At 71.3% G+C, this 91226-nt stretch carries 86 protein-coding genes and 3 pseudogenes; 24 read left to right on the top strand and 65 right to left on the bottom strand.

The genetic code is table 11. The features are described from left to right. From ABZX67_RS22405 to ABZX67_RS22395, 3 genes and pseudogenes are all read left to right on the top strand, one after another. Positions 1 to 458 (top strand): annotated as a pseudogene (locus tag ABZX67_RS22405) (2-oxoacid:ferredoxin oxidoreductase subunit beta); the annotation flags it as partial. Positions 459 to 671: 213 nt separating this feature from the next. Then, entirely contained in the window at positions 672 to 1691 is a 1020-nt protein-coding gene (rarD, locus tag ABZX67_RS22400; protein ID WP_355362832.1) for an EamA family transporter RarD, read from the top strand. 328 nt (positions 1692 to 2019) lie between these two features. Then, positions 2020 to 3351 carry a M28 family peptidase gene (locus ABZX67_RS22395; RefSeq protein WP_355362830.1) on the top strand — a complete coding sequence of 444 codons (1332 nt, stop codon included), beginning with the start codon at positions 2020 to 2022 and terminating at the stop codon, positions 3349 to 3351. A 143-nt stretch (positions 3352 to 3494) separates the two neighbouring features. Here ABZX67_RS22395 and ABZX67_RS22390 read toward each other — a convergent pair whose 3' ends face one another. Then, on the bottom strand, positions 3495 to 4655 hold the full coding sequence (locus tag ABZX67_RS22390) for a sigma-E factor regulatory protein RseB domain-containing protein (RefSeq protein WP_355362828.1): 1161 nt from the start codon (positions 4653 to 4655) through the stop codon (positions 3495 to 3497). Between the two features lie 136 nt (positions 4656 to 4791). Beyond that, complete coding sequence (locus ABZX67_RS22385; protein ID WP_355362826.1) at positions 4792 to 5802, bottom strand: polyprenyl synthetase family protein; 1011 nt, start codon at positions 5800 to 5802, stop codon at positions 4792 to 4794. A 182-nt stretch (positions 5803 to 5984) separates the two neighbouring features. Here ABZX67_RS22385 and ABZX67_RS22380 point away from each other — a divergent pair, with 182 nt between their 5' ends. Continuing rightward, the gene (locus tag ABZX67_RS22380) at positions 5985 to 7991 is read left to right on the top strand and encodes a CocE/NonD family hydrolase (protein WP_355362824.1); all 2007 of its coding nucleotides are present in this window, start codon (positions 5985 to 5987) and stop codon (positions 7989 to 7991) included. Between the two features lie 58 nt (positions 7992 to 8049). Next, on the top strand, positions 8050 to 9288 hold the full coding sequence (fahA, locus tag ABZX67_RS22375) for a fumarylacetoacetase (protein WP_355362822.1): 1239 nt from the start codon (positions 8050 to 8052) through the stop codon (positions 9286 to 9288). 12 nt (positions 9289 to 9300) lie between these two features. On the opposite strand, the gene ABZX67_RS22370 is transcribed toward fahA, so the two are convergent. The 16 genes from ABZX67_RS22370 to ABZX67_RS22295 form a co-directional block, all read right to left on the bottom strand. After that, a complete protein-coding gene (locus ABZX67_RS22370; protein ID WP_355362820.1) occupies positions 9301 to 10122 on the bottom strand; it encodes a carbohydrate-binding protein in 822 nt (273 codons plus the stop codon). A 45-nt stretch (positions 10123 to 10167) separates the two neighbouring features. After that, the gene (locus ABZX67_RS22365; RefSeq protein ID WP_355362818.1) at positions 10168 to 11133 is read right to left on the bottom strand and encodes an AraC family transcriptional regulator; all 966 of its coding nucleotides are present in this window, start codon (positions 11131 to 11133) and stop codon (positions 10168 to 10170) included. 160 nt (positions 11134 to 11293) lie between these two features. Further along, the gene (nuoN, locus tag ABZX67_RS22360) at positions 11294 to 12958 is read right to left on the bottom strand and encodes an NADH-quinone oxidoreductase subunit NuoN (protein WP_355362816.1); all 1665 of its coding nucleotides are present in this window, start codon (positions 12956 to 12958) and stop codon (positions 11294 to 11296) included. Next, complete coding sequence (locus ABZX67_RS22355) at positions 12955 to 14526, bottom strand: NADH-quinone oxidoreductase subunit M (RefSeq protein ID WP_355362814.1); 1572 nt, start codon at positions 14524 to 14526, stop codon at positions 12955 to 12957. Before ABZX67_RS22355 ends, nuoN begins: the two co-directional genes overlap by 4 nt. Positions 14527 to 14531: 5 nt before the next feature. Beyond that, positions 14532 to 16472 carry an NADH-quinone oxidoreductase subunit L gene (gene nuoL, locus ABZX67_RS22350; protein ID WP_355362812.1) on the bottom strand — a complete coding sequence of 647 codons (1941 nt, stop codon included), beginning with the start codon at positions 16470 to 16472 and terminating at the stop codon, positions 14532 to 14534. A gap of 11 nt (positions 16473 to 16483) precedes the next feature. After that, a complete protein-coding gene (gene nuoK, locus ABZX67_RS22345) occupies positions 16484 to 16783 on the bottom strand; it encodes an NADH-quinone oxidoreductase subunit NuoK (protein ID WP_064070011.1) in 300 nt (99 codons plus the stop codon). After that, complete coding sequence (locus ABZX67_RS22340) at positions 16780 to 17628, bottom strand: NADH-quinone oxidoreductase subunit J (protein WP_355362810.1); 849 nt, start codon at positions 17626 to 17628, stop codon at positions 16780 to 16782. The genes nuoK and ABZX67_RS22340 overlap by 4 nt, the downstream gene beginning before the upstream one ends. After that, positions 17625 to 18248, bottom strand: a complete 624-nt coding sequence (nuoI, locus tag ABZX67_RS22335; protein WP_355362808.1) for an NADH-quinone oxidoreductase subunit NuoI — start codon at positions 18246 to 18248, stop codon at positions 17625 to 17627. Before nuoI ends, ABZX67_RS22340 begins: the two co-directional genes overlap by 4 nt. Beyond that, positions 18241 to 19599 (bottom strand): NADH-quinone oxidoreductase subunit NuoH, encoded by a 1359-nt coding sequence (gene nuoH / locus ABZX67_RS22330; protein ID WP_355362806.1) that lies wholly within the window; start codon positions 19597 to 19599, stop codon positions 18241 to 18243. Before nuoH ends, nuoI begins: the two co-directional genes overlap by 8 nt. Beyond that, on the bottom strand, positions 19596 to 22091 hold the full coding sequence (locus ABZX67_RS22325; protein WP_355362804.1) for an NADH-quinone oxidoreductase subunit G: 2496 nt from the start codon (positions 22089 to 22091) through the stop codon (positions 19596 to 19598). Before ABZX67_RS22325 ends, nuoH begins: the two co-directional genes overlap by 4 nt. Continuing rightward, positions 22088 to 23431, bottom strand: a complete 1344-nt coding sequence (nuoF, locus tag ABZX67_RS22320) for an NADH-quinone oxidoreductase subunit NuoF (protein WP_355362802.1) — start codon at positions 23429 to 23431, stop codon at positions 22088 to 22090. The genes ABZX67_RS22325 and nuoF overlap by 4 nt, the downstream gene beginning before the upstream one ends. After that, positions 23431 to 24246: an NADH-quinone oxidoreductase subunit NuoE gene (nuoE, locus tag ABZX67_RS22315; RefSeq protein WP_355362836.1), complete on the bottom strand. Its 816-nt coding sequence runs from the start codon at positions 24244 to 24246 to the stop codon at positions 23431 to 23433. The genes nuoF and nuoE overlap by 1 nt, the downstream gene beginning before the upstream one ends. A gap of 26 nt (positions 24247 to 24272) precedes the next feature. Beyond that, positions 24273 to 25595 carry an NADH-quinone oxidoreductase subunit D gene (locus ABZX67_RS22310; protein WP_355362800.1) on the bottom strand — a complete coding sequence of 441 codons (1323 nt, stop codon included), beginning with the start codon at positions 25593 to 25595 and terminating at the stop codon, positions 24273 to 24275. Continuing rightward, complete coding sequence (locus tag ABZX67_RS22305; protein ID WP_355362798.1) at positions 25592 to 26323, bottom strand: NADH-quinone oxidoreductase subunit C; 732 nt, start codon at positions 26321 to 26323, stop codon at positions 25592 to 25594. The genes ABZX67_RS22310 and ABZX67_RS22305 overlap by 4 nt, the downstream gene beginning before the upstream one ends. Beyond that, entirely contained in the window at positions 26320 to 26874 is a 555-nt protein-coding gene (locus tag ABZX67_RS22300; RefSeq protein WP_126885586.1) for an NADH-quinone oxidoreductase subunit B, read from the bottom strand. The genes ABZX67_RS22305 and ABZX67_RS22300 overlap by 4 nt, the downstream gene beginning before the upstream one ends. 54 nt (positions 26875 to 26928) lie before the next feature. After that, positions 26929 to 27288 carry an NADH-quinone oxidoreductase subunit A gene (locus tag ABZX67_RS22295; protein ID WP_031077122.1) on the bottom strand — a complete coding sequence of 120 codons (360 nt, stop codon included), beginning with the start codon at positions 27286 to 27288 and terminating at the stop codon, positions 26929 to 26931. Between the two features lie 703 nt (positions 27289 to 27991). Here ABZX67_RS22295 and ABZX67_RS22290 point away from each other — a divergent pair. Then, a complete protein-coding gene (locus ABZX67_RS22290; RefSeq protein ID WP_355362795.1) occupies positions 27992 to 28837 on the top strand; it encodes a C40 family peptidase in 846 nt (281 codons plus the stop codon). 91 nt (positions 28838 to 28928) lie between these two features. Here the strand turns inward: ABZX67_RS22290 and ABZX67_RS22285 are convergent, their stop codons facing one another. Further along, positions 28929 to 30221: a geranylgeranyl reductase family protein gene (locus ABZX67_RS22285; RefSeq protein ID WP_355362793.1), complete on the bottom strand. Its 1293-nt coding sequence runs from the start codon at positions 30219 to 30221 to the stop codon at positions 28929 to 28931. A gap of 98 nt (positions 30222 to 30319) precedes the next feature. Here ABZX67_RS22285 and ABZX67_RS22280 point away from each other — a divergent pair, with 98 nt between their 5' ends. Then, the gene (locus ABZX67_RS22280) at positions 30320 to 30844 is read left to right on the top strand and encodes a GNAT family N-acetyltransferase (RefSeq protein WP_355362791.1); all 525 of its coding nucleotides are present in this window, start codon (positions 30320 to 30322) and stop codon (positions 30842 to 30844) included. Between the two features lie 4 nt (positions 30845 to 30848). Here ABZX67_RS22280 and ABZX67_RS22275 read toward each other — a convergent pair whose 3' ends face one another. The 5 genes from ABZX67_RS22275 to ABZX67_RS22255 all read right to left on the bottom strand — a co-directional run bounded on the left by ABZX67_RS22275 (position 30849) and on the right by ABZX67_RS22255 (position 36105). After that, the gene (locus ABZX67_RS22275) at positions 30849 to 31544 is read right to left on the bottom strand and encodes a demethylmenaquinone methyltransferase (protein WP_355362789.1); all 696 of its coding nucleotides are present in this window, start codon (positions 31542 to 31544) and stop codon (positions 30849 to 30851) included. A 30-nt stretch (positions 31545 to 31574) separates the two neighbouring features. After that, the gene (locus tag ABZX67_RS22270; RefSeq protein WP_355362787.1) at positions 31575 to 32174 is read right to left on the bottom strand and encodes a hypothetical protein; all 600 of its coding nucleotides are present in this window, start codon (positions 32172 to 32174) and stop codon (positions 31575 to 31577) included. Between the two features lie 7 nt (positions 32175 to 32181). Next, complete coding sequence (gene mqnC, locus ABZX67_RS22265; RefSeq protein ID WP_355362785.1) at positions 32182 to 33381, bottom strand: cyclic dehypoxanthinyl futalosine synthase; 1200 nt, start codon at positions 33379 to 33381, stop codon at positions 32182 to 32184. Positions 33382 to 33464: 83 nt separating this feature from the next. Continuing rightward, a complete protein-coding gene (locus ABZX67_RS22260) occupies positions 33465 to 35057 on the bottom strand; it encodes a serine/threonine-protein kinase (protein ID WP_355362783.1) in 1593 nt (530 codons plus the stop codon). A 160-nt stretch (positions 35058 to 35217) separates the two neighbouring features. After that, positions 35218 to 36105, bottom strand: a complete 888-nt coding sequence (locus ABZX67_RS22255; RefSeq protein WP_355362781.1) for a menaquinone biosynthesis protein — start codon at positions 36103 to 36105, stop codon at positions 35218 to 35220. 261 nt (positions 36106 to 36366) lie between these two features. On the opposite strand from ABZX67_RS22255, the gene ABZX67_RS22250 reads away from it, so the two are divergent. Further along, positions 36367 to 36570, top strand: a complete 204-nt coding sequence (locus tag ABZX67_RS22250) for a cold-shock protein (protein WP_003967102.1) — start codon at positions 36367 to 36369, stop codon at positions 36568 to 36570. 109 nt (positions 36571 to 36679) lie between these two features. On the opposite strand, the gene ABZX67_RS22245 is transcribed toward ABZX67_RS22250, so the two are convergent. The 12 genes and pseudogenes from ABZX67_RS22245 to ABZX67_RS22190 form a co-directional block, all read right to left on the bottom strand. After that, positions 36680 to 37804: a CapA family protein gene (locus ABZX67_RS22245; protein ID WP_355362779.1), complete on the bottom strand. Its 1125-nt coding sequence runs from the start codon at positions 37802 to 37804 to the stop codon at positions 36680 to 36682. Between the two features lie 9 nt (positions 37805 to 37813). Then, positions 37814 to 38266, bottom strand: a pseudogene (locus tag ABZX67_RS22240) (NUDIX domain-containing protein); the annotation flags it as partial. 69 nt (positions 38267 to 38335) lie between these two features. After that, positions 38336 to 38947 (bottom strand): dihydrofolate reductase family protein, encoded by a 612-nt coding sequence (locus ABZX67_RS22235; RefSeq protein WP_355362777.1) that lies wholly within the window; start codon positions 38945 to 38947, stop codon positions 38336 to 38338. Between the two features lie 134 nt (positions 38948 to 39081). Further along, positions 39082 to 39696: an antibiotic biosynthesis monooxygenase gene (locus ABZX67_RS22230; protein ID WP_355362775.1), complete on the bottom strand. Its 615-nt coding sequence runs from the start codon at positions 39694 to 39696 to the stop codon at positions 39082 to 39084. A gap of 115 nt (positions 39697 to 39811) precedes the next feature. Next, positions 39812 to 40429, bottom strand: coding sequence for a TetR/AcrR family transcriptional regulator (locus ABZX67_RS22225; protein WP_355362834.1), 618 nt, complete (start codon positions 40427 to 40429; stop codon positions 39812 to 39814). A 120-nt stretch (positions 40430 to 40549) separates the two neighbouring features. Beyond that, positions 40550 to 41896 carry a dicarboxylate/amino acid:cation symporter gene (locus tag ABZX67_RS22220; RefSeq protein WP_355362773.1) on the bottom strand — a complete coding sequence of 449 codons (1347 nt, stop codon included), beginning with the start codon at positions 41894 to 41896 and terminating at the stop codon, positions 40550 to 40552. Positions 41897 to 42216: 320 nt separating this feature from the next. Continuing rightward, positions 42217 to 42516 carry a DUF4229 domain-containing protein gene (locus ABZX67_RS22215; RefSeq protein WP_355362771.1) on the bottom strand — a complete coding sequence of 100 codons (300 nt, stop codon included), beginning with the start codon at positions 42514 to 42516 and terminating at the stop codon, positions 42217 to 42219. Positions 42517 to 42593: 77 nt separating this feature from the next. Beyond that, positions 42594 to 43139 (bottom strand): GNAT family N-acetyltransferase, encoded by a 546-nt coding sequence (locus ABZX67_RS22210; protein ID WP_355362769.1) that lies wholly within the window; start codon positions 43137 to 43139, stop codon positions 42594 to 42596. Positions 43140 to 43158: 19 nt separating this feature from the next. After that, positions 43159 to 43806, bottom strand: coding sequence for a UdgX family uracil-DNA binding protein (locus ABZX67_RS22205; protein ID WP_355362767.1), 648 nt, complete (start codon positions 43804 to 43806; stop codon positions 43159 to 43161). A 28-nt stretch (positions 43807 to 43834) separates the two neighbouring features. Then, complete coding sequence (gene mqnE, locus ABZX67_RS22200; RefSeq protein WP_355362765.1) at positions 43835 to 44998, bottom strand: aminofutalosine synthase MqnE; 1164 nt, start codon at positions 44996 to 44998, stop codon at positions 43835 to 43837. Positions 44999 to 45048: 50 nt separating this feature from the next. Next, positions 45049 to 45501: an Lrp/AsnC family transcriptional regulator gene (locus ABZX67_RS22195; RefSeq protein WP_355362763.1), complete on the bottom strand. Its 453-nt coding sequence runs from the start codon at positions 45499 to 45501 to the stop codon at positions 45049 to 45051. 105 nt (positions 45502 to 45606) lie between these two features. After that, the gene (locus tag ABZX67_RS22190; RefSeq protein WP_355362761.1) at positions 45607 to 46281 is read right to left on the bottom strand and encodes a UbiX family flavin prenyltransferase; all 675 of its coding nucleotides are present in this window, start codon (positions 46279 to 46281) and stop codon (positions 45607 to 45609) included. Between the two features lie 95 nt (positions 46282 to 46376). Between ABZX67_RS22190 and ABZX67_RS22185 the strand changes: the two genes are divergently transcribed. Beyond that, positions 46377 to 46994 carry a rhomboid family intramembrane serine protease gene (locus ABZX67_RS22185; RefSeq protein WP_355362759.1) on the top strand — a complete coding sequence of 206 codons (618 nt, stop codon included), beginning with the start codon at positions 46377 to 46379 and terminating at the stop codon, positions 46992 to 46994. On the opposite strand, the gene mqnP is transcribed toward ABZX67_RS22185, so the two are convergent. The 3 genes from mqnP to ABZX67_RS22170 form a co-directional block, all read right to left on the bottom strand. Continuing rightward, positions 46984 to 47883, bottom strand: coding sequence for a menaquinone biosynthesis prenyltransferase MqnP (gene mqnP / locus ABZX67_RS22180; RefSeq protein WP_355362757.1), 900 nt, complete (start codon positions 47881 to 47883; stop codon positions 46984 to 46986). The two genes, ABZX67_RS22185 and mqnP, sit on opposite strands and share 11 nt — an antisense overlap. Continuing rightward, positions 47883 to 48353, bottom strand: coding sequence for a hypothetical protein (locus ABZX67_RS22175; protein WP_355362755.1), 471 nt, complete (start codon positions 48351 to 48353; stop codon positions 47883 to 47885). The genes mqnP and ABZX67_RS22175 overlap by 1 nt, the downstream gene beginning before the upstream one ends. A 76-nt stretch (positions 48354 to 48429) precedes the next feature. Then, positions 48430 to 49881: a menaquinone biosynthesis decarboxylase gene (locus ABZX67_RS22170; RefSeq protein WP_355362753.1), complete on the bottom strand. Its 1452-nt coding sequence runs from the start codon at positions 49879 to 49881 to the stop codon at positions 48430 to 48432. An 89-nt stretch (positions 49882 to 49970) separates the two neighbouring features. Between ABZX67_RS22170 and ABZX67_RS22165 the strand changes: the two genes are divergently transcribed. Then, positions 49971 to 50375, top strand: coding sequence for a PLD nuclease N-terminal domain-containing protein (locus tag ABZX67_RS22165; protein ID WP_355362751.1), 405 nt, complete (start codon positions 49971 to 49973; stop codon positions 50373 to 50375). 64 nt (positions 50376 to 50439) lie between these two features. After that, positions 50440 to 51230: pseudogene (locus tag ABZX67_RS22160) on the top strand (2-oxoglutarate and iron-dependent oxygenase domain-containing protein). Here the strand turns inward: ABZX67_RS22160 and ABZX67_RS22155 are convergent. The 8 genes from ABZX67_RS22155 to hemL form a co-directional block, all read right to left on the bottom strand. Further along, entirely contained in the window at positions 51227 to 51739 is a 513-nt protein-coding gene (locus ABZX67_RS22155) for a hypothetical protein (RefSeq protein WP_355362749.1), read from the bottom strand. The pseudogene ABZX67_RS22160 and the gene ABZX67_RS22155 overlap by 4 nt on opposite strands. A gap of 49 nt (positions 51740 to 51788) precedes the next feature. Further along, a complete protein-coding gene (ccsB, locus tag ABZX67_RS22150; protein WP_355362747.1) occupies positions 51789 to 52865 on the bottom strand; it encodes a c-type cytochrome biogenesis protein CcsB in 1077 nt (358 codons plus the stop codon). Beyond that, positions 52862 to 54625, bottom strand: a complete 1764-nt coding sequence (locus tag ABZX67_RS22145) for a cytochrome c biogenesis protein ResB (protein ID WP_355362745.1) — start codon at positions 54623 to 54625, stop codon at positions 52862 to 52864. Before ABZX67_RS22145 ends, ccsB begins: the two co-directional genes overlap by 4 nt. 4 nt (positions 54626 to 54629) lie before the next feature. Next, a complete protein-coding gene (locus tag ABZX67_RS22140; RefSeq protein WP_355362743.1) occupies positions 54630 to 55367 on the bottom strand; it encodes a cytochrome c biogenesis protein CcdA in 738 nt (245 codons plus the stop codon). A 4-nt stretch (positions 55368 to 55371) separates the two neighbouring features. Then, positions 55372 to 55980 carry a TlpA disulfide reductase family protein gene (locus ABZX67_RS22135; protein WP_355362741.1) on the bottom strand — a complete coding sequence of 203 codons (609 nt, stop codon included), beginning with the start codon at positions 55978 to 55980 and terminating at the stop codon, positions 55372 to 55374. 88 nt (positions 55981 to 56068) lie between these two features. After that, positions 56069 to 57325 (bottom strand): hypothetical protein, encoded by a 1257-nt coding sequence (locus ABZX67_RS22130; RefSeq protein ID WP_355362739.1) that lies wholly within the window; start codon positions 57323 to 57325, stop codon positions 56069 to 56071. Positions 57326 to 57454: 129 nt separating this feature from the next. Continuing rightward, a complete protein-coding gene (locus ABZX67_RS22125) occupies positions 57455 to 58153 on the bottom strand; it encodes a histidine phosphatase family protein (protein WP_355362737.1) in 699 nt (232 codons plus the stop codon). After that, positions 58150 to 59457 (bottom strand): glutamate-1-semialdehyde 2,1-aminomutase, encoded by a 1308-nt coding sequence (gene hemL / locus ABZX67_RS22120; RefSeq protein ID WP_355362735.1) that lies wholly within the window; start codon positions 59455 to 59457, stop codon positions 58150 to 58152. The genes ABZX67_RS22125 and hemL overlap by 4 nt, the downstream gene beginning before the upstream one ends. Before the next feature lie 324 nt (positions 59458 to 59781). Here hemL and ABZX67_RS22115 point away from each other — a divergent pair, with 324 nt between their 5' ends. From ABZX67_RS22115 to ABZX67_RS22105, 3 genes are all read left to right on the top strand, one after another. Further along, positions 59782 to 60441: a hypothetical protein gene (locus ABZX67_RS22115; protein WP_355362733.1), complete on the top strand. Its 660-nt coding sequence runs from the start codon at positions 59782 to 59784 to the stop codon at positions 60439 to 60441. A gap of 29 nt (positions 60442 to 60470) precedes the next feature. Then, positions 60471 to 61016, top strand: coding sequence for a GNAT family N-acetyltransferase (locus ABZX67_RS22110; RefSeq protein ID WP_355362731.1), 546 nt, complete (start codon positions 60471 to 60473; stop codon positions 61014 to 61016). 86 nt (positions 61017 to 61102) lie between these two features. Continuing rightward, complete coding sequence (locus ABZX67_RS22105) at positions 61103 to 61837, top strand: Mut7-C RNAse domain-containing protein (protein WP_355362729.1); 735 nt, start codon at positions 61103 to 61105, stop codon at positions 61835 to 61837. A 46-nt stretch (positions 61838 to 61883) separates the two neighbouring features. Here the strand turns inward: ABZX67_RS22105 and ABZX67_RS22100 are convergent, their stop codons facing one another. Then, positions 61884 to 62471 (bottom strand): TetR family transcriptional regulator, encoded by a 588-nt coding sequence (locus ABZX67_RS22100; protein WP_355362727.1) that lies wholly within the window; start codon positions 62469 to 62471, stop codon positions 61884 to 61886. Positions 62472 to 62660: 189 nt separating this feature from the next. On the opposite strand from ABZX67_RS22100, the gene ABZX67_RS22095 reads away from it, so the two are divergent. After that, positions 62661 to 64082 (top strand): FAD-dependent monooxygenase, encoded by a 1422-nt coding sequence (locus tag ABZX67_RS22095; protein WP_355362725.1) that lies wholly within the window; start codon positions 62661 to 62663, stop codon positions 64080 to 64082. A gap of 1 nt (position 64083) precedes the next feature. On the opposite strand, the gene ABZX67_RS22090 is transcribed toward ABZX67_RS22095, so the two are convergent. Continuing rightward, entirely contained in the window at positions 64084 to 64578 is a 495-nt protein-coding gene (locus ABZX67_RS22090) for a hypothetical protein (RefSeq protein ID WP_355362723.1), read from the bottom strand. Positions 64579 to 64620: 42 nt separating this feature from the next. Between ABZX67_RS22090 and ABZX67_RS22085 the strand changes: the two genes are divergently transcribed. Continuing rightward, positions 64621 to 64956: a YnfA family protein gene (locus ABZX67_RS22085; protein WP_355362721.1), complete on the top strand. Its 336-nt coding sequence runs from the start codon at positions 64621 to 64623 to the stop codon at positions 64954 to 64956. Positions 64957 to 65028: 72 nt separating this feature from the next. Further along, positions 65029 to 65808, top strand: coding sequence for an SDR family NAD(P)-dependent oxidoreductase (locus tag ABZX67_RS22080; RefSeq protein ID WP_355362719.1), 780 nt, complete (start codon positions 65029 to 65031; stop codon positions 65806 to 65808). Between the two features lie 86 nt (positions 65809 to 65894). Here the strand turns inward: ABZX67_RS22080 and ABZX67_RS22075 are convergent, their stop codons facing one another. After that, on the bottom strand, positions 65895 to 67088 hold the full coding sequence (locus ABZX67_RS22075; RefSeq protein ID WP_355362717.1) for an RtcB family protein: 1194 nt from the start codon (positions 67086 to 67088) through the stop codon (positions 65895 to 65897). 175 nt (positions 67089 to 67263) lie between these two features. Between ABZX67_RS22075 and ABZX67_RS22070 the strand changes: the two genes are divergently transcribed. The 3 genes from ABZX67_RS22070 to ABZX67_RS22060 all read left to right on the top strand — a co-directional run bounded on the left by ABZX67_RS22070 (position 67264) and on the right by ABZX67_RS22060 (position 70362). Beyond that, positions 67264 to 68121, top strand: coding sequence for a DUF3558 domain-containing protein (locus ABZX67_RS22070; RefSeq protein ID WP_355362715.1), 858 nt, complete (start codon positions 67264 to 67266; stop codon positions 68119 to 68121). A gap of 137 nt (positions 68122 to 68258) precedes the next feature. Next, positions 68259 to 68996 (top strand): DUF3558 domain-containing protein, encoded by a 738-nt coding sequence (locus ABZX67_RS22065; protein ID WP_355362713.1) that lies wholly within the window; start codon positions 68259 to 68261, stop codon positions 68994 to 68996. A gap of 130 nt (positions 68997 to 69126) precedes the next feature. Further along, positions 69127 to 70362: a DUF2637 domain-containing protein gene (locus ABZX67_RS22060; RefSeq protein ID WP_355362711.1), complete on the top strand. Its 1236-nt coding sequence runs from the start codon at positions 69127 to 69129 to the stop codon at positions 70360 to 70362. Positions 70363 to 70421: 59 nt separating this feature from the next. On the opposite strand, the gene lysS is transcribed toward ABZX67_RS22060, so the two are convergent. Continuing rightward, the gene (gene lysS, locus ABZX67_RS22055) at positions 70422 to 72188 is read right to left on the bottom strand and encodes a lysine--tRNA ligase (RefSeq protein WP_355362709.1); all 1767 of its coding nucleotides are present in this window, start codon (positions 72186 to 72188) and stop codon (positions 70422 to 70424) included. Positions 72189 to 72403: 215 nt separating this feature from the next. Here lysS and argS point away from each other — a divergent pair, with 215 nt between their 5' ends. Continuing rightward, complete coding sequence (gene argS, locus ABZX67_RS22050; RefSeq protein ID WP_355362707.1) at positions 72404 to 74170, top strand: arginine--tRNA ligase; 1767 nt, start codon at positions 72404 to 72406, stop codon at positions 74168 to 74170. Between the two features lie 70 nt (positions 74171 to 74240). Here the strand turns inward: argS and hemB are convergent, their stop codons facing one another. From hemB to ABZX67_RS22020, 6 genes are all read right to left on the bottom strand, one after another. Beyond that, entirely contained in the window at positions 74241 to 75233 is a 993-nt protein-coding gene (gene hemB, locus ABZX67_RS22045) for a porphobilinogen synthase (RefSeq protein WP_355362705.1), read from the bottom strand. A 176-nt stretch (positions 75234 to 75409) separates the two neighbouring features. Continuing rightward, positions 75410 to 77074, bottom strand: a complete 1665-nt coding sequence (locus ABZX67_RS22040; RefSeq protein ID WP_355362703.1) for a bifunctional uroporphyrinogen-III C-methyltransferase/uroporphyrinogen-III synthase — start codon at positions 77072 to 77074, stop codon at positions 75410 to 75412. After that, a complete protein-coding gene (gene hemC / locus ABZX67_RS22035) occupies positions 77071 to 78039 on the bottom strand; it encodes a hydroxymethylbilane synthase (protein WP_355362701.1) in 969 nt (322 codons plus the stop codon). The genes ABZX67_RS22040 and hemC overlap by 4 nt, the downstream gene beginning before the upstream one ends. After that, positions 78036 to 79394 carry a glutamyl-tRNA reductase gene (locus ABZX67_RS22030; protein WP_355362699.1) on the bottom strand — a complete coding sequence of 453 codons (1359 nt, stop codon included), beginning with the start codon at positions 79392 to 79394 and terminating at the stop codon, positions 78036 to 78038. The genes hemC and ABZX67_RS22030 overlap by 4 nt, the downstream gene beginning before the upstream one ends. Continuing rightward, positions 79391 to 80164: a redox-sensing transcriptional repressor Rex gene (locus ABZX67_RS22025; protein ID WP_355362697.1), complete on the bottom strand. Its 774-nt coding sequence runs from the start codon at positions 80162 to 80164 to the stop codon at positions 79391 to 79393. The genes ABZX67_RS22030 and ABZX67_RS22025 overlap by 4 nt, the downstream gene beginning before the upstream one ends. A 288-nt stretch (positions 80165 to 80452) precedes the next feature. Next, entirely contained in the window at positions 80453 to 80731 is a 279-nt protein-coding gene (locus ABZX67_RS22020; protein WP_355362695.1) for a glutaredoxin family protein, read from the bottom strand. A 70-nt stretch (positions 80732 to 80801) separates the two neighbouring features. Between ABZX67_RS22020 and ABZX67_RS22015 the strand changes: the two genes are divergently transcribed. The 3 genes from ABZX67_RS22015 (at position 80802) to ABZX67_RS22005 (ending at position 84224) form a co-directional block, all read left to right on the top strand. After that, positions 80802 to 81692: an HAD-IB family hydrolase gene (locus ABZX67_RS22015; protein ID WP_355362693.1), complete on the top strand. Its 891-nt coding sequence runs from the start codon at positions 80802 to 80804 to the stop codon at positions 81690 to 81692. 349 nt (positions 81693 to 82041) lie between these two features. Further along, on the top strand, positions 82042 to 82821 hold the full coding sequence (locus ABZX67_RS22010; RefSeq protein ID WP_355362691.1) for an ECF subfamily RNA polymerase sigma factor, BldN family: 780 nt from the start codon (positions 82042 to 82044) through the stop codon (positions 82819 to 82821). A 215-nt stretch (positions 82822 to 83036) separates the two neighbouring features. Next, the gene (locus ABZX67_RS22005; protein ID WP_355362689.1) at positions 83037 to 84224 is read left to right on the top strand and encodes a DUF5667 domain-containing protein; all 1188 of its coding nucleotides are present in this window, start codon (positions 83037 to 83039) and stop codon (positions 84222 to 84224) included. Between the two features lie 72 nt (positions 84225 to 84296). On the opposite strand, the gene ABZX67_RS22000 is transcribed toward ABZX67_RS22005, so the two are convergent. The 8 genes from ABZX67_RS22000 to ABZX67_RS21965 all read right to left on the bottom strand — a co-directional run bounded on the left by ABZX67_RS22000 (position 84297) and on the right by ABZX67_RS21965 (position 91111). Next, positions 84297 to 85361 (bottom strand): lysophospholipid acyltransferase family protein, encoded by a 1065-nt coding sequence (locus tag ABZX67_RS22000; RefSeq protein WP_355362687.1) that lies wholly within the window; start codon positions 85359 to 85361, stop codon positions 84297 to 84299. A gap of 15 nt (positions 85362 to 85376) precedes the next feature. Then, entirely contained in the window at positions 85377 to 86441 is a 1065-nt protein-coding gene (locus ABZX67_RS21995) for an NAD-dependent epimerase/dehydratase family protein (protein ID WP_355362685.1), read from the bottom strand. Positions 86442 to 86602: 161 nt separating this feature from the next. Next, the gene (locus tag ABZX67_RS21990; protein WP_003948845.1) at positions 86603 to 86701 is read right to left on the bottom strand and encodes an AURKAIP1/COX24 domain-containing protein; all 99 of its coding nucleotides are present in this window, start codon (positions 86699 to 86701) and stop codon (positions 86603 to 86605) included. A gap of 150 nt (positions 86702 to 86851) precedes the next feature. Beyond that, positions 86852 to 87064, bottom strand: a complete 213-nt coding sequence (locus ABZX67_RS21985) for a helix-turn-helix domain-containing protein (RefSeq protein WP_064070100.1) — start codon at positions 87062 to 87064, stop codon at positions 86852 to 86854. Positions 87065 to 87191: 127 nt separating this feature from the next. Then, positions 87192 to 88007: a phosphatase gene (locus ABZX67_RS21980; RefSeq protein ID WP_355362682.1), complete on the bottom strand. Its 816-nt coding sequence runs from the start codon at positions 88005 to 88007 to the stop codon at positions 87192 to 87194. Positions 88008 to 88097: 90 nt separating this feature from the next. Then, positions 88098 to 89273 carry an acetoin utilization protein AcuC gene (locus tag ABZX67_RS21975; RefSeq protein ID WP_355362680.1) on the bottom strand — a complete coding sequence of 392 codons (1176 nt, stop codon included), beginning with the start codon at positions 89271 to 89273 and terminating at the stop codon, positions 88098 to 88100. Next, on the bottom strand, positions 89242 to 90423 hold the full coding sequence (locus ABZX67_RS21970; protein ID WP_355362678.1) for an MFS transporter: 1182 nt from the start codon (positions 90421 to 90423) through the stop codon (positions 89242 to 89244). Before ABZX67_RS21970 ends, ABZX67_RS21975 begins: the two co-directional genes overlap by 32 nt. 43 nt (positions 90424 to 90466) lie before the next feature. Then, entirely contained in the window at positions 90467 to 91111 is a 645-nt protein-coding gene (locus ABZX67_RS21965; protein ID WP_355362676.1) for an HAD family hydrolase, read from the bottom strand. Positions 91112 to 91226: the final 115 nt, after the last annotated feature.

Raw genomic sequence — 91226 nt, 5'->3', positions numbered from 1 at the left:
CCGACCACCCCGGCACCGCACTCGTCGAGATCTACCAGAACTGCAACATCTTCAACGACGGCGCCTTCGACGCCCTCAAAGACAAGCAGCAGGCCGAAGAAGCCGTCATCCGCCTCGAACACGGACAACCCATCCGCTTCGGCCCCGACAACACCAAGGGCGTCGTACGCGACACCACCACCGGCGACCTCACCGTCGTCACCATCACACCCGAGAACGAAGCCCACGTCCTCGTCCACGACGCCCGCAACCCCAGCCCCACCACCGCCTTCGCCCTCTCCCGCCTCGCCGACCCCGACACACTCCACCACACCCCCATCGGCGTCTTCCGCAGCGTCGACCGCCCCGTCTACGACACCCAGATGACCGACCAACTCGACACCGCCATCGAACGCAAGGGCAAAGGCGACCTCGCCGCACTCCTCGCCGGCGGCGACACCTGGACGGTCGTCGGGTAGAGCACCAGGCGGGCACCGGCGTCGCGGTGCACGGAGTCAGGGGCGTCCTCCCGAGGGCGCCCCTCCTTCTTTGCTCGCGCACGCGCCGAGTTCGTACGCCACGTCGTACGTCATGAGCGTCTCGCAGTACGGACATGACAGGGCGCCCCGCCCGGCGTTACCTTTCTTCAGCAGGCCAGGGCAGGGCAGGGCGGTCGGGACAGGAGGCGGTCAATGGCGGCGGCGAAGAGCGGTGGCGGCGATCAGCGGGCGGGGCTCCTCTACGGGATCGGGGCCTACGGCATGTGGGGCCTGGTCCCCCTCTTCTGGCCGCTGCTGAAGCCCTCGGGCGCCATCGAGATCCTGGCCCACCGGATGGTGTGGTCGCTGGCCGTCGTCGGCATCGCCCTGCTGGCACTGCGCCGCTGGGGCTGGGTGCGCGAACTGCTGCGGCAGCCGCGCAAGCTCGGTCTCATAGCGATCGCCGCGTCCGTGATCACCGTCAACTGGGGCCTGTACATCTGGTCCGTGAACACGGGTCATGTGGTGGAGGCGTCCCTCGGCTACTTCATCAACCCGCTCGTCACCATCGCCATGGGCGTCCTGCTCCTCAAGGAGCGGCTGCGGCCCGCCCAGTGGGCGGCGGTCGGCACCGGCTTCGCGGCGGTGGTGGTCCTGACCTTCGGGTACGGGCGGCCGCCGTGGATCTCGCTGACGCTCGCCTTCTCGTTCGCGGTGTACGGCCTGGTGAAAAAGAAGGTCAACCTCGGGGGCGTGGAGTCGCTGGCCGCCGAGACGGCGATCCAGTTCCTTCCGGCGATGGCGTACCTGGTGTGGCTCGGCTCCCAGGGCTCGCTCACGTTCGGGGCCGAGGGCGCGGGGCACGCGGCGCTGCTCGCCGCGACGGGCGTGGTCACCGCCGCGCCGCTGGTCTGCTTCGGCGCGGCGGCGATACGGGTACCGCTGTCGACGCTGGGGCTGCTGCAGTACTTGGCGCCGGTGTTCCAGTTCCTGCTCGGGGTCGCGTACTTCCACGAGGCGATGCCGCCGGAGCGGTGGGCGGGCTTCTCGTTGGTGTGGCTGGCGCTGACGATCCTGACGTGGGACGCGCTGCGGACGTCGCGGCGGACTCGGGCGGAGGCGCTCCGCTTGGCGAAGGCGGCCGCGACGGCGGCGCGGGTGCCCGAGGAGCGGATTGCCGAGGACCGGATTGCCGAGGAGCGGATTCCCGAGGAGCGGGCGCCGCGGCTCTGAGTGTCCGTAGTGGGATCCGGCCGGTGTCCGGCATCCGGACGACGCGTGCGACACGGCGGGGCGGTGCCGCGCCACGTCGAGCTTCCGGGAGCGAGTGGCGCGTGACGCGCGGGCCGACCGTCACAACGGCCCCGCGACCGACGGGGACGTAAACCGTCCGGTCATCGAACACCTGTGTCCGGAACACTCTCTTGACGACGAGTCAACATCTCGCTGACCATTCAGCACGCACACCGCACCAGAAGCTCCAACGCCCCGCGCCTCCATGGCCGCGGGGCGTCTCGCACGTTCCGTTCCCATCCCCGTACGGAATCCCCGGAGCCCCCACATGAACCTCTCCAGAGGAACCGCCGCGGCCGCCGCGGCACTCGCCGTCGCCGGGCTGATAGCCACGGCGGCCCCCGCCACCTCGGCCCCGCCGACGGCCGCCGCCACCGCCGCTTCCGCTGCTGCCGCCGCCGCGCCCGACATACCCGTCGCCAACGTCAAGGCGCACCTCGCCCAGTTCCAGTCCATAGCCACCGCCAACGGCGGCAACCGCGCCCACGGCCGACCCGGCTACAAGGCATCGATCGACTACGTCAAGGGCAAGCTGGACGCCGCCGGATTCACCACCACCGTCCAGCAGTTCACGTACAACGGCACCACCGGCTACAACCTCATCGCCGACTGGCCCGGCGGCGACGCCAACCAGGTCCTGATGGCCGGAGCCCACCTCGACTCCGTCTCCTCCGGCGCCGGTATCAACGACAACGGCTCCGGTTCCGCCGCCGTCCTGGAGGCCGCGCTCGCCGTCTCCCGCGCCCAGTACAAGCCCGCGAAGCACCTGCGCTTCGCCTGGTGGGGCGCGGAGGAACTCGGCCTCGTCGGCTCGAAGTACCACGTCAACAACCTGCCGACCACCGAGCGCGCCAAGATCGCGGGCTACCTCAACTTCGACATGATCGGGTCGCCAAACCCCGGCTACTTCGTCTACGACGACGACCCGACGATCGAGAAGACCTTCAAGGACTACTTCGCCGGGCTCGGCGTGCCCACCGAGATCGAGACCGAGGGCGACGGCCGCTCCGACCACGCCGCGTTCAAGAACGTCGGCATCCCGGTCGGCGGGCTGTTCACCGGTGCGAGCCGTACGAAGACGAGCGCGCAGGCGCAGAAGTGGGGCGGCACCGCCGGTCAGGCCTTCGACCGCTGCTACCACTCCTCCTGCGACACCACGTCCAACATCAACGACACGGCGCTCGACCGGAACAGCGACGCGCTGGCGCACGCCGTGTGGACGCTGTCCGCCGGGACGACGCCGCCGCCGACCGGTGACACGTACGAGAACACCGCGGACGTCGCCATCCCGGACAACGGCGCGGCCGTGACCTCGACGGTCACCGTCGCCGGCCGCACCGGCAACGCCCCGGCCGCGCTGCGCGTCGGCGTCGACGTCGTCCACACCTGGCGCGGGGACGTGGTGCTCGACCTCCTCGCCCCGGACGGCACGGCGTACCGCCTGAAGAACTCCAGCTCCTCCGACTCGGCGGACAACATCCAGGCGACGTACACAGTGGACGCGTCGAGCGAGGCGGCGAACGGGGCCTGGAAGCTGCGGGCCCAGGACGTGGCCGCCCAGGACACCGGCTACATCAACGCCTTCCGGCTCACGTTCTGAGACGCTGAGGCGCTGAGCGCTGAGGCGCTGAGCGCTGAGGCGCTGAGGCGTCTGAAGCAGCGGTGACCGTACGTGGGTGGTGGGGCCCGCCACCCACGTACGGCCCGGCCGTACGGCGCGGCCGTACAGCCCCGCGCTCGCGGTTACTTCTCGCCGTTGGCCACGGCGACCAGCTTCTCCGGGGTGACCGCACCCGCGTACAGCTGGCCGTCGTCCGTCAGCAGGGCGTTCACCAGGCGGGTCTTGAAGACGGTGCCGGAGCCGAACTTGCCCGAGACCTTGTCGCCCAGGGCGTCCAGGAACGCACCCGCCTCCGCCGGTACGTCCTCCTTCGCCGGTACCCCCTTGCCGCCCGGGGTGTTCAGCCGGGCCACGGTCGTCCAGCCCTCCCCGATGACCTCGAGGCCGCCCCCGACATCGGCGAAGTCCTTCGCGAACTCCTCCGGAGCCTTCTCCAGCCCCGGCTCCAGCCCCGGCTTCTGCGCCTCCTCCGGCGCCTCCGTGACCTTCGCGTCCTTCGGGAGTGCGAACGTCGACGCCGCCGGCGTACCGAAGTCGACCTTCGTGAAGCCCGCGTCGATCGCCGCCTTGCCGCCGTCGCTCGGCGTGAGCGTGAACTTCAGCGGCACGCCCTTCTCCGCGTCCACCGCCACCCTGATCGAGCCGATCGTCGAGCCCGAGTCGCTCTGCTTCGGCTTGATGAGCAGCTGGTACGCGTCGCGCCCGGCGATCCGGGTCGTACCGTCGACCGTCACCGAGGTCGTGTCGTCGACCGCCTTGAGCGCCTGGTCGGCGAGGTCCTTGGGAGTGGCCGGGACCTCGGGCTCATGGGCGTCACCCGCACCTGTCTCGGTGGAGTGGACCGCCTCCTTCGACGCACCGTCGTACGCCCAGACGTCGTCCCCGTTGCGTATCAGGCTGTACTCGGCGGCGTCGTTCACGAAGGTCAGCCGCTGCTTGTCGGGGCCGTCCGCCGCCACCCTCAGGGTGTGCGTGCCCGAGGCGAGCTCCATGAGCTTCCCGCCCTCATCGCCGCCGGGCCCGCCGAGTCCGCCGAGCGAGGGGAGCCCCAGGTCGGCGGTGACCTTCACCGTGCCCGACAGGCGCTCCACGTCCGAGGCGGCGATCTTCTCCACCAGCTGCTGTGCCGTGATCTCCGGCAGTTCGGGGTCCCCGGCCGCCGCGAGCGCCGGGACGAGCCCGATCGTCGCCGCCGCCACCCCCGCCACCGCGACCGGAACGGCGTACCGCGCCATGGTCCGGCGCCTCGCGCCGTCGTTCGGTGCGCTGTCGTTCGGTGCCATGTGTGCCTACCTCCGTGGTCAGCGATCCATCTGGTATCCATCTGACCAAGGCGGCACCCGTGAAGGCGTCAGCCCGCGGGCTCGACTTCCGTACTGCTGAAGGATGACCCGGACCCTGAGAGCCCCGGGACAGGCCCTAGCCCGCCCGGTGCACCACCAGGTCGCACAGCTCCTCCAGCGCCGCCTTCGCGGTGCGGTCGGGCAGCGGCGCCAGCAGCGCCCGCGCCTCCTGCGCGTACCGGATGGTGTCCCGGCGCGCCAGCTCCAGCGCCGGGTGGACGCGCAGCCGGCGCAGCGCCTCCGCGTGCCGGTCGTCGTCCGTGAGGTCGCTGTCCAGCAGCGCCACCAGCTCGTGGTCCGCCGCCTCGCCGGAGGCCGCCGCCATGGCACGCAGGTGCAGCACCGGCAGCGTGGCGATTCCCTCGCGCAGGTCGGTGCCGGGCGTCTTGCCGGACTCGTGGGAGTCGGAGGCGATGTCCAGCAGGTCGTCGGCGAGCTGGAAGGCGACGCCGAGGCGCTCGCCGTACTGCGTGAGGATGTCGACGACCCGCTCGTCGGCGCCCGACATCATCGCGCCGAAGCGGCCCGAGACGGCGATCAGCGAGCCGGTCTTGCCGGCGATGACGTCGAGGTAGTGCTCGACGGGGTCGCGCCCGTCGCGCGGGCCGGCCGTTTCCAGGATCTGTCCGGTGACCAGGCGTTCGAAGGCCTCCGCCTGGATGCGTACGGCCTCCGGCCCGAGATCCGCCAGGATGTGTGAGGCGCGCGCGAAGAGGAAGTCACCCGTGAGGACGGCGACCGAGTTGCCCCAGCGGGCGTTGGCGCTGGGCACCCCGCGCCGCACGTCGGCCTCGTCCATGACGTCGTCGTGGTACAGCGTCGCCAGGTGCGTGAGCTCGACCACGACGGCCGAGGGCACGACCCCGGGGGCGTGCGGATCGCCGAACTGCGCGGCGAGCATCACGAGCAGCGGACGGAAGCGCTTGCCCCCGGCCCGTACGAGGTGCTGGGCGGCCTCCGTGATGAACGGCACGTCACTCTTGCAGGCATCGAGGAGCCCTGCCTCGACCGCCGCCAATCCGGTCTGGACATCGGCTTCAAGAGCCTGGTCCCGCACGCTCAGCCCGAACGGCCCGACTGCGGTCACGAGGGGATCTCCTGTCTGCTGACGATCACACGGATTGTCGATGTGTCGCTGGATTCACTCAAGTCAGCGTATCCGGTCGGCTTTCGATCACCATGGGCGCCTTCCCGCCACCCCCGGTATGTTCGGGATGGGTAGATTTGCCAGGCAATATGCGGTTTTTTCGGACCTCGTGAGGCCTCTCCATGCGCTTCCGCACCTCCTTCCCGTACGAGACGACCCACGAGGACGTCCGGATCGCGCTGCCCGACAGCACCCGCCTGTACGGCCGGGTCTGGCGCCCGCTGACGGACGAACCGGTGCCCGCGCTCCTGGAGTACGCGCCCGACCGGCTGACCGACGCGACCGCCGCCCGCGACGCGCAGCGCCACCCCTGGTACGCGGGCCACGGCTACGCCTCGGTACGGGTGGACGCGCGCGGGTACGGCAACAGCGAGGGGGTACCGGGCGGCGGCGCACACGACCTCGCGGACGGCCTCGCGGACGACCTCGCGGAGGAGATCGACGAGGTCGACGAGGTCGTGGTCCTCAACTGGCTCGCGGACCAGCCGTGGTGCAGCGGCCGCGTCGGCATGATCGGCATCGGCCCCGGCGCGCACACCGCCCTCCGCGTCGCCGCGCTCGCCCCGACCCCAGGCCCGCTCGGCGCGGTGGTCGCCGTCTGCGCCGAGGACACCTCGCATGGTCACGGCCACAGCCACGGCTACAGCCACAGCCACAGCCACAGCCGCAGCGCCCGGCTCGCCCGCGCCGCCTGCCCGCCGGACCCGCACCACGTCGGCGACCTGTGGCGGGAGATGTGGCTGGCCCGCCTGGAGGCGCTGGACCCGTCCGCCGAGCACACCCACCTCCCCTACGAACCGGAAGCCATCGCCGTACCCGTCCTCGCCGTCGCCGGCCGGCACGCGCCGCACCGCGACACCGTGCTGCGGCTCGTGGAGCGCCTGCCGCGCGCCCGGGTGCGCGGGATCCTGGGGCCCTGGCCGTACGCGTACCCGGATCAGGACCTGCCGCCCGGGCCGGCGATCGGCTTCCTCCAGGAGACCCTGCGCTGGTGGGACCACCACCTCAAGGGCGTCACCAACGACGTCATGGCCGAGCCGCTCCTGCGCTCCTGGATCAGCTCCTCCCACCGGCCCGCGACCGCGCCGCCCGAGCTGCCGGGCCGCTGGGTGGGCGACGACGCCTGGCCGTCCCCGCGGGTCACGCCGGTCGCGTACGCGCTCCAGGGCCCGCCCGTCCTCGTCCGCTCGCCGCTCCACACGGGCCTGGACGGCGGGCGGCCGGTCCCCCGCGGCGGCGACGCCGACCTGCCGCCCGACCAGCGCGCCGACGACGCCTGCTCGGCCTGCTTCGACTTCCCCGTACCGGAGGACGGCCCGCCGGTCGAGATCCTCGGCCGCCCCCGGGTCACCCTGGCCGTGCGCCCGCACGGGCCCACCGCGCAGGTGATCGCCCGGCTCTGCGACGTCGCGCCCGGCGGCGCTTCGACCCTCATCGCCCGCGGCACCGACGAAGGCGGGGCCACGGGCACAGGCAATGACAACGGAAACAACAGCAGCACCGCGTACGTCTTCGACCTGAGCCACACCGCCCACTCCTTCGCGCCCGGCCATCGCGTACGGCTCGCGGTCTCGTCCGCGTACTGGCCCATGGTCCGGCCGCACCCGGAGGCCGCGGGCTTCACGCTCGACCCGGTCGGCAGCGCCCTCGAACTCCCCCTGCGCGCCCCGACGGGCAGCGATGAGACGGCCTTCGAACCGCCGGAACAGGCCGAGCAGCTCGGCGTCAGCCACCCCGCCACCCTCGACGAGGCGCAGCGCCCCGCGCTGCTGCTCGTCCGGGACGTCGCCCGGGGCGAGTGGCGGCTGGAGGCGGACACCCCTCCGGAAGGCGGTGGCGGTGGCGGTACGCGCGTCCACCCCGACGGCCTCGAATTCACCGAGGACGCCGTGCAGACGTACACCCTCACCGACGGCGACCCGCTGTCCGCCCGCAGCCGCTCAGAGTGGAAGATCCGCTTCCACCGCCCGGACCCGGAGCAGCTCTGGAACGTCACCGTCGACACCCGCTCCGAGACCGCCTGCGAGGCCGGCGGGCCTGTCACCACCGACGAGGTGATGGGCGCGGAAGGCCCGGAAGTCCTCTTCCACCGCACCTGGGTCACACGCGTTGGCCGTACGGCCGGATGATCACCACGGCACCGTCGTAACGTGTCCCCCACACCCGTGGAAAGCGAGGCAAGCACCGATGCCCGAGCAGTCCGAGCAGCACAGCCCGCTCGACCTGGCCGAAGGCGACCCCTTCGGTCCGCACAACCTCCCGTACGGCGTCTTCAGCACCCCCGACGAGCCCGGCCGCCGCCGCCTCGGCGTCCGCGTCGGCGACCACGTCCTGGACGCGGGCGCGGCGGCCCACGCGCTGGGCTCGCCGTACGCGGCGCTGCTCGCGCAGCCCAGCCTGAACCCGCTGCTCGCCGCGGGCCGCACCGCCTGGCGCGACGTCCGCCGGGCCCTGACCGCCTGGGTCACCGTGCCGGCGCACCGGGCGGACATCGAGCCCCTGCTGCACCCGCTGGCGGACGTCACGCTCCACCTGCCGTACGAGGTCGCGGACTACGTCGACTTCTACGCCTCCGAGCACCACGCCACCAACGTCGGCCGGATGTTCCGCCCGGACGGCGAGCCGCTCACGCCCAACTGGAAGCACCTGCCGATCGGTTACCACGGCCGCTCCGGCACCGTCGTGGTCTCCGGCACCGAGATCACGCGGCCCTCCGGCCAGCGCAAGGCCCCCGCCGACCCGGCGCCGGTCTTCGGGCCGTCCGTGAAGCTGGACATCGAGGCCGAGGTCGGCTTCCTCGTCGGTACGCCGTCCGGGCTGGGCGAGCCGGTCGGGCTCGGCGACTTCCGCGACCACGTCTTCGGGCTGACGCTCCTCAACGACTGGTCGGCGCGCGACATCCAGGCGTGGGAGTACGTGCCGCTGGGCCCCTTCCTGGGCAAGTCCTTCGCCACGTCCGTGTCCGCCTGGGTCACGCCGCTGGAGGCGCTGGACGCCGCCCGCGTCGCGCCGCCCGCGCGGGACTTCCCGCTCCTGCCGTACCTGGACGACAGCGCCGAGGAGGAGCCGGGCGGCTTCGAGCTGCACATCACGGTACGGATCAACGGCGAGGTCGTCGCCGAGCCGCCGTTCGCCACGATGTACTGGACGGCCGCCCAGCAGCTGGCCCACATGACCGTCAACGGCGCCTCACTCCGTACGGGAGACCTGTACGGCTCCGGCACGGTCAGCGGCCCCGAGGTCCACCAGCGCGGCTCGCTGCTGGAGCTCACCTGGAACGGCCAGGAGCCGATCGAACTGTCCGCCGGAAAGCGGACGTTCCTGGAGGACGGCGACGAGGTCACGATCACCGCGTGGGCGCCGGGCCCGGACGGCGTGAAGGTCGCGCTGGGCGAGGTGACGGGCCACATCGCCCCCGCCCGCTAGACGACCAGTCGGCTAAGCGGCCCGCCACAGGGCCGGTACGGCGGGCGGCTCCCAGCCCGGCTGGGCGGTGTGGGTCTGGAGGCAGACGTAACCGCGCCCGCCGTACGTGACCCTGGCACCCGGCTGGTACGTGGTGCCCGCCGCCCAGGTGCCGCCCGGGTCGGGCGGCGTCGGGCCGGGCCCGGGCCCCGGGTCCTGCGGCACCTCCAGGACGAAGTCGAACGCCGCCTCCCGCGCGCCGCCCGTGTCGCGCACCGCCATGAGGAGGCGCGGGTCGAAGAGGGCGTCGGTGGTGTTGCGCGGCTCGCCCGGGAAGTACAGCTGCGTGGTGAGCACGGGCCGCCCGGGCGCCTGCACCTTGACGTGGAGGTGCCGGGTCCGGCCCGGGTAGAGGCCCGGCACGATGGTGGAGAGCGTGAACGCGCCCCGGGCGTCCGTGAACTGGTGGCCGCGGAAGCGGAAGCCGGTGTTGTCGTACGCGCCGTTGACGTCCGCCTGCCAGAAGTCCAGCAGGGCGCCGCTGACGGGGCGGCAGGCGAGACCGAAGACGTACCCGCTGACCGTGAGCCGGACGCCGGGGGTGCCCGGCTCCAGCAGGGAGGTGCGGCGCGGCGAGTTCGGCTTGAAGTACGGGCCCTCCATCTGAGGCGGGGTCGGGTCGTCGCCGTCGTCGCAGGCGGGGGTCGGTTCGGGGGCGGCCGCCGTGCCGGCGGAGGCCGTCATGGTGCGGGCCAGGGCGGGTACGCCCATCAGCGCGGCGGGCGCGGTGATTCCGGCGGCGACCGCGGCGCGCAGCACCGCCTTGCGGCTGGGGCGTCCGGGGATCTGTTCCATGCCTGCTCCTCCTCGTGGGGGGCGGTCGGGGGATCGGCACCGAACCTATGAGGGCCGGCCGGCCGGGGCGATGGACTGGATCGGGTGGTCGTGGTGAATATCGCCGCCGCGCCGGAAGTCCCCCGGGCTCACGCCCGTCTCGCGCCGGAAGAAGCGGCAGAAGTACGCCGGGTCCGCCATGCCGACGCGCCGCGCCACCTGTCGTACCGTCATGTCGGTACGGGCCAGCAACCGCTTGGCCTCGTGCGTACGGGCCTCGCGGAGCAGCTGGCCGGGGGTCCGGCCGGTGGCGGTCTTGACGGCCTCCGCGAGGTAGCCGGAGGTCACCCCGATGCGCCGGGCGCAGGCGTGAACCGACCACAGCTCCGGGTCGGTGGCGCCCGCGATCAGCCGTGTGAACTCCTCGGTCACCGCTCGGGCCCGGTCGGAGACGGGCGCCTCAGGCACCTCGGGAGCGGCTCCGGCCGGCGGGGCGCCCAGCCGGGCCGCGCGTACGACGAGGACGTGGAGCAGTGCCCGCAGCACGGTCTCGAAGCCGTCGGCGCCCCGGCGGTACTCCTCGTCGAGCTCCGCCACCAGGTGGGACGTCTCCGCGTGGGCGCGGTCGTCCAGCGTCAGCCAGGGGCGCCCGCTCAGGTGCCGCAGGAGGTCGCGGTCACCGGGGTGGTCGAGGAGGAAGTCCTCGGTGAAGAGGACGACGGAGCCGTCCAGTCCGGTCACGTCCTGCCAGTGGTGCACCTGGCCGGGCGCGATGACGCACAGATGCGGCGGGCGCAGCTCCCAGCGGGCGAGGTCGACGACGTGGGCGCCGGCCCCGGCGGTGACGTGGACGATCTCGTAGAAGGTGTGCCGGTGTGGGAAGGCGGCCCGGGACATCGGGCCGATCGTGTCGAAGGTGCCGATGGCGAAGGGCATCACATTGGGCCTCACCACCTCCAGGCGGTGCAGGGGCGGCGCCCCCGGGGGCGGGGAGAGTTCCTTCGTCCCGGGTAACACCGTGGTTCCGCGCATCACCGGCCTCCGCATGGCTTCCGCATGGTCCAGACCAATCGCCGTGTGGGCACCACGATGGCACGGCGGCGCACCGCACGGAAGAGCGGCCGGCCGGGTGCCCACGCACCCGGCCGGCCGCTCCCACGGTCCGACGGTCCGACGGTCCGACGTCCGACCGCTACCGGACGAAGACCCCCGCCTGGCCCGCCAGGTCGAGGAAGTACTGCGGCGCGACACCCAGCACCAACGTGACGGCGACGCCGACGGCGATGGCCGTCATCGTCAGCGGCGACGGCACGGCCACCGTCGGCCCCTCCGGCTTCGGTTCGCTGAAGAACATCAGCACGATGACCCGGATGTAGAAGAACGCGGCGATGGCCGACGAGATCACACCGACGACCACCAGCGCCCCGGCGCCGCCTTCCGCCGCCGCCTTGAAGACGGCGAACTTGCCCGTGAAGCCCGATGTCAGCGGGATACCGGCGAAGGCCAGCAGGAACACCGCGAAGACGGCCGCCACGAGCGGCGAACGCCGCCCGAGCCCCGCCCACTTGGACAGGTGCGTCGCCTCGCCGCCCGCGTCGCGCACCAGGGTGACGACGGCGAAGGCGCCGATCGTCACGAAGGAGTACGCCCCCAGGTAGAACAGCACGGAGGAGACGCCGTCGGGCGTGGCCGCGATGACACCGGCCAGGATGAACCCGGCGTGCGCGATGGACGAGTAGGCCAGCAGCCTCTTGATGTCGGTCTGGGTGATGGCGATGACCGCGCCGGCCAGCATGGTGACGATGGCGACGCCCCACATGACGGGCCGCCAGTCCCAGGTGAGCCCCGGAAGCACCACGTACAGCACGCGCAGCAGGGCGCCGAACGCCGCCACCTTCGTCGCGGCCGCCATGAAGCCGGTGACCGGCGTCGGCGCGCCCTGGTAGACGTCCGGCGTCCACATGTGGAACGGCACCGCACCCACCTTGAACAGCAACCCCATCAGCACCATCGCGGTACCGATGAGCAGCAGCACGTCGTTGCCCATGGTCTCGGCGAGCGCCGGGGTGACGGCGGTGACCGAGCCGTCGACGACGTCGGCGATCCGGGCGTACGAGACCGAGCCCGCGTACCCGTACAGCAGGGCGACGCCGAACAGCAGGAACGCCGACGAGAAGGCGCCGAGCAGGAAGTACTTCACCGCCGCCTCCTGCGACATCAGCCGCTTGCGGCGGGCGACGGCGCACAGCAGGTAGAGCGGGAGGGAGAAGACCTCCAGCGCGATGAAGAGCGTCAGCAGGTCGTTGGCCGCGGGGAAGACGAGCATGCCGCCGACCGCGAACAGCATCAGCGGGAAGACCTCGGTGGTCGTGTGGCCGGCCTTGACCGCGGCCTTCTCGTGCTCGCTGCCGGGGACGGCGGCGGCCTCGGCGGCGAACGAGTCGACCCGGTGCCCGTGGTGGGCGGGGTCGAGCCGCCGCTCGGCGAAGGTGAACACCGCGACGAGCGAGGCCAGCAGAATGGTGCCCTGGAGGAACAGCGCGGGCCCGTCGACCGCGATGGCGCCCATCGCGGCGATGCCCGCCTTGGTGGAGCCGTACCCGCCGGCCGCCAGGCCGACCACCGCCGCGAAGGCGGCGGCCAGCGCGACGACGGTCAGGAACACCTGCGCGTAGTAGCGGGCCCGGCGCGGGACGAACGCCTCCAGGAGGATGCCCAGCACGGCGGCGCCCACCACGATCAGCGTGGGTGCCAGCTGGGTGTACTCGATGGTCGGCGCACCGATCTTGTCGACGGCGGCCGGTTCGGCTGCCGTCGTCCACAGGCTGTGGACAGCCCCTGCGGCTGCTGCGTTCACTTGGCCGCCTCCACTTCGGGTGCCGGGTCCTTCTGCTGTACGTCCGACATGGTGTGCCGCACCGCCGGATCGACGATCTCGGTCACCGGCTTCGGGTAGACGCCGAGGAGCAGCAGCAGCGCGATCAGCGGCGCGACCACCACCAGCTCACGGGCCTTGAGGTCGGGCATCGCCCGCACCTCCTCCTTCACGGGGCCGGTCATCGTCCGCTGGTAGAGCACCAGCGTGTAGAGCGCGGCGAGCACGATGCCGAAGGTCGCGATGACACCCGCGACCGGGTAGCGGGCGAACGTGCCCACCAGCACCAGGAATTCACTGACGAACGGCGCGAGCCCCGGCAGCGACAGCGTGGCCAGACCGCCGATCAGGAACGTCCCGGCGAGCACCGGGGCCACCTTCTGCACACCGCCGTAGTCGGCGATGAGGCGCGAGCCGCGCCGCGAGATCAGGAACCCGGCCACCAGCATCAGCGCGGCCGTCGAGATGCCGTGGTTGACCATGTAGAGCGTCGCGCCGGACTGGCCCTGGCTCGTCATGGCGAAGATGCCCATGATGATGAAGCCGAAGTGGGAGATCGACGCGTACGCCACCAGGCGCTTGATGTCCCGCTGGCCGACGGCCAGCAGCGCCCCGTACACGATGCTGATCAGCGCCAGCACGATGATCGCGGGGGTCGCCCACTTCGACGCCTCCGGGAAGAGCTGGAGGCAGAAGCGGAGCATCGCGAAGGTGCCGACCTTGTCCACGACCGCCGTGATGAGGACGGCGACCGGGGCGGTGGCCTCGCCCATGGCGTTGGGCAGCCAGGTGTGCAGCGGCCACAGCGGCGCCTTCACCGCGAAGGCGAAGAAGAAGCCCAGGAACAGCAGCCGCTCGGTGGTGGCCGCCATCTCCAGCTCGCCGCTCGCCCGCGCCGCGGCGATCTCCGTGAGCGAGAAGTTCCCGGCGACGACGTACAGCCCGATGACGGCGGCGAGCATGATGAGCCCGCCGACGAGGTTGTAGAGCAGGAACTTGACCGCGGCGTACGACCGCTGGGCGGCGGCGTTCTCGTCGGTGCCCGCGTGGGCCCGGTCCCCGAAGCCGCCGATGAGGAAGTACATCGGGATGAGCATGGCTTCGAAGAGGATGTAGAAGAGGAAGACGTCGGTGGCCTCGAAGGAGAGGATCACCATCGCCTCGACCGCCAGGATCAGGGCGAAGAAGCCCTGCGTCGGCCGCCAGCGCTTGGACTGGGTCTCCAGGGGGTCGGCGTCGTGCCAGCCGGCCAGGATGATGAACGGGATCAGCAGCGCGGTGAGCGCGATGAGCGCCACCCCGATGCCGTCCACGCCCAGTTCGTACCGCACACCGAAGTCCTTGATCCAGGTGTGCGATTCGGTGAGCTGGTAGCGGTCGCCGCCGGGCTCGAAGCGGACCGCGACGTACGCGGCCAGCACGAGCGTGGCGAGCGAGACGAGCAGCGCCAGCCACTTGGCGGCCGTGCGGCGCGCGGCGGGGACGGCGGCGGTGAGGATCGCGCCGACGGCCGGCACGGCCGCCGTCACCGTCAGGAGGGGAAAGGACATCGGGGTCACACTCCCCTCATCAGCAGGGTCGCGGCGATCAGCACCGCCGTACCTCCGAACATCGAGACCGCGTAGGAGCGGGCGAAGCCGTTCTGCAGCAGGCGCAGCCGGCCGGACAGGCCGCCGAACGAGGCGGCGGTGCCGTTGACCACCCCGTCGACCAGGGAGTGGTCGACGTAGACCAGGGAGCGGGTGAGGTGCTCGCCGCCGCGCACCAGGACGATGTGGTTGAAGTCGTCCTGGAGCAGGTCGCGGCGGGCGGCGCGGGTGAGCAGCGAGCCGCGCGGGGCGACGACCGGCACGGGCCGGCGGCCGTACTGCGCGTACGCGATGCCGACCCCGATCAGCAGCACGACGACCGTGGAGGCGGTCACCGCGCCCGCGCTGATCGGCGGGTGGCCGTGCTCGAACTGGGTCACCGGCTTCAGCCAGTTGACGAACGCGCTGTTGAGCGAGAAGAGCGCGCCCGCGAAGACCGACCCGAAGGCCAGCAGGATCATCGGGATCGTCATGGACTTCGGCGACTCGTGCGGGTGCGGCATCCGGCCGGCGTGGTCCTCGGCCGCGGGCTCGGCGCTCGGTACGGCGTCCGCGTCCGGGGCGGGCTGCCAGCGCTTCTCGCCGAAGAAGGTCATGAGCATCACGCGGGTCATGTAGTACGCGGTGATGCCCGCGCCCAGCAGCGCGACGCCGCCGAGGATCCAGCCCTCCGTGCCGCCCTTGGCGAAGGCCGCCTCGATGATCTTGTCCTTGGACCAGAAGCCGGAGAGTCCGGGGAAGCCGATGATCGCGAGGTAGCCGAGACCGAAGGTCACGAAGGTGACCGGCATGTACTTCCGCAGGCCGCCGTACTTCCGCATGTCGACCTCGTCGTTCATGCCGTGCATGACCGAGCCGGCGCCGAGGAACAGCCCGGCCTTGAAGAAGCCGTGCGTCACCAGGTGCATGATCGCGAAGGCGTACCCGATGGGGCCGAGACCGGCGGCCAGGATCATGTAGCCGATCTGCGACATCGTCGAACCGGCCAGCGCCTTCTTGATGTCGTCCTTGGCGCAACCGACGATCGCACCGAAGAGGAGCGTGACCGCTCCGACGACCGTGACCGCCAGCTGCGCGTCCGGGGCGGCGTTGAAGATCGCGCCCGAGCGGGTGATGAGGTAGACCCCGGCGGTCACCATGGTGGCCGCGTGGATCAGGGCCGAGACCGGGGTCGGGCCCTCCATCGCGTCCCCGAGCCAGGACTGCAGCGGCACCTGCGCGGACTTGCCGCACGCGGCCAGCAGCAGCATCAGCCCGATGGCCGTCAGCATGCCCTCGGACGTCTCACCGGTCGCGGAGAGCACCGGCCCGAAGGTGAAGGTCCCGAAGGTGGTGAACATCAGCATGATGGCGATGGACAGGCCCATGTCGCCGACCCGGTTGACCAGGAAGGCCTTCTTGGCCGCCGTCGCCGCGCTCGGCTTGTGCTGCCAGAAGCCGATGAGCAGGTACGAGGCGAGGCCGACGCCCTCCCAGCCGAAGTACAGCAGCAGGTAGTTGTCGGCGAGGACCAGCAGCAGCATCGCCGCGAGGAAGAGGTTCAGATAGCCGAAGAAGCGGCGCCTGCGCTCGTCGTGGGCCATGTACCCGATCGAGTACACGTGGATGAGCGTGCCCACGCCGGTGATGAGGAGGACGAACGTCATCGACAGCTGGTCCAGCTGGAAGGCGATGTCCGCCCGGAAGCTCTCCACCGGCACCCAGCTGAACAGGTGCTGGTGCAGCGCCCGCTCCTCGGCGCCCCTGCCCAGCATGTCGAAGAAGAGCACCGCCCCGACGGCGAAGGAGGCGGCGGCGAGCAGGGTGCCGAGCCAGTGGCCGGCCTTGTCCAGCCGCCGGCCGCCGCACAGCAGGACGGCCGCTCCCAGCAGAGGCGCCGCGACGAGCAGCGCGATCAGGTTTTCCACGATTCAGCCCCTCACAGCTTCATCAGGCTGGCGTCGTCGACCGAGGCCGAGTGGCGGGAACGGAACAGCGACACGATGATCGCGAGGCCGACCACGACCTCCGCGGCGGCGACGACCATCGTGAAGAAGGCGATGATCTGGCCGTCGAGATTGCCGTGCATCCGGGAGAAGGCGACGAGCGCGAGGTTGCAGGCGTTGAGCATCAGCTCCACGCACATGAAGACGACGATCGCGTTCCGCCGGATCAGCACCCCGGCCGCGCCGATGGTGAACAACAGGGCGGCCAGGTACAGGTAGTTGACCGGATTCACTGCGCGTTCTCCTCCTCGCGGTCCTGGGGCCGGGACGCCTGCGGCTCCGACGGGCCCCGGCCCAGGCGCTCCTCGGCGCGCTGCTCCAGCGCCTTGAGGTCCTCCAGGGCCTCGCGCGAGACGTCGCGGATCTGGCCTCGGGCCCGCAGGGTCTGGCTGACGCTGAGCTCGGACGGCGTGCCGTCGGGCAGCAGACCGGCGATGTCCACGGCGTTGTGCCGGGCGTAGACACCGGGCGCCGGCAGCGGCGGCAGCTGCTTGCCCTCGCGTACGCGCTGCTCGGCCAGCTCCCGCTGGGTACGGGCGGGCTCGGTGCGCTCCCGGTGCGTCAGCACCATCGCGCCGACCGTGGCCGTGATGAGCAGCGCGCCGGTGATCTCGAAGGCGAAGACGTACTTGCTGAAGATCAGCGCGGCGAGGCCCTCCACATTGCCGCCGGCGTTCGCCGTGGCGAGGCCGTTGAAGGTCTTCAGCGAGGCGCTGCCGATACCGGCGATGAGCAGGATGCCGAAGCCCAGTCCGCAGGCGGCGGCCCACCAGCGCTGGCCCTTGATCGTCTCCTTGAGCGAGTCGGCGGCGGTGACGCCGACCAGCATGACGACGAAGAGGAACAGCATCATGATCGCGCCGGTGTAGACGATGATCTGGACGACGCCCAGGAAGTACGCGCCGTTGGCGAGGTAGAAGACCGCCAGGATGATCATGGTCCCGGCGAGGCAGAGCGCGCTGTGCACGGCCCTCTTCATCAGGACGGTGCACAGCGCGCCGATGACGGCGACGATGCCGAGTACCCAGAACTGGACGGCCTCGCCCGTGGACGTCGTAGACGCGGCAAGGGTGTTCATGCCCCGATCACCTTCTTCGAGGCGGGCTCGTCCTCACCGAAGTCGGAAGCGCCCTCCTGCGGCTTCTCGCCCTTGCTGACGGCAGCCTGCTGGACCGTGCCCGGCGCGGCCTCCGTCACCAGGCCCCGGTAGTAGTCCTGCTCCGTCATGCCGGGGTGGATGGCGTGGGGGGTGTCCACCATGCCCTCCTCCAGGCCCGCGAGGAGCTGCTCCTTGGTGAAGATGAGGTCGGCCCGGGTGGAGTCCGCCAGCTCGAACTCGTTCGTCATCGTCAGCGCCCGCGTGGGGCAGGCCTCGATGCACAGACCGCACAGGATGCAGCGGGCGTAGTTGATCTGGTAGACGCGGCCGTAGCGCTCGCCCGGGGAGTAGCGCTCCTCGTCGGTGTTGTCCGCGCCCTCCACGTAGATGGCGTCCGCCGGGCAGGCCCAGGCGCACAGCTCGCAGCCGACGCACTTCTCCAGGCCGTCCGGGTGGCGGTTGAGCTGGTGCCGGCCGTGGAAGCGCGGCGCTGTCGTCTTCTTCTGCTCCGGGTACTGCTCGGTCAGCCGCTTCTTGAACATGGCCTTGAAGGTCACGCCGAAGCCGGCGACCGGATTCTGGAAGTTACTGTCAGACACCGTCGGCCTCCTTTCCGTCACTTGTAGTGTCCGGCCCACCACTGACAATCAGCGCCCGGTCACCGCGAGGCCGTCGGCGAGGCACCGGCGGCAGGGTCTGCCCGGGCAGCGGCGGTACGGGGAACCCGCCGGCCATCGGGTCGAACGCGGCGGGCGGCTCGCCGGTCCGCTCCGCTTCCTTCGCCTTCTTGTCGCGGAAGACGTCCGCCACGAAGGAGATCAGCAGCACCGCGATCACCGCGCCCGCCACGTACAGCACGATCTGCTGGAACTCGTAGTTCTCGTTGCGCAGCGCGCGCACCGTCGCGACGAGCATCAGCCAGACGACCGAGACGGGGATGAGGACCTTCCAGCCGAGCTTCATCAGCTGGTCGTAGCGGACGCGCGGGAGCGTGCCGCGCAGCCAGATGAAGAAGAACAGCAGCAGCTGCACCTTGACGACGAACCAGAGCATCGGCCACCAGCCGTGGTTCGCGCCCTCCCAGAAGGTCGAGATCGGCCACGGGGCGCGCCAGCCGCCCAGGAAGAGCGTCACGGACACCGCCGAGACCGTCACCATGTTCACGTACTCGGCGAGCATGAACATCGCGAACTTGATGGAGCTGTACTCGGTGTTGAAGCCGCCGACCAGGTCGCCCTCGGACTCCGGCATGTCGAAGGGGGCGCGGTTGGTCTCCCCGACCATCGTGACGATGTAGATGAGGAAGGAGACCGGCAGCAGGACGATGTACCAGCGGTCCGCCTGCGCCTCGACGATCGCCGACGTCGACATCGACCCCGAGTAGAGGAAGACGGACGCGAAGGCGGCGCCCATCGCGATCTCGTAACTGATCATCTGCGCGCACGAGCGCAGTCCGCCCAGGAGCGGGTACGTCGAGCCCGACGACCAGCCGGCCAGCACGATGCCGTAGATGCCGACGGAGGCGACGGCGAGGATGTAGAGCATGGCGATCGGCAGGTCGGTCAGCTGCATCGTCGTGCGCTGCCCGAAGATCGAGATCTCGTTGCCGGCCGGGCCGAAGGGGATCACGGCGATCGCCATGAACGCGGGGATGGCGGCGACGATCGGCGCGAGCACGTACACGACCTTGTCGGCCCGCTTGACGATCAGGTCCTCCTTCAGCATCAGCTTGACGCCGTCCGCGAGGGACTGGAGGAGGCCCCAGGGGCCGTGCCGGTTCGGCCCGATGCGCAGCTGCATCCAGGCGACGACCTTGCGCTCCCACACGATGGAGAAGAGCACCGTGATCATCAGGAAGGCGAAGCAGAAGACCGCCTTGATCACCACGAGCCACCAGGGGTCGCGGCCGAACATGGACAGGTCTTCCGCCGCCAGGGTGTACGGGATCATGCCTCCACCTCCGTGCGGTCCGCGGAGATCGGGGTCGCGGCGCCGATGCGCACCAGGTCGCCCGGGCGGGCGCCCAGGGACGACAGGGCGCCGCCGGGGGTCGAGTTGAGCGGGAGCCAGACCACGCGGTCCGGCATCGGCGTCACCCGCAGCGGCAGTTCGACCGAGCCGGAGGGGCCCGTCACCGCCAGCAGGTCGCCGTCCTTGACGCCGGTCTCCGCCGCCGTGGCCGCCGAGAGGCGGGCGAGGGAGGCGTGGCGCGTCCCCGCCAGGGCCTCGTCGCCCTCCTGCAGCACGCCGAGGTCCAGCAGCATCCGGTGGCCCGCCAGCACCGCCTCGCCCGCGGCCGCGTGGGGCAGCGGACGACCGGACGCCACCGGGTCGGACGCCCGCGTGCCGTCCCAGGCGCCGAGCCGGTCCAGCTCGCGGCGTACGGCCTTCACGTCCGGCAGCGCGAAATGCACGTCGAGCGTGTCGGCCAGCATGTGCAGCACACGCGCGTCGGCCGGGGCGAGCGTGCGCGTCATGTGCTCCGGCTTCAGCGCGGCCTCGAACATCCGGACCCGGCCCTCCCAGTTGAGGAAGGTGCCGGGCTTCTCGGCGACCGCGGCCACCGGGAGGACGACGTCCGCCCGCTCCGTGACCTCGCTCGGCCGCAACTCCAGCGACACCACGAAGGCCGCGTCGAGCGCCTCACGCGCGCGTGCCGGGTCCGGCAGGTCCGCCACCTCGACGCCCCCGACCAACAGGGCACCCAGCTCACCAGTGGCGGCGGCCTCCACAATCTGGCCGGTGTCGCGCCCGAAGCGGTGCGGCAGTTCCCGTACGCCCCAGGCGGCGGCGACCTCCTCCCGCGCGCGCGGGTCGGTCGCGGGCCGCCCGCCGGGCAGCAGCGAGGGGATGGCACCCGCCCAGAGGGCGGCGCGCTCCCCGGCCCGGCGCGGGATCCACACCAGCTCCGCCCCGGTCGCCGTCGCGGCGCGCACGGCCGCGGTCAGCGCGCCCGGCACCGCGGCCAGCCGCTCGCCGACCAGGAGCACCGCGCCGGGCTGCCGCAGCGCCTCCGCAGCGGCAGTGCCGTCGGCGTCCAGCCCCGTGCCGGAGGCCAGGGCGTCCAGCCACTCGGTCTCGGTCCCGGGCGCGGCCGGCAGCAGCGTGCCGCCCGCCTTCTCCAGGCCCCGCGTGGCGTGCGACGCGACCGCGTACGTCCGCTGGCCGTGCTTGCGCCACGCCTTGCGCAGCCGCAGGAAGACGCCCGGCGCCTCCTCCTCCGCCTCCAGCCCCACCAGCAGCACCGCCGGGGCCTTCTCCAGGGAGGTGTACGTGACGCCGTGCCCGTCCAGGTCGCGGCCGCGCCCGGCGACCCGCGCGGCGAGGAAGTCGGCCTCCTCGCTGCTGTGCACCCGCGCCCGGAAGTCGACGTCGTTCGTGTCGAGGGCGACGCGCGCGAACTTGGCGTAGGCGTACGCGTCCTCGACCGTCAGCCGCCCGCCCGCCAGGACGCCCGTGCGCCCCCGGACCAGCCCGCGCGCGGCCGCCTCCAGGGCTTCCGGCCAGGAAGCCGGCGCGAGGACGCCGTCCTCGCCGCGCACCAGCGGCGTCGTCAGCCGGTCACGCTGCTGCGCGTACCGGAACGCGAACCGCCCCTTGTCGCACAGCCACTCCTCGTTGACCTCCGGGTCGTTGGCGGCGAGCCGCCGCATGACCTTGCCGCGCCGGTGGTCGGTGCGCGTGGCGCAGCCGCCCGCGCAGTGCTCGCAGACCGACGGGCTGGAGACCAGGTCGAAGGGGCGGGAGCGGAACCGGTACGCGGCCGAGGTCAGCGCGCCGACCGGGCAGATCTGGATGGTGTTGCCGGAGAAGTACGACTCGAAGGGGTCGCCCTCGCCCGTGCCGACCTGCTGGAGCGCGCCGCGCTCGATCAGCTCGATCATCGGGTCGCCCGCCACCTGGTTGGAGAACCGGGTGCAGCGCGCGCACAGCACGCACCGCTCGCGGTCGAGCAGCACCTGCGTGGAGATCGGCACGGGCTTGGCGTACGTCCGCTTCTGCCCCTCGAAGCGGGAGTCGGCCTGGCCGTGCGACATGGCCTGGTTCTGCAGCGGGCACTCGCCGCCCTTGTCGCAGACCGGGCAGTCCAGCGGGTGGTTGATGAGCAGCAGCTCCATCACACCGACCTGCGCCTTCTCGGCGACGGGCGAGGTCAGCTGCGTCTTGACGACCATGCCGTCGGTGCAGGTGATGGTGCAGGACGCCATCGGCTTGCGCTGGCCCTCCACCTCGACGATGCACTGCCGGCAGGCGCCGGCAGGGTCGAGGAGCGGGTGGTCGCAGAACCGGGGGATCTCGATGCCGAGCTGCTCGGCGGCGCGGATCACCAGCGTCCCCTTGGGGACGGAGATCTCGATCCCGTCGATGGTCAGCGTGACGAGGTCCTCCGGCGGGACGGCAGCCGCGCCGCCCCCGGCGGGGTTGGACGCCATGACGGTCATGCCGTCACCTCCACGTGGTTGTCCGCCCAGGCGGTCGACTTGGCCGGGTCGAAGGGGCAGCCCTTGCCCGTGATGTGCTGCTCGTACTCGTCGCGGAAGTACTTCAGCGAGGAGAAGATCGGCGAGGCGGCGCCGTCGCCGAGGGCGCAGAACGACTTGCCGTTGATGTTGTCGGCGATGTCGGCCAGCTTGTCGAGGTCGCTCATGGCGCCCTTGCCCGCCTCGATGTCGCGGAGCAACTGCACCAGCCAGTACGTGCCCTCGCGGCACGGGGTGCACTTGCCGCACGACTCGTGGGCGTAGAACTCGGTCCACCGCGTCACGGCCCGCACCACGCAGGTCGTCTCGTCGAAGCACTGGAGCGCCTTGGTCCCGAGCATCGAACCGGCGGCGCCCACGCCCTCGTAGTCGAGCGGCACGTCGAGGTGCTCGTCGGTGAACATCGGCGTCGACGAGCCGCCGGGCGTCCAGAACTTCAGCCGGTGGCCGGGACGCATCCCGCCGCCCATGTCGAGCAGCTGGCGCAGCGTGATGCCGAGCGGTGCCTCGTACTGGCCCGGCGAGGCGACATGGCCGCTGAGCGAGTACAGCGTGAAGCCCGGGGACTTGTCGCTGCCCATCGACTTGAACCAGTCCTTGCCCCGGTTCAGGATCGCGGGAACCGACGCGATGGACTCGACGTTGTTCACCACAGTGGGGCACGCGTAGAGACCGGCGACCGCGGGGAAGGGGGGACGAAGCCGGGGCTGGCCACGGCGGCCTTCGAGCGAGTCGAGCAGCGCGGTCTCCTCACCGCAGATGTACGCGCCCGCGCCCGCGTGCACGGTGAGTTCGAGGTCGAGTCCGCTGCCGAGGATGTTCGTGCCGAGGTAGCCCGCCGCGTACGCCTCCCGCACGGCCTGGTGCAGCCTGCGCAGGACGGGGACGACCTCGCCGCGCAGGTAGATGAAGGCATGGTTCGACCGGATCGCGTAGCAGGCGATCACGATCCCCTCGATGAGGGAATGCGGGTTCGCGAAGAGGAGCGGGATGTCCTTGCAGGTCCCGGGCTCCGATTCGTCGGCGTTGACAACAAGATAGTGCGGCTTGCCGTCGCCCTGCGGGATGAACTGCCACTTCATGCCGGTGGGGAAGCCCGCGCCGCCCCGGCCGCGCAGGCCGGAGTCCTTGACGTACGCGATGACGTCGTCGGGCGACATGGCGAGGGCCTTGCGCAGACCCTCGTACCCCTCGTGCCGCTTGTACGTCTCCAGCGTCCAGGAGTGCGGATCGTCCCAGAACGCCGACAGGACCGGCGACAGCAGCTTCTCGGGGCTGGTCATCTCGGTGGCCAACGTCATCACTCCCCCTCCTCGGTGACCGGGCCGGACGGGTGCTGCGGGTCGGAGGCCGAGGTCGGCTGCGGCGCGTCGTGCGAGCTGAGGTGCCCGGAGCCGGGCGCCGGCTCGTCCTGCGGGGCCTCGCCGCGCGGGTGGACCACGCGCGCGCCGGGTGCGGCCTCGCCCTTGGCGAGCCGGAGCCCGACGAGCGAGGCGGGGCCCGCGCCGCCCGACGCCTCGACCGCGCCGGGGCGCTCGTCCGGGAAGCCGGCCAGGATGCGGGCGGTCTCCTTGTACGTGCACAGGGGCGCGCCGCGGGTCGGGGTGACCGGGCGGCCGGCGCGCAGGTCGTCGACGAGCCGCTTGGCGGTCTCGGGCGTCTGGTTGTCGAAGAACTCCCAGTTGACCATCACCACGGGCGCGAAGTCGCAGGCGGCGTTGCACTCGATGTGTTCGAGGGTGACCTTGCCGTCCGGCGTGGTCTCGTTGTTGCCGACACCGAGGTGCTGCTTCAGCTCGTCGAAGATGGCGTCGCCGCCCATGACGGCGCACAGGGTGTTGGTGCACACCCCGACCTGGTAGTCGCCGGAGGGCTTGCGCCGGTACATGGTGTAGAAGGTGGCGACGGCGGTGACCTCGGCGGTGGTCAGGTCGAGGGTCTCCGCGCAGAACCTCATGCCGGTGCGGGAGACGTAGCCCTCCTCCGCCTGCACCAGGTGCAGCAGCGGCAGCAGCGCGGAGCGGCTGTCGGGGTAGCGGGCGACGATCTCCCGGGCGTCCGCGTCCAGCCGGGCCCGCACCTCGGCGGGGTAGTCCGGGGCGGGCAGCTGGGGCATGCCCAGGCTGACCTCTTGATTGGCGGTCACCGGTCGACGCCTCCCATCACGGGGTCGATGGACGCGACGGCGACGATGACGTCGGCGACCATGCCGCCCTCGCACATCGCCGCCATGGCCTGCAGGTTGGTGAACGACGGGTCGCGGAAGTGGACCCGGTAGGGGCGGGTACCGCCGTCGGAGACGACGTGCGCGCCGAGCTCCCCCTTGGGCGACTCGACGGCGGTGTACGCCTGCCCGGGCGGGACCCGGAAGCCCTCGGTCACCAGCTTGAAGTGGTGGATCAGGGCCTCCATGGAGGTGCCCATGATCTTCTTGATGTGGTCCAGCGAGTTGCCGAGGCCGTCCGGCCCGAGGGCGAGCTGCGCGGGCCAGGCGATCTTCTTGTCGGCGACCATCACCGGGCCGGGCTCCAGCCGGTCCAGGCACTGCTCGACGATCCGCAGCGACTGGCGCATCTCCTCCAGCCGGATGAGGAAGCGGCCGTACGCGTCGCAGGTGTCGGCGGTCGGGACGTCGAACTCGTACGTCTCGTAGCCGCAGTACGGGTCGGTCTTGCGCAGGTCGTGCGGGAGGCCGGCGGAGCGCAGGATCGGGCCGGTGACCCCGAGGGCCATGCAGCCGGCCAGGTCGAGGTAGCCGATGTCCTGCATGCGGGCCTTGAAGACGGGGTTGCCGGTGGCGAGCTTGTCGTACTCCGGCAGGTTCCGCTTCATCGTCTTCACGAACTCGCGGAGCTGGTCGATGGCGCCGGGCGGCAGGTCCTGGGCGAGGCCACCGGGCCGGATGAACGCGTGGTTCATGCGCAGGCCGGTGATCAGCTCGTACAGGTCCAGGATCAGCTCGCGGTCCCGGAAGCCGTAGATCATGATCGTGGTGGCGCCGAGCTCCATGCCGCCGGTGGCGATGCACACCAGGTGGGAGGAGAGGCGGTTGAGCTCCATCAGCAGCACGCGGATGACGGAGGCGCGGTCGGGGATCTGGTCCTCGATGCCGAGCAGCTTCTCCACGCTCAGGCAGTACGCCGCCTCGTTGAAGAAGGGCGTCAGGTAGTCCATGCGCGTGACGAACGTGGTGCCCTGCGTCCAGGTCCGGAACTCGAGGTTCTTCTCGATGCCGGTGTGCAGGTAGCCGATGCCGCAGCGGGCCTCGGTGACGGTCTCGCCGTCGAGCTCCAGGATGAGCCGGAGCACGCCGTGCGTGGACGGGTGCTGCGGGCCCATGTTGACGACGATCCGCTCGTCGTCGGCCTTGGCCGCGGACTGGGCGACCTCGTCCCAGTCGCCGCCGGTGACCGTGTAGACGGTGCCCTCGGTGGTCTCGCGGGCGCTGGCAGGTGGAGTGGTCACGAGTACGACCTCCGCTGGTCCGGAGCCGGGATCTGGGCGCCCTTGTACTCGACGGGGATGCCGCCGAGGGGGTAGTCCTTGCGCTGCGGGAAGCCCTGCCAGTCGTCCGGCATCATGATCCGGGTCAGGGCGGGGTGGCCGTCGAAGATCAGGCCGAAGAAGTCGTACGTCTCGCGCTCGTGCCAGTCGTTGGTTGGGTAGACCTCGACGAGCGACGGGATGTGCGGGTCCGCGTCGGGCGCGGAGACCTCCAGCCGGATCAGCCGGCCGTGGGTGAGCGAGCGCAGGTGGTAGACGGCGTGCAGCTCGCGCCCCTTGTCGCCCGGGTAGTGGACGCCGCTGACGCCCGTGCAGAGCTCGAAGCGCAGGGCGGGGTCGTCGCGCAGGGTGCGGGCGACGCGGAGCAGGTGCTCGCGGGCGATGTGGAAGGTGAGCTCGCCGCGGTCGACGACCGTCTTCTCGATGGCGTTCTCGGGGACGAGTCCCTGCTCCTCCAGAGCGCCTTCGAGCTCGTCGGCGACCTCGTCGAAGTACCCGCCGTAGGGGCGGGTGGCCTCGCCGGGGAGGCGGATGGAGCGGACCAGACCGCCGTAGCCGGAGGTGTCGCCGCCGTTGTTCGCGCCGAACATGCCGCGCTGGACGCGGATCTCCTCACCGCCCTGGCCCCGCTGGCCGGGGAGGTTCTGCGCGCTGAGTTCCTTGTCGGGATTCGGCTGTGGCTCACTCACCGGAGCAGCCCCTTCATCTCGATCGTCGGCAGCGCCTTGAGCGCCGCCTCCTCCGCCTCGCGGGCCGCTTCCCGCGCGTTGACGCCGAGCTTGGAGCTCTGGATCTTCTGGTGGAGCTTGAGGATCGCGTCCATCAGCATCTCCGGACGCGGCGGGCAGCCCGGCAAATAGATGTCAACGGGAACAATGTGGTCCACGCCCTGCACAATCGCGTAGTTGTTGAACATTCCGCCCGACGATGCGCACACCCCCATGGAGATCACCCACTTCGGGTTGGGCATCTGGTCGTAGACCTGGCGCAGGACGGGCGCCATCTTCTGGCTCACCCGGCCGGCCACGATCATCAGGTCGGCCTGGCGCGGTGAGCCGCGGAAGACCTCCATGCCGAAACGCGCCAGGTCGTACCGCCCGGCGCCGGTCGTCATCATCTCGATGGCGCAGCAGGCGAGACCGAAGGTCGCGGGGAAGACGGACGCCTTGCGCACCCAGCCCGCGGCCTGTTCGACCGTCGTCAGCAGAAAACCGCTCGGCAGCTTCTCTTCGAGTCCCATGTCGGTGCCCCTCAGCCCCTTAAGTCCTCAAGTCCTCTAGGTCCCTCTAGGTCCTCAGTCCCAGTCCAGGCCGCCGCGCCGCCAGACGTAGGCGTAGGCGACGAAGACGGTGAGCACGAAGAGCAGCATCTCCACGAGCCCGAAGAGCCCGAGTGCGTCGAAGCTGACGGCCCAGGGGTAGAGGAAGACGATCTCGATGTCGAAGACGATGAAGAGCATCGCCGTCAGGTAGTACTTGATGGGGAAGCGGCCGCCGCCGGCCGGTGTAGGCGTCGGCTCGATACCGCACTCGTACGCCTCAAGCTTCGCCCTGTTGTACCGCTTTGGGCCGATAAGCGTGGCCATGACCACGGAGAAGATCGCAAACCCTGCCCCGAGGGCGCCGAGCACGAGGATGGGCGCGTAGGCATTCACGCTCCTCGCTCCTTCCAGTCGTCCTTGACCGTTGGACCGCACCGGGCATCCGTCTCGCCGCCTCGCGAAGATCGTGTACATGTGAGGCAGTTCACAAGCCCGACTGCTTCGCATCCTATGCCCGTCGATCTGTGATCTGCGACACGGGGTACGACAACGTCTTTGTGATCTCCACCACCTGGCGAAGGATCATGAATTCGGATGAACGGTGATCTTGGTACACCCCGTGGTCGAATGACCTCATAACGTGACACCGGAGGGTGTTACCGCTGGTCGAGAGGGGTGTGCCCTATCAAGACATGGCCGCTACAGGCAAATTCGCCATGGACTCTCCCGAGTGATAAAGGAGCTCACCTCACCCGCGCGAGGGGGTCGCCGGGACCGAAGTGGACGCGTGCGCGTTTTCACGATCTTTTGGACGGCTCCCCGCGCCCGGGGCCGTGATCACTCCGTGACCTGCATCACACGAATCCCGCCCCGCCAATAGCGGGCTTGGCCACCGGGGCGCCGGAGTGGTAAGCGCGCGGCAATTCGGGCGTTTCGCGGAAAGCACATGATCACGGGCTTGATCACGACAGTCCGCATTGTCCGTTACGGCGTCAATAAGGGCCCCGATGAAGCGGATTCGGGCATTCCACACGCAACTGTGGCGCACCCCACGTTTCTTGAAGGGAACCGCCACACCCTGATAGCGGTTGTACTCATGTCCCACACCGCTCACATACCCAGCCACCGGAAGCCCCGCCGCAGCGCCTCGAAGCTCTCGCTGCGCGCCGGAGTTGCCGGTGGCGTCCTCAGCACCGTCGCGGTGGCCGGTGCCGCCGGCCCGGCCCAGGCCGAGCCGGTGACCGAGACCATCGAGATGCCCGCGCTCAACGGAGAAGACCTCTCCGCGCACCTGTCGAGCGCCGTCGCCGCCTCCGCCGAGGCGACCCAGCAGATCGCCCTCGACACCGAGCTCCAGGCCCTGGAGGACGCCGCGGCGGCCAAGGCCGCCAAGGAGGCCAAGAAGGCCAAGCAGGAGGCCGAGCGCAAGGCCGAGGCCGAGCGCAAGGCTGAGGAGAGGGCCCGTGCCGAGGCCCAGGAGCGCGCCAACCGCTCCTCCGAGCGCACCACGCTCGCCGCCTCCGGCTCCGACTCCGGCTCCGGTCTCGGCTCCGACGAGGGCGGCTCCTACGACTCCGCGCCCGCCACCGGCTCCGCGTCGGCGATCATCGCCTTCGCCCGCGCCCAGGTCGGCGACGCGTACGTCATGGGCGGCACCGGCCCCAACTCCTGGGACTGCTCCGGCCTCGTGCAGGCCGCGTACCGCCAGGCCGGCATCGACCTTCCGCGGGTCTCCGGCGCCCAGTCGAGCATGGGCACCTCGGTCTCGCTCGACAACCTCCAGCCCGGCGACATCCTCTACTGGGGCAGCCGGAGCAACTCGTACCACGTGGCGATCTACGTCGGCGGTGGCAAGTTCGTCGGCGCGCAGAACCCCGGCACCGGTGTCGTCGAGCGCTCGCTCGACTACGACCCGCCGTCCGGCGCGGTCCGCCTGCTCTGATGACGGGCACACAGCCGTAAGGGCCGTCGCTCTCCCGCTCGGGGAGGGAGCGACGGCCCTTCGCCGTACCCGCCTGTCTCAGGCCTTTGCCTCAGGCCTTGGGGGCCACCTTCGACAGGCCGTTGATGATGCGGTCCATCGCGTCGCCGCCCGTCGGGTCGGTGAGGTTGGCGAGCATCTTCAGCGTGAACTTCATCAGCAGCGGGTGCGTCAGACCGCGCTGCGTGGCGATCTTCATGACCTTCGGGTTGCCGATGAGCTTCACGAAGGCGCGGCCGAGCGTGTAGTAGCCGCCGTAGGTGTCCTTGAGGATCTTCGGGTAGTTGTGCAGGGCCAGTTCGCGCTGGGCCGGGGTCTGGCGGGCGTGCGCCTGGACGATGACGTCGGCGGCGATCTGCCCGGACTCCATGGCGTACGCGATGCCCTCGCCGTTGAACGGGTTGACCAGGCCGCCGGCGTCGCCGACCAGCAGCAGGCCGCGCGTGTAGTGCGGCTGGCGGTTGAAGGCCATCGGCAGGGCGGCGCCGCGGATCGGGCCGGTCATGTTCTCGGGGACGTACCCCCAGTCCTCCGGCATCGAGGCGCACCACGCCTTCAGCACCTCGCGCCAGTCCAGCTCCTTGAAGGAGTCGGAGGTGTTGAGGACGCCGAGGCCGACGTTGGAGGTGCCGTCGCCCATGCCGAAGATCCAGCCGTAGCCGGGCAGCAGCCGGTCCTCGCCGGGGCCGCGCCGGTCCCAGAGCTCCAGCCAGGACTCCAGGTAGTCGTCCTCGTGGCGCGGGGAGGTGAAGTACGTGCGGACGGCGACGCCCATCGGGCGGTCCTCGCGCCGGTGCAGGCCCATGGCGAGCGACAGGCGGGTGGAGTTGCCGTCGGCGGCGACGACGAGCGGCGCGTGGAAGGTGACGGGCGCCTTCTCCTCGCCGAGCTTGGCGTGGACGCCGGTGATGCGGCCGGTGCGGTCGTCGATGATGGGGGCGCCCACGTTGCAGCGCTCGTAGAGGCGGGCGCCGGCCTTCTGCGCCTGGCGGGCGAGCTGCTCGTCGAAGTCGTCGCGCTTGCGCACCAGTCCGTAGTCCGGGTAGCTGGCGAGCTCCGGCCAGTCGAGCTGGAGGCGCACGCCGCCGCCGATGATGCGCAGGCCCTTGTTCCGCAGCCAGCCCGCCTCTTCGGAGATGTCGATGCCCATCGCGACCAGCTGCTTGGTGGCGCGGGGCGTGAGGCCGTCACCGCAGACCTTCTCGCGCGGGAACGCGGTCTTCTCCAGCAGGAGGACGTCGAGGCCCGCCTTGGCGAGGTAGTAGGCGGTGGTCGAACCGGCCGGGCCCGCCCCGACGACGATCACATCCGCTGTGTGTTCGGACAGGGGCTGCTGCTCGGTCACGGCGGGTTCTCCCGAATACTCGAAATTGCGTACCGGACGGCACAGGTCATGTGCAGTCTAGGGGGACGTACCGATCACCGACCCGAAGGGCCACCCCGATGACCGAGCTGCTCCCCGCCGCCGTCGAGCCCGTAGTCCGGCTGCGCGTGCCGACGGACGAGGACGCGTACGCCTGGCACCGGGTCTTCGACGACCCGGAGGTCATGGAGTTCTTCCAGGGTGGCCCGGCCGAGCTGTCCGTCTACCACGAGTTCACCGCCCGCCAGCGCCGGCACGACGCCGAGCGCGGCTTCTGCCTGTGGACGCTGCTGGACGAGGACGGCGAGGTCATCGGCTTCACGGGCGCGCAGCCGTGGCCGCACGCCTGGGGGCCGGTCGGCGAGATAGAGATCGGCTGGCGGCTCGCGCGCTCCGCGTGGGGCAAGGGGTACGCGACGGCCGCCGCCCGCGCCACGCTGGAGCGGCTGCGGGCGGCCGGGGTGGAGCGGGTGGTCGCCATGGTCAACACCCGCAACGCCCGCTCGGTGGCCGTGACGCGGCGGCTCGGGATGACGCAGGGCGAGACGTACGCCATCCCCGACAGCGGCGGCCAGGAGGGGTACTGCTTCCGCCTGAAGCTGTGAGCCGTCAGGCCGCCTTGACGCCCCGGTGCAGGGCCACGATGCCGCCCGTCAGGTCGCGCCACGCCACCTTCGACCAGCCGGCCTTCTGGAGCAGCCGGGCCAGCTCGGCCTGCTCGGGCCAGCTCTGGATGGACTCGGCGAGGTAGACGTACGCGTCCGGGTTGGACGAGACCGCGCGGGCGACCGGCGGCAGCGCGCGCATCAGGTACTCCTCGTAGACCGTCCGGAAGGGCGCCCACGTCGGGTGGGAGAACTCGCAGATGACGACGCGTCCGCCCGGCTTGGTCACCCGGTACAGCTCGCGCAGCGCGGCGTCCGTGTCGTGGACGTTGCGCAGCCCGAAGGAGATGGTGACCGCGTCGAAAGCCTCGTCCCGGAAGGGCAGCCTCGTCGCGTCGCCCGCCGTCAGCGGCAGCCACGCGTGGCGGCGCTTGCCCTCGCGGAGCATGCCGAGCGAGAAGTCGCACGGCACGACGTACGCGCCGGCCCGGGCGAAGGGCAGCGAGGAGGTGCCGGTGCCCGCCGCGAGGTCGAGGACCTTCTGGCCGGGCCGGGCGTCGACCGCCTTGGCGACCTCCTTGCGCCACCGCCGGTCCTGGCCCAGCGAGAGCACGTCGTTCGTCAGGTCGTAGTTGGCCGCGACGTCGTCGAACATCGAGGCGACTTCGTGCGGCTGCTTGTCCAGGGATGCGCGGGTCACGCCCCCATTCAAGCAGGCGCCCCGCCGGCGCTACGCGCGCCGGTGCACCAGCCGTCCGCCGATCACCGTGGCCACGCAGGTCGAGGCCCCGCGCCGGACGAGCTCCGCGCGGTCGGGGACGTCGAACACCGCGAACCGGGCGGGCCCGCCCGGGGCCAGGGCCGGCAGCAGCACCAGCGGTACCGGGGAGAACGACACGGGCCCCCGCAGGGTCGCCGGGCGGCCCGCCATGGCGAGCCCGGCCCGCCGTACCGCGTCCAGGGCGGCCCGGCCGCGCAGTTCACCGGCGACGGCGACCGTGCCGTGCGCCAGCAGCCGCTGCACCCCGCGCCGGGCGCTGGCGCCCAGCCGGGAGGGGTCGGCGCGGAAGAGGGCCCGCGCGCGCTCGCCGGTGATCGGCTCGGTGCCGAACTCGGCCGCCTCGCGCGGGTCGGGGTGGTAGGTGTGCTCCAGGATCTCGGGCCCGTACGGGTTGAGCAGCCCGGGCGTGAGGATGCCGGGCCACCGCCGCACCCGTGCGGTGGGACGGACGGCGGCCAGTTCCTCGTACGGGCCGATGGCGGCGAGGGACGCGCCGTCGACCAGGACGGCCGCCTCCGGCGTGGCCTCGGCTACGTGGATCGTCAGCATGACGGGCTCAGTTGGCGTTCAGCAGCTTGAGCTCGGGGTGGGCCGTGCCGCCCGCGATCGCGGTGGAGGAGATGTGCGAGGCGACGCGGTCGTCGACCGGGTCGTTCGCCGGGTCGTCGTGGACGACGATGTGCTCGTACGTCGTCGTGCGCTGCGCCGGTACGCGGTCGGCGGTGCGGATCATGTCGATCATCTCGCGCAGGTTGGAGCGGTGCTTGGCGCCCGCCGACGAGACGACGTTCTCCTCCAGCATGATCGAACCGAGGTCGTCCGCGCCGTAGTGCAGGGTCAGCTGGCCGATCTCCTTGCCGGTGGTCAGCCAGGAGCCCTGGATGTGGGCGATGTTGTCCATGAACAGCCGCGCGACGGCGATCATGCGCAGGTACTCGAAGAGCGTGGCCTGCGTGCGGCCCTTCAGGTGGTTGTTCTCGGGCTGGTACGTGTACGGGATGAAGGCGCGGAAGCCGCCCGTCCGGTCCTGCACGTCACGGATCATCCGCAGGTGCTCGATGCGCTCGGCGTTGGTCTCGCCCGTGCCCATGAGCATCGTGGAGGTGGACTCCACGCCGAGGTTGTGCGCGATCTCCATGATCTCCAGCCACCGCTCGCCGGACTCCTTGAGCGGGGCGATGGCCTTGCGCGGCCGCTCGGGCAGCAGCTCGGCGCCCGCGCCCGCGAAGGAGTCGAGGCCGGCGGCGTGGATGCGGGTGATGGCCTCCTCGACGGAGACGCCCGAGATGCGCGCCATGTGCTCGACCTCGGAGGCCCCGAGGGAGTGGATGACGAGCTGCGGGAACTCCTTCTTGATGGCCGCGAAGTGCTTCTCGTAGTACTCCACGCCGTAGTCCGGGTGGTGCCCGCCCTGGAACATGATCTGCGTGCCGCCGAGCTCCACCGTCTCCGCGCAGCGCCGCAGGATGTCGTCGAGGTCGCGCGTCCAGCCCTTGGCGGTGTCCTTCGGCGGCGCGTAGAAGGCGCAGAACTTGCACGCCGTGACGCACACGTTCGTGTAGTTGATGTTGCGCTCGATGATGTACGTCGCGATGTGCTCCGTACCGGCGTAGCGGCGCCGCCGCACCGCGTCCGCCGCCGCGCCGAGGGCGTGCAGCGGGGCCGACCGGTAGAGGTCGAGCGCCTCCTCGGGGGTGATCCGCCCACCCTCGGCGGCGCGGTCCAGGACGGACTGGAGGTCGGCCTTCTCGGTCACCGGATCTCACCTTTCGGCGGTTTTACAGGGCTTCAGGGGCACTTCAGGGGCTTCAGTACGGACCGAACCAGCCTACGCCCGGCTCACCCGCCCGCCTTGGTCAGGGTGCCGGTGGGCCGTCCCGCCGCCGCCTCGTCGGACCGGTAGGCGAGGGTGCCGTCGGCGTTGAGGGTGAAGGTCAGCGTGGCGGAGCTGCCGGTGCACAGGCCCGGTGACCCGGGCTTGGCCGGGTCCGTACGGTCCACCACGGTGAGTGCGCGCGGCGTGGCGGCGGTGAGCCTGCCGACGCTGTGGCACTCGACGGTCGTGGTGAGGACGGACAGGGTGGTGGTCATCCGGACCACGTCCTGACCGGCGCCTCCCCGGCTGAAGACGGCCGTCAGCTCGCCGTGCGGCAGGCCGTTGGCCTCCTGGGTGGGGCCCTTCCAGGTGCCGAGGAACTCCTTCGGTACGGAGGAGGGCGGCGCGGAGCCCTTCGCCGGGGGCTTGGCCGCGTTGCCCTTGCCGCCGCCCTGCCCGGGCAGCAGGTCCATCAGGAACGCGCCGCCCACCGTCACCGCCGCGAGCGCCCCCGCGACCGTGAGGGCGACCGTGCAGCTGAGGCGGCGGCCGCGGCGCGCGGTGGGCGGCACAGGGTCGAGGGGCGGCCCGAACACGCCGAGCGGCCCGTCCGCGGGGCCACCCGGCGAGGCGGGCGCCGCGCCCGGCGGCGGCGGTCCGACCACCGGCCCGGTGAAAGGCACCGGCCCCGACCGCGCCCCGGCCGGGTCCGACGCCACCGGCTCCAGGTCCAGCAGCCGGACCGCCTCCCGGCTGAGCTCCGCCACCAGCGGGCCCGGCAGCCAGCCGCCCCCGACCAGCGCGGCCGCCCCGTCCGGGGCCAGCCGCCGGGCCACCTCCGCGGGCGCGGGCCGGGCGGCCGGGTCCTTGGCCAGGCACGCCGCGACCAGGTCCCGCAGCTCGCCGGTGAGGGCGCCGCCGAGCTCGGGCTGCTCGTGGACGACCTTGTAGAGGAGCGCCGCCGAGGAGTCGCCGGGGAACGGCGGCTCGCCGGTCGCCGCGTACGCGAGCACCGCGCCCAGCGAGAAGACGTCCGCCGCGCCGCTCGCGCCCTTGCCGAGGATCTGCTCGGGCGCCATGTAGCCGGGGGACCCGACGGACACGCCGGTGGCGGTGAGGGACGCGGTGCCGTCCGTCGCGCGGGCGATGCCGAAGTCGATGAGGCGCGGCCCCTCGACGGCCAGCAGGACGTTCGACGGCTTCACGTTGCGGTGGACGAGCCCCAGCCCGTGCACGGCCGCCAGTGCCTCCGCGAGTCCGGCGCCCAGCGCCCGTACCGAGTGCGGGGGCAGCGGGCCGTGTTCGGTGACCGCGCGGGCGAGCGAGGGCCCGGCCACGTACGCCGTCGCGACCCAGGGCACGGGCGCCTCCGGGTCCGCGTCGAGGACCGGCGCGGTCCAGCGCGCCCCCACGCGCCGCGCCGCTTCCACCTCGCGCCGGAACCGCGCCCGGAACTCGTCGTCCAGCGCGAAGTGCGGGTGCACGACCTTCACGGCGACCGTACGGCCGCCCTCGCTGCGCGCGAGGTACACCCGCCCCATGCCGCCGGCCCCGAGCCGGCCGAGCAGCCGGTACGGGCCGATGGCCCCCGGTTCGCCGGCTTCCAACGACTGCATGCGAGTCCCCCGTTCCCGTACGCCCCGTTCCCCTGTGCCGTCGACAGCAGGGTAGAGGGGCGGCGATTCGGCGGGGACGGGGATTCCGGGGCCGCGAATTCCCGCGGGCTTCCCGGAAATGCCACTCGGTCACTCGCCACTCCGTCACCCGGTCACTCGGTCACTCCGTACGCAGCAACTCGACGCGCACATCCGCGGGAAAACCGGTCGTCGGGCCGGTCCGGCGCGCGAACTCGCGTACACCCGCCAGCTGTTCCGCCCCCAAACGGAAGTCGAGCGTCGTGAAATACCGCTCCAGCAGCGCCGCGTCGAAGGTCTCCCAGCGCGCCGCCTGTTCGGCGACCTTCGCGACCTCCTCCAGCGACAGGTCGCGCGAGGCCAGAAACGCCTCGTGCACCAGACGCGTCACTTCCGGCTCACGCGCCAGATATTCCTTGCGCACCGCCCAGACCGCGAAGACGAACGGCAGCCCCGTCCATTCCTTCCACATCTGCCCCAGGTCGTGGACGTGAAGGCCGAGGCGCGGCGCGTCCTGCAGCGAGGCGCGCAGCGCCGCGTCCCCGATCAGGACGGCCGCGTCCGCCTCGCGCATCATCAGGCCGAGATCGGGCGGGCAGGTGTAGTAGTCGGGCGCCACGCCGTACCGCTCGGCGAGCAGCAGCTGCGCCAGGCGTACGGACGTACGGGAGGTCGAGCCGAGCGCGACGCGCGCCCCGTCCAGCTCCTCCAGCGGCCGCTGCGAGACGATCACGCAGGACATGACGGGGCCGTCGCAGCCGACCGCGAGGTCGGGGAAGGCGACGAGGTCCTCGGCGTTGCGCAGGAACTCGACGAGGGTGATCGGAGCGATGTCGAGATCGCCGTCCACCAGCCGCTCGCTGAGCTTCTCCGGGGTGTCCTTCGTGAGCTCGAGGTCGAGAAGCGTTCCGGTACGGGCGAGGCCCCAGTACAGGGGCATGCAGTTCAGGAACTGAATGTGACCGACGCGCGGCCGGTTCGGCCGCTGTCGCTGCTGCTGCCCGTGGTGACAGTCGGTTGAATTGTCCACATCGCGAGGCTAGACCCGCGCCGCGCGGCGCGTGTCAGGGGGTGCGCGGCGTCAGCGTCCGTGAAAGGTTCAAACATCCGAGTGAAGTGATCTTTACCTCTACCGCTTCCCGGTTGGTGCGTGCTAGGCTCGGCGCAAGTTGCAGTTTGGTTTCCCTTGCAGTACAGAGCCTGCGGAGCATGTGACCCGCAGGCTTTTGTAGTTTTCAGACTTCTTTGCAGGTTCTGGAGCAGGGCAACCCTTTGGCCCATAGGAGGGCTTATGGCTACCGGAACCGTCAAGTGGTTCAACGCTGAAAAGGGCTTCGGCTTCATCGCCCAGGACGGCGGCGGCCCGGATGTCTTCGTACACTACTCCGCGATCAACGCCTCTGGTTTCCGCTCCCTCGAGGAGAACCAGGTCGTGAACTTCGACGTCACCCAGGGCCCCAAGGGCCCGCAGGCGGAGAACGTCACCCCGGCCTAGGTTGCCCGGGTCGGCGATCGCGCACGACTTAGCAGTACCCAAGGAGTCTCTTCCCGTGACCAGGCGGTCGCGGGAAGGGGCTCCTGCCTTTTTTCCCGCTCGTTTCCCGCTAGCGCTCCGCGGGCAGCGCCCGCAGCCCCCGCAGGCCCTGCTCGTCCGCCACGACGCGCACCCCGTACGGGCGGCTGATCCGGTCGAGGGTCGCCTGCAGCCAGGCGCGGTCGGCGTCCGTCGCGGGCCGCAGGCGCATCCGCCGGGGGCGCAGGACCGCCATCCGCAGACCGGTGAGGCGGCCGGTGTCCGGCTCCACCGAGGCGAAGTACGCCAGGCGCAGGTCGTCGCGGTACTGCTCGTAGCCGGTGATGCCCTCGTAGTCGTCGACGAAGTCCCCGCAGCCGTAGAGGACCAGGTGGTCCCGGTACAGCTCCAGCGAGCGGGGGTGGTGCGAGGAGTGCCCGTGGACGAGGTCGACGCCGGCGTCGACCAGCGCGTGGGCGAACCGGGTCTGGGCGCGGGCGATGCCGTAGCCCCAGTTCGAGCCCCAGTGGACGGAGACGACGGTCACGTCGCCCGGCCGCTTCACCTCCCGGACCCGGCGGGCGAGCGCGGCCGCGGCGGCGTCCGAGGGCTCGGCGACGTAGTGGACGCCGGGCCGGTCCTCGCCGGCCGCCCATGCCGGGGGGACGCCGCTGGAGGGCATGGCCAGGGCGAAGACCAGCACCCGGCCGCCGCCGGGCACGGGCACGACGGCGGGGCGGCCCGCCTCGGCCGCGGTCCGCCCGGCGCCCGCCGTCCGCAGGCCGGCCCCGGCCAGGCAGTCGAGCGTCTCCTCCAGGCCGCGCCGCCCGAAGTCGAGCACGTGGTTGTTGGCGAGCACGCAGACGTGGGGGCGGGCGGCGGCGAGGCAGGGCAGATTGTCGGGGCTCATGCGGTAGAGGACCGCCTTGTCGTGCTCGCGGTCGTCGCTGCGCGTGACGCTGGTCTCCAGGTTCACGATGCGGGCGTGCGGCGCGGCGGCGTCGAGCACCGCCAGGGCGTCGCCCCACGGCCAGGCCGGGTCGACCGGCCGCGGGATCGGGCCGCTCGCCGCCTCGGCGAGCTCGACGTAGGCACGGGCGTCGCGGATGTACTCCTCCCACAGGGTGGGATCCGAGGGGTGGGGGAGGATCTGGTCGACGCCGCGCCCGAGCATCACATCGCCGCAGAGGAACAGCGTCAGCGTGTCCCCGCGCATGCTTCCACGCTACTGCCGCGCCCCGTCGCCCTCCCTCTGCCCCTCCAGCAGGTCGGAGAGGTACGGCGGCCAGAGCGCGTCGCCGGTGGCGGCGAGCTCGGCGGGGCTCCACCAGCGCCACCCGAGGATCTTGTCGTCGGTGCGGGCACCGGCGGATTCGTCGGCCGGCTCCCGGCGTGGCCCGTGGGCGAGGTAGAGGTGCTCGTGCTGGCGGACCGGGATCCCGGCGCGGGTGAAGTCGTGCTCCCAGGTGCCCAGGAGCCGACCCGGTTCGAGGTCGGTCCAGCCGGTCTCCTCGCGCAGCTCGCGCAGGGCGCCCTCGCGCGGGCTCTCACCGGGCTCCAGGCCGCCGCCGGGCATGGCCCAGTGGGGGCCGACCTCTTCGTTGTCGTACCGGAAGAGGAAGACGGCGCCGTCGGGGTCGACGACGGCCACGCGTGCGGCGCGCCGGGGCATGCGCATGGGGGTCGGTCCTTCCGTCGAGACCTGGGGGCCAGGGGTCGGGACCGGAAATGTCCGCTCCCGACCCGCCTAGGCGTACCGTACGCGCACGCGGTAGCGCAGGTGGGTGACGCCCTTGCCCTCGGCGATGGAGAGGGGGCCCTCCAGTTCGTACGGAGCGCTCTTGAGGTCCGTGAAGAACGGCGTCCCGCCGCCGAGGAGCACCGGGACCAGGTCGACTCCCACCTCGTCGAGCAGCCCCGCGTCCAGGCACTGCTGCGCGATGGTGCCGCCGTTGACCCCGACGTGCCGGCCGTCGCCGGCGAGTTCGCGGGCGAGCGCGACCGCGGGCTCCACGCCGTCGGTGACGAAGTGGAAGGGAGCGCCTTCGCGGGGCCAGCCGTCCGGGACGGAGTGCGTGACGACCACGACGGGCACGCCCATGGGGTGGTTGCCGCCCCAACCGCCCGTCAGGTCGAACAGCTTCCGCCCGACGACGAGCGCCCCCGTCTCCCGGACGAGCCGCCGCCAGTGGGTGGCGCTCACCTCGGTCATGCGCAGGGTCATGCCGGGGTCCGCGGTCTCGACCGTGACGTCGCCGTTCCCGTACCAGGCGAACAGCTTGTCGAAGCCGGTCTCGTCCGGCCCGGAGATGAAGCCGTCGAGGGACATGCTGGCGCCGGTGTACACCTTGGTCGTCATGGTGCTGCTCGCTCCTTGGATGCGTGGCGGGGTTGCCGTCACAGGAGAGACCGGTGCGCCGTCCGAAAGTCATCGGTACGGGGACGGGGGCGTGGCATGACCGATGGACCCCTGCCTGCCCCTGCACCCCGGCCTCAGGACGGCGGGCGCGACACCACCATGACCGCCTCGAACTCCTCGACCGACCGCACCGTCGCGCCCGTCTTGCTCGCCGCCTGGCCGCGCAGCACGGCGACGGGGCCCCGGGACGCCACGAAGCTCTCCCGGTCGGCGTAGATCGCACCCACCTGGCCCTCGCCCGCGGCGCGGTCGATGAGCAGCGCCCCGCCCTGGAAGCCCGGCATCTCCCGGAGCTTGGGCAGCGCGCCGTTCTCGAAGGCGTCGATCAGGTCGTCCGCGCGCGACGGGTCGAACCGCATCCGGACCATCCGGAAGCGGGCCCCCTCGCCGACCGACTCGGGGCGCGTCGCGACCGCCGCCTCCCAGTTGTCGACGGTCAGGGTCGTCGCGAAGGGCGACAGCATCCGGGTGCGCAGCTCGCCCATGCGCTCGGCGCTCGCGCGCAGGGCCTCCTCGTCCTCCCACCACGTGCCGGTCAGCAGCGTGCCGACCTCCCGGTCCACGAACAGGCCCGCGCCCCGGAAGCCGGGTTCGCGCTCCAGCGCCTGCGTGCCTTCCGTGGTCATCTTCCGCACGGCCTCGTCGAGCTTGGCCGGATCTCCCGTCGCATACGTCGTACGAACGAACATGGCGCCCTTTCTCCGCTGGGGTCCTCCGGTCCATGCGAAAGCCGGTAGGGGCGGGCGGCAAGGGGGCGCGGGCGTTCGGGTGAGCGGCTCACCGGGCGGCCTCACCGGGCCCGCCTCACCGGGACGGTGACCAGCGCTCCCCCTCCATGAGGTTCCCGAGCCCGGTCCAGGCGAAGTTCATCAGCGTCGCCGCCGCCTCCGTCGCACAGACGCCCGGTGTCTCGTTGGCCCACCCGGCGAGCGACTCGGCCGCGCCGACCAGCGCCTGGGCGAGGCCCGCCACGTCCCGCTCCCCGAACGACGGCTCCTGTCGCGCCTCGCGCGCCGCCGCCCCGATCAGGCCCGTCACGAAGGCCGTGATGTCGGCGCGCATCGCGACCACCTCCCCCGCGAACGGCTCCCCGTGCGTACGCGCCTGCCGGTGCAGGATCGCCCAGCCGTCCGGGTTCTCGGCGGTGTGCGTGAAGAACGCCGTGAGCCCCGCCCACAGTTGGCGGTCGGCCGGCAGCCCGGGCCGTACGGCGGCGCGGACGGCCGCGATGAGGGCGGCGGCCTCCCGGCGGATGCACGCCGTGAAGAGCTCCTCCTTGGAGTTCAGGTAGAGGTACACCAACGGCTTGGACACGCCCGCCAGTTCGGCTATCTCGTCCATGGAGGCCGCCCGGTAGCCGCGCTGCCCGAAGGTCCGTACCGCCGCGTCCATCATCTGCTGCTCGCGCACGGCCCGCGGCATCCGCTTCGGCCTCGCACCCGTGCCCTTCACGGCCCCCACCTCCTGTTTTCCGGTGGCGCACAGCCTAAGTGCCCCCGGTCCGACGACGGACCGGGGGCACTTGGGGAGATCGGGGAGGCGTTACGCGGCGACCGGCACGGCCACCTTCTGCTCGGCCTCGCGCACCTCGCGCTCCTCCACCGGCGAGCCCGAGGCGGAGTTGTACGCGTCGAGGTCCAGGATCTTCTCGCGGGCGGCGACGACGACCGGGACGAGCGCCTGGCCGGCGACGTTCGTGGCCGTACGCATCATGTCGAGGACTGGGTCGATCGCCATCAGCAGGCCCACGCCCTCCAGCGGCAGGCCCAGCGCGGAGAGGGTCAGCGTCAGCATGACCGTCGCGCCGGTGAGGCCCGCGGTGGCGGCGGAGCCGACGACCGAGACGAAGGCGATCATCAGGTAGTCCTGGATGCCCAGCTGGACGTCGAAGATCTGCGCGATGAAGATCGCGGCGAGCGCCGGGTAGATCGCGGCGCAGCCGTCCATCTTCGTCGTGGCGCCGAACGGCACGGCGAAGGAGGTGTACTCCTTCGGCACGCCGAGGCGCTCGGTGACCTTGACCGTGACCGGCATGGTGCCGACGGAGGAGCGGGAGACGAAGGCCAGCTGGATGGCGGGCCAGGCGCCCTTGAAGAACTGGACCGGGTTGACCTTGGCGACGGTCGCCAGCAGCAGCGGGTAGACACCGAAGAGCACCAGCGCGCAGCCGATGTAGATGTCGGCGGTGAAGGTGGCGTACTTGCCGATCAGGTCCCAGCCGTACTCGGCGATGGCGTACCCGATGAGGCCGACGGTGCCGACCGGCGCGAGGCGGATGACCCACCACAGGGCCTTCTGGAGCAGCTCCAGGACGGACTCGCTGAGGGTGAGGATCGGCTGGGCCTTCTCACCGAGCTTCAGCGCGGCGATGCCGGCGACGGCGGCCATGAAGACGATCTGCAGGACGTTCAGCTCGGTGAAGGGCGTGATGACGTCGGTCGGGATGATGCCGGTGAGGAAGTCCAGCCAGGAGCCGGCCTTCTCGGGCAGCTTGCCGTCCTTCGGGGTCAGGCCGGTGCCCGCACCCGGGTTGGTGAGCAGGCCGAGCACCAGGCCGATGGCCACGGCGATCAGCGACGTGATCATGAACCAGAGCAGGGTGCGGCCGGCCAGCCGGGCCGCGTTGTTGACCTTGCGCAGGTTGGTGATGGACACCAGGATCGCGAAGAAGACGAGCGGGGCGACGGCCAGCTTCAGCAGCTGGACGAAGATGTGGCCGACCTTGTCGAGGGTGGTGTGCAGCCACTGCACGTCGTAGCTGCGGGTGATCCAGCCGAGGACGACGCCGAGGACGAGACCGGCGACGATCTGGACCCAGAAGGGCACCGTGGGTATGCGGGAGGCGCGCTGGGCGGGGGTTTCGGTGCTCGCGGACGCGGACACGGACACACTCCAGTAGGGCGTATCGGGGGAATACGGGACGGGGGTGCGGCGCACACGCCTTCCGGCGGCGCCGCTGCATGATGCCGGGTCAGATTTCGCGGCAACAGACCGCGGACATACAGCGGCAGAGGTCGACATGCAGGCGCGCCACGAGCGGGGGGCTCATGGCTTCGAGGAGGCGCACAGCTGTCTTCACGCCGAACACGTTAACACTTGTACTTTGAGAGCCTCAAAGCACTTCTTTGGGACGAGGGGCCGGTAGAACGCCAACACCCCCGCCCGAAGCGCTGCTTCGGCACGGGGGTGTCAGGGTCGCGTGAGCTACCTCACTGCGCGGTGGCGTCCTCCTGGGACCGGTTGGCCTCCAGCCGGGCCTTCACGGTGTCGACCTTCGGGGCGATCTGCGCGGACATCGCGTCCCGCTGCTTGCGCAGCAGCACGAAGCTGAGCGGCCCGGAGATCACGATCGACAGCAGGAGCACCCACAGCAGGTTGGAGTCGCCGAGCCCGCGCGGCAGCACACCGACGTACACCGCGCCCCACAGGGCGAGGAAGCAGCCGACGAAGATGCCGAAGCGCATCAGGGTGTAGCGGATGGTGGCGCTCGTCCAGGCGGCAGCGGACACGGCGGGCCTTCCTTCTTCCTGCTCTGCTCTCTTCGCTTACGTGCTCATCCAGTGAAGCACGGGCCGGATCGATCACTTCACGGGGTGAGCGCTCCGGCGCGCTGCAAGGGCAGGTACATGATGACGTCGTCGCGGTCGTCACCCTCCGCGACCCGGATCGCCCCCGGCACACGCCCGACCTCCTCGTACCCGCAGGCGGCGTAGAACAGGTCGGCACCGGTGCCGCCGCGGCACGCCAGCCGGATCGCGTCGATGCCGTCGAAGCCGCGCACCGCCTCCTCGACCGCCGCCATCAGCGCGCGCCCGTACCCCTTGCCCTGGTGCTTCGGGTGCACCATCACCGTGTAGAGCCACACCCAGTGCCGCATCAACCGGTGCGTGTTGTACGTGATGAAGGCGGTGGCGGCGACGGCGCCGTCCTCGTCGTACCCCACCAGCAGCCGCATGCGGCCCTCGTCGAGGGCGGCGAGGTGGCCGACCCACTGGGGCAGGATGTCGTCGGGCGTCACGGGCGGTACGAATCCGACGGCGCCGCCGGCGTTGGTGACGTCCGCCCACAGGGTGAGGACGCCGTCGCGCAGGGCGGGCTCGATACGCGGGTCGAGAACGAAGGTCAGCGGCATGCCTTCGACGATAAACGCCTCAGCCGAGCGCCCGGGCGGCGATCCGCAGGTCGGACACCAGGCCCTCGTAGACCGCCTCGCGGTCGTCGGCGCGCAGCACGGCGGACGGGTGGATGGTGGCGAGCAGGCTCTCGCCCCGCTCCTCGTACGGCAGGAGCATGCCCCGCTGCTTGGTCACCCGGAAGCCGGAGCCCAGCAGCGCCTTCCCGGCGGTCGCGCCGAGCGCCACGATGACGTCGGGGTCGACGAGCCGCATCTCGGCGTCGAGCCACGGCTTGCAGGCGGTCATCTCGCGCAGGCCGGGCGACTTGTGGATGCGGCGCTTGCCGCGCTCGGGGACGATCTCGAACTTGAAGTGCTTGACGGCGTTGGTGGTGTACGTGTCGTCGGGGTCGATGCCCGCCTCGTCCAGCGCCCGGTTCAGGAGCTTCCCGGCGGGCCCCACGAAGGGCGCGCCCTGCCGGTCCTCCTGGTCGCCGGGCTGCTCGCCGACGAGCATCACGCGCGCGTGGGGGTTCCCGGCGCCGAACACCGTCTGCGTGGCGTCCCGGTGCAGCGGGCAGCCCCGGCATCCGGCGGCCGCCGCGCGCACCGCCTCGATGTCCGCGCCCGCCGGCACGAACGGTCCGGCGTCGTACGCGTCCTCGGGGGCCTTGGTGTGAGCCATGGCCCCCGGGTACCCGTGGGGCGGCGCGTCAGACGCGCATCGGCTGCGGCGACTCGCGGCGGTCCGCGTCCGGGCCGGGGTACTCGCGGATGATCTCGTACCGGGTGTTGCGCTCCACCGGGCGGAAGCCGGCATCCCGGATCAGCTCCAGCAGGTCCTCGCGGCTCAGCTTGTTGGGCGTGCCGTAGTTGTCCGCGTCATGCGTGATCTTGTACTCGACGACCGAGCCGTCCATGTCGTCCGCGCCGTGCTGGAGCGCCAGCTGCGCCGTCTGCACGCCGTGCATGACCCAGAAGACCTTGACGTGCGGGACGTTGTCGAAGAGCAGCCGCGAGACCGCGAAGGTCTTCAGCGCCTCGGCGCCCGTCGCCATGGTGGTCCGCGCCTGGAGGCGGTTGCGGATCTTGCCGTCCTTCATGTCCACGAAGTCGTGCTGGTAGCGCAGCGGGATGAAGACCTGGAAGCCGCCGGTCTCGTCCTGGAGCTCCCGCAGCCGCAGCACGTGGTCCACGCGGTGGCGCGGCTCCTCGATGTGGCCGTACAGCATCGTGCACGGGGTCTTGAGCCCCTTCTCGTGCGCGAGCCGGTGGATCCGGGACCAGTCCTCCCAGTGGGTGCGGTGGTCCACGATGTGCTGGCGCACTTCCCAGTCGAAGATCTCCGCGCCGCCGCCGGTCAGGGACTCGAGACCGGCCTCGATCAGCTCGTCGAGGATCTCGGAGGCGGACAGCCCGGAGATCGTCTCGAAGTGGTGGATCTCAGTGGCCGTGAAGGCCTTGAGGGAGACGTTCGGCAGCGCCTTCTTCAGCTCGCTGAGCGAGCGCGGGTAGTAGCGCCACGGCAGGTTGGGGTGGAGCCCGTTGACGATGTGCAGCTCGGTGAGGTTGTCGTTCTCCATCGCCTTGGCGAGGCGGACGGCCTCCTCGATGCGCATGGTGTACGCGTCCTTCTCGCCCGGCTTGCGCTGGAACGAGCAGTACGCACACGACGCCGTGCACACGTTCGTCATGTTGAGGTGCCGGTTGACGTTGAAGTGGACCACGTCACCGTTCTTGCGCGTCCGCACCTCGTGGGCGAGGCCGCCGAGCCAGGCCAGGTCGTCCGACTCGTAGAGGGCGATGCCGTCCTCGCGGGTCAGCCGCTCCCCGGACCGGACCTTCTCCTCCAGCTCGCGCTTGAGCCCCGCGTCCATACGGATGCCTCCCATACGTGTGTCAATCGGGCTCCACCACCGTACTCGCCCTATTCCTCCGGCAAATCGCCGACCCGGTTCTCCCACTTCGTCGACAGCACGATCGTCGTCCGCGTACGGGAGACGCCCTTCGTGCCCGACAGGCGGCGGATGGTCTTCTCCAGGCCGTCGACGTCCGTCGCGCGCACCTTGAGCATGTACGAGTCGTCGCCCGCGATGAACCAGCAGTCCTCGATCTCCGCCAGGTCCTTCAGCCGGCGGGCCACGTCCTCGTGGTCGGCGGCGTCGGAGAGCGAGATGCCGATCAGCGCCGTCACGCCGAGGCCGAGCGAGGCGGAGTCGACGGTGGCGCGGTAGCCGGTGATGACGCCCGCCGCCTCCAGGCGGTTGATGCGGTCGGTGACGGAGGGCCCGGAGAGCCCGACGAGCCGGCCGAGCTCGGCGTACGAGGCCCTGCCGTTCTCCCGCAGGGCCTGGATGAGCTGCCTATCCACGGCGTCCATATGCCTGAAGCCTTCCATTGGTCAGCGAAACCGCGCGTTTGAGTGTCAATCTAAGGCATGCGGGGTCGGCGCCCCGTACGGATCTTCCCCGAGCGCCCGCAGGCGCTAATCCCCATCACGCGAGCCACCACCGAGCTCGCCCTTCCACCGGCGGTACAGCCCGTGCGGCACCCCCGCCGCGTCCAGCACCCGGCCCGCGACGAAGTCCACCAGGTCCTGGATGTGCGTCGCCCCCGCGTAGAACGCCGGGGAGGCCGGGAGCACGACCGCGCCCGCCTCGTCCAGCGCCACCAGGTGCTTCAGCGTCTGGCCGTTCAGCGGGGTCTCGCGGACCGCGACCACCAGCCTGCGCCGCTCCTTCAGCGTCACGCTCGCCGCGCGCTGCAGCAGGTCCTTCGACAGCCCGAGCGCCACCCCCGCCACGCAGGCGGTCGACGCGGGCACGATCAGCATCCCCTTGACGGGGTACGAGCCCGACGACGGCCCCGCGGCCAGGTCACCGGCCGCCCAGTGGCGTACGTCCGCCACGTCGACGTCCCGGAAGGTGCCGGGCTTTCCGTCCGCGCCCCGCGCCAGCCACTCCGCCAGGTCCTCGCGCCAGTGCGCGTCGCGGAAGGCGATCCCCGTCTCGTCCAGCAGCGTCAGCCGCGACGCCCGGGACACCACCAGGTCCACGCTCTCCCCCGCCGCCAGCAGCCCGCGCAAAACGGCGGCGGCGTACGGGGTCCCCGAAGCCCCGGACACCCCGACGACCCAGGGAACGCGCTTGCCGACAGTCATGCGCCCGAGCCTATCCGGCCCGGCGGGTGCGGAACTCGGTAAGGTGCCCCGGACGTTTGCCGAGGTGGAAGCGTGCGAGACCGCAGGGGGCCGCCATGGCGCATACGACGAGGCACGGCACTACCGAACGGCGTGGCGCCGGCCGGGCCAAGGCGGCCGCGCAGCTGATCCTCGCCTGGGTGGCGCTGCTGTGGATCCTGGAGGCCGTGGACCTCGCGACCGGGCACGCCCTCGACACGTACGGCATCACCCCGCGCGAGACCGCCGAGCTGCGCGACCTCGTCCCGGCGGCGTTCCTCCACTTCGGCTTCCCCCACGTCGCGGCGAACACGGTGCCGCTGCTGGTCTTCGGCTTCCTCGCCGCGCTCGGCGGCATCCGCCGCTTCCTCGCCGTCGCCGCGCTCATCGTGGTCGTCGACGGGCTCGGCGTATGGCTCGTCTCCCCGTCGTACAGCGTCACGGCGGGCGCCTCCGGCCTGATCTTCGGCCTCTTCGGCTACCTGCTGGTGCGCGGCTTCGTGGACCGCAAGCCGCTGGACATCGGCGTCGGGCTGGTCATAGGCGCGATCTGGGGCAGCTCGATCCTGCTGGGCATATCCCCGACCCAGTCGGGCGTCAGCTGGCAGGGCCACCTCTTCGGCCTCCTGGCGGGCGTGGCGGCGGCGTTCGTGTTCCGCAGGCGTACGCGCGGGGCGGCGGCGATCACACCCTGAGGCCCCGCACCGCCAGGTCCACCAGCGCGCACACGAACAGCGCGATCCCGATGAAGCCGTTGACCGTGAAGAACGCCCTGTTCAGCCGCGACAGGTCGTGCGGCCGCACGATCGTGTGCTCGTAGAGGAAGGCGACCGCCACGACGACCAGGCCCAGCCAGAAGAAGGCGCCCGCGTCGGTGGCCAGCGCGTACCAGACCAGCAGCGCGGTGGTCACCACGTGCGAGGCGCGCGCGCCGTACAGCGCCGCCGGGATGCCGAAGCGGGCCGGGACCGACATGACGCCGTGGGCGCGGTCGGCCTGGACGTCCTGGCAGGCGAAGATCAGGTCGAAGCCGCCGATCCAGACGCCGACGGCGAGGCCCAGGATCACCGCGTCCCACGACCACGCCCCGGTGACCGCGAGCCACGCGCCGACCGGGCCGATGGCCTGCGCCAGGCCCAGGATGGCGTGCGGGAAGTTGGTGAAGCGCTTGCCGTACGGATAGACGACCATCGGTACGACGGCGAGCGGCGCCAGCGCCAGGCACAGCGGGTTGAGCAGCGCCGCCGCGCCCAGGAAGACGACCAGGGCCACCAGCGCGCCGGTCCAGGCGGAGCGGACGGACACCGCGCCGGTGACCAGCTCGCGGCCCGCCGTGCGCGGATTGCGGGCGTCGATCTCGCGGTCGATGATCCGGTTGCAGGCCATGGCGAAGGTGCGCAGGCCCACCATCGCGACCGTGACCAGCAGCAGCTCGACCCAGTGGACGGTGCGGTCGGCCTCGTACATCGCGGTGAGGGAGGCGATGTAGGCGAAGGGCAGCGCGAAGACCGAGTGCTCGATCATCACGAGCCGCAGGAAGGCCTTGATGCCGCCGCCGGCCGGCTTCGGCGCGGTGGTCGTCATCACGCCAGGCTCCCGAGGAACGCGTCGAGGTCGGCCAGCAGCGCGGCCACGGGCAGCGGCCCGGTCTCCACGGTCACCGTGGTCTCGGGGTCGTCGGGCGGGGTGACGTACGCCGTGAAGGCGTAGGCGTCCGCGCCGGCCGGACGGGCGTCCAGACGCAGTACGGCGCCCCCGTCGACGGTGAACGGCCCGGACGCGGCGGCGAGCTCGGCGCGCAGCCGCTCCGCGAAGTCGGCGGGCTCGGAGTCGCGCACGCCGGGCAGCTCGAAGCCGTCGCCCTCGCCGCCGCTCTCGACCAGGACGGCCCACAGGTCGCCCGCGCCCGCGAACTCCTCGGGCGCGACACCCGCCTCGGCGGCGGCCCGCTGGACCCCGGCGTCCGCCGGGTCGAGCTCCGGGCGCACCAGCGCCACGTAGTCGGTGTCGCCGCCGATGAAGAGGGCCGGACCGCCCATCGCGATCGGGCTCACAGCCCGTACCCCGGAACACCCCCGCGTCGGCGGGGACAAGCCGCCCCGGCCCTCACGCCCATGGTCACACTCGCCCTCACAGTCCGTACTCCTTCCAGCGCCGGTCCACCAGCGCCGCCGTCGCCGGGTCGGACTCCACCATGTCCGGCCAGCCGCCGTCGCGCGTGTAGCCCTCCTCGGGCCACTTCTTCGTGGCGTCGATGCCCGCCTTGCCGCCCCAGAACTGCTGGTACGACGCGTGGTCGAGGTGGTCGACCGGGCCCTCGACGACGGTCAGGTCACGGGCGTAGTCGGTGTTGCCGAGCGCCCGCCACGACACCTCGTGCATGTTGCGGACGTCGCAGTCGGCGTCGACGATCACGATGAGCTTGGTCAGCGACATCATGTGCGCGCCCCAGATGGCGTGCATGACCTTCTGCGCGTGCTTCGGGTACTTCTTCTCGATCGAGACGATCGCGCAGTTGTGGAAGCCGCCCGACTCCGGCAGGTGGTAGTCCACGATGTCCGGCACGATGATCTTGAGCAGGGGAAGGAAGAAACGCTCCGTCGCCCGCCCCAGCGGCCCGTCCTCCGTCGGCGGGCGGCCCACCACGATGGACTGGAGCAGCGGACGCTTCCGCATCGTCACGCAGTCGATCGTCAGCGCCGGGAACGGCTCCTGCGGCGTGTAGAAGCCGGTGTGGTCGCCGAACGGCCCCTCGGGGAGCATCTCCCCCGGCTCCAGCCAGCCCTCCAGGACGACCTCCGCCTGCGCCGGCACCTGGAGCGGCACGGTCTTGCAGTCGACCATCTCGATCCGCTTGCCCTGGAGGAAGCCCGCGAACAGGTACTCGTCGATGTCCTCCGGCAGCGGGGCGGTCGAGGCGTACGTCACCGCCGGCGGCGCACCGAACGCGATGGCGACCGGCAGCCGCTCCCCGCGCCGCGCGGCGACCTGGTAGTGGTTGCGGCTGTCCTTGTGGATCTGCCAGTGCATGCCGATGGTGTGCTTGTCGTGGCGCTGGAGCCGGTACAGGCCGAGGTTGCGGATGCCGTTCTCGGGGTGCTTGGTGTGCGTCAGCCCCAGGTTGAAGAAGGACCCGCCGTCCTTGGGCCACGTGAAGAGAGCCGGGAGCGTGTCCAGGTCGACGTCGTCCCCGCGCAGCACGACCTCCTGCACGGGCGCGTCCTTGACCTTCTTCGGCGGCACGTGCGCCATCGCGCCGAGCTTGCCGAACGCCTCGCGCACCCCCACGAAGCCGTGCGGCAGCTCGGGCCGCAGCAGGCCGCCGATCTTCGCGCTGATCTCGTCGTACGACTTCAGGCCCAGCGCCTTCAGCAGGCGGCGGTCCGTCCCGAAGACGTTCATCGCGAGCGGCATCGCCGACCCGCGCACGTTCTCGAAGAGCAGGGCCGGGCCACCGGACTTCTGGACCCGGTCCACGATCTCCCCGACCTCCAGATGGGGGTCGACTTCGGCCTTGATGCGCTTGAGGTCGCCTTCGCGCTCCAGTGCCCTGAGCAGCGAGCGGAGATCGTCGTAAGCCATGGGGTCAAGTATCGGTCACCGGCTACTCTGGCCATGTCACCGGGGCTGTCGAAACGCGGCCCGCCGATGCTTCCAGGGAGCTGTTCCCCATGCTCAGGGCACTGCTGTACATCCTGCCGCTGGCGTTGACGATCTACGCGTTCATCGACTGCCTGAACACGCCGGAGGACGAGGCGAAGCACCTCCCCAAGGTGGCCTGGATCTTCATCATCCTGCTCTTCTGGATCGTCGGCCCGATCGTCTGGTTCGCGGCCGGGAAGATGCGCCGCGCCCCGGCCGGCGGCCGCACGCCCTCGCCCTTTTCCAAGGGCTATCGCGCCCCCCGCGCCCAGTGGGTCGCCCCGGACGACAACCCCGAGTTCCTGCAGTCCCTGCGCGACGAGAACAAGAAGGACGAGGCCCTCCTGAAGGACTGGGAGGCCGACCTGCGCCGCCGCGAGGAGGAGCTCAAGAAGGCCGAGCAGGACGAGGACGACGACCCGAAGAAGCCCTGAGGACCGGAGCCCTGAAGCCCCCAGGGGCGTTGCCCGGCCCCGCGTCGCCGGGTAGAGCTGGCCCGTGAGCGAAGAGCAGCGGGCACCGCGCGTTCCCACCATCGACATCGGGGCCTGGCGCTCCGGCGGGCCGGACGACCGCGCCGCCATCGAGCGGACCGTCGACCGGGCTTTGCGCAGCGCCGGTTTCCTGCTGGTCGGCGGCCACGGTGTCGATCCGGCGCTCCGGGCGGAGATCCGGCGCTCCGCGCGGGCGTTCTTCCTGCTGCCGCCCGCCGCCAAGGAGCGGTACGCCGTGAAGGTCGGCGGCCGCGGCTGGCTCGGCCCGGGCGCGGAGGCCAACGCGTACGCCGAGGGCACGGCGAGCCCGCCGGACCTGAAGGAGTCGCTGTCGTTCGCGGCCGAGGAGCCGACCGGGAACCCGGCGGTGGACAGGGAGTGGTTCCTGCCCAACACCTGGCCGTCCGAGGTGCCGGAGCTCCGGCCGCTCGTCCAGGAGTGCCTCGGGCACATGCGCACGCTCGCCGACCGGGTGCTGGAGCTGCTGGGCGCGGCCCTCGGCGAGGGCGAGGACTTCTTCACCCGGCACACCGCCCACCCCACCTGGGGGTTCAACGTCAACTGGTACGTACCCCGGGCGGGCGTGGTCGGAGAGCCGGAGGAGGGCCAGTTCCGGATCGGGCCGCACACCGACACCGGGTGCTGCCGCCGCCGGCCGACGCACCGGGTGAGGAGCTGATGTCGCTCGTCTACTTCTACGAGTGCGACCCGGGCACCGACGTACGGGGCGGCGACTCGCACACGTACCTGCGGCGGCAGCTGGACGCGATCGCCACCACCGACGAGGCCCCCTAGGTGGCGCCGTAGTCGCGGGCCTCGTACCGGTCGCGCAGGTCCTGCCAGCGCTCGCGCGACCAGGAGGACCAGTCGGCCGGCCTGCCGTCCAGCGCACCGACGAGGTACTCGAAGCGGTCGTGCCAGCCGGCCAGGCGGTCGATGCGCCGGTCGTCCGTGCCGCGGAACTCGTTCAGGAACCGCAGCACGGTCGTGTCGGGCGCCTCGCCCCGCTCCAGGTGCAGGCGGACGCGGCCGTACACGTCGAGCGTGTACTCCACGATGCGCTCGACGTCCCACGCGGTGACCGTGCCGGTGGCGACGGTGTCGCTGGTGGGCCAGCGCAGGATGGCCGTGCCGCCGAGGTGCGGCTCCAGCGCCTTGGGCTCGGCCAGCCAGCCGCGCAAGCCGCCCGGGGTGGAAATGGCAGGCCAGACGCGCTCCACGGGGTGCGGCAGCGGAACCGTGAACCGCACGGTATGGGTGTCGCCATGGGTCTCGCTCGTACCGGGAGGTATGGGATCAGCCATACCTCCAGCCTCGCGCGGGCGACGTACGGGCGCTACCTCACACCCCGGCTCACACCCCGGCGTAGGAGTGCTTGCTGCTCACGAAGATGTTGACGCCGTAGTAGTTGAAGAGGAAGCACCCGAAGGCGATCAGCGCGATGTACGCGGCCTTGCGGCCCTTCCAGCCGGCGGTCGCGCGGGCGTGCAGGTACGCGGCGTACCCGACCCACGTGATGAACGACCACACCTCCTTGGCGTCCCAGCCCCAGTAGCGGCCCCACGCGTCACCGGCCCAGATCGCGCCCGCGATGATCGTGAAGGTCCACAGCGGGAAGATCGCCGCGTTGACGCGGTACGCGAACTTGTCGAGGGTCGCGGCGGCCGGCAGCCGCTCCAGCACCGAGCGGGCGAAGGCGCTCGGCGTGCGGCCGGCCGCCACCTTGGCCTCGTACCCGTCGCGGAAGAGGTACAGCAGCGTGGCGACGGCCCCCAGGTACAGGACGGCGCCGCAGAAGATGGCGGTGGAGACGTGGATCCACAGCCAGTACGAGTGCAGGGCCGGGACCAGCTGGTCGCTCTCGGTGTAGAGCCAGGTGGTGGCGATGCCGAGGTCGATCAGGACGGTGGTGACCAGCGGCAGGCCCATCCAGCGGACGTTCTTCTTCGCGAGGAGGAAGCCGAGGTACGCGCCGACCGCCACCGTCGAGAAGGTGGTGGAGAACTCGTACATGTTGCCCCAGGGGGCCCGCTGCACCGACAGCGCGCGGGTGACGACCCCGGCGGCCTCGATCAGGAAGGCGAGCGTGGTGAGGGAGACGGCGATCCGCCCGTACAGGTCGCCCTTCTCGTCGCCGCCGGCCGCGCCCGGGCCGTCGGGTACGTCACGGGCGCCGGCGGCGGCGCGGGTGACGACCTTCGGCTTGTCGAGGACGGCGGTGCCGCCGCCCTGGCCGCCGACCTGGACCCGCACGGGCGAGGCCGCGGAGGGCGTCAGGGCCGCCGCCGTACGGCCGACCTTGCTGCGGCTGCCGAGGACCCACTCGGCGATGTGCGCGAGGAAGGCCAGGGTGTAGACGGCCATGGAGGAGTAGATGAGCAGATTGCTCAGCTCCGCCAGGCTCTCGTTGGTCGCGGCGGCGAGATTCACTTCTCAGCCCTTTCGTCGGCTTGGTCGGCCTCGGCCTCGGGTGCGGGCACAGGGGCGGGCGCGGGCGCGGTCGGCGCCACGGAGTGGAGGGTGGCGGCCAGGTCGGCCAGTTCCTCGGGAAGCTTCGCGGACTCGCTGCGGCCGAGCCCCGCGAGTTCGACGACGGTCACGCCGTCGTCGTCACCCCGTACGGCCCGGACCCACACGCGGCGCCGCTGGATGAAGAGCGAGCCGACCAGGCCGGCGATGGCGGCGATCGCACCGGCGAGGGCGAGACCGTTGCCGGGCTGCTGGGAGATCTGGAAGCTGGCCCACTCCTTGATCTCCTTCTCGAAGGTGACCGAGCCCGCCCCGCCCGGCAGCTCCATGGTCTCGCCGGGCAGCAGGGTCTTCTTGTAGATGTCGCCCTTCGCGTCCTTGAACGGTGTCATCTTGCTGGTGTCCAGCTGGTACACGTTCTGCGGCAGGCCGCCGTCGACGCGCAGGTCACCGTGGTAGGCGCTGAGGTTGAGCGCCGGGAAGACCAGGCCGGGGAACTGGCTGAACATCTGGCCGTTGCCCTTGCCCGCGTACGTCGGGACGAAGAAGGCCGGGAAGCCCAGCTGGACCTTCTTGCCGTTCTTGTCCCGGTATCCGTCCATCACCTTGATGACGCCGGTGGAGGTGACGTTGTTGTCGATGGGGAGCAGCGGAACGGCGCCCTTGTAGACGACCTGGCCCTTGCCGTCGCGGACCGTGACGACCGGCGCGTACCCGTGCGAGATGAGGTAGACCTTCGAGCCGTCGACCTCCAGCGGCTCGTTGACCCGGATGACGCCCTTCTTCTTCTCGCCGCCCGCCTTGCCGTACGTGACGTCCGCCTCGAAGGTGCGGGGGGTGCCGCGCTGCGGGCCGCTCGTCTCGTACGTGCCGGTGAACCGGTCCAGCGTGAAGCCGAACCGCGCCAGGTCCTCGGTGTCGAAGAGCGAGCCCGACTTGAAGTCGTCGTACTGCGGGAGGATGTTCGAGAAGCCGTCGCCCTCGACGATGAGCTTGCCGCCCTCGGACTTGAAGAGCTGTCCGGCGGCGAAGGCCACCAGCATGACGATGAGCGCCACGTGGAAGAGGAGGTTGCCGGCCTCGCGGAGGTAGCCCTTCTCGGCGGCGACCGCGTCCCCGGCGGTGTGCGCGCGGAAGCGCCGCTTCTTCAGCAGCGCGAGCGCCGCCTCGCGTACGTCTTCGGGCGCGGCCTCGGTGCGCCACGTGGCGTACGCGGGCATGCGGGCGAGGCGGCGGGGGGCGGCCGGCGGGCGGCTGCGCAGCTGGCCGACGAACTGCCAGCTGCGCGGGACGATGCAGCCGATGAGGGAGACGAACAGCAGGATGTAGATCGCCGAGAACCACACCGAGCTGTAAACGTCGAAGAGCTGGAGCCGGTCGTAGATCGGCGCAAGCGTCTCGTGGGCTTCCTTGAAGGTGCGGACCTTCAGCTCGTCCGCGCTGTTCTGCGGGATGAGCGAGCCCGGGATGGCGCCGAGCGACAGCAGGAAGAGCAGGATCAGCGCGACCCGCATCGAGGTCAGCTGACGCCAGAACCAGCGGATCCATCCGAAGACACCGAGGGTGGGGCCGCCGGTGAGTCCGCCGGCCGCCCCTCCGGCTTCGGCGGATTCGTCGATGGGCGCGGTCGACAGGTGTGCCCCGGCCGCGGCGTCCGCGTCCACGTCCGCGTCCGTCGTCGTGGCCGTGGTCGCCTCGGTCGTCTCTGCTGCCTTGCTCATGGAACTAGATCCCCACCTGGAAACCGCTGGACCAGACCTGCATCTGCTGCACGAGGATGTCCCACGCGCCTGTGAGGAGCAGCAGGCCGGTCAGGATCATCATGCCGCCGCCGATCCGCATCACCCACGCATAGTGCCGCTTCACCCACGCGAAGGCGCCGAGCGCCTTGCGGAACGCGACCGCGGCGAGCACGAACGGTACGCCGAGGCCGAGGCAGTACGCGAACGTCAGCAGCGCCCCGCGGCCCGCGCTGCCCTGGTCGGCGGCGAGGGCGGTGACGGACGCGAGCGTCGGGCCGATGCACGGCGTCCAGCCGATGCCGAAGAGCGCGCCGAGCACCGGCGCCCCGACGAGACCGGTCACCGGCCGCTTGTGGAAGCGGTACTCGCGCTGCGTGAACCAGGGCATGAGCCCCATGAAGAAGACGCCCATGAGGATCATCAGCACGCCGAGGACGGTGGTGAGCGTCTCGCGGTACTGCTGGAGGGTCCAGCCGAAGTAGCCGAAGAGGGCGCCGCCGGAGACGAAGACGGCGGTGAAGCCGAGGACGAAGAGGGCGGCGCCGGCGGCCATCCGGCCCCGCCGGGCCTCGGCGAGGTCGGTGCCGGTGACGCCGGTCACGTACGACAGGTAACCGGGCACGAGCGGCAGGACGCAGGGCGAGAAGAAGGAGACCAGCCCGCCCAGCACCGCGATGGGGAGGGCGAGCAGCAGGGCCCCGCTGAATACCGTCTCGTTCATCGGGCTACTTCTCCGCGAGGACCGGGTCGATCATCGAGCGGAGCTGTTCCTCGCCCACTGCCTTGAGCACACGTGCGGCGATCTTGCCGTCGCGGTCGAGCACGATGGTGGAGGGGATGGCCTGCGGGGGAAGCGTGCCCTTGGGGAAGCCGTTGAGGATGATCTCGCCGGCCGGGTCGTACAGGCTCGGGTACGCGACCCCGTAGTCCTTCTCGAACTGGACGGCCGGCTGCTTGTTGACGTCGCGGGTGTTGAGGCCGACGAACTCCACGCCCTTGGCCTTGAGGTCCTCGGACACCTTGACCAGGTGCTTGGCCTCGCTGCGGCATGGCGCGCACCAGGAGCCCCAGAGGTTGAGGACGACGACCTTGCCCTTGTGGTCGGCGACGTCGAGCCGCGTACCGTCCAGGGTTTCGCCGGCGATCGTGCCGACGGCCTTGCGCTCCCCCTTGGGCACCGTGGAGATGCCGCCGGTGCCGGTGACGAAGTTGGTGTCACCGCCACCGCCGGAGATGCCCTTCGAGCCACCGCCGGTGCACGCGGTCATGGTCAGTGCGGCCGCCAGGGCGCCGGCGGCGAGCATGATGCTTCGAGGAGCGCGCCTAAAGGTCATGTGAAAAGTTTCGCATGGGCCTTCCGGGGATCTTCCGCGCCCCCCTCCGTGCTTCTCCGGTGACCGTAAAGCCCGATGTCAGGGCGGCCTAAGAGGGCGTGAGGAAGGTGTTCCAGCCGCCCGTCGGCGATTGCCCGACCTCCAGCGTGCGCAGCTTGTCGAGGATCTTCGGGTCCTGGACGTCGAGCCAGTCGGTGAACTGCTTGAAGGAGACGAGCCGTACGTCCTTCTTGCCGGCCATGCCCTTGAGCGCTTCCTCGACGGCGTCCATGTAGATGCCGCCGTTCCACTGCTCGAAGTGGTTGCCGATGAAGAACGGCGCGCGATTCGATTCGTACGCGCGCTTGAATCCGGCCAGATACGCCTCGGTGGCCTGCTTCTTCCAGTCGGGATAACGGGCGGGGTTGCCCTTGGTGGTGTTCTGCGACTGGTTGGCGAGCATGTTGTAGTCCATGGACAGGACTTCGAAGGAGCGGCCGGGGAACGGCACCTGCTGCAGCGGCAGGTCCCAGATGCCCTGGCGCTTGGAGGGCCACTTCTGGCGGCCGCCGGGCGAGCTGGCGTCGTAGCGCCAGCCGAGCTTCTTCGCCGTGGGCAGCAGGTTGTCCTGGCCGAGGAGGCAGGGGGTGCGGCCGCCGACGAGCTCCTTGCGGTAGTCGAAGGGCAGCGGGTCGAGGGTCGTCCAACCGCTGTTCGTCTTCCATTCGGTGACGAATTTCACGGCCTGGTCTATCTCGCTCTGCCACTGGGCCGGGGTCCATTTCCCGACGGATCCGGAGCCCGCGCAGAAATGCCCGTTGAAGTGGGTACCTATCTCGTGCCCGTCGAGCCAGGCCTGGCGGACGTATTTCAGCGTCTCCTTGATGTGGTCATCGGTGAGGTAGCCGATGTCGGAGGCGCCGACGGGGTTGTTCGGCGGGCGGTAGAGGGTCTTCTTCGATTCCGGGAGGAGATAGAGACCGGAGAGGAAGAAGGTCATGGCCGCGCCGTGGTCCTTGGCCAGTTCGAGGAAGCGGGGGAAGAGGCCGTTGCCGACCTCTCCGGCGCCGTCCCAGGAGAAGATTACGAACTGGGGCGGGGTCTGACCGGGCTCCAGGGGGACGGGCTTGTCGGGCTGGTTCGGCTGCTTTCCGGTGTCGGAGGTGGAGCCGTCGCCTATCAGCCGTCCCCGTGGTGCGCCGGCGGCGTCGGGCTTGCCGTTGTTCGCACCGGCGCCGCCGGGCTGCTGATCGCCACCCTTGCCTTTGCCGCCGTTACCGCCGTCGGGGCCGCAGCCCGCGATTCCGATCGCGGCCGCGGCCCCAACTCCGGCTCCCAGCAATCCCCTTCGGCTGATCCCGCGCATCTCGTCCCCATCCGCATTCGCGCTTGCTTTTCGACCGGAAAGTCACCGCCGGTCCGACAAGGGGAGAGATGCGGTCGGGAACGCACGGGTTCCCGAATTAATCACATAATCTGCTCTGTGACAGGACAGTTACGCGCCGAAGGCCTTGGACGCACCCTTGTCCTTGCCCTTCAACGGCTTCGCACCCGCCAGCAGATGCGCCGGGACGAGATCGCGGGCCGGCTCGCTGTAGCCCACCGACACGATCCTGTCGCCCTGGTACGTGAACGTGGTCAGGGACGCGAGCGTGCACTGCCGCCGCCGCGGGTCGTGCCACAGCCGGCGCCGCTCGACGAAGCTGCGCACGATCCAGATCGGCAGCTGGTGGCTGACGCACACCGCCTCATGACCGCGGGCCGCGTCACGCGCCGCGTTCAGCGCGCCCATCATCCGTACGACCTGGTCGACGTACGGCTCGCCCCAGGACGGCCGGAACGGGTTCGTCAGGTGCTTCCAGTTGGACGGCCTGCGCAGCGCGCCGTCGCCCACGCCGAAGGCCTTGCCCTCGAAGACGTTCCCGGCCTCGATGAGCCGCTCGTCGGTGGCCAGCTCCAGGCCGTGCGAGGCGGCGATGGGCTGGGCCGTCTCCTGGGCGCGCTCCAGCGGCGAGGCCACGACGTGGGTGATGTCGCGCTCCGCCAGGTGCTCGGCGACCCGGTCGGCCATCTTCCGGCCGAGCTCGGAGAGGTGGTAGCCGGCGCGGCGCCCGTACAGGATGCCGTCCGGGTTGTGCACCTCGCCGTGGCGCATCAGGTGGACGACGGTGATGTCGTCGTTCCCCGCGTTCATGCCGTGGCCTCCGCGGCGGCGCGGGCCGCGGCCGGCAGCGCGGCGGCGATCCGCTCGACGGCGCGCTCGTCGTGCGCCGTGGAGACGAACCACGACTCGAAGGCGGACGGCGGCAGGTAGACGCCCTGCGCCAGCATCGAGTGGAAGAACGCGGTGAAGCGGAACGCCTCCTGCTTCTTCGCGTCGTCGTAGTTCACGACCTCGGCGTCGGTGAAGAAGACGGAGAACATGTTGCTGGCGGTCTGGAGCCGGTGGGCCACGCCCTCCTTGCTCAGCGCGTCCGTCACCAGCGCCTGGATCTCGCGCGAGACCGCGTTGACCTTCTCGTACGCCGCGTCGTCGAGCAGCCGCAGCTGCGCGAGCCCGGCGGCCGTCGCGATCGGGTTCCCAGAGAGGGTGCCGGCCTGGTAGACGGGCCCGGCGGGCGCCAGGTGCGCCATGACGTCGGCGCGGCCGCCGAACGCCGCGGCCGGGAAGCCGCCGCCCATGACCTTGCCGAACGTCATCAGGTCCGGGACCACGCCGTCGACGCCGTACCAGCCGGCCTTCGACGTACGGAAACCGGTCATGACCTCGTCGGAGATGTACAGCGCGCCGTTGGCCGCGCACAGCTCCTTCAGCCCGGCGTTGAAGCCGTCGCGGGGCGGGACCACGCCCATGTTGCCCGGCGACGCCTCGGTGATCACGCAGGCGATCTCGCCGGGGTGCGCGGCGAAGGCCTGGCGTACGGCGTCGAGGTCGTTGTACGGCAGGACGATGGTGTCACCGGCCTGCGCGCCGGTGACGCCGGGCGTGTCGGGCAGGCCGAAGGTCGCGACGCCGGAGCCGGCGGCGGCCAGCAGCGCGTCCACGTGCCCGTGGTAGCACCCGGCGAACTTGACGACCTTGGCGCGGCCGGTGAAACCGCGGGCGAGCCGGATCGCGGACATCGTGGCCTCGGTACCCGACGACACGAGCCGCACCTGCTCGACCGGCTCGACCCGGGCCACGATCTCCTCGGCGAGCGCGACCTCGCCCTCACCCGGTGTACCGAAGGAGGTGCCGCGCGCGACGGCCTCCTGCACGGCGGCGATCACCTCGGGGTGCGCGTGGCCGAGGATCATCGGCCCCCACGAGCAGACGAGGTCGACGTACTCGCGCCCGTCCGCGTCGGTGAGGTACGGACCCGTACCGGACACCATGAACCGGGGCGTTCCACCCACCGCGCGGAAGGCGCGCACGGGAGAGTTCACGCCGCCGGGCGTCACGAGGGACGCGCGGTCGAAAAGCGTCTGTGAGACTGGGGCTTCGTATGAATACGGCACTTTGGTCCTGACCTGCGAGAACGAGTGGAGGGGCGGCAATGCGCGGGCACGGCCGCCGGACGGCGACGATCTGTCGACAATCTGTTGACGATCTTGCTGGGTTGGTGCGGATCTTGCCGACGACCTTGTTTTACGACCGGGCGGCGGGGCTCCGCGTCTGCGAAACTGGGGCGTCATTGGGAAAGCTCACGGAAACCATGGTGTCAGAGGCCCGGACGTTCTTGCGGACAGGTGTTTCACCGCACGCGCGTGGGGGAGGTCACTGTCACGATGATCGGGTTGCGCGGCGGGGGCCGTGTTACCTAAAAGCAGTCGGGTGGAGATATGCATCGCGGTGGCGGACTGGGTGAAGGGACCGACGACCTGGGTCCTGAGCCCGCCCGGCGGGGGAAGCACCGGCGAGAACGGGACAATCCCCCGGGGCACCAGCCCTCCCGGTCCTCCGGGAACCAGCCCTCCCGGTCGCCCGGGGACCAGACCTCCGGGAACCCCCTGGGGCACGAGCACGTGGGGAGCGTTCCTTTGGGAGGCGGGGGTGGCCGCGGCATGGGGGTGACGTACAAGTACTTCGGCGCGCCCAACGGCGCCACCGCCGCGCGCGTCCCGATCTCGATGCGCCCGGAGGAGCTCGGCGGTGACGAGCTCGGCATGGGCGGCATGTTCACCAAGATCAAGCCCGAGACGATAGCCGCGATGGTCCTCACCGGCATCCAGGGCATGCCGCTGCACAAGGTCCCGCCCCTGGAGCTGGTGGTCCTGCACCCGGACTACGCCGTGGTGAAGCTCCCGACGACGGTGGTCGACCCCCTGCGCGGCATCGGCGAGGAGACCGTGGGCGCGGCGGCCTTCATATGGTCGACGGTCCCCGACCGCGGCGGACCGCGGGACGCGTTCGACGTGTACCAGCTGCTCCACGAATGGCAGGACTTCTCGGTACGCCTCCACGAGGCGGGCCACCAGCCGTACTGCCTGGTGTGGCCGTAGCGGCCTGAGGCGCGAGGTGGTGGAGCCGTATGACCGCGCACCCCGCACGGGACGTAGGTGACGCACGCGTACGCCTCGACCCGTGGTCCGATGCGGACTTCGCGCTGCTGCGGGCCGCCAACGCGCCGGAGATGACGGACCACCTGGGAGGTCCGGAGACCGAGGACCTGCTGATCAGGCGCCACCAGCGGTACGTCGACCTCAGCGCGGACCGCACGGGCGCGGGGCGGATGTTCCGGATCGTGCTGCTGTCCGAGGAGGCACCGGTGGGCGCGATCGGCTTCTGGGAGCGGGCCTGGAACGGGGCGCGGGTGTACGAGACGGGGTGGGCCGTGCTGCCGCCCTTCCAGGGGCGCGGCATCGCCACGGCCGCGGCGGCCGCCGTGGTCCGCGAGGTGCGCGCGGCCCGCAAGCACCGGTACGTGCACGCCTTCCCCGCCGTGGACAACGCCGCCTCGAACGCGGTATGCCGCAAGGCGGGCTTCGAGCTGCGCGGCGCGTGCGACGTCGAGTATCCGCCGGGGCGCCTGCTGCGCGGCAACGACTGGCGCCTGGACCTCGGCCGCCGGTCCTGACGGGCGGGCGCGCGGCGGGGCCGGCCTCCGGCTGAGCGGCCGAAATGGCCTGGATGGGGCGCAGGCCCCGGTGGCATGCTGGCGGCGTGAACCGACCGGAGATCCACATCAGCTTCGCCCCCGAACTGGGGCTGTTCGTCTCGGCACCGCGCCGCGCGGGCCGCACCTCCGTGGTCACGGACGGCGCCTCGACGCTCGGGCACGTCGTCGAGTCGCTCGGCGTGCCGCTGACCGAGGCGGGCGGGCTGCTGGTGGATGGGCGCGCGGTCTCCACCTCGCACATCCCGGCCCACGGCGAACACGTCGAGGTGCTGGGCCGCGAGCGCCCGCAGCCGGTGCCGGGCGCCCCGCTGCGGTTCCTCCTCGACGTCCATCTCGGCACGCTGGCGCGCCGGCTGCGGCTGCTCGGCGTGGACGCGGCGTACGAGAGCGAGGACATCGGTGACGCGGCGCTGGCGGCCTGGTCGGCGCGGGAGCGGCGCGTGATGCTCTCGCGTGACCGGGGGCTGTTGCGCCGTCGGGAGCTCTGGGCGGGGGCGTACGTCTACAGCGACCAGCCCGACGACCAGCTCCGCGACGTGCTGGAGCGCTTCGCGCCGCCGCTGGCGCCGTGGACGCGGTGCACCGCCTGCAACGGGACGCTGACCGACACGGACAAGGACGCGGTGCGCGAGCAGCTGGAACAGGGCACGCGGCGCTCGTACGACGTGTTCGCGCAGTGCACGGCCTGCCGGCGCGTGTACTGGCGCGGCGCCCACCACGCCCGCCTGGAGGCGATCGTCGAGAACGCGCTGCGCGAGTTCGGCGGCGCGGCCGCGTAGGCGGAGCCGCCCGGCGGGCGGGAGCCGTCCGGCGGACGCTGCCGGGTCACGGGGTCTCGGCGGTGAGGTACCGCTGCACCGTCGGTGCCAGCCAGGCGATCACCTCCTCCCGGGACATCTCGACGGCGGGCGGCAGGTGCAGCACGTAGCGGGCCATCGCCATGCCGAGGATCTGCGACGCGACCAGGGCCGCTCGGCGCGGTGCCTCGGCCGGGTCGGGGCAGACGCCGGCCACGATGGGGCCCAGTTGCGCCGGGAAGATCGCGCGTATCCGCTCGGCGCCCGCGGCGTTGGTGACGCCGACCCGGAGCACGGCCGTGAGCACGTCGTCCTGCTCCCACCGCTCGAGGAAGTGGGCGACGAGGACGGCGCCGATGTGCTTGGCGGGCAGGGCACCGACCTGCGGAATGCGCAGGTCGACATCGCAGGCGGCGGCGAAGAGCCCCTCCTTGTTGCCGTAGTAGCGCATCACCATCGACGGGTCGATGCCCGCGTCGCGGGCGATGGCGCGGATGGTGGCGCGCTCGTACCCGTCGGTCGCGAAGCGCTCGCGGGCGGCGTCGAGGATCGCGGCGCGGGTGGCGTCCGAGCGGCGGGGGGCACTCGGGGGGTCGGCGGGGGCTTCCGTCTTCATGCCAACAACTGTAGGCCAACAGGTGTTGACGCGCCATGACCGCAGGCGTACATTTGCCAACAAGCGTTGACCAACAACCGTTGACCAACGGGCGTTGGCCCACACCCGTTGACGCGCATGTCCCGATGGGCGTGCGTCGACGCGCATGGGTCGACCACAAGCCTTGGCATCCACGACCAGGAGGCAGCCATGAACGGCACGCCGGGCACGGAGATCGACGTCATCGTGGTGGGCGCGGGGCCCACAGGACTACTGCTCGCCGGCGACCTCGCCGCCGCGGGCCTGGAAGTGGCCCTCGTCGAGCGCCGCCCCCACGAGACCAGCAACCTCGTGCGCGCCTTCGCCGTGCACGCCCGCACGCTGGAACTGCTCGACGCCCGCGACCTCGCGGACGAGCTGGTGAAGCGAGGCACCGCCCTCACCCGGCTGAACCTCTTCAGCAAGCTGTCGCTGGACCTCTCCCGGCTGCGCTCCCGCTTCCCCTTCGTCCTCATCACACCGCAGTACGAGGTCGAGCAGCTGCTGGAGCGCCGCGCCGTCGCCGCCGGCGTGCGCTTCCTGTACGACACGGAGCTGCGGGGCCTGCGCCAGGACGCCGACTCCGTCACCGCCGAGGTCACCGGTCCCGACGGTGCGCCCGAAGAGCTGCGCGCCCGCTATCTCGTGGGCGCGGACGGCGTGCGCAGCGCCGTGCGCCGCACCCTCGGCGTGCCGTTCCCCGGCGAGTCCGTGATCAGCTCCATCATGCTCGCCGACGTCCGGCTCACCGAGCCGCCCGAGGGCGCGCTCATGGCGAGCGGCACCAGCGACGCCTTCGCGTTCGTCGTGCCCTTCGGCGACGGCTGGTACCGGGTGGGCGCCTGGAGCCGCCACCGCCTGGTGCCCGACAGCGAGCCCGTCGACTTCGACGAGGTGCGCGCCCTCACGCGCACCGCCCTCGGTACCGACTTCGGGATGCACGACGCCCGCTGGCTCTCCCGCTTCCACAGCGACGAGCGCCAGGTCCCGGAGTACCGCGAGGGACGGGTCTTCCTCGCCGGTGACGCCGCGCACGTCCACTCCCCCGCCGGCGGCCAGGGCATGAACACCGGCCTCCAGGACGCCGCCAACCTCTCCTGGAAGCTCGCCGCCGTGCTGCGCGGCGAGGCACCCGAGCCCGAGGTGCTCCTCGACAGCTACCACGACGAGCGGCACCCCGTCGGCGCGATGGTGCTGCGCAGCAGCGGCGCGCTCATCCGCCTGGCCATGGTCCACACCCCGGTGATGCTGGCGGCCCGCGCCCTGGGCACCGGTCTGCTCAACCGGATCCGCCCCGCGTCCGCCAAGGCGATGGGCATGGTCAGCGGCATCGGCATCGCGTACGCCGCCGGGCGCGGCGCCCACCGGCTCACGGGCCGGCGCGTCCCCGATCTCGCCCTGGCGGAGGGTCGGCTCTACGAGCTGCTGCGGGAGGGCGCGTTCGTCCTCGTCGCACCGCGGGGCGGCGCCGCGCCGGACGTGCCCACCGCGCCGGGTCGGGTCATACGGGCGAGCTGGGCCAACGCCACCCGCCGCGAGACCCTCCTCGTCCGCCCCGACGGTTACATCGCCTGGGCCGGGAGCGGGAGCTGACTCAGAAGGCGTACCAGTCACCCGTCGCGGGGACCAGCAGCTGATGGTCGTTGTTCCCGGGGTTCCGGTCGGTCGCGCCGCCGTTCCACTCGGTGGCCACCCGTACCGTCACCTCGTGCGGGGTGCCGCTCGTGCGCAGGTCCAGCACGGTGTCGCGGGCCGGGCCGTCCGCGCGCAGCGGGCCGGTGGAGCACAGCACCTCCCGGTCGCCGCCCCACAGGCAGTTGGGCGGCAGCGGCGGCCCGCCGGCCAGCGGCTCCGAGAAGGTCAGGCGTACGGTCGCGGTCGGCACGCCGGACGGACCGTGGTTCTGACTCTCCATCAGCACGTCGAGCCGGTCACCGGCGAGGGAGACGTGCCCGTGGTGTGCGACATCCGCCTCGGGCGCGATCGCCCCGGCGCGGGCGCCGGCACTCGCGTCCGAGGCCGCGGCCGCGGCCGCCACCATCACCGTCACGGCCGAGACCACCAGCGCAACCCTGCCCATCGCAACCATGTCCAGAAGGTACCGATTTTCCCGTCCTCTACGCTGGACGCCATGCTCATCGCCCGCTCCGCCGCCCTCTTCGTCCTGGCCGCCCTCTGCGAGATCGGCGGCGCCTGGCTCGTCTGGCAGGGCGTCCGCGAGCACCGGGGCTGGATCTGGATCGGCGCCGGCGTGCTCGCCCTCGGCGCGTACGGCTTCGTCGCCACGCTCCAGCCGCAGGGCGAGTTCGGCCGCATCCTCGCCGCGTACGGCGGGGTGTTCGTGGCCGGCTCGATCGCCTGGGGCATGGTGGCCGACGGCTACCGGCCCGACCGCTGGGACGTGACGGGCGCGCTGATCTGCCTCGCCGGCATGGCCGTGATCATGTACACACCGCGCGGCCACTGACCGGCACCACGCCCGCACCTATCCTGACCGCGTATCGACCACCCTTTCGATCAGCCGCGCGAGGAGAAGCCCATGACCGCCGACACCCCCACCGCGCCCGTCGCCGTCGTCACCGGAGCGAGCAGCGGTATCGGCGCCGCCACCGCGCGGCAACTCGCCGCGGCCGGCCACCATGTCGTGCTCACCGCGCGCCGCAAGGACCGCATCGAGGCCCTGGCCGCCGAGCTCACCGCCGCCGGCCACCAGGCCACGGCGTACGCCCTGGACGTCACCGACCGTCCGGCCGTCGACGCCTTCGCCGCCGACCTGAAGCGCTTCCCCTCCGTCGACGTCCTCGTCAACAACGCGGGCGGCGCACTCGGCGCGGACCCCGTCGCCACCGGCGACCCCGCCGACTGGCGCCAGATGTTCGAGGTCAACGTCATCGGCGCCCTCAACATGACGCAGGCCCTGCTCCCCGCCCTCACCGCCAGCGGCGCCGGCACGGTGGTGATCGTCTCCTCCACCGCGGGCCACGCCACCTACGAGGGCGGCGCGGGCTACGTCGCCGCCAAGAACGGCGCCCGCGTCCTCGCCGAAACCCTCCGCCTCGAAATCGTCGGCACCCCGGTCCGCGTGATCGAGATCGCCCCCGGCATGGTGAAGACCGACGAGTTCGCCACGACCCGCTTCCGCGGCGACACCGAGAAGGCGGCCAAGGTCTACGCGGGCGTCCCCGACCCGCTCTCCGCAGACGACGTCGCCGACACCATCACCTGGGCCGTCACCCGCCCCGCCCACGTCAACATCGACCTGCTGGTGGTCCGCCCCCGCGCCCAGGCCTCCAACACCAAGGTGCACCGGGAGCAGTAGACCGGAGCGGAACACGCGGAAGGGCCCCGGCGCCAACCCCGCCGGGACCCTCCCATCCGCCCCGCACACCTGGGCACCGCTCCGCCTCAGCCCTTCACGCACACCACCTGCTTCAGCTTCGCGACCACCTGGACGAGGTCGCGCTGCTGGTCGATGACCTTCTCGATCGGCTTGTACGCGCCCGGGATCTCATCGACCACACCGGCGTCCTTGCGGCACTCCACCCCCCGCGTCTGCTCCTCCAGGTCCCGCGTGGAGAAGCGCTTCTTCGCGGCGTTCCGGCTCATCTTCCGACCGGCGCCGTGCGAGGCGGAGTTGAAGGACGCGGCGTTCCCGAGTCCCTTCACGATGTAGGAGCCGGTGCCCATCGAGCCGGGGATGATCCCGTACTCGCCGGAGCCCGCCCGGATCGCGCCCTTCCGCGTGACCAGCAGGTCCATTCCGTCGTACCGCTCCTCCGCCACGTAGTTGTGGTGGCAGGAGATGACGGGCTCGAAGGTGACCTTGGCCTTCTTGAACTCCTTGCGGACCACGCCCTTGAAGAGCTCCATCATCACCGCGCGGTTGTACTTCGCGTACTCCTGGGCCCAGAACAGGTCGTTCCGGTACGCCGCCATCTGCGGGGTGTCCGCGATGAAGACGGCGAGGTCGCGGTCGACCAGCCCCTGGTTGTGCGGCAGCTTCCGCGCCTCGCCGATGTGGTACTCGGCGAGCTCCTTGCCGATGTTCCGGGAACCGGAATGCAGCATCAGCCAGACCGCGCCCGACTCATCGAGACAGAACTCGATGAAGTGGTTGCCGCCTCCGAGCGTTCCCATCTGCTTGACCGCCCGGTCCTGACGGAACTTGACCGCTTCCGCCACCCCGCCGAACCGGGCCCAGAAGTCGTCCCATCCCGCCGCCGCGAAGCCGTGCAGCCCGGCCGGGTCGACCGCCTCGTCGTGCATGCCGCGGCCCACCGGGATGGCCTGCTCGATCTTCGAGCGCAGCCGCGACAGGTCGCCCGGCAGGTCGTTCGCCGTCAGCGAGGTCTTCACCGCGGACATGCCGCAGCCGATGTCCACCCCCACCGCGGCCGGGCAGACCGCGCCCTGCATCGCGATGACGGAGCCGACCGTCGCGCCCTTGCCGTAGTGCACGTCCGGCATCACGGCGAGGCCCTTGATCCACGGGAGCGTGGCGACGTTCCGCAGCTGCTGCATCGCGACGTCCTCGACCGCCGCCGGGTCCGTCCACATCCGGATCGGGACCTTCGCCCCGGGCACCTCTACAAAAGACATAGTTCCTCGATCCCCCGAAAAGTCTGAAAACGCAAAAACCGGCGCCAACATCCGCGTATGCGACAGCGGACCAGCATCGACGGCAGCGCGTGCGATAGACATTGTGTCCACCCGTCGGCGTCGGGCGGCAACAAGTTTTCGGTTGGCAGGCACCCGAGCGAAAGGACCCCGGACCGTGCAGCGAAGGGCGTACGCACCCGGCCTGGCCGCAGTTCTCGCGGCGGTGACCGTCGGCGTCGCCGGCCTGACCGGCTGCACCGCCGGCTCCGGCGGCTCCGGCTCCGCCATCGACTCCAAGGCCGGGGGCCCCGCCGCGGCGGCCGCCGCCCCCGGCAAGTACCGCACGCTCCTCGAGCCCTGCGGCTCCGTCGAGCGGTCCACGCTCAGGGACCTGCTCCCCGGCGTCGACTTCCTCCCCCAGGAGCAGCGCGAGCGCGTCTACCGCGGCACCTCGGCCGTCACGTACGACACCGACCGCCGCGCCGGGTGCAGTTGGAAGGCCGACGGGCCGGATGCCTCGCACCAGCTCACCCTGGACTTCGAGCGCGTCGTCTCGTACGACCCGACCGTCAGCGACGACGACCGCGCCCAGCAGGTCTACGAGGGCAAGCAGACCGCCGCCGGCCTGACCGCCACCCCCACCCCGGGCGGCACGGCCACCGGCGCCCCCAGCGGCCCCGCCAAGCCCTCCGGCCCGCCGCCGGCCACCGGCGCCCCCGCCCCGAGCGCCGCAGCGGCCGGGCCGAGCGTCGCCGCCGTCCCGGCCGCGATCCCCGCCACCACCCCCGAGGGCCTGGAGCCCCGCGTCCTCGCCGACCTCGGCGACGCGGCGTTCCTCGACGACGTCCTCACCCGCGCCGGTTCGACCGCCCAGCACCGCACCGTCAGCGTGGTGTTCCGCACATCCAACGTGATCGTCACCATCCGGTACGGCGAACAGCCCAGCCGCATCACCGAGGTGCCCGACAGCAAGGAACTGCAGGAAAAGGCACAGGGACTGGCCCGCAAGCTCGCCGAGAAGTTCGACGAGTAGCCATCCCCGCGCCGGCCCCGCCCCGGCTCCGCGCGGCGCCCGCGCCCCGCCCGTCCGCGTACCGCTCGGGCTACGGTGTCGGAACCGCCGCACTGACGCACTGCCGGACGACCGTACGACAAGCGACTGAAGGAACCATGCACCGATCAGCCCCGCGACTCACCCGCATACTCGCCTGCGCAGCCGTACCGGTGATGCTCGTCGTCGCCGGCTGCTCCTCGGACTCCGACGGCAAGGGCGACCCGCAGAAGCAGACGCCCCCGGCCGCCGCCTCGTCCGGCGCCGCGTCCGGCGCCGCGAAGGAGCCCACGCCGAAGGTCGAGCCCGCCGTCTTCACGAAGCTGCCCGACGCCTGCAAGGCCATCGCGGCGAAGACGGTCGCGGAGATGGTCCCGGAGGCGAAGGTCAAGACCGGTACGCCCGGAAAGTCCAACGACATCGCCAGCCGCGGCAGCTGCTCCTGGAACGGCCTGGAGGACAAGGGCATCAAGGGCTCCAACTACCGCTGGCTCGACATCTCCCTCCTGCGCTACGACTCCGATGCCACGCTCGGCAGCGGCGAGAAGCGCGCCCAGGAGAGCTTCGCCAAGGAGGTCGCCAAGGTCCAGGCGACCGAGGGCGCCACCGGACTGCACGCCTCGACCGCCACGGGCGTCGGCGACGAGTCCAAGGCCTTCAGCTACGGCCTGAAGAAGACCGACGAGGACTTCAAGAACGCGGTCATCGTGACCCGCACGGAGAACGCCGTCATCGTCCTCTCCTACAACGGCGCGGGCTACGCGGGCGCCGACACCCCCGACGTGGCGGACCTGATGGAGGATGCGGTCAAGGCGACCAAGGAGGCCGTGGCCGCCGTCGCCACCGCCAACAAGTAGCCGCCGACAAGCAGCCGCCCGCACAGGCTCTCCGCGGAGTCCGGCCCTCCCCGAGGGACGGACTCCGCACACGTGTGCCAGGCTGTGCCCGCCAGATCTCGACCATGGGAGGGGATCGCGGGTGGCCGCGATGCAGCTGACACGGACGCACCGAGTGCTGATAGGTGCCGTCGTCGCCGGTGCGGTGATCATCGCCGCCATCGGTTTCGCGGGCTCGTACGCGGCGGTGCGCGAGCTCGCGGTCCAGAAGGGCTTCGGCGACTTCTCGTACTTCTTCCCCATCGGCATCGACGCGGGCATCTGTGTCCTGCTCGCCCTGGACCTGCTCCTCACGTGGATCCGCATCCCGTTCCCCCTGCTGCGCCAGACGGCGTGGCTGCTGACCGCCGCGACGATCGCCTTCAACGGCGCGGCCGCCTGGCCCGACCCGCTCGGCGTGGGCATGCACGCCGTCATCCCGGTCCTCTTCGTGGTCGCGGTCGAGGCCGCGCGGCACGCGGTCGGCCGGATCGCCGACATCACGGCCGACAAGCACATGGAGGGCGTCCGCCTCACCCGCTGGCTGCTCTCGCCGGTGCCCACCTTCCGGCTCTGGCGCCGGATGAAGCTGTGGGAGCTGCGCTCGTACGAGCAGGTCATCAAGCTGGAGCAGGACCGGTTGATCTACCAGGCGCGCCTCCAGGCCCGGTTCGGCCGGGCCTGGAGGCGCAAGGCGCCGGTCGAGGCGCTGATGCCGCTGCGGCTGGCGAAGTACGGCGTGCCGCTCGCCGAGACGGCCCCGGCGGGCCTGGCGGCGGCGGGCATCGAGCCGGTCCTCCTGCCGCCGAATCCGAACCCGAACCCGAAGCCGGCCGCCGAGCTGCCGCAGGCGCAAGCACAGCCGCAGCCGCAGCCGCGCCTGGAGAAGGCCCCGCAGGACGCCCCGGCCCAGGCCCCGGACCCCCAGGCCCCCGAACTTCCGGCCCAGCACCCCGATGAGCCCGAGCCGCAGCTCCAGCCCCAGCCCCCGCTCCCCGCCAACCACCACAGCCCCTGGTTCGCGGCCCCGCAGCTGCCGCCCACCGCGTACGAGGGCGGCTACGACCCGACGTACGACGCGGGCGCCGCGAGCGGCACCGACCTGGAAGACGTCCCCCAGGGCGAGTTCCCCGAGCCGGACTCCGACGCGTTCCGGCAGGCCGCGTACCCGGTCTTCAAGCAGTACGTCGACGAGAACAACGACTGGCCGAGCGTCGACGTCCTCGACATACACCTCGCCGACGGCCACGGCGTCCGGCACCCCCTCAGCGCCGTCCTGCTGCGCCGCATGCTGCCCGAGTTCAAGGAGCGCTACCAGGCGGACCTGGCGTCCGAGCACATCGCGTAGACCACGGACAAGGCCCCCCACCTCCGGTGGGGGGCCTTTCGCTTACGGGTCCTGCGTCCTCACGCGCCCAGCAGCTTGCGCACCCGGTCCACGCCCACCGCCAGCAGCAGCGTGGGCAGCCGCGGCCCGGTGTCCCGGCTGACGAGCAGCCGGTACAGCAGCGCGAAGAAGTTGCGCTGGGCCACCTTCAGCTCCGGCGTCGGCTTCGCCTCCGGGTCCAGCCCCGCCATGACCTTCGGCACGCCGTACACCAGCGTGGTCAGCCCGTCCAGCGACCAGTGGCTGTCCAGGCCCTCCAGCAGCAGCCGCAGCGACTCGCGCCCCTCCTCGTCCAGCGAGCCGAGCAGCTCGGCGTCGGGCTCGGAGCGGACGATGGTGCGCTGGTCGGCCGGGACCTGCGTGGAGATCCAGTTCTCCGCGCGGTCCAGCCGCGGACGCACCTCGTCCAGCGAGGCCAGCGGCCGCGACGGGTCGAGCTCGCTCAGGATGCGCAGCGTCTGCTCGTCGTGCCCGGCGGTGATGTCGACGACCGAGGCGAGCGTGCGGTACGGCAGCGGGCGCGGCGTGCGCGGCAGCTCACCGGCGGCCGTGCGCACGGCCCGCGAGTGGGCGGCGGCGTCGGCCGGCAGCACGCTGCCGTCGGCGACCTTGGCCTCCAGCTTGTCCCACTCGTCGTACAGCCGCTGGATCTCCTGGTCGAAGGCGATCTTGAAGGCCTGGTTGGGCTTGCGGCGCGCGTACAGCCAGCGCAGCAGCGGCGCCTCCATGATCTTCAGGGCGTCGGCCGGGGTCGGCACGCCGCCCTTCGAGGAGGACATCTTCGCCATGCCGGAGATCCCGACGAACGCGTACATCGGGCCGATCGGCTGGACGCCGTCGAAGACCTCCCGCACGATCTGCCCGCCGACCACGAAGGACGAGCCGGGCGAGGAGTGGTCGACGCCGCTGGGCTCGAAGATCACGCCCTCGTACGCCCAGCGCATCGGCCAGTCGACCTTCCAGACCAGCTTGCCGCGGTTGAACTCGCTCAGCTTCACCGTCTCCGAGAAGCCGCAAGCGCAGCTGTACGTCATCTCCGTCGACGCGTCGTCGTACGCGGTGACGGTGGTGAGGTCCTTGCCGCACTGCCCGCAGTACGGCTTGTACGGGAAGTAGCCCCCGGCGCCGCCGGAGCCGTCGTCCTCGCTCGCCGCGCCGGAGCCCTCGGCGGCCTCCAGCTCGGCCTCGTCGACCGGCTTCTGCTGCTTCTGCGGCTGCTGCTTCTGGCCCTGCTTCTTCGGCTGGCCGGTGGCCTTGTCCTTGGTCCGGTAGCGGTCCAGGATCGCGTCGATCGCGGCGCGGTGCTTCATCGCATGCAGGATCTGCTCGCGGTACACACCCGCCGTGTACTGCTCGGTCTGGCTGATGCCGTCGAACTCGACGCCCAGCTCGGCGAGCGACTCGACCATGGCGGCCTTGAAGTGCTCGGCCCAGTTCGGGTACGGGGAGCCGGCGGGGGCCGGGACCGAGGTCAGCGGCTTGCCGATGTGCTCGGCCCACGACTCGTCGACACCGGGGACACCGGCCGGCACCTTGCGGTAGCGGTCGTAGTCGTCCCACGAGATCAGGTGGCGCACCTCGTACCCCCGGCGCCGGATCTCGTCGGCGACCAGGTGCGGGGTCATGACCTCGCGGAGATTGCCCAGGTGGATGGGGCCGGACGGCGACAGGCCCGAGGCGACCACGACCGGTTTGCCAGGCGCACGTCGCTCCGACTCGGCGATGACCTCGTCCGCGAAACGGGAGACCCAGTCGGTCTCGGTGCTGCTCTGAGCCACGATCGGCACGTCCTTGAATGCTTGGGGTTTCGAAGGCTGGCGTAAGCCATTCTCCCAGACGAAAGAACTCCGTCCGAGGTTGTCCACAGCCCACGCCCGCCGGTAGTACCGCGCGTCGACAGCTGTGGACAGCGGTGGATAAGAGCTTGCGCACCCGTGGGACACTTGACAACCGGAATACACCCCGGAAGACAGCACAGCGATCCAGACAGAAACGGAAGCTCATGGCCTCGGTCCCTTCCCTCGCTTCGACCGTGCAGCAGCGCCTCGCGGACGCCCTTTCGGCAGCCCTGCCGGAGGCCGGCTCCCGCGACCCCCTGCTGCGACGAAGCGACCGGGCGGACTTCCAGGCCAACGGCATCCTGGCCCTGGCCAAGCAGGTCAAGGGCAACCCGCGTGAGCTGGCGACCAAGGTCGTCGAGGCGATCGACGCCAACGACGTGATCCAGGACATCGAGGTCTCGGGCCCCGGCTTCCTCAACATCACGATCACGGACAAGGCGATCGCGGAGACGCTGGCGGCCCGCGCCGCCGACGACCGCCTCGGCGTCCCGTTCCGGGACGAGCCCGGCACGACGGTCATCGACTACGCCCAGCCGAACGTGGCCAAGGAGATGCACGTCGGCCACCTACGCTCGGCCGTCATCGGCGACGCCGTGGTCAAGATCCTGGAGTTCGCGGGCGAGAAGGTGATCCGCCGCCACCACATCGGCGACTGGGGCACCCAGTTCGGCATGCTCATCCAGTACCTGATCGAGCACCCGCACGAGCTGGACCACAAGGACGCGGCCGTCTCCGGCGAGGAGGCCATGTCCAACCTCAACCGCCTCTACAAGGCGGCCCGGGTCCTGTTCGACTCCGACGAGGAGTTCAAGGCGCGCTCGCGTGACCGGGTCGTGGCGCTCCAGTCCGGGGACGAGGAGACCCTCGCCCTGTGGCAGCGGTTCGTCGACGAGTCGAAGATCTACTTCTACTCCGTCTTCGACAAGCTGGACATGGACATCAAGGACCCGGACGTGGTCGGCGAGTCCGGGTACAACGACATGCTCGAGGAGACCTGCCGCCTGCTGGAGGAGTCCGGCGTCGCGGTCCGCTCCGAGGGCGCGCTGTGCGTGTTCTTCGACGACGTCAAGGGCCCGGACGGCAACCCCGTCCCGCTGATCGTGAAGAAGTCCAACGGCGGGTACGGCTACGCCGCCACCGACCTCTCCGCGATCCGCGACCGCGTCCAGAAGCTCGGCGCGGACACCCTGGTGTACGTCGTGGACGCCCGCCAGTCGCTGCACTTCAAGATGGTCTTCGAGACCGCGCGCCGCGCCGGCTGGCTGAACGACGAGGTGCACGCCGTCCAGCTCGCCTTCGGCACGGTCCTGGGCAAGGACGGCAAGCCGTTCAAGACCCGTGAGGGCGAGACGGTCCGGCTGGTCGACCTGCTCGACGAGGCCATCGACCGCGCCACCGCCGTGGTGCGCGAGAAGGCCGAGAAGGTGGGCCTGAGCGAGCAGGAGATCGTCGAGAACGGCCGGTACGTGGGCATCGGCGCCGTGAAGTACGCCGACCTGTCCACCTCCGCCTCCCGCGACTACAAGTTCGACCTGGACCAGATGGTGTCGCTCAACGGCGACACGTCCGTCTACCTCCAGTACGCGTACGCCCGTATCAAGTCGATCCAGCGCAACGCCGGCGAGGCGCGGGCCGTCGCCCACCCGGAGCTGCCGCTGGCCCCGGCCGAGCGCGCCCTGGGCCTGCACCTGGACCAGTTCGGGGAGGTCCTGTCGGAGGTGGCCGCGTCGTACGAGCCGCACAAGCTGGCGGCGTACCTGTACCAGCTGGCCTCGCACCTGACCACCTTCTACGACCAGTGCCAGGTGATCAGCGACGAGAACGCGCCGGAGGTCGTGGAGAACCGGCTCTTCCTCGTCGACCTGACCGCCCGCACCCTGCACCAGGGCATGGCGCTGCTCGGCATCCGCACCCCCGAGCGGCTCTGACCAGAGCCCCGGGCCCAGGACACATGCCGAAAGCCCCCGCCGGACACCGGCGGGGGCTTTCGGCTTTCCGCTACCGAAGCCGCTGCGCGACCTCCGTCGCCCAGTAGGTGAGGATCATCTGCGCACCCGCCCGCCGGATACCGGTGAGGGTCTCCAGGATCGCCTTGTCGCGGTCGATCCAGCCCTTCTCCGCGGCCGCCTCGACCATCGCGTACTCCCCGCTGATCTGGTACGCCGCGACCGGCACGTCCACCGCGTCCGCCACCTTCGCGAGGATGTCCAGGTACGGCCCGGCCGGCTTGACCATCACCATGTCGGCGCCCTCTTCGAGGTCGAGCGCCAGCTCCCGCATCGACTCGCGTACGTTCGCCGGGTCCTGCTGGTACGTCTTGCGGTCGCCGCGCAGCGACGAGCCGACGGCCTCCCGGAAGGGCCCGTAGAAGGCCGACGAGTACTTCGCGGTGTACGCGAGGATCCCCACGTCCTCCTTGCCGATGGTGTCCAGCGCGTCGCGGACCACCCCGACCTGACCGTCCATCATCCCGCTGGGGCCCACCACATGGACGCCCGCGTCCGCCTGGACCTGCGCCATCTCGGCGTACCGCTCCAGCGTCGCGTCGTTGTCGACGCGCCCCTCCGCGTCCAGCACCCCGCAGTGGCCATGGTCAGTGTACTCGTCCAGGCACAGGTCCGACATGATCACCAGGTCGTCCCCGACCTCGGCGCGCACGTCGCGGATGGCGACCTGGAGGATGCCGTCCGGATCGGTCCCGGCCGTGCCCAGGCCGTCCTTCTTGGAGTCCTCCGGAACGCCGAACAGCATGATCCCGGAGACCCCGGCCGCGACCGCCTCCACGGCGGCCTTCCGCAGCGTGTCCCGCGTGTGCTGGACGACCCCGGGCATGGCCGAGATCGGCACCGGCTCGGAGACGCCCTCGCGTACGAACGCGGGCAGGATCAGATCGGCCGGATGCAGCCGCGTCTCCGCGACCATCCGCCGCATGACGGGAGTCGTCCGCAGCCGCCGCGGCCGCGCACCGGGAAAGGATCCGTACACAGTCATGCGTCCACGCTACGCCCGCACCGGGAGCGCTTTTGCCGACAGCCCGCCGGTCGCACGCCCCCCTCACCCCGACGACCGCCCCGACGACCGCCCCGACGGCCCCGCAACGCCGACGGCCGGGCCCGCCCCCGTCAAGGGGCGCACCCGGCCGCAGAGCCGTACGTATCAAGGAACGGCTAGGTCGTCCGGCGCCGCCGCGCGCCCGGCCGCCGCTCGCTGGGGCGCGTGACCGGGTCGCCGGCCTCCAGCGCCGCCTGCCGGCGCCGTACGCCGAACTCCGCCAGCGCCTCCGCCAGTTTGTGCACCGACGGCTCCGGCGCCAGGACGTCCACGCGCAGCCCGTGCTCCTCCGCGGTCTTCGCGGTCGCCGGGCCGATGCAGGCGATCACCGTCACGTTGTGCGGCTTGCCCGCGATGCCGACCAGGTTCCGCACGGTCGACGACGACGTGAACAGCACCGCGTCGAAGCCACCGCCCTTGATCGCCTCACGCGTCTCGGCCGGCGGCGGCGACGCGCGCACCGTCCGGTACGCGGTCACGTCGTCGACCTCCCAGCCGAGCTCGATCAGACCGGCCACCAGCGTCTCGGTGGCAATGTCGGCGCGCGGCAGGAAGACGCGGTCGATCGGGTCGAAGACCGGGTCGTACGGCGGCCAGTCCTCCAGCAGCCCGGCCGCGGACTGCTCACCGCTCGGCACCAGGTCCGGCTTCACACCGAACTCCACCAGCGCCTTCGCGGTCTGCTCGCCCACCGCCGCGACCTTGATCCCGGCGAAGGCGCGGGCGTCGAGCCCGTACTCCTCGAACTTCTCCCGCACCGCCTTGACGGCGTTGACGGAGGTGAACGCGATCCACTCGTAGCGGCCCGTGACGAGCCCCTTGACCGCGCGCTCCATCTGCTGCGGGGTGCGCGGCGGCTCCACGGCTATGGTCGGCACCTCGCTCGGCACCGCGCCGTAGGACCGCAGCTGCTCGGAGAGCGACGCCGCCTGCTCCTTCGTCCGCGGTATGAGGACCTTCCAGCCGAAGAGCGGCTTGGACTCGAACCACGCCAGCTGGTCGCGCTGGGCGGCGGAGCTACGCTCGCCGACCACGGCCACGACGGACTGCCCGCCGTCCGGCGACGGCAGCACCTTCGCCTGCTTGAGCACCTGCGCGATCGAGCCCAGCGTCGCCGTCCACGTCCGCTGCCGCGTGGTCGTACCGGCGATGGTGACGGTCAGCGGGGTGTCGGGCTTACGGCCCGCCGACACCAGCTCACCGGCGGCCGCCGCCACGGAGTCGAGCGTCGTCGACACGACCACCGTCCCGTCGCTGGCGCCCACCTCCGTCCAGCACCGGTCGCCCGCGGTGCGCGCGTCGACGAACCGCACGTCCGCGCCCTCGGCGTCACGCAGCGGCACACCGGCGTACGCCGGCACACCCACCGCCGTGGCGACGCCCGGCACGACCTCGAAGGGGATGCCCTCGGCGGCGCACGCGAGCATCTCCGCGCCCGCGTTGCCGTCGAGCCCCGGGTCGCCGCTCACGGCACGGACGACCCGCTTGCCGCCCCGCGCGGCCTCCATGACAAGATTGGTCGCATCCCTCAACACGGGGACACCGGCGGGCATTGACGCATCGTCAACAACCGCCAGCTCTGGCGTGCTCACGCCCGCCCGGGCATGGCCGCGTACGACATCGAGCACATCCGGCTCCGCGATGAGTACGTCAGCACCCGCCAGCGCCTCGACGGCGCGCAGTGTCAGCAGCCCCGGATCCCCGGGTCCGGCGCCCAGGAAGGTGACGTGCCCGCACGCGGAGAACGCCGAAGAAACCTTGGATGCAGTGGTGGGGCTCAAAGTGCTCGCTCCCCCATAAGACCGGCCGCACCCTTGGCGAGCATCTCGGACGCGAGTTCGCGACCGAGCGCGACGGCGTCGCCGTGCGACGTGGGTACGGGACCGGTGGTGGACAACTGCACCAGCGCGGAGCCGTCGGTCGTGCCGACGACGCCCCGCAGGCGCATCTCATGAACAACCTGCCCATCGGCCAGCAGGTCGGCCAGCGCACCCACGGGTGCGGAGCAGCCGGCCTCCAGGGCGGCGAGCAGGGACCGCTCGGCGGTCACGGCGGCCCGGGTGTGCGGGTCGTCGAGCCCGGCGAGCGCGGCGGCGAGGTCGGTGTCGGCCGCCGTGCACTCGATCGCCAGCGCCCCCTGACCGGGAGCGGGCAGAACGGTGTCGACCGACAGGAAGTCGGTCACTTCGTCGATACGCCCGATACGGTTCAGCCCGGCCGCGGCGAGAACCACCGCGTCCAGCTCACCGCTCCGCACGTAACCGATGCGCGTGTCGACGTTCCCCCGGATCGCGACGCACTCGATGTCCATGCCGTGGGCGCGCGCGTACGCGTTGAGCTGCGCCATGCGCCGCGGCGAACCGGTGCCCACGCGGGCCCCGGCCGGCAGCTGCTCGAACCGCAGCCCGTCCCGGGCGACCAGCACGTCACGCGGGTCCTCGCGGAGCGGGATCGCGGCGAGCACCAGGTCGTCCGGCTGCGCGGTCGGCAGGTCCTTCAGCGAGTGCACGGCGAAGTCCACCTCCCCGGCGAGCAGCGCCTCGCGCAGGGCCGTGACGAAGACGCCCGTCCCGCCGATCTGCGCCAGGTTCTCGCGGGAGGTGTCGCCGTACGTGGTGATCTCCACGAGCTCCACGGGACGCCCGGTCAGCTGCCGTACCGCCTCCGCGACCTGCCCGGACTGAGCCATGGCGAGCTTGCTGCGCCTGGTCCCCAGCCTCAGTGCCCTCTGGGCCCTCTCGGTCATACTCGCCCTCGGTTCTTGAGATCGGCGTCGTTCACGTCGGCCCGGCTGACGGAGGCGACCGCCTCCGGGTCGAGGTCGAAGAGTGTGCGCAGCGCGTCCGCGTACCCGGCGCCGCCGGGCTCGCTGGCGAGCTGCTTGACCCGTACGGTCGGCGCGTGGAGCAGCTTGTCCACGACGCGGCGCACGGTCTGGGTGATCTCGGCGCGCTGCTTCTCGTCGAGACCGGGCAGCCGCCCCTCCAGCCGGGCCATCTCCCCGGCCACCACGTCGGCGGCCATGGTGCGCAGGGCCACGACGGTCGGGGTGATGTGCGCGGCGCGCTGAGCGGCGCCGAAGGCGGCGACCTCGTCGGAGACGATGCCCCGCACCTGGTCCACGTCGGCGGCCATCGGCGCGTCCGCCGACGCCTCGGCGAGCGACTCGATGTCGACCAGCCGGACGCCCACGAGCCGGTGCGCGGCGGCGTCGATGTCACGCGGCATGGCCAGGTCGAGCAGCGCGAGCGGCGCGCCCGTACGCCCGGCCACGGCGGACTCGACGGCCGCCCCGGTCAGGACGAGACCGGTGGCACCGGTGCAGGACACGACGACGTCGGCACGTGTCAGTTCGTCGCCGACGGCGGCCATGGCCACGGCACGCGCGGCCACGCCCGTGCCGCCGGGCTCGGTGAGGATCTGTACGAGCCGCTCGGCGCGCTCCGGCGTCCGGTTGGCGACGACGATCTCGTCGACACCGGCCCGCGCGAGCGTGGCGGCGGCGAGCGAGGACATCGAACCGGCGCCGATGACCAGCGCCCGCTTGCCCTTGGCCCAGGTGTCCACCGGGGTGCCGGCCGCCAGCTGCTCGAGACCGAAGGTGACGAGCGACTGCCCCGCCCGGTCGATGCCGGTCTCGCTGTGCGCCCGCTTGCCGACCCGCAGCGCCTGCTGGAACAGGTCGTTCAGCAGCCGTCCGGCGGTGTGCAGCTCCTGGCCGCGTGCGAGGGCGTCCTTGATCTGGCCGAGGATCTGCCCCTCGCCGACGACCATGGAGTCCAGCCCGCACGCCACCGAGAAGAGGTGGTGGACGGCCCGGTCCTCGTAGTGCACGTACAGGTACGGAGTGAGCTCCTCCAGCCCCACCCCGCTGTGCTGGGCGAGCAGCGTGGACAGCTCGGCGACGCCCGCGTGGAACTTGTCCACGTCGGCGTAGAGCTCGATGCGGTTGCAGGTGGCCAGGATGGTGGCCTCGACGGCCGGCTCGGCGGCGAGGGCGTCCTGGAGCAGCTTGCTCTGCGTGTCGGGGGCCAGGGCGGCCCGCTCCAGCACGCTGACGGGCGCGCTGCGGTGGCTGAGTCCGACGACGAGGAGGCTCATGCCGGCATCACGGCGGGCATGTCCCCGTCAGGTCCCTTGCGTCCGTCGGCCTGGACGGTGGCACCGGCGGCGCCGCGCACCACGGGGGGCACGGGCGCGCCCGGCTCCTCGCCGGCCTTGCGCTGCTCGTGGAAGGCGAGGATCTGCAGCTCGATGGAGAGGTCCACCTTGCGCACGTCCACGCCGTCGGGCACCGACAGCACGGTCGGCGCGAAGTTCAGGATGGAGGTCACCCCGGCCGCGACGAGCCGGTCGCAGACCTGCTGGGCCGCTCCGGCGGGCGTCGCGATGACACCGATCGACACGCCGTTCTCGTCGACGATCTTCTCCAGGTCGTCGATGTGCTGCACCGCGATGCCCGCGACCGGCTTGCCGACCATGGCCGGGTCGGCGTCGATCAGCGCGGCGACGCGGAAGCCGCGGGAGGCGAAGCCGCCGTAGTTGGCCAGGGCGGCGCCGAGGTTACCGATACCGACCATGACGATCGGCCAGTCCTGGGTGAGCCCGAGCTCGCGTGAGATCTGGTAGACGAGGTACTCGACGTCGTAGCCGACGCCGCGCGTCCCGTACGAACCGAGGTAGGAGAAGTCCTTGCGCAGCTTCGCGGAATTGACCCCCGCCGCCGCCGCGAGCTCCTCGGAGGAGACCGTCGGTACGGAGCGCTCCGACAGTGCGGTGAGCGCCCGCAGATACAGCGGAAGCCTGGCGACGGTGGCCTCGGGGATTCCTCGGCTACGGGTCGCCGGTCGGTGTGTTCGGCCAGTTGCCACGGTGCTCCTGCGGGATGAGCGGGGCTGCAGGCGGCCATGCGTACCGAGGCCGCCCCGTCGACAGCAGGCTATGTCTTTGTGAACGCGTGCACAAAGATGGTGTCCCTTTTGTCCGGCCAAAGTGACCGGGGTCACGCGATCCGATCGCGCCGCCCCGGAACCGAGACCGCGCTCAGCCCGTTGGGAACACGAAGGGGGCAAGACGGTTCACACTCCTCACGGCTCCGCCCCCGAAACCCAACAAAACGCACACGATGGTAACCGCCCTTTCCGGTCACCCCCCGTGCGTCACCCTCCGAGCGCGCGCCGCAGCCGCGCCGCGTCCACCTTCCAGAAGGTGTGCTGCTCCCCGTCCACCAGCACCACCGGGATCTGCTCCCAGTAGGCGCGGTGGAGCGCCTCGTCCTGGAGGATGTCCTTCTCCTCCCACACCGCGCCGGTCTCGGCGCAGACCCGCTCGATCACCGCCCGCGCGTCATCGCACAGATGACACCCGGGCTTCCCGATCAGCGTCACCGTCCGCGGACCGCCGGCCTTCTTCGTACGTCGCCCGAACATGCCCCCCATTCTCCTTCCGTTCACACCGTCGCCGCCCCACAAGGCGGGAAGGACCGAACACAGTGGCTATGCTCACGACATGGCCGCACTGGGATGGCTCACCCCTCGCAGGCGCTCCGCCACCGCGCGCAGTGTGCTGGCAGGCGAAGCGTCGGCCGAGGCCGCCCGTAAGACCTCACAGGAGTTCCCCGTCCACGGGGACGAGCGCGCGGCGGCCTTCTTCGACCTCGACAACACCGTGATGCAGGGCGCCGCCCTCTTCCACTTCGGCCGGGGCCTGTACAAGCGCAAGTTCTTCCAGCGCCGCGAATTGGCCAGGTTCGCCTGGCAGCAGGCGTGGTTCCGGCTCGCGGGGGTCGAGGACCCCGAGCACATGCAGGACGCCCGCGACAGCGCGCTGTCCATCGTCAAGGGCCACCGCGTCTCCGAGCTGATGACCATCGGCGAGGAGATCTACGACGAGTACATGGCCGACCGCATCTGGCCGGGCACCCGCGCCCTGGCCCAGGCGCACCTCGACGCCGGCCAGAAGGTCTGGCTGGTCACGGCCGCCCCCGTGGAAACCGCGACGATCATCGCCCGCCGGCTGGGCCTGACCGGCGCGCTCGGCACGGTCGCCGAGTCCGTCGACGGCGTCTACACCGGCAAGCTCGTCGGCGAGCCCCTCCACGGCCCCGCCAAGGCCGAGGCCGTCCGCGCCCTGGCCGCCGCGGAGGGCTTGGACCTCTCGCGCTGCGCCGCGTACAGCGACAGCCACAACGACATCCCGATGCTCTCGCTGGTCGGGCACCCGTACGCGATCAATCCCGACACCAAACTGCGCAGGTACGCGCGCGAGCGCGAGTGGCGCCTGCGCGACTACCGCACGGGCCGCAAGGCCGCGAAGGTCGGCATCCCGGCGGCCGCCGGTGTCGGCGCCCTCGCCGGCGGCACCGCCGCCGCGGTGGCCCTGAGCCGCCGCCGCCGCTGATCCCTTCCCGCAGCACCGGCCCCGCCCCCGGGGCCGGGCGAGTCGCGCCCAAACCGGGGTCTTACCCGCGCCATCCCCGCGCCAGTCCCCCGCCCCCGCACTCGACCACAACACACCGCCACCCACCCACATCCGAAACTAAACCGATCAATTAACGGTCATCAAGTGCGACTTGATCAGCCGCCGAGTCGTCACAGAAGCGACTGAATCGATGATTTGAGCAACTCGGTGTAGCGCTCCCTGCACGAAGCGTTATTCTCCTCAGACGCATACGGAACCCTCACACGTCGCTACGACGGGTGAACGGTTCCGCACTGCACGTGATGGAAGCTCTGCCTCTGGGAGTCCCGTGTACCCACACGTCGGGGTTGACGCCTCGGGCCTGGCTACGCTCCGCGCAACGGTCCTCGACCACTTGCGCGGCTTCGTCCCCACCGCGTACGCCGTCCCCGCCTTCGCCGCACCGGCACCCGCCGGCCCCTGCTATGCCCTCGCCGACGGCGGTGCCGCCGTCGGCAGACGGGGTGGCCGGGGCGGAGCGGGCACCTCGACCACCGCGCGCCGGCCCACCGCCGACAGCGACAGCGCCCGCATGATGGACCTGGTCGAGCGCGCCCAGGCCGGGGAGGCCGAGGCCTTCGGTCGCCTGTACGACCAGTACAGCGACACCGTCTACCGATACATCTACTACCGCGTCGGCGGAAAGGCGACGGCCGAGGACCTGACCAGCGAGACGTTCCTCCGCGCCCTGCGCCGCATCTCCACCTTCACCTGGCAGGGGCGCGACTTCGGTGCCTGGCTGGTCACCATCGCGCGCAACCTGGTCGCGGACCACTTCAAGTCGAGCCGATTCAGGCTCGAAGTGACCACAGGCGAAATGCTCGACGCCAACGAGGTCGAGCGCAGCCCGGAGGACTCCGTGCTGGAGTCCCTATCCAACGCCGCTCTCCTGGAGGCCGTCCGCAAGCTGAACCCCCAGCAGCAGGAGTGCGTCACCCTGCGCTTCCTCCAGGGCCTGTCGGTCGCCGAGACGGCGCGCGCGATGGGCAAGAACGAAGGAGCGATCAAGACCCTTCAGTACCGGGCGGTGCGCACCCTCGCGCGCCTGCTCCCCGACGACGCCCGCTGACCCGTACGGCACCCTCCGTGACGACGCGACGACGCACTGGTCGGATCATCCTTCGTCCGTAACCCAGGTGCCGCGACGCTCGTTGTGCGGGATGCAGGCTCCCTGTGGACACACCATGACCGCATCCACTCACTCGTTCGTGTGGATGTACTCAAGGTGTGCAACTTCCCGCCCTTCCTGGGAGTCGACCGTGATGACGAGAGGAGGTGCCGCCAGTGATCGCGAACGTATCGGCGCACCGGCGGGCGAACGCCTTCGCCCAGGCCCTGGAAGATCAGGCGGCCGAGCAGCCCGACGCGTCGGCCGAACCGACCGAGCGGGGTCGGCTGTTGGCCCTGGCGAGCGGTCTCGGCAAGCTGCCGAAGCCGGAGTTGGACCCCGAAGTCAAAACCGTGCAGCGAGCCCAGCTGGTCGCCGCCATGGAGGCGATGGTCGCCGAGGGGGGTGCGTCCGCGGGCCCTACCGTGCCGGAGCAGCGGACGTCCTCGGGGCGGGGGGCTCACCGGGCCACCGCGCTCCGGAAGTTGCGCCCGCGCTCCCGCTGGTCGAAGGGGCTCGCCGCCGGCGGCCTCACGGTCGGGGTGGCCGCGGGGGCCTTCAGCGGAGTGGCCGCTGCCAGTTCCGACGCCCTCCCAGGTGATTCGCTGTACGGGCTGAAGCGTGGCATGGAGGACCTCAAGCTCGGCCTCGCCGACGACGAGGCCGACCGCGGCGAGCTCTACCTGGACCAGGCGTCCACCCGCCTCAGCGAGGCCCGCCGCCTCATGGAGCGGGGCCGTTCCGGCGTCCTGGACCACGAGTCGCTGAACGAGATCCGCCGCGCCCTCAACGGCATGCAGCACGACGCCTCCGAGGGCCACCGCCTGCTGCGCATCGCGTACGAACGGGACGGCGCCATCGCCCCGATGGCCACGCTCAACTCGTTCGCCCGCAACCACCGCGAGGCGTGGAACGGCCTGCGCGACCGGCTCCCTCCCCAGCTCACCGACGTACGCGACCAGGTGAGTTCGGTCTTCGCCGCCATAGACGAAGAGGTCGGCCCGCTGCAGTCCAAGCTGCCGCGTGCCCCGGAGGAGAAGGACGGCCGCAGCCCCTCCGGCACCGACAGCGGCCCGCAGGACTCGACCGGCTCCGGCAGCCCGTCGCACGAGTCCCCGTCCGCGCCGGAATCCCGCCCCTCGGGCAGCCCCGCCAAGCCGGGCCCGTCGGGCTCCGGCTCGGGCTCCGCGCAGGACGACGGCCTGCTCGGCGGCAACACCGGCGGGCTCCTGGAGCCCGACCCGACGACACCGCCACCCGACTCGGGCCAGGAGCCTCCCGCACCGGCTCCCGACGTCACGATCCCCCCGCTGCTGCCAGGCATCCTCCCGGGCCTCGGCATCGACGAGGAGGACGCGCGGTAGAACGAAGGTGGGGCGCCTTCCCTCACGGGGGGGGCGCCCCACCTTCGTACGCGGACGCGGCACGAGAAGAACTCAGAAGAACACCGAGCGCCGCTGCACCAGCAGCTTGTACAGCGTGTGCTGGATCTGCTCCCGCACCTGGTCCGTCAGGTTGAACATCAACATCGGGTCCTCCGCCGCCTCCGGCGGGTACCCGTCCGTCGGGATCGGCTCGCCGAACTGGATCGTCCACTTCGTCGGCAGCGGCAGCGCACCCAGCGGCCCCAGCCAGGGGAACGTCGGTGTGAGCGGGAAGTACGGGAAACCGAGCAGCCGCGCGAGCGTCTTCGCGTTGCCGATCATCGGGTAGATCTCCTCCGCGCCCACGATCGAGCACGGCACGATCGGCACCCCGGCCCGCAGCGCCGTCGACACGAAGCCGCCCCGCCCGAACCGCTGCAGCTTGTACCGCTCGCCGAAGGGCTTCCCGATGCCCTTGAAGCCCTCCGGCATCACCCCGACGACCTCGCCGCGCCGCAGCAGCCGCTCGGCGTCCTCCGCGCACGCCAGCGTGTGCCCGGCCTTCCGGGCCAGCTCGTTCACGACCGGCAGCACGAACACCAGGTCCGCGGCGAGCAGCCGCAGATGGCGCCCGGCCGGATGGTGGTCGTGGACGGCGACCTGCATCATCAGCCCGTCCAGCGGAAGCACCCCCGAATGGTTCGCCACCACCAGGGCCCCGCCGTCCGACGGGATGTTCTCCACGCCCTTCACCTCGACGCGGAAGTACTTCTCGTACAGCGGCCGCAGAAGCGACATCAGGACCTGGTCCGTCAGCTCCTCATCGAAGCCGAACTCGTCGACCTCGTACTCCCCGGTGACGCGCCGCCGGAGGAAGGCCAGCCCGCCCGCGAGCCGCCGCTCCCAGACGCTCCCCGCGCTCTCCGCGCCCTCCGGAGCCCCCGCGGCCCCGGCCGCCTCGGAGGCCACCTCCCCGGCCGCCTCGGGCTCGTACGAGCCCGGCAGCGGGCTCACCGGGGCCGTCTCGCCCCTCCGCCGCGCACCACCGCCCAGCGGCGGCCGTCGGCGCGCCGGCCGGGGGGCCGCGCCCGTGCGCGACCGGTCGTCGTCGAACGGAATGACCTTGGCGTCCGCCATCGTTGCTCGCGCTCCTTATTCGGCTTCGGCGCTTGTCGTCGTCTTCGCACCGCCCAGCAGCGGCGACGCGGCGATCCGGTCGACCGCCCCGGCCACGGCCTCCGGCGGCAGCAGCCCCGGGCCCCGGCTGCGCGCGAAGTCCGCGAAGGCCTCCGCGGTGGTGTACGCGGGCTCGAACCCGAGCGTCTCGCGCATCTGCGCCGTACTGACCACCCTGCCGTGCGTCAGCAGGCGGATCTGCTCCGGTGAGAAGTCCGTCACACCCACCGTACGCAGCGCCGTACCGACCCACCTGACGGCCGGCAGCAGCACCGGCACGGTGGGCCGCCCCAGCCGCCGCGAGCACTGAGAGAGCGTCAGCACGCCGTCGCCGGCGATGTTGAAGGTGCCGCTGTTCAGCGTGGCCCGCCGCGGCTCGTGCGAGGCGATCCGCAGGACGTCGATGACGTCCTCCTCGTGGACGAACTGGAGCCTCGGGTCGTACCCGAAGACCGTGGGCAGGACGGGCAGCGAGAAGTACTCGGCGAGCGGCGAGTCCGCGCCGGGCCCCAGGATGTTCGCGAAGCGCAGCACGCACACCGCCACATCCGGCCGCCGCCGCGCGAAGCCGCGCACGTACCCCTCGACCTCGACGACGTCCTTGGCGAAGCCTCCGCTCGGGAGGGACTTCGCCGGCGTCGTCTCGGTGAAGACCGCCGGGTCGCGGGGCGCCGAGCCGTACACGCTCGTGCTGGACTTCACCACCAGCCGGCGGATCGTCGGCGACTTCTGACACGCGCCGAGCAGCTGCATCGTGCCGATGACGTTGGTCTCCTTGACCGCCGTCCGGCCGCCGCTGCCCAGCGGTCTGCCCGTGACGTCCAGATGGACGACGGTGTCCACGGCGTGCTCGGCCAGTACGCGCCCGATGCCGGGCTGCCGGATGTCGGCGCGGACGAACTCCGCCGCGCCCAGCCGGTGCGCCGGCTCCACGGCGTCGACGCCGATGACCCGGTCCACTTCGGGGTCCTGCTGGATGCGCCGTACGAAGCGGCCGCCGAGCTTCCGGGCCACCCCGGTGACGAGCACGACCTTCCCCAAGATCAGCGCCTTCCGTTCGGTCCTGTTCGCCTACGCGCCACCGTAGCGTTTCACCCTCGCGGTGCGACGACCGCCGCACTCACGCCCGTACCGCGCAAACACCGCGGCCCTCCCACCGGAACCGGTGGGAGGGCCGCGAATGCCGCACGTACAGCCGTCGCTTACTTCTTGTTGCGACGCTGAACGCGGGTGCGCTTGAGCAGCTTGCGGTGCTTCTTCTTGGCCATCCGCTTACGCCGCTTCTTGATAACAGAGCCCACGACTACCCTCGCTCACTTCTCGGAACACCCCCGCGCCAGCGGGGATCTCGGTGCGGGGCGTCTGGGCCCACACGACCTACGTCGGCCTAGCCTACCCGGCCGAGCACCGAGCTTGTAATCGAGGGCTCGTGAAACCCCCCTCGCGCCCCGCTACGCGGTCTCCACCCCCACGAAGGACTCTCGCAGGTACTCGTGAACCGCTTGCTCCGGCACCCGGAAAGACCTGCCCACCCGGATGGCCGGCAGATGACCGCTGTGCACCAAGCGGTACACGGTCATCTTCGACACTCGCATCACCGAGGCGACTTCCGCCACGGTCAGGAACTTGACCTCGTTGAGAGGCCTTTCGCCAGCAGCAGCCATGACCCACCTGTACCTTCCGCACACGACGCCCACCGGCTTCCCCTCCGGTGACTCTTCGTCGTTGTGCGCTCACTCCCCAGAGTAGGGGCGGGTGATGCGAGTGGGGAAGAGGAGCTCCATCGGCCCCCTACCGTGACAGACACGCCCGATTGAGTACATAGCGAGTAAGCGGCCGGTAGTAAGCGGACCGCACAGCGTCATCGAGCGGCACGGCCACGGACACCCGTCCCTCCGCTTCTCCGACGAACAGCGCGGGATCGTCCGTATCGGCCAGGCCGATGGCCTCAAAACCCAGCTGACCTGCTCCGCAGACCCATCCGTGGTCCCCGACGACCAGCTCCGGCAACCCCTCTCGACCCTCCGCCGCGGCCTCCAGAGCGACCCTAACGGGGAGGGGGGAGTGCGTGTGTGCGCCGGTCTCACAACCGGCGCCTTCGGCCCCGGGTTCCCGCACCAGCGCGACACCCCGTACGTAGTCCACGGTGTACGTACGTACGCCAAACCGGGTCGTTATGTCGACACATCGCCCCTGCGCGGGTGTGAGGACGGGGCATCCCGCCGCCGACAAAGCGTCTGCCAACTCGGCGTAGAACCCCAGCAGACGGTGCGGGTGCCCGGTCCCGAACAGCACCGCGCCCCGCCGGGCGGCCACCTCCGCGAGCCGCGCCGCGAACGCGTCCAGCGCGCTCAGCGTCCGCTCCGGATCGATGACGTCGCACCCGGACCGGTGCGCCGGATCCCCGGAGACCCCGCACCGGTCCGCCATGAGCCGCAGCACCTCGCGTTCGCTCCACCCGCCGTCGGGGTCGAGCCCGATCGTCACCCGGGGATCCCGGACCGCGAACAGCCGATAGTTGCGCAGGCTGCGCTCCCGCGCGGTGGCCACCGTCCCGGCCAGGCCCGAAGCCACCAGATGCGCCCGGAGCGCCTCGACACTCAGCACCCTCCCGATGCTGCCGCACCCCGGCCGCCCGAGCGCCGAAACGCACACGGGCTCCCACCGTTGGCGTAACCCCGCCAAGCCGAGGCGCTCCTACGCCAGCAGCCCCCGGAGGGGGAACACCGCACGCCGCGTCGCCAGCACCGCCTGGTCCAGCCGGTCCGCGGGGTCGTACCCCTCCTCCCAAGGGCGCCACTCCACCGGCCACCGCCCGTCCGTCATGCGCCCCGGCGCCAACTGCCGCGTCCGCGCGTACACCTCGTCCCGCCACGACGACGGAATGACCGACTCCGGCTCCACCGGCGCCCCCGCCGCGATCCCCACCAGGTGCGTCCACGACCGCGGCACCACGTCCACCACCGCGTAACCGCCCCCGCCGAGCGCGACCCACCGCCCCTCGGCGTACTCGTGCGCCAGGTCGTGGCAGGCCACCTGCACCGCCCGCTGCGCGTCCAGCGACACCGCGAGGTGCGCCAGCGGATCCTCGAAGTGCGTATCGGCCCCGTGCTGCGTCACCAGGACCTGCGGCCGGAACTCCGCCAGCAGCTCCGGCACCACCGCGTGGAACGCCCGCAGCCACCCCGCGTCCCCGGTCCCGGCCGGCAACGCCACATTGACCGCGCTGCCCTCCGCCTCACCGGTCCCGCCCGTCTCCTCAGACCACCCGGTCCCCGGGAACAGCGTCCGCGGGTGCTCGTGCAGCGACACCGTGAGCACCCGGGGGTCGTCCCAGAAGGCCGCCTGCACGCCGTCGCCGTGGTGGACGTCGACGTCCACGTACGCGACACGCTCCGCGCCCAGTTCCAACAGCCGGGCGATCGCCAGCGAGGCATCGTTGTAGATGCAGAAGCCCGCCGCCGAGCCCGGCATCGCGTGGTGCAGGCCGCCCGCGAAGTTCACCGCGTGCGCGGCCTCGCCCCGCCACACCGCCTCCGCCGCGCCCACCGACTGGCCGGCGATCAGCGCCGACGCCTCGTGCATCCCCGCGAACGCCGGATCGTCCATCGTGCCCAGCCCGTACGCCTGGTCCGCCGCCTTCGGGTCCGCCGACGCCGCCCGTACGGCCGCCACGTAGTCCTCGCGGTGCACCAGCCGCAGCGTCGAGTCCCCGGCCGGCTTGGCCGCCACCACGTCCACCGCGCGGTCCAGGCCGTACGCCCGCACCAGGCCCATGGTCAGCGCGAGCCGCACCGGATCCATAGGGTGGCTCGGACCGAAGTCGTAACGAGTTACTGCGTCATCCCACATCAACAGTGCGCGGCCGCTCATGCCCGCCACCGTATCGGTCCCGTTCAATCCCGAACGACCGGGCATACCGGAGCGTCACCAACACCAACAGCATCGGCACCACCATCGCGCCGCGGTAGCTCCAGGCCTCGCCGAGCGCCCCGACCAACGGCGAACCGACCAGGAACCCGACGTAGTTGAAGACGTTGAGCCGCGCCACCTCCGCATCCCCCCGCGCGGCCGCGAACGTCTGCGGCACCACGACGCTCAGCCCGAGCCCCAGCACCGTGAACCCGGCCACCCCGGCCCACGCCCCCGGCGCCCCGGCCACCACCCCGAAGCCGACCGCCGCGAGCAGCGCACCGCCCCGCACGACGGCCACGGCCCCGAACCGCCGCACCCCGAAGTCCCCCACCGCCCGACCGAGCAGTGTCGTGACCATGTAGGCGTTGTACGGAACCGTCGCCAGCTCCTCCGAGCCGCCCAGCACGTCCGTCAGGTACTTCGCGCTCCAGTTCGACACCGTCGCGTCACCGATGTACGCGAACGTCATCACCAGGCACAGCGGCACCAGAAGTCCCGCCGACCGCCCTGTGGAGGCGCCACCGGTCGGCTCACGCTCCCCGTCCACGTACCACCGGCTCGCCGCCAGCGCCACGGGCAGCAGCACGGCCACGACGGACCCGTACGACAGCGACAGCTCCAGCCCCCAGCGCACCGAGGCCCACGCGAGCGACGCTCCGGCGATCCCCCCGAGGCTGTACGCCGCGTGGAAGCCGAGCATGATGCTGCGCCCGTACGCGCGCTGGAGGCTGACGCCGAGCATGTTCATGGAGGCGTGCAACGCCCCGACCGCCAGCCCGAACACCCCGAGCGCGACGGCGACCTGCCCCATCCGGTCCCCGGCCCCGACCCCGACGAGTGACAGCAGCACCACCGGCTGCACCCACCGCAGCACGGCGGCCGGCGTCGCCCCGCGCCGGACCAGCTTCCCGGTGACCAGGCTTCCTACCCCGGCGAGGACGGGGACGGCCGCCAGGAAGAGCGGGAGCAGGGCGTCGGATATCCCGTACCGGTCCTGGATGGCGGGGATACGCGTCACGAGCAGCGCGAAGGTCACTCCCTGCACGAAGAAGCAGACCGCGAGCGCGCCACGCCCACGCCGTAACCGCCTCGATCCCCTGTCCACCATGGCGGCAGAGCCTAGGGCGCCCCCTTACCGCTGGGTAGATCGCTCACACGAGAAGACCCGGCAGCCGGCTCATGTCGTCGAAGCAGCCCTTCACTCCGGCCAGCCGCTCCGCCGGGGTCATGGCGGTGAACCCGTATACGTCCATCCCGGCCGCGAGGGCCGCCTGCACTCCGAGGGGGCTGTCCTCGACCACTACGCACCGCTCCGGGGCGACCCCCATCCGCTCGGCGGCGTACAGGAAGAGGTCCGGCGCCGGCTTGCCCTGCCCCACGTCCTGCGCGCTGAAGACGGTGTCCTCCGGAAACCACAAATCCAGCCCCGTCTTCCGGTGCCCCACACGGATCCGCTCATGGCTCCCGGACGACGCGACGCAGTACCGCACCCCGTCCGCCACGAGCTTCCCCAGCACCTCCGTCACCCCGTCGACCGCCTGCAACTCGCGCTCGAACGCCGCGAAGACGCGTGCGTGCAAGGTCTCGTCGAACTCCTCCGGCAGCCGCTGTCCGGTCCGCTCCAGGATCACGTCGTGGACGCGGTGCACGGCGGCCCCCATGTAGTCCCTGAGCGAGTCCTCGTACGAGGTCGGGTGACCGAGCTCGGTCAGGTAGCCGGCGAGGATGGTGTTGGAGAGGTACTCACTGTCGACGAGCACACCGTCGTTGTCGAAGATAACCAGTTCATAGCGCATGGAGCCACCTTAGAAGGGCTGTAAACGCAGAAAAGCCCCGCACCATAACGGTGCGGGGCTCCCCCACAATAATTGTTCGGCGGCGTCCTACTCTCCCACAGGGTCCCCCCTGCAG

The organism is Streptomyces sp. NPDC003036, from assembly GCF_040611175.1.
Lineage (GTDB): Bacteria > Actinomycetota > Actinomycetes > Streptomycetales > Streptomycetaceae > Streptomyces.
Note: the sequence above shows the minus strand (reverse complement) of the source record. Positions and strands in the feature narration are given on the sequence as shown.

Bases quoted from the DNA above. Each gene is read 5' to 3' on its own strand.
- nuoH (WP_355362806.1), bottom strand. From the start codon at position 19,599: ATGATCCCGTACACCCTGGCGGCGGAAGACCTGTCCATGTTCGGCCGC.
- mqnE (WP_355362765.1), bottom strand. From the start codon at position 44,998: ATGGACGCGGGGCTCAAGCGCGAGCTGGAGGAGAAGGTCCGGTCCGGG.
- ABZX67_RS22195 (WP_355362763.1), bottom strand. From the start codon at position 45,501: ATGGACGCCGTGGATAGGCAGCTCATCCAGGCCCTGCGGGAGAACGGC.
- ABZX67_RS22100 (WP_355362727.1), bottom strand. From the start codon at position 62,471: ATGAAGACGGAAGCCCCCGCCGACCCCCCGAGTGCCCCCCGCCGCTCG.
- ABZX67_RS22155 (WP_355362749.1), bottom strand. From the start codon at position 51,739: ATGGCTGATCCCATACCTCCCGGTACGAGCGAGACCCATGGCGACACC.
- ABZX67_RS22185 (WP_355362759.1), top strand. From the start codon at position 46,377: ATGGCGCATACGACGAGGCACGGCACTACCGAACGGCGTGGCGCCGGC.
- ABZX67_RS21965 (WP_355362676.1), bottom strand. From the start codon at position 91,111: ATGCGCTATGAACTGGTTATCTTCGACAACGACGGTGTGCTCGTCGAC.
- ABZX67_RS22260 (WP_355362783.1), bottom strand. From the start codon at position 35,057: ATGCAGTCGTTGGAAGCCGGCGAACCGGGGGCCATCGGCCCGTACCGG.
- ABZX67_RS22060 (WP_355362711.1), top strand. From the start codon at position 69,127: ATGCAGCTGACACGGACGCACCGAGTGCTGATAGGTGCCGTCGTCGCC.
- ABZX67_RS22170 (WP_355362753.1), bottom strand. From the start codon at position 49,881: ATGGCTTACGACGATCTCCGCTCGCTGCTCAGGGCACTGGAGCGCGAA.
- ABZX67_RS22250 (WP_003967102.1), top strand. From the start codon at position 36,367: ATGGCTACCGGAACCGTCAAGTGGTTCAACGCTGAAAAGGGCTTCGGC.
- ABZX67_RS22190 (WP_355362761.1), bottom strand. From the start codon at position 46,281: ATGACTGTCGGCAAGCGCGTTCCCTGGGTCGTCGGGGTGTCCGGGGCT.
- ABZX67_RS22090 (WP_355362723.1), bottom strand. From the start codon at position 64,578: ATGGTTGCGATGGGCAGGGTTGCGCTGGTGGTCTCGGCCGTGACGGTG.
- ABZX67_RS22145 (WP_355362745.1), bottom strand. From the start codon at position 54,625: ATGAGCAAGGCAGCAGAGACGACCGAGGCGACCACGGCCACGACGACG.
- argS (WP_355362707.1), top strand. From the start codon at position 72,404: ATGGCCTCGGTCCCTTCCCTCGCTTCGACCGTGCAGCAGCGCCTCGCG.
- ABZX67_RS22370 (WP_355362820.1), bottom strand. From the start codon at position 10,122: ATGGAACAGATCCCCGGACGCCCCAGCCGCAAGGCGGTGCTGCGCGCC.
- ABZX67_RS22115 (WP_355362733.1), top strand. From the start codon at position 59,782: ATGCATCGCGGTGGCGGACTGGGTGAAGGGACCGACGACCTGGGTCCT.
- ABZX67_RS22165 (WP_355362751.1), top strand. From the start codon at position 49,971: ATGCTCAGGGCACTGCTGTACATCCTGCCGCTGGCGTTGACGATCTAC.
- ABZX67_RS22210 (WP_355362769.1), bottom strand. From the start codon at position 43,139: ATGCCGCTGACCTTCGTTCTCGACCCGCGTATCGAGCCCGCCCTGCGC.
- ABZX67_RS22270 (WP_355362787.1), bottom strand. From the start codon at position 32,174: ATGCTGACGATCCACGTAGCCGAGGCCACGCCGGAGGCGGCCGTCCTG.
- ABZX67_RS22015 (WP_355362693.1), top strand. From the start codon at position 80,802: ATGGCCGCACTGGGATGGCTCACCCCTCGCAGGCGCTCCGCCACCGCG.
- ABZX67_RS22340 (WP_355362810.1), bottom strand. From the start codon at position 17,628: ATGAACACCCTTGCCGCGTCTACGACGTCCACGGGCGAGGCCGTCCAG.
- ABZX67_RS22395 (WP_355362830.1), top strand. From the start codon at position 2,020: ATGAACCTCTCCAGAGGAACCGCCGCGGCCGCCGCGGCACTCGCCGTC.
- ABZX67_RS22300 (WP_126885586.1), bottom strand. From the start codon at position 26,874: ATGGGACTCGAAGAGAAGCTGCCGAGCGGTTTTCTGCTGACGACGGTC.
- ABZX67_RS22225 (WP_355362834.1), bottom strand. From the start codon at position 40,429: ATGCCGCGGGCCGTGCGCGAGCAGCAGATGATGGACGCGGCGGTACGG.
- mqnP (WP_355362757.1), bottom strand. From the start codon at position 47,883: ATGACGACCACCGCGCCGAAGCCGGCCGGCGGCGGCATCAAGGCCTTC.
- ABZX67_RS22020 (WP_355362695.1), bottom strand. From the start codon at position 80,731: ATGGGGGGCATGTTCGGGCGACGTACGAAGAAGGCCGGCGGTCCGCGG.
- ABZX67_RS22030 (WP_355362699.1), bottom strand. From the start codon at position 79,394: ATGAGCCTCCTCGTCGTCGGACTCAGCCACCGCAGCGCGCCCGTCAGC.
- ABZX67_RS22080 (WP_355362719.1), top strand. From the start codon at position 65,029: ATGACCGCCGACACCCCCACCGCGCCCGTCGCCGTCGTCACCGGAGCG.
- ABZX67_RS22230 (WP_355362775.1), bottom strand. From the start codon at position 39,696: ATGTTCGTTCGTACGACGTATGCGACGGGAGATCCGGCCAAGCTCGAC.
- ABZX67_RS21985 (WP_064070100.1), bottom strand. From the start codon at position 87,064: ATGGCTGCTGCTGGCGAAAGGCCTCTCAACGAGGTCAAGTTCCTGACC.
- ABZX67_RS22290 (WP_355362795.1), top strand. From the start codon at position 27,992: ATGTCCCACACCGCTCACATACCCAGCCACCGGAAGCCCCGCCGCAGC.
- ABZX67_RS22140 (WP_355362743.1), bottom strand. From the start codon at position 55,367: ATGAACGAGACGGTATTCAGCGGGGCCCTGCTGCTCGCCCTCCCCATC.
- nuoE (WP_355362836.1), bottom strand. From the start codon at position 24,246: ATGCCCCAGCTGCCCGCCCCGGACTACCCCGCCGAGGTGCGGGCCCGG.
- ABZX67_RS21975 (WP_355362680.1), bottom strand. From the start codon at position 89,273: ATGAGCGGCCGCGCACTGTTGATGTGGGATGACGCAGTAACTCGTTAC.
- ABZX67_RS22280 (WP_355362791.1), top strand. From the start codon at position 30,320: ATGACCGAGCTGCTCCCCGCCGCCGTCGAGCCCGTAGTCCGGCTGCGC.
- ABZX67_RS22085 (WP_355362721.1), top strand. From the start codon at position 64,621: ATGCTCATCGCCCGCTCCGCCGCCCTCTTCGTCCTGGCCGCCCTCTGC.
- fahA (WP_355362822.1), top strand. From the start codon at position 8,050: ATGCCCGAGCAGTCCGAGCAGCACAGCCCGCTCGACCTGGCCGAAGGC.
- ABZX67_RS22325 (WP_355362804.1), bottom strand. From the start codon at position 22,091: ATGACCGTCATGGCGTCCAACCCCGCCGGGGGCGGCGCGGCTGCCGTC.
- ABZX67_RS22125 (WP_355362737.1), bottom strand. From the start codon at position 58,153: ATGAACGCGGGGAACGACGACATCACCGTCGTCCACCTGATGCGCCAC.
- ABZX67_RS22390 (WP_355362828.1), bottom strand. From the start codon at position 4,655: ATGGCACCGAACGACAGCGCACCGAACGACGGCGCGAGGCGCCGGACC.
- ABZX67_RS22365 (WP_355362818.1), bottom strand. From the start codon at position 11,133: ATGCGCGGAACCACGGTGTTACCCGGGACGAAGGAACTCTCCCCGCCC.
- ABZX67_RS22065 (WP_355362713.1), top strand. From the start codon at position 68,259: ATGCACCGATCAGCCCCGCGACTCACCCGCATACTCGCCTGCGCAGCC.
- hemB (WP_355362705.1), bottom strand. From the start codon at position 75,233: ATGACTGTGTACGGATCCTTTCCCGGTGCGCGGCCGCGGCGGCTGCGG.
- ABZX67_RS22235 (WP_355362777.1), bottom strand. From the start codon at position 38,947: ATGACGACCAAGGTGTACACCGGCGCCAGCATGTCCCTCGACGGCTTC.
- ABZX67_RS22110 (WP_355362731.1), top strand. From the start codon at position 60,471: ATGACCGCGCACCCCGCACGGGACGTAGGTGACGCACGCGTACGCCTC.
- ABZX67_RS22130 (WP_355362739.1), bottom strand. From the start codon at position 57,325: ATGCGCGGGATCAGCCGAAGGGGATTGCTGGGAGCCGGAGTTGGGGCC.
- ABZX67_RS22135 (WP_355362741.1), bottom strand. From the start codon at position 55,980: ATGACCTTTAGGCGCGCTCCTCGAAGCATCATGCTCGCCGCCGGCGCC.
- ABZX67_RS22380 (WP_355362824.1), top strand. From the start codon at position 5,985: ATGCGCTTCCGCACCTCCTTCCCGTACGAGACGACCCACGAGGACGTC.
- ABZX67_RS22205 (WP_355362767.1), bottom strand. From the start codon at position 43,806: ATGGCTCACACCAAGGCCCCCGAGGACGCGTACGACGCCGGACCGTTC.
- ABZX67_RS22095 (WP_355362725.1), top strand. From the start codon at position 62,661: ATGAACGGCACGCCGGGCACGGAGATCGACGTCATCGTGGTGGGCGCG.
- ABZX67_RS22000 (WP_355362687.1), bottom strand. From the start codon at position 85,361: ATGGCGGACGCCAAGGTCATTCCGTTCGACGACGACCGGTCGCGCACG.
- ABZX67_RS21970 (WP_355362678.1), bottom strand. From the start codon at position 90,423: ATGGTGGACAGGGGATCGAGGCGGTTACGGCGTGGGCGTGGCGCGCTC.
- ABZX67_RS22075 (WP_355362717.1), bottom strand. From the start codon at position 67,088: ATGTCTTTTGTAGAGGTGCCCGGGGCGAAGGTCCCGATCCGGATGTGG.
- rarD (WP_355362832.1), top strand. From the start codon at position 672: ATGGCGGCGGCGAAGAGCGGTGGCGGCGATCAGCGGGCGGGGCTCCTC.
- hemC (WP_355362701.1), bottom strand. From the start codon at position 78,039: ATGACCGAGAGGGCCCAGAGGGCACTGAGGCTGGGGACCAGGCGCAGC.
- nuoF (WP_355362802.1), bottom strand. From the start codon at position 23,431: ATGACGTTGGCCACCGAGATGACCAGCCCCGAGAAGCTGCTGTCGCCG.
- ABZX67_RS22245 (WP_355362779.1), bottom strand. From the start codon at position 37,804: ATGCGCGGGGACACGCTGACGCTGTTCCTCTGCGGCGATGTGATGCTC.
- ABZX67_RS22355 (WP_355362814.1), bottom strand. From the start codon at position 14,526: ATGTCCTTTCCCCTCCTGACGGTGACGGCGGCCGTGCCGGCCGTCGGC.